This is a genomic window from Paenibacillus cremeus (assembly GCF_007786445.1).
Classification (GTDB): Bacteria; Bacillota; Bacilli; order Paenibacillales; family NBRC-103111; genus Paenibacillus_G; species Paenibacillus_G cremeus.
Window position 1 is genome coordinate 1 of record NZ_VNJI01000002.1, and the last position, 110,896, is coordinate 110,896.

The 110,896-nt window shown below is 53.1% G+C and carries 129 protein-coding genes, 1 pseudogene and 1 riboswitch (1 of these 131 cut by a window edge); of the genes and pseudogenes, 105 read left to right on the forward strand and 25 right to left on the reverse strand.

The genetic code is table 11. The annotated features are described in order from the left end of the window. Positions 1-194 precede the first annotated feature (194 nt). Positions 195-989, reverse strand: coding sequence for an SDR family NAD(P)-dependent oxidoreductase (locus tag FPZ49_RS01780; protein WP_144842646.1), 795 nt, complete (start codon positions 987-989; stop codon positions 195-197). A 126-nt stretch (positions 990-1,115) separates the two neighbouring features. Between FPZ49_RS01780 and FPZ49_RS37870 the strand changes: the two genes are divergently transcribed. The 3 genes from FPZ49_RS37870 to FPZ49_RS01795 all read left to right on the forward strand — a co-directional run bounded on the left by FPZ49_RS37870 (position 1,116) and on the right by FPZ49_RS01795 (position 2,976). Continuing rightward, positions 1,116-1,514 carry a spore germination protein gene (locus tag FPZ49_RS37870; protein ID WP_144842647.1) on the forward strand — a complete coding sequence of 133 codons (399 nt, stop codon included), beginning with the start codon at positions 1,116-1,118 and terminating at the stop codon, positions 1,512-1,514. Positions 1,515-1,879: 365 nt separating this feature from the next. Beyond that, positions 1,880-2,431, forward strand: coding sequence for a GNAT family N-acetyltransferase (locus tag FPZ49_RS01790; RefSeq protein WP_144842648.1), 552 nt, complete (start codon positions 1,880-1,882; stop codon positions 2,429-2,431). Beyond that, positions 2,428-2,976, forward strand: coding sequence for an HAD-IIIA family hydrolase (locus tag FPZ49_RS01795; protein ID WP_144842649.1), 549 nt, complete (start codon positions 2,428-2,430; stop codon positions 2,974-2,976). The genes FPZ49_RS01790 and FPZ49_RS01795 overlap by 4 nt, the downstream gene beginning before the upstream one ends. A gap of 47 nt (positions 2,977-3,023) precedes the next feature. Here FPZ49_RS01795 and FPZ49_RS01800 read toward each other — a convergent pair whose 3' ends face one another. The 3 genes from FPZ49_RS01800 to FPZ49_RS01810 all read right to left on the reverse strand — a co-directional run bounded on the left by FPZ49_RS01800 (position 3,024) and on the right by FPZ49_RS01810 (position 4,905). After that, positions 3,024-3,938 carry a hypothetical protein gene (locus FPZ49_RS01800; protein ID WP_144842650.1) on the reverse strand — a complete coding sequence of 305 codons (915 nt, stop codon included), beginning with the start codon at positions 3,936-3,938 and terminating at the stop codon, positions 3,024-3,026. A 132-nt stretch (positions 3,939-4,070) separates the two neighbouring features. After that, complete coding sequence (locus FPZ49_RS01805) at positions 4,071-4,538, reverse strand: type II toxin-antitoxin system VapC family toxin (RefSeq protein ID WP_144842651.1); 468 nt, start codon at positions 4,536-4,538, stop codon at positions 4,071-4,073. Beyond that, positions 4,525-4,905: a hypothetical protein gene (locus FPZ49_RS01810; protein WP_144842652.1), complete on the reverse strand. Its 381-nt coding sequence runs from the start codon at positions 4,903-4,905 to the stop codon at positions 4,525-4,527. The genes FPZ49_RS01805 and FPZ49_RS01810 overlap by 14 nt, the downstream gene beginning before the upstream one ends. Before the next feature lie 210 nt (positions 4,906-5,115). On the opposite strand from FPZ49_RS01810, the gene mreB reads away from it, so the two are divergent. The 9 genes from mreB (at position 5,116) to FPZ49_RS01855 (ending at position 14,875) form a co-directional block, all read left to right on the forward strand. Beyond that, a complete protein-coding gene (gene mreB / locus FPZ49_RS01815) occupies positions 5,116-6,183 on the forward strand; it encodes a rod shape-determining protein (RefSeq protein ID WP_144842653.1) in 1,068 nt (355 codons plus the stop codon). A gap of 76 nt (positions 6,184-6,259) precedes the next feature. After that, positions 6,260-7,384, forward strand: coding sequence for an HIT domain-containing protein (locus tag FPZ49_RS37240; RefSeq protein WP_315899154.1), 1,125 nt, complete (start codon positions 6,260-6,262; stop codon positions 7,382-7,384). Between the two features lie 113 nt (positions 7,385-7,497). After that, positions 7,498-7,710, forward strand: a complete 213-nt coding sequence (gene yidD, locus FPZ49_RS01825) for a membrane protein insertion efficiency factor YidD (RefSeq protein WP_144842655.1) — start codon at positions 7,498-7,500, stop codon at positions 7,708-7,710. 384 nt (positions 7,711-8,094) lie between these two features. Continuing rightward, complete coding sequence (gene metG / locus FPZ49_RS01830) at positions 8,095-10,116, forward strand: methionine--tRNA ligase (protein WP_144842656.1); 2,022 nt, start codon at positions 8,095-8,097, stop codon at positions 10,114-10,116. Between the two features lie 187 nt (positions 10,117-10,303). Further along, on the forward strand, positions 10,304-11,377 hold the full coding sequence (locus tag FPZ49_RS01835) for a Gfo/Idh/MocA family protein (protein ID WP_144842657.1): 1,074 nt from the start codon (positions 10,304-10,306) through the stop codon (positions 11,375-11,377). A 161-nt stretch (positions 11,378-11,538) separates the two neighbouring features. Then, positions 11,539-12,492, forward strand: a complete 954-nt coding sequence (locus FPZ49_RS01840; RefSeq protein ID WP_144842658.1) for a metal ABC transporter substrate-binding protein — start codon at positions 11,539-11,541, stop codon at positions 12,490-12,492. 32 nt (positions 12,493-12,524) lie between these two features. Beyond that, complete coding sequence (locus tag FPZ49_RS01845; protein ID WP_144842659.1) at positions 12,525-13,307, forward strand: metal ABC transporter ATP-binding protein; 783 nt, start codon at positions 12,525-12,527, stop codon at positions 13,305-13,307. Then, the gene (locus FPZ49_RS01850) at positions 13,307-14,110 is read left to right on the forward strand and encodes a metal ABC transporter permease (protein ID WP_144842660.1); all 804 of its coding nucleotides are present in this window, start codon (positions 13,307-13,309) and stop codon (positions 14,108-14,110) included. Before FPZ49_RS01845 ends, FPZ49_RS01850 begins: the two co-directional genes overlap by 1 nt. A 54-nt stretch (positions 14,111-14,164) precedes the next feature. After that, positions 14,165-14,875 (forward strand): cytochrome c biogenesis CcdA family protein, encoded by a 711-nt coding sequence (locus tag FPZ49_RS01855; protein ID WP_144842661.1) that lies wholly within the window; start codon positions 14,165-14,167, stop codon positions 14,873-14,875. 7 nt (positions 14,876-14,882) lie between these two features. Here FPZ49_RS01855 and splB read toward each other — a convergent pair whose 3' ends face one another. Beyond that, positions 14,883-15,947: a spore photoproduct lyase gene (gene splB, locus FPZ49_RS01860; RefSeq protein WP_186445554.1), complete on the reverse strand. Its 1,065-nt coding sequence runs from the start codon at positions 15,945-15,947 to the stop codon at positions 14,883-14,885. Between the two features lie 160 nt (positions 15,948-16,107). On the opposite strand from splB, the gene mntR reads away from it, so the two are divergent. Together mntR and FPZ49_RS01870 are read left to right on the forward strand one after the other, a co-directional pair. Then, the gene (gene mntR / locus FPZ49_RS01865; RefSeq protein ID WP_144842662.1) at positions 16,108-16,530 is read left to right on the forward strand and encodes a transcriptional regulator MntR; all 423 of its coding nucleotides are present in this window, start codon (positions 16,108-16,110) and stop codon (positions 16,528-16,530) included. A 138-nt stretch (positions 16,531-16,668) separates the two neighbouring features. Further along, complete coding sequence (locus FPZ49_RS01870; RefSeq protein ID WP_144842663.1) at positions 16,669-17,661, forward strand: patatin-like phospholipase family protein; 993 nt, start codon at positions 16,669-16,671, stop codon at positions 17,659-17,661. 41 nt (positions 17,662-17,702) lie between these two features. Here FPZ49_RS01870 and FPZ49_RS01875 read toward each other — a convergent pair whose 3' ends face one another. Continuing rightward, positions 17,703-17,975 carry a hypothetical protein gene (locus tag FPZ49_RS01875; protein ID WP_144842664.1) on the reverse strand — a complete coding sequence of 91 codons (273 nt, stop codon included), beginning with the start codon at positions 17,973-17,975 and terminating at the stop codon, positions 17,703-17,705. Between the two features lie 32 nt (positions 17,976-18,007). Then, the gene (locus FPZ49_RS01880) at positions 18,008-18,937 is read right to left on the reverse strand and encodes a DUF1385 domain-containing protein (protein ID WP_144842665.1); all 930 of its coding nucleotides are present in this window, start codon (positions 18,935-18,937) and stop codon (positions 18,008-18,010) included. Positions 18,938-19,086: 149 nt separating this feature from the next. Here FPZ49_RS01880 and FPZ49_RS01885 point away from each other — a divergent pair, with 149 nt between their 5' ends. The 7 genes from FPZ49_RS01885 (at position 19,087) to FPZ49_RS01915 (ending at position 23,286) form a co-directional block, all read left to right on the forward strand. After that, positions 19,087-19,596 (forward strand): YqhR family membrane protein, encoded by a 510-nt coding sequence (locus FPZ49_RS01885; protein WP_144842666.1) that lies wholly within the window; start codon positions 19,087-19,089, stop codon positions 19,594-19,596. 110 nt (positions 19,597-19,706) lie between these two features. Next, positions 19,707-20,153, forward strand: a complete 447-nt coding sequence (gene aroQ / locus FPZ49_RS01890) for a type II 3-dehydroquinate dehydratase (protein WP_144842667.1) — start codon at positions 19,707-19,709, stop codon at positions 20,151-20,153. Between the two features lie 2 nt (positions 20,154-20,155). Further along, positions 20,156-21,229 (forward strand): M24 family metallopeptidase, encoded by a 1,074-nt coding sequence (locus FPZ49_RS01895; protein ID WP_144842668.1) that lies wholly within the window; start codon positions 20,156-20,158, stop codon positions 21,227-21,229. Positions 21,230-21,286: 57 nt separating this feature from the next. Next, positions 21,287-21,844 carry an elongation factor P gene (gene efp, locus FPZ49_RS01900; RefSeq protein WP_144842669.1) on the forward strand — a complete coding sequence of 186 codons (558 nt, stop codon included), beginning with the start codon at positions 21,287-21,289 and terminating at the stop codon, positions 21,842-21,844. Between the two features lie 146 nt (positions 21,845-21,990). After that, positions 21,991-22,410, forward strand: coding sequence for a DUF6157 family protein (locus FPZ49_RS01905; RefSeq protein ID WP_144842670.1), 420 nt, complete (start codon positions 21,991-21,993; stop codon positions 22,408-22,410). A gap of 12 nt (positions 22,411-22,422) precedes the next feature. Beyond that, positions 22,423-22,797: a GNAT family N-acetyltransferase gene (locus FPZ49_RS01910; protein WP_144842671.1), complete on the forward strand. Its 375-nt coding sequence runs from the start codon at positions 22,423-22,425 to the stop codon at positions 22,795-22,797. A 45-nt stretch (positions 22,798-22,842) separates the two neighbouring features. After that, positions 22,843-23,286, forward strand: coding sequence for a DUF2663 family protein (locus FPZ49_RS01915; RefSeq protein ID WP_144842672.1), 444 nt, complete (start codon positions 22,843-22,845; stop codon positions 23,284-23,286). On the opposite strand, the gene trxA is transcribed toward FPZ49_RS01915, so the two are convergent. Then, positions 23,283-23,600 carry a thioredoxin gene (gene trxA / locus FPZ49_RS01920; protein WP_144842673.1) on the reverse strand — a complete coding sequence of 106 codons (318 nt, stop codon included), beginning with the start codon at positions 23,598-23,600 and terminating at the stop codon, positions 23,283-23,285. The two genes, FPZ49_RS01915 and trxA, sit on opposite strands and share 4 nt — an antisense overlap. After that, the gene (locus FPZ49_RS01925; RefSeq protein WP_144842674.1) at positions 23,578-23,973 is read right to left on the reverse strand and encodes a MerR family transcriptional regulator; all 396 of its coding nucleotides are present in this window, start codon (positions 23,971-23,973) and stop codon (positions 23,578-23,580) included. Before FPZ49_RS01925 ends, trxA begins: the two co-directional genes overlap by 23 nt. Before the next feature lie 108 nt (positions 23,974-24,081). Between FPZ49_RS01925 and FPZ49_RS01930 the strand changes: the two genes are divergently transcribed. The 4 genes from FPZ49_RS01930 (at position 24,082) to FPZ49_RS01945 (ending at position 27,313) form a co-directional block, all read left to right on the forward strand. Continuing rightward, positions 24,082-24,957 (forward strand): phosphotransferase family protein, encoded by an 876-nt coding sequence (locus FPZ49_RS01930; RefSeq protein WP_144842675.1) that lies wholly within the window; start codon positions 24,082-24,084, stop codon positions 24,955-24,957. A gap of 31 nt (positions 24,958-24,988) precedes the next feature. Further along, the gene (locus FPZ49_RS01935) at positions 24,989-25,243 is read left to right on the forward strand and encodes a DUF2164 domain-containing protein (RefSeq protein WP_144842676.1); all 255 of its coding nucleotides are present in this window, start codon (positions 24,989-24,991) and stop codon (positions 25,241-25,243) included. Positions 25,244-25,409: 166 nt separating this feature from the next. Further along, entirely contained in the window at positions 25,410-25,967 is a 558-nt protein-coding gene (locus tag FPZ49_RS01940; protein ID WP_144842677.1) for a histidine phosphatase family protein, read from the forward strand. 89 nt (positions 25,968-26,056) lie between these two features. Next, the gene (locus FPZ49_RS01945) at positions 26,057-27,313 is read left to right on the forward strand and encodes an aspartate kinase (RefSeq protein WP_144842678.1); all 1,257 of its coding nucleotides are present in this window, start codon (positions 26,057-26,059) and stop codon (positions 27,311-27,313) included. A 10-nt stretch (positions 27,314-27,323) separates the two neighbouring features. On the opposite strand, the gene FPZ49_RS01950 is transcribed toward FPZ49_RS01945, so the two are convergent. The 3 genes from FPZ49_RS01950 to FPZ49_RS01960 form a co-directional block, all read right to left on the reverse strand. After that, a complete protein-coding gene (locus FPZ49_RS01950; protein WP_144842679.1) occupies positions 27,324-27,791 on the reverse strand; it encodes a DUF441 domain-containing protein in 468 nt (155 codons plus the stop codon). A gap of 102 nt (positions 27,792-27,893) precedes the next feature. Next, positions 27,894-28,634, reverse strand: coding sequence for a 2-phosphosulfolactate phosphatase (locus tag FPZ49_RS01955; RefSeq protein ID WP_144842680.1), 741 nt, complete (start codon positions 28,632-28,634; stop codon positions 27,894-27,896). Positions 28,635-28,668: 34 nt separating this feature from the next. After that, positions 28,669-29,511: a phosphosulfolactate synthase gene (locus tag FPZ49_RS01960; protein WP_144843050.1), complete on the reverse strand. Its 843-nt coding sequence runs from the start codon at positions 29,509-29,511 to the stop codon at positions 28,669-28,671. Positions 29,512-29,683: 172 nt separating this feature from the next. Here FPZ49_RS01960 and FPZ49_RS01965 point away from each other — a divergent pair, with 172 nt between their 5' ends. The 26 genes from FPZ49_RS01965 (at position 29,684) to spo0A (ending at position 51,560) form a co-directional block, all read left to right on the forward strand. Next, the gene (locus FPZ49_RS01965) at positions 29,684-29,950 is read left to right on the forward strand and encodes a YqhV family protein (RefSeq protein ID WP_144842681.1); all 267 of its coding nucleotides are present in this window, start codon (positions 29,684-29,686) and stop codon (positions 29,948-29,950) included. Between the two features lie 69 nt (positions 29,951-30,019). After that, a complete protein-coding gene (gene spoIIIAA, locus FPZ49_RS01970) occupies positions 30,020-31,027 on the forward strand; it encodes a stage III sporulation protein AA (RefSeq protein ID WP_144842682.1) in 1,008 nt (335 codons plus the stop codon). A 43-nt stretch (positions 31,028-31,070) separates the two neighbouring features. Continuing rightward, positions 31,071-31,589, forward strand: coding sequence for a stage III sporulation protein SpoIIIAB (gene spoIIIAB, locus FPZ49_RS01975; RefSeq protein WP_144842683.1), 519 nt, complete (start codon positions 31,071-31,073; stop codon positions 31,587-31,589). Between the two features lie 90 nt (positions 31,590-31,679). After that, a complete protein-coding gene (spoIIIAC, locus tag FPZ49_RS01980; RefSeq protein WP_041047208.1) occupies positions 31,680-31,883 on the forward strand; it encodes a stage III sporulation protein AC in 204 nt (67 codons plus the stop codon). Between the two features lie 15 nt (positions 31,884-31,898). Beyond that, positions 31,899-32,288: a stage III sporulation protein AD gene (spoIIIAD, locus tag FPZ49_RS01985; RefSeq protein ID WP_144842684.1), complete on the forward strand. Its 390-nt coding sequence runs from the start codon at positions 31,899-31,901 to the stop codon at positions 32,286-32,288. Positions 32,289-32,334: 46 nt separating this feature from the next. Continuing rightward, positions 32,335-33,567, forward strand: coding sequence for a stage III sporulation protein AE (gene spoIIIAE / locus FPZ49_RS01990; RefSeq protein ID WP_144842685.1), 1,233 nt, complete (start codon positions 32,335-32,337; stop codon positions 33,565-33,567). Between the two features lie 21 nt (positions 33,568-33,588). After that, complete coding sequence (gene spoIIIAF, locus FPZ49_RS01995) at positions 33,589-34,317, forward strand: stage III sporulation protein AF (RefSeq protein ID WP_144842686.1); 729 nt, start codon at positions 33,589-33,591, stop codon at positions 34,315-34,317. Between the two features lie 4 nt (positions 34,318-34,321). Then, positions 34,322-34,963 carry a stage III sporulation protein AG gene (gene spoIIIAG / locus FPZ49_RS02000; protein ID WP_144842687.1) on the forward strand — a complete coding sequence of 214 codons (642 nt, stop codon included), beginning with the start codon at positions 34,322-34,324 and terminating at the stop codon, positions 34,961-34,963. 22 nt (positions 34,964-34,985) lie between these two features. Further along, positions 34,986-35,819, forward strand: a complete 834-nt coding sequence (locus FPZ49_RS02005; RefSeq protein ID WP_144842688.1) for a SpoIIIAH-like family protein — start codon at positions 34,986-34,988, stop codon at positions 35,817-35,819. A gap of 148 nt (positions 35,820-35,967) precedes the next feature. Then, complete coding sequence (gene accB / locus FPZ49_RS02010; RefSeq protein ID WP_144842689.1) at positions 35,968-36,453, forward strand: acetyl-CoA carboxylase biotin carboxyl carrier protein; 486 nt, start codon at positions 35,968-35,970, stop codon at positions 36,451-36,453. Positions 36,454-36,474: 21 nt separating this feature from the next. Continuing rightward, a complete protein-coding gene (gene accC / locus FPZ49_RS02015) occupies positions 36,475-37,833 on the forward strand; it encodes an acetyl-CoA carboxylase biotin carboxylase subunit (protein ID WP_144842690.1) in 1,359 nt (452 codons plus the stop codon). A 142-nt stretch (positions 37,834-37,975) separates the two neighbouring features. Next, the gene (locus FPZ49_RS02020) at positions 37,976-38,389 is read left to right on the forward strand and encodes an Asp23/Gls24 family envelope stress response protein (protein WP_144842691.1); all 414 of its coding nucleotides are present in this window, start codon (positions 37,976-37,978) and stop codon (positions 38,387-38,389) included. A 77-nt stretch (positions 38,390-38,466) separates the two neighbouring features. Next, the gene (amaP, locus tag FPZ49_RS02025; protein WP_144842692.1) at positions 38,467-39,030 is read left to right on the forward strand and encodes an alkaline shock response membrane anchor protein AmaP; all 564 of its coding nucleotides are present in this window, start codon (positions 38,467-38,469) and stop codon (positions 39,028-39,030) included. 15 nt (positions 39,031-39,045) lie between these two features. Then, positions 39,046-39,285 (forward strand): DUF2273 domain-containing protein, encoded by a 240-nt coding sequence (locus FPZ49_RS02030; protein ID WP_144842693.1) that lies wholly within the window; start codon positions 39,046-39,048, stop codon positions 39,283-39,285. 63 nt (positions 39,286-39,348) lie between these two features. Beyond that, positions 39,349-39,807, forward strand: coding sequence for a transcription antitermination factor NusB (gene nusB / locus FPZ49_RS02035; RefSeq protein ID WP_144842694.1), 459 nt, complete (start codon positions 39,349-39,351; stop codon positions 39,805-39,807). A gap of 24 nt (positions 39,808-39,831) precedes the next feature. Next, complete coding sequence (gene folD, locus FPZ49_RS02040) at positions 39,832-40,701, forward strand: bifunctional methylenetetrahydrofolate dehydrogenase/methenyltetrahydrofolate cyclohydrolase FolD (RefSeq protein ID WP_144842695.1); 870 nt, start codon at positions 39,832-39,834, stop codon at positions 40,699-40,701. A 3-nt stretch (positions 40,702-40,704) separates the two neighbouring features. Beyond that, positions 40,705-42,090: an exodeoxyribonuclease VII large subunit gene (xseA, locus tag FPZ49_RS02045; protein ID WP_144842696.1), complete on the forward strand. Its 1,386-nt coding sequence runs from the start codon at positions 40,705-40,707 to the stop codon at positions 42,088-42,090. Next, the gene (gene xseB / locus FPZ49_RS02050) at positions 42,062-42,301 is read left to right on the forward strand and encodes an exodeoxyribonuclease VII small subunit (protein WP_144842697.1); all 240 of its coding nucleotides are present in this window, start codon (positions 42,062-42,064) and stop codon (positions 42,299-42,301) included. Before xseA ends, xseB begins: the two co-directional genes overlap by 29 nt. An 18-nt stretch (positions 42,302-42,319) precedes the next feature. Further along, the gene (locus FPZ49_RS02055; RefSeq protein ID WP_144842698.1) at positions 42,320-43,225 is read left to right on the forward strand and encodes a polyprenyl synthetase family protein; all 906 of its coding nucleotides are present in this window, start codon (positions 42,320-42,322) and stop codon (positions 43,223-43,225) included. 165 nt (positions 43,226-43,390) lie between these two features. Further along, entirely contained in the window at positions 43,391-45,298 is a 1,908-nt protein-coding gene (gene dxs, locus FPZ49_RS02060; RefSeq protein WP_144842699.1) for a 1-deoxy-D-xylulose-5-phosphate synthase, read from the forward strand. A gap of 77 nt (positions 45,299-45,375) precedes the next feature. After that, complete coding sequence (locus FPZ49_RS02065) at positions 45,376-46,218, forward strand: TlyA family RNA methyltransferase (RefSeq protein WP_144842700.1); 843 nt, start codon at positions 45,376-45,378, stop codon at positions 46,216-46,218. 97 nt (positions 46,219-46,315) lie between these two features. Next, a complete protein-coding gene (locus FPZ49_RS02070; RefSeq protein ID WP_144842701.1) occupies positions 46,316-46,789 on the forward strand; it encodes a hypothetical protein in 474 nt (157 codons plus the stop codon). Between the two features lie 29 nt (positions 46,790-46,818). Next, positions 46,819-47,268: a transcriptional regulator AhrC/ArgR gene (gene ahrC / locus FPZ49_RS02075; RefSeq protein ID WP_144842702.1), complete on the forward strand. Its 450-nt coding sequence runs from the start codon at positions 46,819-46,821 to the stop codon at positions 47,266-47,268. A gap of 22 nt (positions 47,269-47,290) precedes the next feature. Further along, a complete protein-coding gene (gene recN / locus FPZ49_RS02080; protein ID WP_144842703.1) occupies positions 47,291-48,991 on the forward strand; it encodes a DNA repair protein RecN in 1,701 nt (566 codons plus the stop codon). A 212-nt stretch (positions 48,992-49,203) separates the two neighbouring features. After that, entirely contained in the window at positions 49,204-50,544 is a 1,341-nt protein-coding gene (gene spoIVB / locus FPZ49_RS02085) for a SpoIVB peptidase (RefSeq protein ID WP_144842704.1), read from the forward strand. A gap of 209 nt (positions 50,545-50,753) precedes the next feature. Next, on the forward strand, positions 50,754-51,560 hold the full coding sequence (spo0A, locus tag FPZ49_RS02090) for a sporulation transcription factor Spo0A (protein WP_144842705.1): 807 nt from the start codon (positions 50,754-50,756) through the stop codon (positions 51,558-51,560). 74 nt (positions 51,561-51,634) lie between these two features. On the opposite strand, the gene FPZ49_RS02095 is transcribed toward spo0A, so the two are convergent. The 8 genes from FPZ49_RS02095 to FPZ49_RS02125 form a co-directional block, all read right to left on the reverse strand. Further along, entirely contained in the window at positions 51,635-52,384 is a 750-nt protein-coding gene (locus FPZ49_RS02095; RefSeq protein ID WP_144843052.1) for a GTP pyrophosphokinase, read from the reverse strand. Positions 52,385-52,386: 2 nt separating this feature from the next. Then, positions 52,387-52,554, reverse strand: coding sequence for a hypothetical protein (locus tag FPZ49_RS35290; protein WP_186445555.1), 168 nt, complete (start codon positions 52,552-52,554; stop codon positions 52,387-52,389). Next, a complete protein-coding gene (locus tag FPZ49_RS02100) occupies positions 52,551-53,090 on the reverse strand; it encodes a hypothetical protein (RefSeq protein ID WP_144842706.1) in 540 nt (179 codons plus the stop codon). Before FPZ49_RS02100 ends, FPZ49_RS35290 begins: the two co-directional genes overlap by 4 nt. Positions 53,091-53,106: 16 nt before the next feature. Further along, entirely contained in the window at positions 53,107-53,652 is a 546-nt protein-coding gene (locus FPZ49_RS02105; RefSeq protein WP_144842707.1) for an NAD(P)H-dependent oxidoreductase, read from the reverse strand. Positions 53,653-53,686: 34 nt separating this feature from the next. Next, complete coding sequence (locus FPZ49_RS02110; protein ID WP_144842708.1) at positions 53,687-55,279, reverse strand: DHA2 family efflux MFS transporter permease subunit; 1,593 nt, start codon at positions 55,277-55,279, stop codon at positions 53,687-53,689. A gap of 7 nt (positions 55,280-55,286) precedes the next feature. After that, entirely contained in the window at positions 55,287-55,928 is a 642-nt protein-coding gene (locus FPZ49_RS02115; protein ID WP_144842709.1) for an HlyD family secretion protein, read from the reverse strand. Between the two features lie 338 nt (positions 55,929-56,266). Further along, a complete protein-coding gene (locus FPZ49_RS02120; protein ID WP_144842710.1) occupies positions 56,267-56,449 on the reverse strand; it encodes a DUF2524 domain-containing protein in 183 nt (60 codons plus the stop codon). Between the two features lie 82 nt (positions 56,450-56,531). After that, positions 56,532-56,852, reverse strand: a complete 321-nt coding sequence (locus tag FPZ49_RS02125; RefSeq protein ID WP_144842711.1) for a hypothetical protein — start codon at positions 56,850-56,852, stop codon at positions 56,532-56,534. 228 nt (positions 56,853-57,080) lie between these two features. On the opposite strand from FPZ49_RS02125, the gene steA reads away from it, so the two are divergent. The 3 genes from steA to FPZ49_RS02140 are packed head-to-tail and all read left to right on the forward strand — an operon-like array spanning position 57,081 to position 59,756. Further along, positions 57,081-58,244, forward strand: a complete 1,164-nt coding sequence (gene steA, locus FPZ49_RS02130; protein ID WP_186445556.1) for a putative cytokinetic ring protein SteA — start codon at positions 57,081-57,083, stop codon at positions 58,242-58,244. Then, the gene (locus FPZ49_RS02135) at positions 58,204-58,914 is read left to right on the forward strand and encodes a glycosyltransferase family 2 protein (protein ID WP_144842712.1); all 711 of its coding nucleotides are present in this window, start codon (positions 58,204-58,206) and stop codon (positions 58,912-58,914) included. Before steA ends, FPZ49_RS02135 begins: the two co-directional genes overlap by 41 nt. Beyond that, positions 58,908-59,756: a hypothetical protein gene (locus tag FPZ49_RS02140; RefSeq protein WP_222429850.1), complete on the forward strand. Its 849-nt coding sequence runs from the start codon at positions 58,908-58,910 to the stop codon at positions 59,754-59,756. Before FPZ49_RS02135 ends, FPZ49_RS02140 begins: the two co-directional genes overlap by 7 nt. Before the next feature lie 14 nt (positions 59,757-59,770). On the opposite strand, the gene FPZ49_RS02145 is transcribed toward FPZ49_RS02140, so the two are convergent. Beyond that, positions 59,771-60,040, reverse strand: a complete 270-nt coding sequence (locus FPZ49_RS02145; RefSeq protein ID WP_144842714.1) for a DUF2627 domain-containing protein — start codon at positions 60,038-60,040, stop codon at positions 59,771-59,773. A 155-nt stretch (positions 60,041-60,195) separates the two neighbouring features. Between FPZ49_RS02145 and lpdA the strand changes: the two genes are divergently transcribed. From lpdA to FPZ49_RS02165, 4 genes are all read left to right on the forward strand, one after another. Next, positions 60,196-61,617, forward strand: coding sequence for a dihydrolipoyl dehydrogenase (lpdA, locus tag FPZ49_RS02150; RefSeq protein ID WP_144842715.1), 1,422 nt, complete (start codon positions 60,196-60,198; stop codon positions 61,615-61,617). Positions 61,618-61,726: 109 nt separating this feature from the next. Then, on the forward strand, positions 61,727-62,737 hold the full coding sequence (locus tag FPZ49_RS02155) for a thiamine pyrophosphate-dependent dehydrogenase E1 component subunit alpha (protein ID WP_144842716.1): 1,011 nt from the start codon (positions 61,727-61,729) through the stop codon (positions 62,735-62,737). Between the two features lie 3 nt (positions 62,738-62,740). Continuing rightward, positions 62,741-63,721 (forward strand): alpha-ketoacid dehydrogenase subunit beta, encoded by a 981-nt coding sequence (locus FPZ49_RS02160; protein WP_144842717.1) that lies wholly within the window; start codon positions 62,741-62,743, stop codon positions 63,719-63,721. 12 nt (positions 63,722-63,733) lie between these two features. Then, entirely contained in the window at positions 63,734-65,095 is a 1,362-nt protein-coding gene (locus tag FPZ49_RS02165) for a dihydrolipoamide acetyltransferase family protein (RefSeq protein WP_144842719.1), read from the forward strand. Between the two features lie 60 nt (positions 65,096-65,155). Here FPZ49_RS02165 and prli42 read toward each other — a convergent pair whose 3' ends face one another. Further along, a complete protein-coding gene (gene prli42 / locus FPZ49_RS35295; protein WP_186445557.1) occupies positions 65,156-65,251 on the reverse strand; it encodes a stressosome-associated protein Prli42 in 96 nt (31 codons plus the stop codon). A gap of 68 nt (positions 65,252-65,319) precedes the next feature. Here prli42 and FPZ49_RS02170 point away from each other — a divergent pair, with 68 nt between their 5' ends. Next, positions 65,320-66,453 (forward strand): M20/M25/M40 family metallo-hydrolase, encoded by a 1,134-nt coding sequence (locus tag FPZ49_RS02170; protein ID WP_144842721.1) that lies wholly within the window; start codon positions 65,320-65,322, stop codon positions 66,451-66,453. Between the two features lie 138 nt (positions 66,454-66,591). Further along, positions 66,592-67,752, forward strand: coding sequence for a DUF3866 family protein (locus tag FPZ49_RS36590; protein WP_261381209.1), 1,161 nt, complete (start codon positions 66,592-66,594; stop codon positions 67,750-67,752). A 109-nt stretch (positions 67,753-67,861) separates the two neighbouring features. Here the strand turns inward: FPZ49_RS36590 and mciZ are convergent. Further along, a pseudogene (mciZ, locus tag FPZ49_RS37395) lies at positions 67,862-67,927 on the reverse strand (Z-ring formation inhibitor MciZ); the annotation flags it as partial. 146 nt (positions 67,928-68,073) lie between these two features. On the opposite strand from mciZ, the gene FPZ49_RS02185 reads away from it, so the two are divergent. The 10 genes from FPZ49_RS02185 (at position 68,074) to FPZ49_RS02230 (ending at position 76,811) form a co-directional block, all read left to right on the forward strand. Continuing rightward, positions 68,074-68,640 carry an NUDIX hydrolase gene (locus FPZ49_RS02185; RefSeq protein ID WP_144842725.1) on the forward strand — a complete coding sequence of 189 codons (567 nt, stop codon included), beginning with the start codon at positions 68,074-68,076 and terminating at the stop codon, positions 68,638-68,640. 2 nt (positions 68,641-68,642) lie between these two features. Next, on the forward strand, positions 68,643-69,815 hold the full coding sequence (locus FPZ49_RS02190) for an endonuclease Q family protein (RefSeq protein ID WP_261381211.1): 1,173 nt from the start codon (positions 68,643-68,645) through the stop codon (positions 69,813-69,815). 124 nt (positions 69,816-69,939) lie between these two features. Beyond that, positions 69,940-70,587 (forward strand): stage II sporulation protein M, encoded by a 648-nt coding sequence (gene spoIIM, locus FPZ49_RS02195; RefSeq protein ID WP_144842728.1) that lies wholly within the window; start codon positions 69,940-69,942, stop codon positions 70,585-70,587. 105 nt (positions 70,588-70,692) lie between these two features. Next, positions 70,693-71,142, forward strand: a complete 450-nt coding sequence (gene fur, locus FPZ49_RS02200) for a ferric iron uptake transcriptional regulator (protein ID WP_144842730.1) — start codon at positions 70,693-70,695, stop codon at positions 71,140-71,142. Between the two features lie 209 nt (positions 71,143-71,351). Continuing rightward, positions 71,352-72,476 carry an alanine dehydrogenase gene (ald, locus tag FPZ49_RS02205; RefSeq protein ID WP_144842732.1) on the forward strand — a complete coding sequence of 375 codons (1,125 nt, stop codon included), beginning with the start codon at positions 71,352-71,354 and terminating at the stop codon, positions 72,474-72,476. A gap of 80 nt (positions 72,477-72,556) precedes the next feature. Beyond that, a complete protein-coding gene (locus FPZ49_RS02210) occupies positions 72,557-72,796 on the forward strand; it encodes a DUF4227 family protein (protein WP_144842734.1) in 240 nt (79 codons plus the stop codon). Between the two features lie 87 nt (positions 72,797-72,883). Beyond that, positions 72,884-73,786, forward strand: a complete 903-nt coding sequence (gene xerD, locus FPZ49_RS02215) for a site-specific tyrosine recombinase XerD (RefSeq protein WP_144842736.1) — start codon at positions 72,884-72,886, stop codon at positions 73,784-73,786. A 106-nt stretch (positions 73,787-73,892) separates the two neighbouring features. Then, positions 73,893-75,068 carry a phosphopentomutase gene (gene deoB / locus FPZ49_RS02220; RefSeq protein ID WP_144842738.1) on the forward strand — a complete coding sequence of 392 codons (1,176 nt, stop codon included), beginning with the start codon at positions 73,893-73,895 and terminating at the stop codon, positions 75,066-75,068. 34 nt (positions 75,069-75,102) lie between these two features. Next, positions 75,103-75,930: a purine-nucleoside phosphorylase gene (locus tag FPZ49_RS02225; RefSeq protein ID WP_144842739.1), complete on the forward strand. Its 828-nt coding sequence runs from the start codon at positions 75,103-75,105 to the stop codon at positions 75,928-75,930. A 29-nt stretch (positions 75,931-75,959) separates the two neighbouring features. After that, positions 75,960-76,811, forward strand: a complete 852-nt coding sequence (locus FPZ49_RS02230; protein WP_144842741.1) for a purine-nucleoside phosphorylase — start codon at positions 75,960-75,962, stop codon at positions 76,809-76,811. A 120-nt stretch (positions 76,812-76,931) separates the two neighbouring features. On the opposite strand, the gene FPZ49_RS02235 is transcribed toward FPZ49_RS02230, so the two are convergent. After that, entirely contained in the window at positions 76,932-77,114 is a 183-nt protein-coding gene (locus tag FPZ49_RS02235) for a hypothetical protein (protein ID WP_144842743.1), read from the reverse strand. Between the two features lie 325 nt (positions 77,115-77,439). Here FPZ49_RS02235 and FPZ49_RS02240 point away from each other — a divergent pair, with 325 nt between their 5' ends. The 35 genes from FPZ49_RS02240 to FPZ49_RS02410 all read left to right on the forward strand — a co-directional run bounded on the left by FPZ49_RS02240 (position 77,440) and on the right by FPZ49_RS02410 (position 109,343). Further along, positions 77,440-77,844: a flagellar protein gene (locus FPZ49_RS02240; protein WP_144842745.1), complete on the forward strand. Its 405-nt coding sequence runs from the start codon at positions 77,440-77,442 to the stop codon at positions 77,842-77,844. 241 nt (positions 77,845-78,085) lie between these two features. Next, positions 78,086-78,463: a hypothetical protein gene (locus tag FPZ49_RS02245; RefSeq protein WP_144842747.1), complete on the forward strand. Its 378-nt coding sequence runs from the start codon at positions 78,086-78,088 to the stop codon at positions 78,461-78,463. A 127-nt stretch (positions 78,464-78,590) separates the two neighbouring features. Beyond that, complete coding sequence (locus FPZ49_RS02250; protein ID WP_144842749.1) at positions 78,591-79,925, forward strand: pyrimidine-nucleoside phosphorylase; 1,335 nt, start codon at positions 78,591-78,593, stop codon at positions 79,923-79,925. Between the two features lie 171 nt (positions 79,926-80,096). Next, on the forward strand, positions 80,097-81,212 hold the full coding sequence (locus tag FPZ49_RS36595; protein WP_261381212.1) for a methyl-accepting chemotaxis protein: 1,116 nt from the start codon (positions 80,097-80,099) through the stop codon (positions 81,210-81,212). Then, positions 81,209-81,688 carry a methyl-accepting chemotaxis protein gene (locus FPZ49_RS36600; RefSeq protein WP_261381213.1) on the forward strand — a complete coding sequence of 160 codons (480 nt, stop codon included), beginning with the start codon at positions 81,209-81,211 and terminating at the stop codon, positions 81,686-81,688. The genes FPZ49_RS36595 and FPZ49_RS36600 overlap by 4 nt, the downstream gene beginning before the upstream one ends. 180 nt (positions 81,689-81,868) lie before the next feature. Then, positions 81,869-83,047, forward strand: a complete 1,179-nt coding sequence (locus tag FPZ49_RS02265; protein ID WP_144842755.1) for a D-alanyl-D-alanine carboxypeptidase family protein — start codon at positions 81,869-81,871, stop codon at positions 83,045-83,047. A gap of 240 nt (positions 83,048-83,287) precedes the next feature. Next, on the forward strand, positions 83,288-83,641 hold the full coding sequence (gene spoIIAA, locus FPZ49_RS02270; protein ID WP_144842757.1) for an anti-sigma F factor antagonist: 354 nt from the start codon (positions 83,288-83,290) through the stop codon (positions 83,639-83,641). Next, positions 83,638-84,084, forward strand: coding sequence for an anti-sigma F factor (gene spoIIAB, locus FPZ49_RS02275; protein WP_144842759.1), 447 nt, complete (start codon positions 83,638-83,640; stop codon positions 84,082-84,084). The genes spoIIAA and spoIIAB overlap by 4 nt, the downstream gene beginning before the upstream one ends. Positions 84,085-84,096: 12 nt before the next feature. Continuing rightward, positions 84,097-84,852, forward strand: coding sequence for an RNA polymerase sporulation sigma factor SigF (gene sigF / locus FPZ49_RS02280; RefSeq protein ID WP_144842761.1), 756 nt, complete (start codon positions 84,097-84,099; stop codon positions 84,850-84,852). Between the two features lie 113 nt (positions 84,853-84,965). Continuing rightward, the gene (locus FPZ49_RS02285; protein ID WP_144842763.1) at positions 84,966-85,172 is read left to right on the forward strand and encodes a hypothetical protein; all 207 of its coding nucleotides are present in this window, start codon (positions 84,966-84,968) and stop codon (positions 85,170-85,172) included. Positions 85,173-85,311: 139 nt separating this feature from the next. Continuing rightward, positions 85,312-85,956, forward strand: coding sequence for a stage V sporulation protein AA (locus FPZ49_RS02290; RefSeq protein ID WP_144842765.1), 645 nt, complete (start codon positions 85,312-85,314; stop codon positions 85,954-85,956). Continuing rightward, positions 85,956-86,378 (forward strand): stage V sporulation protein AB, encoded by a 423-nt coding sequence (locus tag FPZ49_RS02295; RefSeq protein ID WP_186445558.1) that lies wholly within the window; start codon positions 85,956-85,958, stop codon positions 86,376-86,378. The genes FPZ49_RS02290 and FPZ49_RS02295 overlap by 1 nt, the downstream gene beginning before the upstream one ends. A 57-nt stretch (positions 86,379-86,435) precedes the next feature. Continuing rightward, positions 86,436-88,247: a spore germination protein gene (locus FPZ49_RS02300; RefSeq protein ID WP_144842769.1), complete on the forward strand. Its 1,812-nt coding sequence runs from the start codon at positions 86,436-86,438 to the stop codon at positions 88,245-88,247. A 128-nt stretch (positions 88,248-88,375) separates the two neighbouring features. Continuing rightward, complete coding sequence (gene lysA, locus FPZ49_RS02305; RefSeq protein ID WP_144842771.1) at positions 88,376-89,707, forward strand: diaminopimelate decarboxylase; 1,332 nt, start codon at positions 88,376-88,378, stop codon at positions 89,705-89,707. 357 nt (positions 89,708-90,064) lie between these two features. Further along, entirely contained in the window at positions 90,065-90,496 is a 432-nt protein-coding gene (locus tag FPZ49_RS02310; protein ID WP_144842773.1) for a peptidylprolyl isomerase, read from the forward strand. A gap of 18 nt (positions 90,497-90,514) precedes the next feature. Further along, a riboswitch (FMN riboswitch) is annotated at positions 90,515-90,688 on the forward strand. A 391-nt stretch (positions 90,689-91,079) separates the two neighbouring features. After that, entirely contained in the window at positions 91,080-92,198 is a 1,119-nt protein-coding gene (gene ribD / locus FPZ49_RS02315; RefSeq protein WP_144842775.1) for a bifunctional diaminohydroxyphosphoribosylaminopyrimidine deaminase/5-amino-6-(5-phosphoribosylamino)uracil reductase RibD, read from the forward strand. 3 nt (positions 92,199-92,201) lie between these two features. Further along, positions 92,202-92,870 (forward strand): riboflavin synthase, encoded by a 669-nt coding sequence (ribE, locus tag FPZ49_RS02320; protein WP_144842777.1) that lies wholly within the window; start codon positions 92,202-92,204, stop codon positions 92,868-92,870. A 28-nt stretch (positions 92,871-92,898) separates the two neighbouring features. Then, on the forward strand, positions 92,899-94,125 hold the full coding sequence (locus tag FPZ49_RS02325) for a bifunctional 3,4-dihydroxy-2-butanone-4-phosphate synthase/GTP cyclohydrolase II (protein WP_144842780.1): 1,227 nt from the start codon (positions 92,899-92,901) through the stop codon (positions 94,123-94,125). Positions 94,126-94,155: 30 nt separating this feature from the next. After that, on the forward strand, positions 94,156-94,626 hold the full coding sequence (gene ribH / locus FPZ49_RS02330) for a 6,7-dimethyl-8-ribityllumazine synthase (protein WP_144842782.1): 471 nt from the start codon (positions 94,156-94,158) through the stop codon (positions 94,624-94,626). Positions 94,627-94,664: 38 nt separating this feature from the next. Next, positions 94,665-95,450 (forward strand): segregation and condensation protein A, encoded by a 786-nt coding sequence (locus FPZ49_RS02335; protein WP_144842784.1) that lies wholly within the window; start codon positions 94,665-94,667, stop codon positions 95,448-95,450. Further along, positions 95,419-96,036, forward strand: a complete 618-nt coding sequence (gene scpB / locus FPZ49_RS02340; RefSeq protein ID WP_144842786.1) for an SMC-Scp complex subunit ScpB — start codon at positions 95,419-95,421, stop codon at positions 96,034-96,036. Before FPZ49_RS02335 ends, scpB begins: the two co-directional genes overlap by 32 nt. Positions 96,037-96,136: 100 nt before the next feature. Further along, on the forward strand, positions 96,137-96,829 hold the full coding sequence (locus FPZ49_RS02345) for a DUF2953 domain-containing protein (RefSeq protein ID WP_261381224.1): 693 nt from the start codon (positions 96,137-96,139) through the stop codon (positions 96,827-96,829). A gap of 77 nt (positions 96,830-96,906) precedes the next feature. After that, the gene (gene ytfJ, locus FPZ49_RS02350; RefSeq protein ID WP_144842790.1) at positions 96,907-97,374 is read left to right on the forward strand and encodes a GerW family sporulation protein; all 468 of its coding nucleotides are present in this window, start codon (positions 96,907-96,909) and stop codon (positions 97,372-97,374) included. Positions 97,375-97,523: 149 nt separating this feature from the next. Next, complete coding sequence (locus FPZ49_RS02355) at positions 97,524-98,612, forward strand: HD-GYP domain-containing protein (RefSeq protein WP_144842792.1); 1,089 nt, start codon at positions 97,524-97,526, stop codon at positions 98,610-98,612. Positions 98,613-98,638: 26 nt separating this feature from the next. Continuing rightward, entirely contained in the window at positions 98,639-99,319 is a 681-nt protein-coding gene (locus FPZ49_RS02360; protein WP_144842794.1) for an SOS response-associated peptidase, read from the forward strand. 131 nt (positions 99,320-99,450) lie between these two features. Next, entirely contained in the window at positions 99,451-100,635 is a 1,185-nt protein-coding gene (locus tag FPZ49_RS02365; RefSeq protein WP_144842796.1) for a D-alanyl-D-alanine carboxypeptidase family protein, read from the forward strand. Positions 100,636-100,673: 38 nt separating this feature from the next. Beyond that, positions 100,674-101,273, forward strand: coding sequence for a nucleoside recognition domain-containing protein (locus FPZ49_RS02370; protein ID WP_144842798.1), 600 nt, complete (start codon positions 100,674-100,676; stop codon positions 101,271-101,273). 6 nt (positions 101,274-101,279) lie between these two features. Then, positions 101,280-101,816: a spore maturation protein gene (locus FPZ49_RS02375; protein ID WP_144842800.1), complete on the forward strand. Its 537-nt coding sequence runs from the start codon at positions 101,280-101,282 to the stop codon at positions 101,814-101,816. A gap of 84 nt (positions 101,817-101,900) precedes the next feature. Beyond that, on the forward strand, positions 101,901-102,242 hold the full coding sequence (locus FPZ49_RS02380) for an N-acetylmuramoyl-L-alanine amidase (RefSeq protein WP_144842802.1): 342 nt from the start codon (positions 101,901-101,903) through the stop codon (positions 102,240-102,242). 19 nt (positions 102,243-102,261) lie between these two features. After that, complete coding sequence (locus tag FPZ49_RS02385; RefSeq protein ID WP_144842804.1) at positions 102,262-103,017, forward strand: pseudouridine synthase; 756 nt, start codon at positions 102,262-102,264, stop codon at positions 103,015-103,017. Between the two features lie 99 nt (positions 103,018-103,116). Then, complete coding sequence (gene resA / locus FPZ49_RS02390; protein WP_261381214.1) at positions 103,117-103,662, forward strand: thiol-disulfide oxidoreductase ResA; 546 nt, start codon at positions 103,117-103,119, stop codon at positions 103,660-103,662. Between the two features lie 155 nt (positions 103,663-103,817). After that, positions 103,818-105,494, forward strand: coding sequence for a cytochrome c biogenesis protein ResB (gene resB, locus FPZ49_RS02395; RefSeq protein WP_144842805.1), 1,677 nt, complete (start codon positions 103,818-103,820; stop codon positions 105,492-105,494). Next, positions 105,491-106,738 (forward strand): cytochrome c biogenesis protein CcsA, encoded by a 1,248-nt coding sequence (gene ccsA / locus FPZ49_RS02400; RefSeq protein ID WP_144842807.1) that lies wholly within the window; start codon positions 105,491-105,493, stop codon positions 106,736-106,738. Before resB ends, ccsA begins: the two co-directional genes overlap by 4 nt. A 45-nt stretch (positions 106,739-106,783) precedes the next feature. Then, positions 106,784-107,500, forward strand: coding sequence for a response regulator transcription factor (locus FPZ49_RS02405; RefSeq protein WP_144842808.1), 717 nt, complete (start codon positions 106,784-106,786; stop codon positions 107,498-107,500). Between the two features lies 1 nt (position 107,501). Next, complete coding sequence (locus FPZ49_RS02410; protein ID WP_144842810.1) at positions 107,502-109,343, forward strand: ATP-binding protein; 1,842 nt, start codon at positions 107,502-107,504, stop codon at positions 109,341-109,343. Positions 109,344-109,463: 120 nt separating this feature from the next. Here FPZ49_RS02410 and serA read toward each other — a convergent pair whose 3' ends face one another. After that, positions 109,464-110,896, reverse strand: partial view of a phosphoglycerate dehydrogenase gene (serA, locus tag FPZ49_RS02415; protein ID WP_144842812.1) — the 3' portion only. It continues 151 nt past the right edge of the window; only the last 1,433 of its 1,584 coding nucleotides appear in the window; its start codon lies beyond the right edge, outside the window; the stop codon is at positions 109,464-109,466.

The window sequence follows — 110,896 nt, forward strand, 5'->3', positions numbered from 1 at the left end:
GGGCAGTTCGTAATTTCAGGTCGAAAATATATAGTTTTTTCAGGCACAATTCGATCTTTTGGACGCATTAGAAACCCCTGTTATTAAAGTAATGGTTACCTAATTACTTCGATAAACAGGGGGCGAAAACCTTTAGTCGTATAGTTATTCCGCTGTAGTTTTTTTTCGCTTCCAGCAGGCATTACATGAAAGGACTACACCATTGAACGCACAATGCCCCCGTCTGCACGCATCGTTGCGCCGGTAATGGCGGAGGCCTGCTCGGAAGCGAGGAACACGACGAGGCTTGCCACCTCCTCCGGACGAATAAACCGCTGAACCAAGGAAGTGGGGAGAGAACCGGCATACATTTCCTGCTCCAACTGCTCAAAGGTTTTGCCGGCGGTTTGCGCCGCCCCTTCGAAGAATGTTTCCACCCGCTCGGTCCGGGTCGGCCCCGGCAGGAAGCTGTTAACCGTGACGCCGCTTCCGGCGACGCTCTCGGCGATGCCGCGGGAAAGCCCCAGGAGTGCCGCTTTGGCGGTGCCGTAATGCACCATCTCACCGGAGAAGAATCCCCCGGTCACGCTCGCATTAAAGAGCACACGCCCCCAGCCCCGCTCCACCATGCCTTTGGCATAATGGCGCGACAGCCGCATGGCAGCCATCACATGGAGCTGCATGTAATACTCCCATTCCTCATCGGTAATCTCAAAGAACGGCTTCGGCTCGAAGACGCCGACATTGTTGACCAGGATATCCGCTTCTGGCCAATGCTCCAGGAGCCAGCTTACACCTTCCGCACGACTAAGGTCGGCGGCAATTCCATCGACTTCCGCACCAGGAACGTCTCGTTTCAGCTTGTCCACCGATGCCGCCACAGTCTGCTCCGAGCGGCCGTTGATTAGCACCGCCGCCCCAGCCGCGGCAAGCCCTCTAGCAATGGCGTATCCGATCCCTTTGGTAGAGCCGCTTACTACGGCGCGCTTCCCAGTCAGTTGAATATGCATAATAAAATCTCCCGCTTCCCAAATGAAGTGATGAACTAGCTGCTTCCAGCTTATAACAAATCCACCCTATGTACAAAGCGAACGCTGGGTCAGGCTTCGCAAGTACACTGTCCCTCAGTCTAAGGGATTGTCTGCTGCAGCCCCTGCCATGAAACCGGATCTGAGGTCCTTCAGCGGTTTAGCGAGACGCTCGACCTGATTATTCGGAAATTTTTTAACCGGCACTCGAATTCGCAAGCGGCGCTCGTATACCTGGACGGCTTAACGGATAAAAACTCCATTAACAGCCACGTGCTTCAACCGCTGATGTACGAGCAGGAGCTTAACCCCGGCGGGGACCTGGATGTGACCGTAGGGCTCTTGGATTTAACCGACCAGTGGGCCAAGCTGGAGCAAGCCTTATTACGCGGCTGCAGTATTTTATTCACCCAAGGGGTTCCGCAGGCTCAGATATTCAACACGCAGGGCTGGCCGCAGCGGGCGATTGAGGATCCTCAGCTGGGCTGCTCGCAAAGGGGCATCTAAAGTCGATGCTGCCTATACGGCCTGCTCCTTCCGCGCTGTGACTTGCTTGTCCCAAGTGCTGTTTGCACTCAACGGACAGTATTGGATGAACGAAAAAGGAAGCGTCAAGCTCATAGCGTCGTTCCCGCTCGCTCCAGACCGGTTCGAAAGCCGCGTAAACGAAGCGTTCGCTAAGCTGTGTGCAGCTTCGCACACGCTGCTTCAAGCAGTGGAAATCTTGGAGCGTCATCGGAGGAGACATCCGTGTGGATCGATCAGGCCCGCTGAAATTGTATCCTTTTATTAGCCATGGACTCATGTCGGACTATCCATATTATGGTATGATAAAAGGTGACAACTGATCGAAAAAGGGCGGGGATGTAGGCGTGCTCCTGTTCACAACCGGACTGTTATCGGTAAGGCGGCTGACGGAGAAGGATGCCCAGCTGCTGGTGCAATGGCTAAATAACCCGGAGGTACTGCAATATTATGAAGGGCGAGACCGTCCGCATGATGCCGACAAGGTTCGGGAGCATTTTTATGCGGAAGGCGAGCCGGTATCGCGGTGTATTGTGCTGTATGCGGGCAAGGCGATCGGGTACATTCAGTTTTATCCGATCTCGGACATGGAGTATTCGGTCTATGGCTACGATCCGCAGCGCGACGAAGTGTACGGCATGGATCAATTCATCGGGGAGACGAGTTATTGGAACCGGGGGATCGGGACCGCGCTGATCCGCGCCATGGTTCACTATATTACGAACACCATCGGGGCCACCCGGGTGGTGATGGACCCCCAGGCGTGGAACAAGAGAGCGCTTGCATGCTATGAAAAATGCGGCTTCCGCAAGGTGAAGCTGCTGCCCGATCATGAGTGCCATGAGGGTGCGCTGCGGGATTGCTGGCAGGTGGAATACATAGCGGAGGGCGAGGCATGAAGCTCTTGAGGGACATCCAAGCGGTATTTATCGACCGTGACGGTACGATCGGCGGGACCGGGCATTTTGTGCATCCTCGGGAGTTTGCTCCGTATGAAAAATCGATCGAAGCGATCGCGATGTTAAAAGCATCCGGGTTAAAGGTATTTGCCTTCACGAATCAGCACCGAATTGCGCGTGGGGAAGCGACTGTGGAGCAATTCCAAGCCCAGTTCGCTGAGTATGGCTTTGATGGCGCCTATGTTTGCCCGCATGCGCCGTCGGAGGGCTGCGCGTGCCATAAGCCGGCTCCTGGCTTGCTCCATCAAGCCGCGGAGGAGCATGGGCTTGAGCTTGGCAGGTGCGTCGTGATCGGCGATGTCGGCTCGACGGATATGCTGGCCGCCGCAGCGGTCGGCGCCTCGAAGGTGCTGGTGCGCACCGGCTGGGGGCAGGGCTCGCTCGGCGCGTATCGGCACACATGGGCGCAGACGGAGCCGGAGTATGTCGCGGATGATTTGTGGGCGGCGGCGCAGTGGATTACAGCGAGGGTTTGCAACGAATAAAAAAAGTGGCGGTGCAGGAGGATGCTCCTTGCGCCGCCACTTTTGCTTTATTTGCGGATCAGCTTCGTAATCCTGCCGTACTGCGTCCACTCGGCCACGTACACGTTGTGCTGCTTGTCGACGCAAACACCGTGCGGGGAGCTGAACTTGTTCGTGCGGAAAAAGTCCAGCGGCAGGTTCGGCCAGCCTTGCTGCTTATAGGCCTGCTGATCCTCGCCCAGATGCATGATCAGCCGGTCATTCCGGTCGAAGATGGTCACCCGGCTGTGCAGGTCAGGGAACAGCACTTCGTCACCGTCGAAGTAGAAGCTGCAGGGCATATCCATATCATCCAGGATAAATCGCTTGTGCTCGCCATCCATGGTAAACACTTGAATCCGGAAATTCCCGCGGTCCGCCACATACAGCTCCGGCTCTTCTCCGCGCAGATTGACCGAGATGCCGTGTGGACACTTCAGCTGTCCCGGCTCCGAGCCTTTTCCGCCCCAGGAACGGATATATCGGCCCTCGGCATCATATTGGTGAATCCAGCTTTGTCCATAGCCGTCTGCCACGTAAATATCGCCATTGGGCGCCACGCAGACGTCGGTAGGCACAAATTTGCGCTCCTCGTCGTAGACGTTCGGAAGATCCGGCGTGCCGAGTCGCAGCACTTCCTGGCCGTCCAAGGTCAGCTTGGCCATAAAGCCTTGCTTCGTATGCGTTATGTAGAAGAATTGCTCCTTGCCCTCGGTATGTAAATAAAAGCCATGCGCTCCACCCTCGAACTGCTCTCCGTAAGCGGCTAAGAAGTTGCCGTTTGCATCCAGCTTGACAATACTCGGTGTCCCGGTGTGGAACACATACACATTCCCCTCAGCATCCACTTCAATGCCGTGCGTAAAGCCAAGCGTGACCTGCGGCGGAATTTTCGCCCATCCCTCGGCCACTTCATACACATGCGATCCGTTTCCGACGATCAAAGCTGTACCCTCCCCGAATAAATTTTTAGCCAACCCGTTGATGACAGTCGATAATATTCGCGGAGGCGAGAGGGTATTCCTGCCGCCAGCCGAGGTCGTCCAATCTAAAGATATCTTTAGAATGTGCCGGATTTACCAGACGCTGGGGATGACCTTGATGTCCCGGTCCAGCTTGGACAAGAACGTGTAATTTGGATTAAACGTAAAAATCCGTTTCATCTGGTACGACAGCATCACGACCGCCGTGAGCGCCTCCGTCAGCGAGAACTGGTAGCTCGGAAAATCGAGAATGAGCCTCTTGGACTCTTGTTCCAGCTCGGGACGCCCGGAAAGCACGGTCAGCACGCCCTGCTGGACGGCTTTGTCCATCGTATTGAGAAACACCTGCGCATCCGCATAATCGAAGTGATTCCGCAGCCATTGATGCGTATCAAAAAGCACATAGTTGGTCGTCACCAAATGCCGGTCCATATCATCCAGCTCAAAAAACAGCGCCCGCGCTTTTAGATAATACGGATCGTTCGGGTTCATAAACGCCGTCAGTGCCGTCTGCTCCAAAAAGATCGCCTGCGGATAAGTAGCCTCCTCATGCGTGTTCATAGCGCGCCTCCTCTCCCATACGCCGCTCCGAGCGCTTTACCAGCGCATCCAGCTGCAGAAGCGGATTACGCTCCTTCTGCTCCATGGTGGCTTGGACCAGCTTCTCATTGGACCGCCCGGTAAAATACTGCTCCAAAATATAATGGACTACGGCGGACACCGACGTCTGCTCGGCTTTGGCCATTTGCAGGCATTTTTGATAAAACTCCGGCTCCAGATCCAGCTCCATCACTTCGTCGTCATAGCTCTCCTTCGATTCCGTAGAGATCAGCTGCGATGCAGCGGTTTTCCACTTGCTCCATTGGTTTTGAATAAATCTTGGGCTGCTCACTTGTGTCACACCTTCCAAACCCCATTTGGTCGGCATTCATCGTCACGCCAAGGACGCATGAAATGGCCGCCTCTTATACCCTTCGGCAGAAAGCTCGATTTTGAAGGGGCTTTTTGTCGATTCAGTGATCAACCGCTTGGTAAAGCCTTCCTTTTTCCGGTGGCGCCCCCCAAAACCAAGACGAGAAGGAGAACGCTATAAAGTGCTCCATTCGCTGGAACCAACAGAAGAGGAGGTAAGACAAAGATGTTAAAACGATGGGATATGCTATATGGGATTGATTTGGGGACGTCCAACACGGTGATTTACCAACAGGGCAAAGGGATCGTGCTGCGGGAGCCTTCCGTTGTTGCTGTACGTACGGATACGGGAGAAATTCAGGCGGTCGGCGAGGAAGCCCTGGCGATGCTTGGACGGACGCCCGGCAATTTGGATGTTATTTATCCGCTGAAGGACGGTGTCATCGCGAATTTCGATGTCACGACGGCGATGCTGCAATATTTTATTCGCAAAATTCAAGGCCGGACGCCCTGGTTTAGGAGCTCGCAGGTGTATATTTCCGTGCCCTGCGGCATCACGAATGTTCAGAAGCGCGCGGTAGAAGAAACCGTCGTACATAAAGGCGCGAAAAAAGCGCTGGCGGTGGAAGAGCCGCTGGCCGCAGCGTTTGGGGCCGGACTACCGGTCGATCAGCCGATCGGCTCGCTTGTGCTGGACATCGGCGGGGGGACGAGTCAAGTCGCTGTGCTGTCGCTGGGCGGCATCGTGGTCAGCCACACGGTTCGCCGCGCCGGCATGTCCATTGACAAGGACATTATCGATTATGTGAAACGAGCCTACAATCTGGCCATTGGCGAACGCACCGCGGAAGAAATCAAGATGCGGATCGGCTCGGCGATGGAGCTCAAGGAGGAAGCGACCATCACGATCAAAGGCCGCGACCTGCTGGACGGGCTACCGAGGGCCGCGACGATCAGCTCTAGCGAAATTTACAGCTTGCTGGACGATTTCCTTGCTGCGATCGTCGAAGCGATCCGCTATACGCTGGAGCAATGCCCGCCGGAGCTGGCCGGCGATATTGTAGAGCAGGGCATGCTGCTGTGCGGCGGCGGCGCAATGCTTCAAGGGCTGGATGAGCGCATCCGGCTCGAAACCGGCGTGCCGGTGCAAGTGGCGGACCAGCCGCTGGACTGTACCGCGCTTGGAGCGGGGATGATGCTGGACTACCGGAATGAACGCAATCTGCTCCGCAGCCGGCTAGAGTACAGAGGGGCTGCCTCATCAGAGGCCATGGAGGAGAAGATCGCGCAGTAGGCACCTCTCCCACTTTTTTGTGCGAAAATATGGTAAGATGATACACAAATTGCTATCGCTCAGAGGAGTGGGAACTGTGGGGGAACATTCATGTTTAGGCTGCCGGCTCGCAAACGGCACTCAGCCTTCGCACATCGTATTTGAGGATGAGCATGTCACGTGCCTGATGGACATCGCTCCGATCCATGAGGGGCATGTGCTCATTTTGCCTAAGCAGCACGCGGTGGATGTGGACGAGTTGGACGCGGCTACGGCTGCTGCGATCATGGCGGCGGCGTCGAAGCTGTCCCGTGCGCTTAAGACGGCCTTCAAGCCCGACGGCATCAGTGTGATGCAAAATGGCGGCCTGTTCAATGATCTGGGCCATTATCATATGCATGTGTTTCCGCGGTATGAGGGAGATGGCTTTGCATGGATCGAGCCGGAGGAGACTCCGGGCGCAGCCAGCAGACTGGCTGAAGTGCGAGACCTGCTGCGCGAGGCTAATGCAGAGCTTAACCCGAAGGTTGCATCTGCAGGTTCATCCGCTTCCAGTTCGTCGAAGCTGCCCCGAACGATCGCCTGCTTGCATGCGCACCATTCGAACATCCGGTACTTGGACGAAGCATTCGCCGGAACCGGAATGATACTGAAGCATTTTGTCGATCCTGGGATGATCGAGCACTTGAGATCGGGTGGACAGGACGCGTTACGGCGAGCAGGGGAGAAGCTGCTGGATCAGCTGGCTTGGATGGCGGGCTGTGAAGTCGATGCGATTGTCATTACCTGCACCAATTACATCGCGGTTCTGGATACGCTGCCGGAAGACCAAAGGCAGCTGGCCATACCGGTCATCCCTATTGATGAACCGTGGTTTGATGCGCTGCTCGCGCTGGAGCGGAAGCTGGTGCTTGCCTTCACCAACCCGGCTACCGTGGAGGGGACGATGGGCAGGCTGAGGCAGTACGCAGCAGCCAAAGGTGTTACGCTTCATGCGGAAGCGGCTGTTACCGAAGACAGCTTTCAGCTGCTGATGCAGGGTGAGGTCGAGGCGTACCATCAGCGCGTCGAGCAGTTTTTGCGCGAGCTGACAGAGCAAGCCGGCGCAGCGGTAGCGATCAGCCAGCTGTCGATGACCGAAGGGGCCGAACGGATCCGGCGGACAAGCGGCTTGGAGCTGATAGGTCCGCTAGGCGAGCTGTACAAACGGCTGATGAACTAAAGCCGCTTGTGCCCGCTGCATTCCTTTCTCCGATCGGTTGCAATTCGCCGTGACTTTTGGCATCATACATACATAATGTACACATATGAGCTGGGAAGGAAGCTGGGAGTCACATGGTCAAAAAGGTGCTGAAAGGCGGCGTGCTCTTTTACCGCAAGGTCATTTCGCCGCTTAAGCCGCCGACCTGCCGGTTTTATCCGACCTGCTCCGCTTATGCCCTGGAAGCGCTGGAGAAGCACGGTGCCGCACGCGGCTCGTGGCTTGCCGTGAAGCGGATTTGCAAATGTCATCCGTTTCATCCCGGCGGCATTGACCATGTCCCTTGACATGGATAGGGGAGATTCGATATATTTGCCTTAACATCCCATGAACGGATAAGTACTTCGTTAGTCGCAGCAGCTTCAGCTGTCGACAGGAAGCCACACAGAGAGCCGGAGCTGCTGAGAACCGGTTGGTGTACGCGGAGGAAGATGGTCCTGGAGGATATGATTGTGAGCGATGCATTGCCGCCGAATTCGGCTGCGACCGCACGTAAGCTTTCATCGCATTTCCGGCGTTAACGGAAGGTCGAGCTGCGGCTCGGCTGCTGAGCCCTGAACGGTAATGGATTGCCGATTCCGGGGGAAGTTGGGTGGTACCACGTGAGCTACAAGCTCTCGTCCCAAGCGGACGAGGGCTTTTTTGTATTTTCTGAAGGAGGCTGAAATGAAATGAGTGACAAGAAACCAAGCTTTTACATCACAACCCCAATCTACTATCCGAGCGATAAGCTCCACATTGGGCATGCGTATTCTACGGTGGCTGGCGACGTCATGGCACGCTACAAGAGGCTTCGCGGCTACAACGTGAGGTATTTGACCGGTACTGATGAGCACGGCCAGAAGATTGAACGCAAAGCGAAAGAAACGGGCAAGACGCCGCAGCAGTTCGTCGACGATATCGTCGCAGGCATCAAGGAGCTGTGGAAAAAGCTCGACATTTCCTATGATGACTTCATTCGCACGACGGAGCCGAGACACAAGCAAGCAGTGGAGAAAATTTTCGCCCGCCTCATGGAGCAGGACGATATTTATCTGGGCCACTACGAAGGCTTATACTGTACGCCATGCGAGTCGTTTTTCCTCGAAAATAAGCTGGTCGACGGCAAGTGCCCGGATTGCGGGCGGCCGGTGGAGCTGGTCAAGGAAGAGAGCTACTTTTTCCGGCTCAGCAAGTATGCCGATCGTCTGATTCGCTTCTATGAAGAGAATCCGGACTTTATCCAGCCGGAGTCGCGCCGCAACGAGATGATCAACAACTTCATTAAACCGGGTCTGGAGGACCTCGCCGTCTCCCGTACCACCTTTGACTGGGGAATCCGGGTACCGGGCAATCCTAAGCATGTCATTTACGTCTGGATCGACGCCTTGTCCAACTACATTACCGCTCTGGGCTATGGCAGCGAGGACGATTCGAAGTTCGGCGAGTTTTGGCCGGCCGATGTGCATTTGATGAGCAAGGAAATCGTGCGCTTCCATACGATCATTTGGCCGATCATGCTGATGGCGCTGGATCTGCCGCTGCCTAAGAAGGTATTCAGCCACGGCTGGCTGCTCATGAAGGACGGCAAAATGTCCAAATCCAAAGGCAACGTCGTAGATCCGGTTACACTGATCGACCGCTATGGACTCGATGCGCTGCGCTATTACCTAATGCGCGAGGTGCCTTTCGGCTCTGACGGCACGTTTACGCCGGAGAGCTTCGTGGAGCGGGTCAACTTCGACCTCGCCAACGATCTGGGCAACCTGCTCAGCCGTACTGTGGTGATGATCGACAAATATTTCGGCGGCGAAGTACAGCCGTATATCGAAGGCGCGACCGAATTCGACGCGACGCTGCTCGAAACGGTGCGCAGCTCGGTGGCCAAAGTCGAGGAAGCGATGGAGAAGCTGGAATTCTCCGTAGCGCTAACGGCGATTTGGCAAATGATCAGCCGCACGAACAAGTACATTGACGAGACGCAGCCTTGGGCTCTGGTCAAGGATGAGACGAAACGCCCGGCGCTGGGTTCGGTGCTGTATTGCCTGGCGGAAAGTCTCCGTATCGCTTCTGTGCTGCTGCAGCCGTTCATGACCGAGACGCCGCGCAAAATTTGGCAGCAGCTCGGCATCAAGGACGCATCGCTGACCGCTTGGGATACGATTCACGCCTTCGGTACGCTGCCGGCGGGCACGCGGGTAGAGAAGGGCGAGGTGATGTTCCCGCGTCTGGAGGTTGACAAGGAAGTAGCCTACATCGCCGAGTCGATGGGTGGAGGCCAGGCTGCGCAAGCTGCTGAGGAACCGGCGGCTGCAAAAGCAGATGCAAAAGCAGATGCAAAAGCTCCAGCCGCTGCGGCCCAGCCGAAGGTTGCCGATCCCGAAGGCGCGCCGGAAATTTCCATCGACGACTTCTTCAAAGTCGAGCTACGGGTAGCGCAGGTCATCGCCGCCGAGCCGGTGAAGAAGGCCGACAAGCTGCTGAAGCTGCAGCTGGATCTTGGCTTCGAGCAGCGTCAAGTGGTGTCGGGCATCGCGAAATTTTACACGCCGGAGCAAATGATCGGGCGCAAGGTCATCTGCGTAACGAACCTAAAGCCTGTCACATTGCGGGGTGAGCTGTCGCAAGGAATGATTTTGGCCGCTTCGCAGGGAGAACAATTAACTTTAGCTACAGTTTCTGATGAAATTCCTAACGGATCTGTGGTAAAATAGAAATTGTTCACGTTAACAATGCTGCAACCGGCAACGAAGAATGCCGTTGTCGGTTGTCAGCGATGCTGCAACAGGATATCGAAGGACTGCGATTCCGGTTGTCAGCGATGTTGCATCCGCTAATCGAAGCATTTCAATTCCGGTTGTCAACAGACGCTCTGATACCATTTTGGGAGGCCACTGAACTATGCAAACAAACGACGGAATGAACTATGCTCCACAAGGAAAGCCGAATCCTGTTGTGAAACCGGGCGAATTCGCATTTGCCGCTGTCGCGCTTGATCACGGTCATATTTACGGGATGTGCAACGGCTTGATCGAAGCAGGCGCCGACTTGGTCGCCGTTTACGATCCGGATCCTAAGAAAGTGGAAGCCTTCGTACAAAAGTTTCCGCAAGCAAGAGCAGCAGCCTCCGAAGAAGAAATTCTTCAAGATCCTAACATCAAGCTTGTAGCCGCAGCAGCCGTACCATCGGAGCGCGGTCCACTCGGAGTTCGCGTTATGGATGCGGGCAAAGATTATTTCACAGACAAAACGCCGTTCACGAAGCTCGAGCACCTGGAAGCAGCCCGTGCGAAGGTGAAGGAAACCGGCCGCAAATATATGGTTTATTACAGCGAGCGTCTGCATGTGGAGAGCGCGATGTTTGCCGGTGAGCTGATTGAGCAAGGCGCCATCGGCCGCGTAGTGCAAGTGATGGGCTGGGGCCCGCACCGCTTGAACGCGCCGTCCCGTCCGCAATGGTTTTTCGAGAAGGAAAAATACGGCGGCATCCTGTGCGACATCGGAAGCCACCAAATCGAGCAATTCCTGCACTACACCGGCGCCAAGGATGCAACAATCACTAGCGCACGGGTAGCGAACTATAATAACAAGGATTATCCGGAGCTGGAGGATTTCGGCGACGCTACGCTGACTGGCGATAACGGTGCTACGTTCTACTTCCGCGTAGACTGGCTGACACCGGATGGTCTGGGCACATGGGGTGACGGACGGACGATCATCCTCGGTACCGAAGGCTATATCGAGCTTCGCAAATACATCGATATCGCTCGTGAGAAGACAGGAGATCACGTTTATCTGGTCAACCAAGAAGGCGAAAAGCACTTCACGGTCAAAGGCCAAGTAGGCTACCGCTTCTTCGGCCAGCTGATCCTCGACTGCATTAACCGCACGGAGAACGCGATGACGCAAGAGCACGCGTTCAAAGCGGCTGAGCTTTGCCTCAAGGTACAAGAGCAAGCGGTTCGCGTAGAATAGTTTTGGATAAGATAGCACCTGTAAGGGCATGCACAATGCACCTTGCAGGTGTTTTTCTTTTTCATGTAAACATGGTTGACAAATCGGAGAACAGCGACGTATAATCAGAAACGTTCTTGTTAATAAAAATTACGATTAACGACTTAAAGGAGTTATCATCCATGTCATCTTCCGTAACTCGAAAGCTGATCCTTCCTCTTTTGCTCATACTGGTGCTGTCCATGGCTTTATCCGCCTGCGGCAGCCGTTCGCAAGCCTCGCTTGTGCAGGGTAAGATCAACATCGTAGCGAGCTTTTACCCGATGTATGATTTCGCTTCGAAAATCGGCGGCAGCCACGTGAATGTCATCAACATGGTGCCGGCCGGGGTAGAGCCCCATGACTGGTCGCCGAAAAGCCGCGATATTTATAACTTAACCCATGCCGAGCTGTTCGTTTATTTGGGCGCCGGATTCGAAGGCTGGGTGAAAGATACGCTTGACAGCATGCCCAAGGATTCGAAAACGACGGTGGTCGAAACGAGCAAGGGTATCGATTTAATGCTCTCTGGAGATGTGCATGAGGACGAGGCAAAAAGCAAGAAGCACGAATCCGAGTATGATCCGCATATATGGCTTAGCCCGGTGAATGCGAAGAAAATTGCGCAAAACATCAAGGACGCGCTTGTCAAAGCGGATGCCGCCAATCAAGCGGACTACGAGGCTAACTTCAAGCGCTTCGCCGATCAGCTCGATCAGCTGGATGCCAAGTATAAGTCGCAGCTTGCTCAGACATCAAAGAAACAAATCGTCGTTACGCACCAATCGTTCGGTTACTTGGCTAAGCAATATGGGCTGACGCAGATGCCGATTATGGGGCTGTCGCCGGACGCGGAGCCGACCTCCAAGGATATGAAGGACATCATGCAGTTTATTAAAACGAATAACGTCAAGTACATCTTCTTCGAAGAGCTGGTTTCCGACAAGCTGGCCAAAACGCTCGCGAAGGATGCAGGCGTCGAGACGCTGGTGCTGAATCCGCTGGAGGGCTTGACCGAAGAGCAGGTGAGTAAGGGCGCAGATTATTTGTCCGTCATGGACAACAATTTGAATAATTTATTAAAAGCATTAAAATAGAAGGAAGACCTTCGAAATAAGGAGCTAATCGCATGAACAAACCAGCTCACTCCGGATGTCATCAGCAGATCGTCTCGATCGATGACATCTTTTTTTCTTATGAGAACAAAACCGTCATCGACGGTCTCCGGTTCCAAGTACTGGAACGAGACTTTGTCGGTCTGATCGGCTCCAACGGCGCAGGGAAGACGACGCTGCTGAAAATGATCGTAGGCCTGCTTCGGCCCACGCGTGGGGAGATCCGCTTGTTCGGTCAGCCAATCGGGCAATTTCGGGATTGGGAGCGCATCGGCTATGTCCCGCAGAAAAATGCGCTGAATCCGCTGTTCCCAGCCACGGTAAGAGAGGTTGTCACGTCCGGACTGTACGGCAAAAAGAACATGTTCCGCCGGCTCACCAAAGCGCAGCTGCAAAAGGCGGATGACGCCTTGTACGCCATGCGGATTGAGGACTTGGCCGACCGGAAGATCGGGCAGCTGTCCGGCGGGCAGCAGCAGCGCGTGTTTCTCGCGAGAGCGCTGATCAACAACCCGGAGCTGCTTATTCTGGATGAGCCGACGGTGGGGATCGACGCGGAGACGCAGGCGGGCTTTTTCCGCATGATCCGGCATATGCACCAGCATCATCATATTACGTTCATCATGGTGTCTCATGATATGGATGCGATGGAGGCGTACCTTGGGGAGCAGCCGGTGCAGCGGAGCGGGGGCCTGTCCTTTTATGTGAAGCATACGCACGATCCGCAAGATTGCGTCGAAACGGATTTAACCCATTCGATGCAGCAATTGAGGGAATCGATGGAGGTTTTGAGCTAGTGGACATTTTTTCGGAGTATTTCTTTCAGCGTGCTCTGCTTGGAGGACTGCTGATCGGCTTGACCGCGCCACTCATGGGCGTGTTTTTGGTGCTCAGGCGCTTATCCATGATCGGCGATACGCTTGCGCACGTCTCCATTGCCGGTGTCGCGCTCGGCTTTCTTATTAATGTGTACCCGGTAGGCATGGGGCTCGTATTCGCCCTGCTGGCATCGTTTGCCATCGAGAAGCTGCGCAAGGCGTATAAGACCTATGCGGAGTTATCCATCGCTATCATCATGTCCGGCGGTGTGGCGCTTGCCACCTTTTTGTTTACGATCGGCAAAGGCTTCAATATCAACGTCATGAGCTACTTTTTCGGGAGCATCTATACGCTGGACAATTCCGACCTGTGGGTCGTAGCCGGGGTTGCTGTGATCGTGATCGCGGTTGTTTGGTTCAATTTCAAAGAAATGTTCCTGCTGTTCTTCGACGAGGATGCAGCGGGTGTCAGTGGATTGCCGCTTCGCTTCTATAATATTTTGATCACGATGCTGACGGCGCTCGTCATTAGTGTTTCGATCAAAATCGTTGGTGCGCTGCTCGTTTCTTCGCTGCTGACCATTCCGGTCGCTTGCAGTCTGCTTGTGGCCCGAAGCTTTAAGCATTCGATTTTCTGGGCGATCTTGTTCTCGGAGATTGCGGTGGCGTTAGGCCTCATCTCGGCCGGGGTCTGGGATTTGGCGCCGGGAGCAACGGTCGTGCTCGCGCTGATTGCAATGCTCGTGGGGATCTTGTTTGTCAAGAGGGGCCTAAGGCTCTAGCATCTGAAATGGGTGCAGTTGTTGGATTTACATAGAGGAGTGTGAACGAACATCATGGAATTAAACGTGTGGATCGCCCTGTGGGCCGGGTTTGCATCCTTCATCTCGCCTTGCTGTCTGCCGCTTTACCCGTCCTTTTTATCCTACATAACGGGAATTTCCGTCAATCAGCTGAAAAGCGAGCAATCGAGCAAAGAGGTGCGCTTTAAACTCGTTACGCATACACTGGCCTTCATCTTCGGTTTTTCGATTATTTTTTACAGCTTGGGATTAGGTGCAAGTGTCATTGCCAATGCCTTTATGGATTATCGCGATTTGTTACGGCAAATTTCCGCGATTCTCATTTTTGCGATGGGCTTGTTTTTGCTCGGTGTCTTTCAACCGCAGTGGCTGCTCCGAGAGCGCAAGCTGCAGTTCAAGTACAAGCCGGTAGGCTATCTCGGCTCCGTCTTAATCGGGATCGGCTTCGCGGCAGGCTGGTCGCCCTGTATCGGGCCGATTTTGTCGGCTATGCTCATGCTAGCGGCTACGGATCCGGGCTCTTGGCTGCCGCTCATTTCGGCGTATTCGCTTGGCTTTGCCGTACCGTTCTTTGTGCTCGCCTTTTTTATCGGGTCGACCAAATGGATATTGCGCTATTCGTCCCTGATGATGAAGGTAGGCGGGGGCTTGATGGTGATTATCGCCATTTTGCTGTACACGGATCAGATGACGCGCATTACGATCTGGCTTCAGAACATTACCCCCGCCTGGATGCTCGTATAACCAGAGCTTAAGTGAAGTAATCGATATTCGCTTGCGGAAAATGGGTGAAGATGTGCTCGGTGATAAACTCCCGGAGCGTGTTCGCCTGTTCGTCCGGGTACACGTATTTGCCTTGACCCCAGCGGCCCCATTTGTACTTCCGCTTCGCTTCGTCCATCTCCAGCTTGGTTTTCGGATACCGCTGCTGAATGATCGTTTTCGCCGTTTTGGTGAAGCGATGCTGGATCAGCTCGAACGTCAAATCAGAGGTCGCTTCCTGCGGAAGGGCCTCTTTTAATTGGGCCAGCAGCTCCGCGTAGCCGTTCTCCCAGCCCTCGTGCCAAATGATTGGCGCAATGATAAAGCCCAGCGGATAGCCGGCTCTGGCCACTTTGCCTGCTGCAGTAATCCGTTCGGAAAAGCTGGAGGTGGCGGGTTCAAAGTTTTTGATTACATAATCGGCGTTAATGCTAAACCGAAACCGCGTATGCTTGTTATGCTTGGCGTCGAGCAGCGGCTCCACATGATGAAACTTGGTTACAAACCGCAGTCGTCCGAGCGGCTCTCTGCCCATAAATTCGATGTATTCCTTGAGCGAACCGCTGATATGCTCGAGTCCAACGGGATCGGAGGTGCACGCTGCTTCGAACCGGGTAATTTCAGGCGCTCGTTCGTCGATATACTGCTTCGCCTGCTGCAAAATATCATCGGTGTTCACATATACTCGAATATACGGCTTTGCTCCCAACGTGGTCTGGAGGTAGCAGTAATGGCAGTGTGCCATGCATCCGGTCGCGACTGGGATGGCATACTCCGCAGAGGGCTTGGACTGGTCGAACTTCAGCGTCTTCCGAATCCCCACTACAAGGGTGCGCTTGGCGATCCGGTATTTCTCCAGGTCGCTGTCACCAGGCAAGTTTGTGATCCGGTTATGCGAGGTGGTCATCCGTATCGGGAGACCTTGCTGCGTTGCCCAGGCATGGATTTTTTGCCCCTTGGGGTAGTTCAAAGCATCCGGTTCAAAATAGACGAGCTCCGGCACGAATACCTGCGTATCACGGACCGGAGGCGATAAAATTCCCGCTGTAGACAATGGTGTACCTCCCGTTACATGCGGATTTGCTTGCAAGTTGCTGGACTTGCTTCGAAGGTTCTGGCTGTGATATAGTAAATAGCGCTTATCGTGACTTAGTTTGCATCTCTATAGAGGCGGTCAGTCATGGAAATCCAAGTGAAGCACAGGAGGAACGCCAATGGCAACGCCTAGCATGGAAGATTATCTGGAGAAAATTTATAAGCTGATCGATGAAAAGGGCTATGCGCGCGTTTCCGATATTGCTGAAGGGCTGGAGGTTCATCCTTCATCCGTAACGAAGATGATACAGAAGCTGGATAAAGACAACTACCTCATTTATGAAAAATACCGCGGCTTGATGCTAACGACCAAAGGGCAGCGGGTAGGCAAGCGACTGGTAGTAAGGCACCAGCTGCTGGAGGACTTTTTGACGATTATCGGCGTGTCCGAGGAAAACATATATAAGGATGTAGAAGGCATCGAGCACCATCTGAGTTCAGACTCCATCACCTGCATCGAGTCGCTGGTGGAGTTTTTCAAGCGTGATCCGAAACGAATGGAAGAGCTGCAGCAGCTGAAGAAAGAGCTGGAAGAGTCCTAATATTATACATGTTCATTACACACATCGGCGAGCCAGCTTGCCGGTGTTTTTGTTTTTTAGGTCGACTGTGACATAGGTACAATCCGTCTTCACATATACCTGAGCAAGGAGATCATGGGGGAGAGCGGGGAAAATGATGTGAAAATCAATGCGGTTTTCGAGGGCGGCGGGGTGAAAGGCATTGCGCTCGCTGGCGCCGTTTCGGCGGTGGAGCAGCTGGGGATCGGGTTTCATCAAGTGGCGGGTACGTCATCGGGAGCCATCATTGCAAGTCTGGTCGCGGCGGGCTATAAGTCGGAGGAGCTCAAGCAAATCATTGAGGCGACGCCCTTCAGCACCTTTTTGCAGCGCTCACGGATCTTTGATACGAAGCTGATCGGTCCACTAGCTCGGCTCTTTATTAAGAAAGGATTATATTCCGGTGAAGCCTTGGAGCATTGGATCTATAATCTGCTGCTGGCCAAAGGCATCCGGACGTTCGGGGATCTGAAGCATAACCAGCTTCGTATCATCGCCTCGGACATTTCAGGCCGAAAGCTGCTTGTGCTCCCGGACGATATTGCGCAATACGGCGTCGATCCGCATCGCTTTTTAATCGCCAAGGCGGTTCGCATGAGCACATCCATCCCGTATTTCTTTGACCCGGTAGTGATTCGGAAAGCGCCGGATAAGCGTCTGCCGGGCGAGTCGTTCCCTCAACAGTTCGTCTACATCGTGGACGGCGCACTGCTCAGCAATTTTCCTCTGTGGCTGTTCGACACTCCCGAGACACCGGCGCTCGATAAAATGATCCCTACAATCGGCTTCCAGCTCGTTGGCCGCGGAGAAGGGAAGCCGAACGTCATTTACGGACCGCTTACCATGATGAAGGCGTTGTTCTCTACGATGCTCGATGCGCATGACGAGCGGTATATTCAAGAGGTGAACCGATTCCGTACGATCAAAATCCCGACAATGGGCATCAGCGTGACCGAGTTTAACATTACAGAGGAGCACAGTCTGCAGCTCTTCGAGTCGGGGCAGAAGGCGACGCAGGCCTTTTTCGCGAAATGGAAGCTGACCGATTACAAGCAGAAATACATGACACACGTGAACCGCAAAACCCGAACATCGCAAGAGCTGCATCAGTAAAAATAAAAAAGCAACAGGGAGCGCACCCTGCTGCTTCAGCCTTAATGATATTTAGGCGGCTCATCGGAGCCGTCTTTATTGCCATTGATCACACGAAAGGTGGCATTTCTTCGTTTGCCCTTGGAATAACGGGCCTGAGTCCGCCCGCTTCCATTCCGCCAGCGATTTGGCGGGAATTTGTAGAGCCAGAAGATGACTCCGAATACCAGCACTGGGATGATGAAGGCGCCGGGGTTGGCGAAGATGTTCGCTAAAATCCCAATCGCGATCAGCCCGAAAATAATGTAAGCGAGTGTGCTCTGACGATTTCTCATCTCATCGACTCCCCTTAAGAAACGTTCAAGTTCTATAAGTGCTGGCGATCCAGCTCACGCATCCGGTTGAATGAAGCAATCGACACTTCCACTTGATCATCCGTCGGTTCCTTCGTCGTCAGCAGCTGAAGCCACAGCCCCGGGTAACCGAGAAAACGCAGCACCGGTACTTCACGCAGGCTGTTGGTAAACCGCAGCACTTCATACGACACGCCAATGACTAGCGGCAGCAAAATAATGCGCTGAACAATACGCTCCACAAACGAATCGTATTGAAAGAAAGAATAGATCACGACGCCTACCAGCACGGTAAACACGATAAAGCTGCTGCCGCAGCGGTAATGCAGGGTATTGAACTTTTGCACATTCTGTACGGTGAGCTCCAGGCCCGCCTCGTAGGCACTGATGACCTTGTGTTCAGCGCCGTGGTATTGAAACAGCCGCTTGATCATTGGCGTGAGCGAAATCCCATAAATATAAGCTACGAGCAAAATAATTTTGATCAAGCCCTCCAGCAGGTTATGGCCGATCTGGTTCTTGAACAAGCCGCCGAACAACAACTGCTCGATTGTTGGCGGGACCAGCGTGAAAATAAACTTACCAAAGATAAAGGACAAGATTCCGACAAACGCTACGCCCAGAATCATGGTCAGCCGGCCGGTGAGTGTCTGCTTCTCCTCTTCCTTGGTCACGACGCCTTCCTCTTCTGCGAACACTTCAGCCGAGAAATTCAAGTGCTGTGCGCCCTTCGCGCTCGCTTCGACAATGCCGACGATGCCTCGAATGAGAGGAATGCGCTTGAGGGTCTGCACCCAGCCGATTTCTTTCTTCGGAACCTCTAGATAATGGATGGAATTATCTTTTCGGCGAACCGCCGTTACGTGAACCTTCTGACCGGCAAACATCACGCCTTCGATGACGGCCTGACCGCCGTAAATTGCATTCGGTTGATTATCGGACAATTTGATAGCACCTTCTTCTGATTATAAATAGGAGTGGATGGAATGGGGCGTGCTCTTATTGTAACGAATCCGAATGCATATTGCTACCGTTTATAGAACAAAGTTTTGCGTATACTACATGTGTATTAGTCTATAAAGGAGGCTTTGCGATGAATCGGCATCCAATGGAGCGTCAACGAACCAATCGCTGGAATTTCGCATTATACATAGGCGTTTTTGCCGGCTTAATCTGGGGTGGACTGAAGATCATCGAGTATTATTTTCATTTCACCACACTGCCGATCGGCTTTTTGATTGAACCGTTCTTTTTGCATTCGTATGTGAACACTTGGCAGGGCATGGTGACGGGCTGGCTGGCGTTTATTCTATTTTCTGTCGTCGCTTCTTTGTTATATTCCGTCATGCTCTCTCAGGCCAAAAGCGCCTGGATCGGGATCGGATACGGTGCTGTCTGGTGGGGAATTATTTTCCTCTTGATTGGACCGGTAACGGGAATGATGAATTGGATCGCATTCATTGATTTGAATACGATTCTGTCGGATTTTTGTCTTTTCGTCCTGTGGGGACTATTCATCGGCTATTCGATCAGCTTTGAATTTACGGATCATCGCGTGAGTGAGCCCTTGAAAAATGCCTCATCCGAACCGGAAAGGGCCTAGAAATATTCGTGTTATCGGCTGCAAATCGCAAAGGACTTCTCAAACCCGGGAAACTTATGGTAAGATAGTTTGGTATGTGCGGTTTTTCAAGCAGGTGGGAGGTTCCGCGTGTGAAGCAAATCTTACTATTGAATGGACCGAACCTGAACATGCTCGGTGTTCGGGAGCCAGGTATTTACGGGTCATTGACGCTCCAAGCGATCATCGAGAGGCTGAACCGTCTCGCAGGGGAGCTGGAGGTTGGACTGGAGTGCTATCAATCCAATCACGAGGGCGATTTGATCGACAAGATCCATGCGGCTTTTGGCACGAAGGATGGGATTTTAATCAACCCCGGGGCTTTCACCCATTACAGCTACGCGCTGCGAGATGCTGTCAGCACGGTGGGAATACCAACGGTCGAAGTACATATCTCCAACATTCATAAACGGGAAACGTTTCGCCATACCTCGGTGATCGCTCCGGTCGCTGTCGGCCAGATCGCCGGTTTTGGTGTGGACAGCTATGAGCTGGGCTTGCGAGCGCTGGTACAACATCTTGAACGGTCGGAGGGATAACGATGCAGCAGCAGCGGATTAGCCGCTTGCGCGGCCTTATGCAGGATAAGGGCCTCACAGCCGTATTGATCACGAATAGCACGAATCGCATGTACATGACCGGCTTCACAGGCTCTGCAGGGTATGTGTTAATTACGGAATCACGGGCGATTCTGCTCACCGATTTCCGCTACATGACGCAAGCGCCTCAGCAGGCTGCAGGGTTCGAAGTCATCGAGCATGCGCCTAACGCGATGGAGACCGTTAAAGACCTGCTTACCAAGCAAGGGATCGCCAAGCTCGGCTTCGAGCAGGACGACCTTACTTATGGTGCCTACCGATCCTATGTACAGACGCTATCGGGGATCGAGCTCGTACCGACGGACAAACTCGTTGAAACGCTGCGCATGATTAAGGATGCTGGCGAAATCGCGATTTTGCAGGAAGCGGCCGACCTCGCCGATCAAACGTTCACGTACATTCTCGGGCTGCTGAAGCCAGGAATGAGCGAGAAGGAAATCGCGCTGGAGATCGAAGTGTTTGTTCGCAGTCATGGGGCCGCATCGACTTCGTTCGAGACGATCGTCGCTTCCGGTGAACGCTCAGCTCTGCCGCATGGTAAAGCAAGCGAACGCATTCTAGGAACGAACGAATTTGTAAAGCTCGATTACGGCGCATACTACAAAGGGTACTGCTCCGACATCACGCGGACGGTTGTGCTCGGTACGCCGACGGATAAGCATCGGGAAATTTACAATATCGTGCTTGAGGCGCAGCTGGCCGCACTGGATCAGATTCGTCCGGGCATGACCGGGCGCGAAGCGGATGCTGTTGCCAGAGATATCATCACCAAGTACGGCTATGGCGATTTCTTCGGGCATGGATTGGGTCACGGGGTAGGAATGGAAATCCATGAAGCGCCGCGGCTATCCAAGATGGGCGATACGGTTTTGGCTCCAGGCATGGTCGTCACAGTGGAACCCGGAATTTATTTGCCAGGCTTTGGCGGCGTTCGCATTGAAGATGACATCGTCATCACGGATTCCGGCAATCGCAGATTAACACAGTCGAGCAAAGACTTGATTGTGCTATCATAATTTACAGCTTAGTAGTGGCATACGCCGTCTGCTTACATTTTCAGGGAGGTTTTTGTAGTGATTTCAGTAAACGATTTTAAAACAGGCTTGACCATCCAAGTAGATACCGATTTGTTCACCGTTATCGATTTCCAACACGTGAAACCAGGTAAAGGCGCGGCATTCGTTCGCTCCAAGCTGAAGAACCTGCGCAACGGCAACACCGTTGAACGTACATTCCGTGCAGGCGAGAACGTAAGCCGCGCGCACATTGAGAACCGTTCCGTACAATATCTGTATGCTAGCGGTCAAGAGCATGTGTTCATGGATACCGAAACTTTCGACCAGTTCAACTTGGACGAGAATCAAATCGAGTGGGAGCTGAACTTCCTGAAGGACAACATGATGATCAACATCATGAGCTACCAAGGCGAAATCCTCGGGATCAACCTGCCAAACAGCGTAGATCTGAAGGTTGTAGAAACCGAGCCGGGCATCAAGGGTAACACAGCTACAGGCGCAACGAAGAACGCGAAGGTTGAAACCGGCCTGAACGTCCAAGTTCCTTTGTTCATTAACGAAGGCGACGTACTGTCGATCGACACACGTGAAGGCAAATACATCTCCCGCGCATAAGCTGTTGCGGCGAGCATCATACACGCAGGGGCAGCCTCTGGGATCCAATAGGATCTTGGGGGTTGTCCTTTTTTTGATGTGCGGAAAAATTGTAAAATGTGGTAAAATATACGGAATACCAAACCGCAGGAGGCGACTTACTTCTTATGAAAGTAGCGGACACCTTCGTTCAAGTTTCACCGGATTGTCCGGTTCAGAGCAGCGTAGTGCCTGTGTCCAGAACAGCGAAAAAACCGGCACACGTCATCCAATACGAGCTGCTTTCACGGCATCCTTATCAATTTACACTGGACGACCTCGTGTATGAAGTGCATATTCGGCATAAAGAAATACCCGATGAGATGGTGAAGGGTCGCGCTGATGAAATTCGGGCCGAGCTGTTTCAAAAAAATCATCCCTGCATGCGGGCCTCGATGCTGCCCAAAAAATACGGCTGGGGCGTCCACTATGACACCGAGGGAAGGATTGCGATCTATGGTATGGAGTCCCCGGAATATGAACAGTTGATTGAGCAATACAAGGGAACCAAAAATTTGGTCGCAGGCATGCGCAGCAGTCGGGCTTAAGGAGCGGTTTTCATGAGCCATTATATTTGGGAAGGAACGAAAGTGAGGCTTAGGCCGGTTCGGCCGTCAGACGGGGAGAGGTTTCATCGCAACGATCTGGACACGCAGGCGGCTAGATTGAGCGACCAGGTGTACTGGCCAAGATCCTTGGAAGGATCGATGCAATGGGCTGAGATGGAGTCGCAGCTGCGGCCTGAGCGAGATCAGTATCGGCTGGCCATAGAAACGTTGGAGGGCGAGCTGGTAGGGAGCATCAAATCGCATACCTGTCATCCGCGTAACGGGACGTTTCAATATGGGGTGGCGATTTTCAGGGAGCATTGGAGACAAGGCTTGACCAAGGAGGAATTCGAGTCGCGGCAAAATAATTGCAATCCCATGCCATGAGCGGCAGGACAGGCGCATACACTCCTTGTAGGGAGGGGATAGGCGATGGCATGGGACAATCCGGAGGTGTCGGCAGACGCCAGCACGATGATTAATGAATTAATCGACCGCAAGAAAAAAATGGACGGATACAAGCGATGGCAGTTCATTTGCACCATGGGCATGCTGTCTTTGCTGCTTGTTTGCTCGTATTATTTTTACAACCGCGTATTGATGCCTTCCCGTAGTGTGTGGGATATCATCGACACGTTCGCTGCCAACCGGCTCGTGGTAAGTGCCTTTGTGCTGCTGGTCACTGTATACTGCCTAATGAGCTTTTTTGCCAAAAAATATCTCGAGCAAAAAGGCAAATACGACGCGCTGAGGGCGGAAATTATTGTGTTTTTTCAATATGGCCCATGGAGCAAAACGAAAGGCACCGCGATCCACGACCTGATCTCCAGAGAGCTGAAGGAGCTGTTCGATATCAACCTGACCTATAAAAGCTAAAGGTGCTTGGCGACCAAATTTTTATAAACGTCTTTGGGTCTTAGACCAACGAGCTTGTCGACCGGCTGGCCCGATTTGAACAAAATGACTGTGGGCATCGATAGGATCCCGTATTGTGCGGCAATATCCGGACAGTCATCCGCGTTCACTTTTACAATGGACACGGCTCCTTTCAGCTCAGGCTCTAACTTCTCCAAGATAGGGAGCAGCGTGTTGCATGGCGGGCACCAAGGTGCTCCGAATTCGACCAGTACCAGCTTTTTGGCATGGATTGCTGAGCTGAAATCGGTTTCACTGACTTGTCTTATCGACATGATAGGTTGCCTCCTTATAGATGGACTCCTCCGAACGGATGGAGCGAATTCGTTCTTCCAGATTGGATTTCATTTGGGTCAGCGTTTGGATCTGCTGCTCGATTTCAGCCAGCTTGCTCGTATAGACAGGCAGCACATCGCGGCAGAACGCTTCTTTATTCTTCAATACACAATGCAAAAAGGAAGCGATTTGTTCCGTCGACAGGCCGAGGCTTAAATAAAACTGGATCGTACGGATTTGCTCGACCGCTAAGTTATGGTATTCACGGTAGCCGTTGTCCGACCGCTTCGGCGTGATGAGCCCTTGAGCTTCGTAGTACCGGATGGAACGGATGCTGGCACCGGTGAGCTTCGATAGTTGACCGATTTTCAAAGCCGGATTCGCTCCTTTCTTGAGGATGTAGCTTAAGTATAAACGATGACATTAATGTCAGGGTCAAGGGATCCTGAAAAAATATTTTGCTAGGAGAGGTTCACGGCGGTGGATATTCACGAGATCATAGAGGAGCTGCAGCGTGAGCGGATTGTTCCGGCAGGGTTCAACCAATATACGGCTTTCAGCGGGGGGACGAACAGTCAGGTCGGTGTGCTGAACGACGGTGGAGTGAGTAAGGTAGTCATTAAGCAAAATCAAGCGGAGGTGCTTCGATCTGAGGCCGATTTTCTCGCGGCGTATGCGCATTTGTCCCTCTTGCCCCAGCTCAGGTACACGGATCCTGCGTACCGATTTATCGTCTACGAGTTTATTCCGGGCAACGTGGATACCTCGAAGATCACGATAACGAAGCGGGAGCTGCTGGTGACGCTCATTGATCGGCTTATTAATCGATATGAGCACCGTCCGGATATGCATGGCTGGGGATGGATTGATGCGCTAGCTCCCACATGGCGGGCATTTCTCGAGGATAGAGTCGCGTCAGCAATCGAAATCATCGGCAGCCGATTGGAGCCCGAGTCTGCTGAAGTTGTTCAGGAGTGTGTCAAGCAAACATGCATTTGCGTGGACCCTGAAGGAGCTTATTTGCTGCACGGGGATTGCGGGGTACACAATTTTATTTTCCACGAGGGGCGGCTGCAAGGTGTCATTGATCCTACCCCGGTCATCGGACCGCCGCTGTATGATCTAAGCTATGCTTTTTACTCCTCTCCGGAAGAGTTGGAGGAAGAGAGCTTCATCGCTTTAGCTCGCCTATTGCAGCCGCAGCCTTTCTTTTCGGAAAAGCAGCTTTATGAAGAGGCGTTGATTGGTTTATATTTACGAATGGGTACCTGTCTTGTGCATCACCCACATGATTTTGAGGCTTATGCCGAGGCGTGGTATCGCCTGCGGCGCAGGTATGCTACTATGAATCCATAACGACGACAACTAAAGGAGATTCGACGCATCCGTGATTCCATTCAAACTCCCCAAGGAACAAAAAGAACGGATTATCGAGCAGGTCCAGAGCTATTTCGAAGAGGAACGGTCAGAGTCCATCGGCAATTTAGCAGCGGAGCAGATCGTTGACTTCATGATCTCTGCGCTTGGGCCGGTGATGTACAACCATGCTATCGCCGACGCCCGCAAGCTGGTAGGCGAGAAATGGGCCGTGATGGAGGACGAGCTCTATTCACTCGAAAAACCGATGACCCGCGGTCGATAGGGCTTGAGAAGGCACTGCATACCTGAAAAGGTTGCCGGTGCCTTTTTTCGTGGCGGACCAAGCACGATTCTTGTGCACTTTTTGCAAAAAATGCTGACGAAAAAAGACGTAGGATGAGCCAGCAGCGCATACATTGGTAAGACATCACGTGCCGAGGTGAGGGACAATGGAGATCATCTTTGTGCTGCATGTAGAGGCGAAGCATCGGCTGGGGACACCGTCAGGCCAGGAGCTGCGGGATCCGTCTTTAACCGAGCGGGGCCGGCGTGCGGCTGCTATGCTAAGAAAGAGCGAACCATTGACCGAAAGCGATGCACTCATAACCGGGCCAACGAATTTCATGCTGCAAACCGCTCAAATCTGGTCCCAAGGAACCGACTGCGCCCGATTTGTTCATCCGTTGGCCGGTCCGAGGCAATTCCCGTTCCGCTATGATTTTCAGACGCCGCCTTGCGACATGCCGATGGAACCGGAGCGCATCATGGCAAATTTCCCAGAACTGCTGCTGGCGGGCGGACTGCCAGAGCATTTGTGGCTGCAGGGCATTGATACGCTGCCGGGGATGCTGTTCAGCCAGCTGGTTGAACGGTTTTTGCTGTGGTGCCGCAGCTTAGAGAAGAATCGGGTGTTCATAGTGACGGGGGAAGGTACACTGAAAGCTTACCGCGAGCATTTGCAGCATACCCTGGAGGGTAATCTGTATCGATTTCCTCAGTCAGTCTGAATTTTCGACATTTTTCTATTTCATGTGGAAAGGTGTATATGATATAATTGGTACTTGTATGCAAAAGTAACGGTTGGGAGTGAACAGCTTTGTCTCTTATAGTTATGAAATTCGGCGGAAGCTCCGTAGGTGACGCGGAGCGAATGAAACGCGTAGCAAACCGCATCGTGGAGAGAAAGCGCGAAGGCCATCAATGTGTCGTCGTCGTTTCCGCTATGGGCGATACAACGGACGATTTGATCGATTTGACGAAACAGATTTGTACCGTACCGCCAACGGCACGTGAGATGGATATGCTTTTGTCGACAGGCGAGCAGGTTTCCGTAGCCCTCTTGTCCATGGCCATACATAGCTTAGGCTGCTCCGCAGTATCGTTCACAGGATGGCAAGCCGGGATGTACACCGAAGCCGTTCATGGGAAAGCGCGGATTACCGATATGAAGCCGGACCGTGTTAAGAAGGCGCTGGCAGATGACAAGATTGTGATTGTTGCCGGATTCCAAGGGATGACCGAGGAAGGCGAGATTACGACGCTGGGCCGCGGCGGCTCCGATACGACTGCGGTCGCACTGGCTGCAGGCATTGGCGCGGACGTGTGCGAGATTTTCACCGATGTAGACGGCGTCTACTCGACAGATCCGCGGATCGTCAAGTGCGCCCGCAAGCTGAACGAGATCACGTACGATGAGATGCTGGAGCTTGCTAACCTGGGAGCGGCGGTGCTGCATCCAAGAGCCGTGGAATACGCCAAAAATTATAACGTGTCGCTGGTCGTCAGATCCAGCTTCAATCATAACGAAGGAACGCATGTGAAGGAGGAAGCAGCAATGGAACAAGGCATCGTAGTACGAGGCATTGCTTACGATAAGAATGTAGCGAGAATCAGTATTCTGGGTGTAGAAGAGAAGCCGGGGCAGCTGGCGAAGGTGTTCGGGGCGCTTGCTAGCGAGCAAATCGACGTGGATATTATCGTGCAAAGCGGTGTCGCTGGAGGCCGTGCAGACTTCTCCTTTACGATCTCGCTGAACGATTTGGATAAGGCGCTGACGACGATCGAAGGCCTTCGTGCTACCGTAGGCTTCCGCGAAGTCACTTCCGAGACGAACCTGGTGAAGGTCTCCATCGTTGGTGCAGGCATGGTTAGTACGCCGGGCGTGGCAGCGAAGATGTTCGCAGCGATCTCCGATCTGGGCATCAGCATTCTGATGGTCAGCACGTCCGAGATCAAGACCTCCTGCGTAATCGAGAACGGTCGTTTGAACGAAGTCGTTCAAGCGCTGCATACGGCTTACGGCTTGGACACCGACTCCACTGTGTTCGTTGGCGGTCCATCGGAAAGAAGATAAGACCCCTCGCTTAGCGAAGGATCTTATCGAAGAGGAATGTAAATACTTTTAGCAAGAAAGCGGTGATCCCAGCGGCCATTAATGGACCGACGGGAATCCCTTTTAGAAAAATAATACCGAAGATCGAACCGATAACAAGACCCACAATCATTTGTGGGTCTATTTTTAATAGCTCGAGACCTTTGCCGTTCATGTACGTAGCAATGGCTCCGCCTATTAGTGCAAGGATGCCCGGCCAAGTGGTGAAAATTGAGGTGACGTCCTTAATCGAGATACGCTCGCTGGCGAACGGCACGAGGACACCCATCGTCAGAAACAGCAGTCCCAGCTCCAGCCCCCGGCGCTCAATCGTAGGCAAGAACCGCTCTAAGCTGATCAGCTTCACGACAAGCAGAATGCATGCGGCGGTCGTAATAATATGAGAACGGCCGATGAGTCCGATAATAATTAATGCCACTAGCAATAAGTCTCCGCTCATGTGCGCACTGTACCCCTTCGTCGGCAACTGGTGAAAACAGTTGTCAGGATGTCCTTCCAATTCTCTTTATTTGTATGAAGGGGGGCTTGTTTTAGAACCGAATTACAAGCAAGCAGGGATCGCTTCGAGCTTCCCGCCGATGACCTGCGGAGCTATCGCAAGCGTATTCACCTGGGCACAATACAGCACATCATCCTTAAAGCCGAGCTTGGTTAGCCGTTTGCCGTTGGCGCAAGAGAGCAAAGTATCCGTCAGCTGGTGCTGCACCTCGCGGTAAGCGTTCAGCATGGCCAAGCCGAAGTCGTTGAACGATACTTGGGCAGGGCTGCCCGAAGCTGCTTGAAGGTGCCGAAGCAGCTCATCGGCAATGAGTCCGGCGCATAACCCGTCCTCTAAGGAGAACAGATCTTGCGTTCCCGCACATAGTATCGCGATTTCGTTATCCAACTGGGCCATCCGCTCTGCGCAGGCCTTAGCGTTTAACATGCTTCCGATGACAATGTGATTGGCCTTGCTTGCTTTTTGAATCGCCCGTGTACCGTTGGTTGTCGTGATTATGACGGTTTTTCCAGCGACCTGATAGCTCTTGTACTCGAGCGGCGAGTTGCCGAGATCAAAGCCGGGAATTTTTTTGCAGAATCGTTCGCCTCCGAGCAGCGTGCCTTCTGTTTGGAGGCTTTTCGCTTGCAGGACGGTTTCTACCGGCACAACCTCATGGCAGCCGTTAGCCAGTGCCGTCAGCATGGTCGAAGTGGCTCGCAGCACATCGATCACAACGACGGTTTTCTGGCTCAAATCCTCCGCCCGCGCCTCGTTGACGCAGGATATAACTTGAACGTTCATGGTTCAGGCGAGCCTCCTTTGTCCGCACATCCCTTTAAATTTCCCAATTCAGTGCCTCGACGGACGCTTCGTCCGAAGGCACCTTGCCCATCAGCAGCGTATCCGAACGAAGTCCGCGGCGCAGTGCTTCCAATGAGATAACATCACTCGGCAAAATATTGCCCAGATGGATGCTGTTGCCAAGCATTTGCAGTAAATGCACCTGTTGCTCCTTTTGCGGGGCTTCCCAGAGCAGCTTATGCCGGCTCGGTACCATCGACAGCACCCGCTCGATTTCCTCGTCCTTACAGGTCCCGTTGTCATCAAAAATGCCGACGCCTTTGCCGGATTCCCGGCCCTCGATCGTGACCAGCTCCGCGCCCAGCTCGGTGTCGATAATGACCGTTTCGATCAGCTCGTCGACCTCAATGGTAGAGCCCCAGCATTTTTTGCCGTACTCCGTGATGACCTTCAGGCCCGAGTCGATGCCGCGGAGAATCAATTCGCTGCGCACCGGCCTAGGCACCTCAATCGTCCCGTCCGACACTTCCAAACCGTTGAAGCCCAAATAAGTGACCATATCGAAAAAATGCTCGACCTCTCGCTGCCGCAGGGCAACCTCCAAAAACGTGCCACCCGGATACACCATGATATTGCAAGCCTTCGCCAGCTCGATTTTTCTCTTCAGCATGGTAGTGGAGTACAGCGGCGAGGTGCCAAAACCGATTTTCAGCATATCGATGTAAGCGCCGGCTGTTTCCAGTAAATCTTCCAAGGCGTGAAGTCCTAATCCTTTATCGATCACCATGGTTCTCCCCAGGGCTCTCGGTTTGACTGTACGTGTTGCGGTAGGATCGCTGAGCAAAGAACTCCACTGCAATGGTGAGGTAACCTCCATCATCTATCGCCTCGCTGTAACGAATTGTGGATTACGGGATCATCATATGCATGGTGATTTGGGGATGTGCCCATGATGTGCCCTTGAATCTTGTAATCCATCCTATAGACCTAAATGGAGACGAGCCCGCATAAGATGAAATGAAACCACGAAAGAGAGGAGCAAACCGCCTTTGCTGAACAAAATCGTATTGAGCATGGCCTCGCTGCGCATGATTTCGGGCAGTATTGAGATCATTGCTGCGCTCATTATGCTGCGGCTGAATCAGATCGATAAGGCGCTGATCGTCAATTCCGGGCTGGCGCTGGTCGGACCGTTCGTGCTGCTGACGACGACGACGATTGGACTTGTGGGGCTCGCAGATAAGCTGTCCTATGGCAAAATGCTGTGGGTGCTCGCTGGCGTCAGCTGCATTTTTATCGGAATCTTAAAAAAGTAATCTGTCATATTTCACTAGGCTGGGCCATACATATGATTAATAAGATGGACAGCTTGGGGGGAAGCAGCCGTGATTGCAGCCATACTGCCCTATTTTTCTGAAGCTATGCAGCGCATCCTATCATCTCTATCAACGCGAATCCTAGAGCAATTGCAAGAGATTCGAGTCCGAGAAGCGAGACCGCTGGAAGTCATCTGGGGAGCGGGGCATGGATTTGTTTCGGAGCAAGGCGCCATCGGCCCGAATTCGGAACAAGCCTATCGACCTTCGCGGCGGGATTGTGCGATTTTGCTAGAGCAGCTGACACAGCATTCGATGTACACCTTCGAGGAAGAGCTGAAGCGGGGATTCATCACGGTCGCTGGCGGCCATCGGATCGGACTCTCCGGACGCACGGTCGTCGAGCAGGGAAAGGTCAAGTATGTGAAGGAAATCAGCGGCTTCAACATCCGGGTCGCCAAGGAGTGGAAGCAGGCGGGAGCGGCGGTGTGGCCTTACTTGCTGGAGCCTTCGCGGGAGCAGGTGTACCGGACGCTGGTGATTTCTCCACCCCAGCTTGGCAAAACGACCTTGATCCGCGACTTGGCGAGACGGTTCAGCGGAAGTGATACAGCAGGTGAAGAAGCAGGCATCGGCCGCAGCTTTAAGGTGGGCATCGTGGATGAACGCTCGGAAATTGCCGCCTGCGTGAAAGGCGTCCCACGGTTCGATGTCGGGCCGAGAACGGACGTGCTGGATGGCTGTCCGAAGGCGGAAGGCATGATGATGATGATCCGCTCGATGTCGCCGGAGGTGCTGATCGCAGACGAAATCGGCCGGGCCGAGGATGCGGAGGCGATCCACGAAGCGCTCCATGCTGGTATCGGCATCATCGCGACGGCACATGGCAGAAGCGTAGCGGACGTGGCGAAGAGACCGATTTTGCGGGAACTGATTCGCGAAGGGGTGTTCGAGCGCTTCGTGGTGCTGGAGCGGAAGCTGGGGGCGGTCGGAAGCAGTCCGAGCGCTGCAGTGTTCGACCGGCAGGGAACGAGGCTGAATGAAACAGTAGCGGCAAAAGGGGGATTCGGCGGATGAGAGAGGCAAGTCAGGAGAGCACCAGGGAGCGGGGAAGTCCACGATGCTGAAGCTGCTGGGAGCGATGCTCATACTGCTGTCGGGAACGCTGCTCGGGTTTTACCAGGCGAATCAGCTCGTTCGTCGGCCGAAGCAAATCGCCGATCTGATCCGCTTGCTTCAGCGGCTGGAAACCGAGATTCACTACGGCTTTACGCCGCTGCCGGAAGCGCTAAGCCTGGTCGCAAGGAGCGCTCAATCCGCAGCTGGCCGGTTATTTCACACAGCAGCGGAGGAGCTCGCGGAAGCGGCAGGGCGGTCGGTTCAGACGATCTGGCAGCAGGCGGCGACTGCGAACTGGCGGTATACGGCCATGAAGACGCCGGAGCGCGAAGTGTTCCTGCAAATCGGGCACACACTCGGGCTGACCGATCGGGAGGACCAGGCGAAGCACCTCAAGCTCGCGGTAAGTCAGCTGCAGGGGGAAGCAGAGCTCGCCCGGGAGGAGCAGCAGCGGTACGAGCGCATGTGGAAAAGCCTCGGTGTTCTGCTTGGAGCATTAGTAGTAATACTTATGTACTAAGTTGCAACTGTTACATCAGACTCTGTGTCAGTTGCGACAATCACGCCGGTGTCTGAGAATTAATTTAATGGTTTAAGGTAGGTGCCGCCAATGAACGTGGATGTAAACGCGATATTCCAGATAGCCGGCATCGGGATCATTATCGCGATGATTCATACCGTGCTCAAGCAGATGGGAAAAGAAGACATGGCGCATTGGGTGACGGTCATCGGGTTTGTCGTAGTGCTGTTCATGGTCGTCAGCATGCTGGATAACTTGTTTAAAGAAATCAAGACCATTTTCTTGTTTCAATAGGGGCGGGTGCTGCCAGTGGAGATTATACAAGTCGTGGGTCTCGGACTGATAACAACGGTGCTGGTGCTGATCATTAAAGAACAAAAGCCGATGTTCGCCTTTCTGCTGACCGCCTTTACCGGCATCACCATCTTCATGTTCTTGATCGGCAAAGTTTCGAATGTCATCGGAGTACTCGAGGATTTGGCGAACCGGGCGGATATCAATATGATTTTTCTGAAGACGATTCTGAAAATTATCGGGATCGCCTACATCGCCGAATTCGGCGCTCAGATCGTCCGAGATGCAGGTCAGGAAGCGATCGCTTCTAAAATCGAGCTGTCCGGCAAAATTTTGATCATGGTGATGGCCATCCCGATCGTATCCGTCATAATCGAGACCGTAGTCAAGCTGCTCCCGGCGTAAATGAACGCGGACGAAGCGGCAGGCGAATCTACCAGGAGTTGAGGCTATGCTGAAGCTATGCAAAACAGGCCGAATGGAGCAAATGCTGCTCTGGATCGCTCTTTTGACCGCGCTGCTGCTGAATGCAGGTTCAGGGATCGGCTGCTGGACGACCTTGGGCTGCGACGCTACTGTACAGGCCGCAACACCGGCGGAACAGCTGATTCAGGAACAGGCGGAGCACCTGCCGACCGATCAGATTGAGCAATTTTGGACGAAGCTTGTGAAGCAGTACGGGGGCTACTTCCCGGAGGGGCCGGCACCCAAATTTATGGACTTGCTGACAGGCTCGAAAGACTTCAGTCTTAGCTCGATCGCCTATGGATTGTTTCGCTACTTTTTTCACGAGCTGCTGTACAACGGAAAATTACTGGTTTCCATCGTCATCATCACCATCTTCAGCATGCTGCTGGAAACGCTCCAAAGCTCATTTGAAAAAAACACCGTCAGTAAAATCGCCTACTCCATCTCCTTCATGGTGCTGATGATTATGGCGGTCAACAGCTTCAGCGTCGCCATCGGATATGCCAAAACCGCCATCAATGACATGATTCATTTCATGATCGCCGTCGTGCCGCTGCTGCTTACCTTGCTGGCTTCCATGGGCAATGTCGTCTCCGTCTCGGTGCTGCATCCGCTCATTGTGTTTATGATTCACGCCGTCGGCACAGCGATCTACTTTATCGTCTTTCCGCTCTTGTTCTTCTCGGCCGTGCTGCACATCGTAAGCGGCATCAGCGATCGCTACAAAGTGACGCAGCTGGCCAATATGCTTCGCACCGTCAGCTTAGGCTGCCTAGGCGTTTTCGTTACCGTGTTCTTGGGCGTCGTAACCGTTCAAGGGGCATCGGGGGCGGTAACGGATGGGGTAACGATCCGAACGGCCAAATATATTGCCGGCAATTTTGTCCCGGTAGTAGGTCGGATGTTCTCCGACGCTTCGGAAACCGTCATCGGAGCTTCGCTCTTGGTAAAAAACGCCGTCGGACTTGCAGGGGTTGTCATCATCCTGGTGCTGTGTGCGTTTCCCGCATTGAAAATAATGGCGCTCGCCTTCATATATAATGTTTCCGCCGCGATTATGCAGCCGCTAGGCGATAACCCGATGATCGGCTGTCTGGAGACCATTGGAAAAAGCTTAATCTACGTTTTTGCAGCGCTGGCCGTGGTCGGATTCATGTTTTTTCTTGCGATCAGCGTAATGATTGCCGCAGGCAACGTATCGATCATGATGCGCTGACAGGCGGAAGGAGGCATCGGAATGGAATGGTTAAGCGGATGGCTGAAGTCGGTGATCCTCGTCATCTTGCTGGCGACCTTCGTCGATTTGCTGCTGCCAAATCAATCCATGCAGCGTTATGTGAAGACGGTCATGAGCTTGTTCCTGCTTCTCACACTGCTGCATCCGCTGCTGACTTTATTCGAGAAGCACACGAACATGGAAAAATTGCTCGCGGACGCGTTGTTCCAACCGGGCAGTCAGCAGTCCGGCGCAGGCTCGGACGACGCGATGGCTTCCTTGCCGACCATTCAGCAGCGGGCCGATGCGATTCGCAGCTATCAGCAGAAAGAAACACACCAGCTGGTGCAAAACCAAGCGGCCGATTTGATGAAACGAAAAATCGAATCTACAGGGGTAACCGTGCAAAGCATTCAAGTGGAGACCGCCACAGATGCCAGCGGGCAGGCAATCATCAAGCAAGTCACAGTGTCGGTCGACCCGAAAGCCCAACCGCCGACGAGCAAGGGCAGCGCCGCCCCCAAAGCTGGCATGGAGCCGGTGAAGCCGGTTTCTGGAGTCACGGTGCCGGATATACAGATCGGGAGCCGAACTACGCCAGCCGTTCCTGCGGCACGAATGAAGGACAACACCGGAGCGGCTCTAACGCCTGAGCTGGAGCAGAAGAAGACGCAAATCATGTACATGCTGGAGCAGGACTGGGAGCTGAAGCCCGATCAGATAGCCTTATCGATTCAGCAAGGGAGGTGAACCAATGGGAGAAAAATGGAACGGATTCAGCAAATGGCTGGGCGGCGGCGGTCCTGGGGAAGAGAAGCGTAATCAGACGTTTCGCTGGCTGCTGATCTTAGGGTTGATTGGGGTAGCATTTATGATTCTCAACGCTTTTATTACGGTAAAAGATGTGGGCCCCATTGGTGAAGGCAGCAGGGCGTCGCCTCCGGAGGGAGAAAAGCCGGTGCTCAGCGCGGGGAGCAAGGAGCGCAGCTCCTTCCGCGAATACGAGGAGGCTTACCAGTCGCAGCTGAGGGACATTTTAACGAAAATCGTCGGCGTCGGCGAGGTAGAAGTGCTCGTGACGATCGAATCGACGGAGGAAGTCACGGTCCAGCAAAATACGAAGGATACGCAGCAGGTGACCAATGAGCAGGATAAGAATGGCGCCACCCGCCACATCACCGATGTTACGCGCAGTGGAGAAGTCGTCATGTACGAAGTGTCCGGCGGCGGGAAGCAGCCGCTCGTCACGAAATATATTAAACCGAAAATTCGCGGGGTAGTCGTCGTCGCCAAAGGCGCGGAGAACTTAACCGTCAAGAAAATGATCTCGGAAGCCGTCGAGCGCGGCCTGGATGTCCCGGCGCACCGCATTTCGATTTTGCCGAGAAAACAGTAAACCACATTAGGGAGGAATTCCAATGAACACCAAAAGACAAACCGTTTGGCTCGTATCGATGCTCAGCTTGATGGTCGTGCTGTCTGCTTACTACTTGTTCACCGAGGACGTCAACAACCTCGATCTCAGCAAGTCGAGCCCGAAGACAAAGGAAATTTCGATCAGCGCAGGGCAGCTGGATGGCAAGCAGCCGGCGGCAGGTGACGTCAAGTCCGACGCGAAAACTGATGCTAAAACAGATGCTAAAACAGATGCTAAAGCCGATGTAAAAACCGACGTGAAGCCGGGCGCAGCCGCAACCGACGCTTCGAAGCAAGCGACTCCAGCCGACGGAGCCGGCGCGAAAGCCTCCGATCCGAAAGCCAGCAGCACCAAGACGGACACGCCTTCGGCTGCGAAGCCGGATGCCAAGAGCCAAGCGCCTGCCGCTCAGCCGGTATCCAAAGCGTCGAACGCCAAGACAGAGGATGCCAAAACGCTCGAGAAAATGCAAACAACAGCCAAATCCGGCAGCGACTACTTCGTGAATCTGCAAATGAAGCGTGACGAAGACCTGGCGAAGCAAGTAGAGAAGCTGGTCACCATCATCTCCGATCCGAAGCAAGCAGCAGATGTAGCTGGCAAAGCGCAAGCCGACCTGGACCGCATTCAAGACATGGAAGCGAAAGTAACCAACCTGGAAGAATCGCTGATGAAAGACTTCCCGCAGGCGGTTGTGACTCAAGATTCGAACAAGTGGAAAGTAACCGTGCAATCGGCTAAGCTGGAAAAGAGCCAAGCGGTTAGCATCGCAGATCAAGTGATGAAAGAGCTGAGCATCACCGCCGACAACATCTCCATTCAGTACATTCCGTAAGTTGAACGATAGCCCTCAGAGTCCGACTTGCTCGGGCTCTGATTTTTTTTCAGTTCATAGGGAGCTTTCTAAGAAACTCTTTCCTAAAATGAACTTTGTGTTATAATAACATCGTCGTTTGTTTCAGATGCCTAAAGGAGTGAACCTAGTGTTTAAATTGAGCGAAATTAAAGAATTGGTCAAGCTGGTGGATTCGTCCTCCCTGCAAGAACTAGAGATTGAAAGCGAAGGCTCCCGCCTTTTTATCCGTAAACCAAGCAAAACCGAGCAGGTCGTCGTAGCATCGACTCCTGTACAGCAAGCGTTCCAACCGATCCTGACACCGCAAGTGCAAGCTCCTCAAGCGGGACAAGCTCCTGCGGCGGCACCGGCTGCAGCTGCGGCAAACTCTAATTTACATACAATTACTTCCCCGATGGTCGGTACGTTCTATGAATCTCCATCTCCGGGCGCGTCTGCCTTTGTTTCCAAGGGCAGCAGTGTAAAAGAGAAATCGATCGTCTGTATTATCGAAGCGATGAAGCTGATGAACGAGATCGAAGCCGAAGTGAAGGGCGAAATCGTAGAAGTGCTCGTAGAAAACGGCCAGCTGGTCGAGTACGGCCAACCGCTGTTCTTGGTTAAACCGGAGTAATCACCATAGGAGGATCCCCCCTTGAAGTTTCAAAAAATACTAATCGCTAATCGCGGAGAAATCGCCGTGCGCATTATCCGCGCTTGCCGCGAGCTGGGTATTTCCACAGTAGCGGTATACTCGGAGGCCGATCGTGAAGCGCTGCACGTCCGTCTTGCGGACGAGGCTTACTGCATCGGACCTACCTTATCCAAAGATAGCTATTTAAATTATACAAACCTGATGAGCGTGGCTACGTTAACAGAGACCGATGCCATCCATCCGGGCTATGGCTTTTTAGCCGAAAATGCCGACTTCGCAGAAATTTGCGAAAGCTGCAACATTACCTTTATCGGACCTTCCCCAGAAGCGATCAGCAAGATGGGCGACAAGTCCGTGGCCAAGCTGACGATGAAGGAGGCGGGCGTACCGGTCATCCCGGGCTCTGAAGGCCTTGTGGAAGACATGGACGAGGCCATTCGCCTCGGACGTGAAATCGGTTACCCGATCATCATTAAAGCAACTGCCGGCGGCGGAGGCAAAGGGATTCGTCTGGCCGAGAACGAAGAGATGCTGATCCAGCAAATCACGACCGCTCAGCAGGAAGCCCAAAAGGCTTTCGGCAATGCAGGCGTCTACCTGGAGAAGTATTTGACCGGCATGAAGCACGTCGAAATTCAAATTTTGGCCGACAAGCATGGCAACGTGGTGCATTTGGGCGAACGGGACTGCTCCGTGCAGCGCCGACGCCAGAAGCTGGTCGAAGAAGCGCCTTGTCCGGTGCTCACCCCTGATATCCGTGAGCGCATGGGGGAGGCAGCGGTTCGCGCTGCGAAGGCCGTGGATTATTCCGGAGCGGGAACGCTGGAGTTTTTGCTGGGTCAAGACGGACAGTTCTACTTCATGGAAATGAACACACGGATCCAGGTCGAGCATCCGGTGACCGAGTACATTACCGGTATCGACATCATCAAAGAAATGATTCGGATCGCAGAAGGCGAGCCGATGTCCTTCACACAAGCGGATGTCCAGATTAACGGACATGCCATCGAGTGCCGGATTAATGCCGAGGACCCGAACCGCAACTTTATGCCTTCGGCCGGACAAATTCAATTCTACTTGCCTCCGGGCGGCTTCGGAGTTCGTGTGGACAGCGCGGCTTATCCGGGCTACACGATTCCGCCGCATTACGACTCGATGATCGCGAAGCTGATCGTATGGGGCAAGGACCGGGACGAGGCCGTTCAGCGCATGAAACGGGCATTGAACGAGTTCACGATCGAAGGGATTTCGTCGACGATTCCGTTCCACTTGAAGCTTCTGGAGCATAAAAAGTTCTTAGCCGGTGATTTTGATATCAAGTTCTTGGAAGAGCATGACGTGAACGATCCAAACTCCTAGGAGCCAGTCCGGAGGAGGCTTTCTCTCTGCCGAACCGACTCGTAGAGCCTGGCCACTTCGTTGTCATATTTTTGCGAGAATGGTATAGTATACAATAAAGACAAGTTTTTAAGCCACAGGATACTTGGAGGAGGACCTTAATATGAGTATCATTGCTGCGGATTATGAGAAGACCGAGATGGGCACGATTCAGATCGCTCCCGAGGTCATCGAGATCATCGCCGGAATGGCCACGGTGGAAGTGCCGGGCGTTGCCGGAATGAGCGGCGGGTTTGCCGGCGGAATCGCTGAGTTGCTGGGGCGCAAGAACATGTCCAAAGGCGTGAAGGTCGAGGTAGGGCAGCGTGAAGCGGCCATCGACGTATCCGTTGTCATTGAATTCGGAACGCGTATCCCTGAAGTGGCGAGCGGCGTTCAGCAAAATGTAAAGAATGCGATTGAATCTATGACGGGTCTGAGCGTAGTGCAAGTCAACGTTCACGTCCACGATGTTATTTTCAAAGGCGCGGACAAGGTCGAAGAGGCGGAAGCTGCCCCTGTACAGCGAGTGAAATAAACCCATTATTGCTCGGTCGAACCCCCTACTTTACCGTCAGGGGGTTTCGTCCATATGCCCAGAAGGAGTCAGATTTCGTGATTAAAGTATTGGACAGGCTGCTGCTGCTGCTCTTTAGCTTTGTAATTCTAATCGCATCCGTGATTCTTTTATTTGCTGCTTTTGGACTGATTTCATTCGAGCAAGCGGGTACGTTTGCCCATAATGTTTATTACAATATGGATACCGCCATCGGCTTCATCGTCGTAACGTTGATCGTTGCACTGATCAGCATCCGCTTTATCTACATTTCGGTGCGCAGAGGGAAAGCGTCGGTGCCGTCGATCGATCAGCGGACGGAATTCGGTGACATTCGCATCTCGCTGGATACGGTGGAGAACCTTGCGCTGAAGGCGGCCGGGCGCACACGTGGCGTCAAAGATTTGCGTGCCAGGGTGAAGGTCAATCAATCAGGCCTTGAAATTGTGATTCGTTCCATTGTCGACGGCGAGAGCTCGATTCCGCAGCTGACGGAGGAAATGCAGGCGAACGTCAAGAGGCACATTGAGGACATTACGGGGATTCCGGTAGCGTTTGTTTCCGTGTTCATCGCCAATGTTCAGCAGCAGTCGGCCCCTTCGTTCAAGAGCCGCGTGGAATAGAGGTGAGCTCCCCGGATGTGGAAGCAAATTTGGCAACAGCTGTGGGAAGGGCACCGGGGTAAGACCGTCTGTACAATCAGCGGAGCGGTGCTTGGCATCATTTATTTGTTCTTCGGGCTGTGGAATATGTTAATCTTTGCATTGATCGTATATACTGGATATTATATAGGGAAAAGAATTGACCGGGGTGAACCGGCGGTTCCCGCAGAAGAGACTTGGCAATGGCTCATGGACAAATGGAGATTGTTCCGGTAAAATCCTTGGGATAACCAAGGATTTTTTTTGTGAGCCGATTAGAGCAGGAGGAAGTTAATTTACATGAGACGCAGATTAGCACGGGAGCTGGCGCTCCAAAGTCTTTACCAGATCGAAATGAACGGAACGACGCCAGGGGAAGCGATTATTCATGTCGTGGAGGAAGCCCGTACGGAAGATGAAGCGCAGCTGACGCGCGAACGCGACCAAATTACGCCGCAGCAAATCACCGAGCTGGTAGAAGGTACGCTGGGGCACAAGCAGCAGATCGACGGATTGCTAGCGGATTATTTGAAGGGCTGGCAAATGGACAGGCTGTCGCGGGTGGACCGGGAGATTTTGCGTTTAGCTACATATGAGATGGTGTTTCGGGATGATGTGCCGCCTAAGGTTGTCGTCAATGAGGCAATCGAGATGGCGAAGCATTTTGGCACGGAAGAATCGGGGAAGTTCGTAAATGGTGTGCTTGGCAAAATGATTAAGGATTTGGAGTCGCTACGACAACAAACACCGGAAGCCTAAATAGGGGAAGGGGAACGAACCGGCATGTCCGCTCAAGTTATTAATGGAAAAGAGATTGTCAGCGCCTATCGCGCAGAAATTAAAGAGCACGTGGAAGCACTGAAAAGCAAAGGCGTTCAGCCTGGCCTCGCCGTCGTGATCGTAGGTGACGACCCGGCTTCCCATGTGTATGTCCGCAACAAAGCCAAAGCTTGCGAAGAAGCCGGCATGCATTCCGAAGTGTACAAGCTTCCGGAGAACACGCCCGAGCAGGAATTGCTGGACCTGATTGAGAAGCTGAACGGCGATAGCGCGATCCATGGCATTCTGGTTCAATCGCCTTTGCCAAAGCATATTTCCGAAGAGAGAGTTGTTGAGGCAATCGCCGTGGATAAGGACGCAGACTGCTTCCACCCGGTCAATGTGGGGAATCTTATGATCGGTAAAGAAGGCCCTGCTCCATGTACGCCGGCTGGCGTGATCGAAATTTTGAAGAAGGTCGGCGTGGAGATCGCTGGCAAGCATGCCGTTGTGATCGGCCGAAGTAACATCGTCGGCAAACCGATGGCAATTTTGCTGCTTCGTGAGCACGCGACGGTAACGGTTGTTCACTCCCGGACGAAGAACCTGGAAGAAATTACGCGTCAGGCCGATATCCTGGTCGCAGCCGTCGGTAAACCGAAAATGGTGAAGCGCGAGCACGTGAAGCCGGGTGCGGTTGTGATCGACGTGGGGATCAACCGGCTCGAGGATACGGGCAAGCTTGCAGGCGACGTGGATTTTGACGATGTCTTGGACACGGCTAGCTACATTACGCCCGTTCCAGGCTGTGTAGGGCCGATGACGATCACCATGCTGCTGAAGAATACGCTGGAATCGGCGGAGCGAGCAGCAGGTGTGAAGGTCACCGTATAACGTATGAGGGACAATAAGCAGCCCATTTTATCCATCAAAGAGCTGAACCGGTATATCAAAATGATGCTCGAAGGCAGCGAGAGGCTGCAAAATGTGTGGGTACGCGGGGAGATCTCCAACTTCACCCACCATTCGAGCGGGCACATGTACTTTACGCTCAAGGATGCTGACAGCCGGCTGAAAAGCATCATGTTCGCTTCTTATAATCAACGGATGGGTTTTATCCCGCGGGAAGGCACCAAGGTGCTGGCTTGCGGGAATATCTCTGTCTACGAACGGGACGGGCAGTATCAGTTCTACGTAACCCAGATGCAGCCTGACGGGATTGGCAGCCTGTACTTAGCCTTCGAGCAATTGAAGAAAAAGCTGGAGGGTGAAGGGTTGTTCGCCCCGGTAAGGAAAAAGCCGATTCCGCGGTTTCCCAAAGCGATCGGCGTGATCACTTCACCGACAGGCGCGGCGGTCCGTGATATCATCATCACGCTGCAGCGGCGTCACCCTTCAGTGCCGGTTCTGCTGTACCCGGTGCTGGTTCAAGGAACACAGGCCGCGCCATCCATCATCAAAGCAATTCAAGAGATGAATGCGCTGGGCGAAGTGGATGTGCTGATTGTCGGCCGCGGCGGCGGGTCGCTGGAGGAATTATGGGCATTTAATGAGGAAGCGGTAGCGCGTGCGATTGCGGCTTCTAATTTGCCGATCATTTCCGCGGTGGGTCATGAAACCGATTTTACGATCGCCGATTTCGTGGCTGATTTACGGGCGGCGACACCAACAGCGGCAGCTGAGCTGGCTGTAACTCATCATATGGAGCTGAAGCAGCAGCTGACCTATTTGCAGCAGCAGCTATATGCGGGGCTTACTGGCCAATTGGGCCGCAATAAAGAACGTTTAAAGCGTCTTCAACGGTCACCTTACTTGACGAATCCCCGCAGGCAGCTGCTTCAGCAGCAAGCGGAGCGTCTGGATCGGCTGAAAGAGCAACTGGCCTATAAATTAAAGAACCGGCTAGCCCGGTCGCAAGAGCGATTAATGCGATCCGAGCGTCGGATGGCCGTCTTCAATCCGAAGGAGCAGATTGCATTTTCGAGATCCCGTCTGGAGACGGTGAACCGGAGACTGAGTCTGTCGACTCAGACGATTACGAAGCGGAAGAAGCAGGAGCTGATCTCGGCGATCCGTCAGCTGGACGCACTAAGTCCGCTCAAGATCATGCAGCGGGGATACGGTCTGGTGTACGACGAGAAGGAAAAGCAGCTGGTCAAGTCAGTGCAGCAGGTTCAACTCGGGGATATTTTGAAGCTGCGCTTAATTGACGGTCGAATCGATTGTCATGTTTGGTCAATGGAGGAGAAAACAAATGACAAATCAGGAACCAACAACGCCTAGCTTCGAGCAGGCGATGGATCAGCTGGAGCGCATCGTCGCACAGCTGGAGAGCGGGGACGTTCCTTTGGAGCAGGCGATTGAGCTGTTTCAAGAAGGAATGAAGCTTTCGCAGCTGTGCGGTCAGAAGCTCGAGCAAGTGGAACGCAAAATCGAGGTCCTGCTGGAGCAGGACGGCGGTATGGTCAAGAAGCCATTCCAGCCGGTTGAATGACATAAAAGGGGTTATCCGATGATTGTGGAGACTGGCATCCGAGATTATTTGAAAGAAAAAGCGACTTGGGTTGAAGCGGAGCTTGAACGTTCATTGCCTGCGGAGTGGCATATTCCTGGGGCGCTTAAGGAATCGATGATGTATTCGCTCATGGCCGGCGGCAAGAGGCTTCGTCCGATTCTGGTGATCGCTGCGGCTGAGGCACTGGGGGGCAGCGCCGAGGCGGCACTGCCGGTGGCATTGGCGGTGGAGATGATTCACACTTATTCCTTAATCCATGATGATTTGCCGGCGATGGATAATGACGATTTTCGCCGGGGCAAACCGACGAACCATAAGGTATATGGCGAGGCGATGGCGGTCCTGGCCGGTGATGCGCTTCTGACCCATGCCTTTTTTTCGGTTGTGCAGGCATCGCGGAAGCATGGGGTTCCTGCGGAATGCGTCGCTGACATTGTGGAGGAGCTGTCCCGTTTAGCCGGGGCACCGGGAATGGTAGGCGGGCAAGCAGCCGATATGCTTGGGGAGCAAGGGCTAACCAAGCTATCTGAGCTGGAGTACATCCATCTGCATAAGACCAGTGATTTGATCATCTTCTCGCTCAAAGCGGGGGGACGAATCGCAGGTGCGGATAGCGCCAAACTCCATGCGCTGGAGCGCTTCGGGCAATGCATTGGTCTCGCGTTTCAAATTCAAGACGACATTCTCGATTTAATCGGCGATGAGCAGAAGCTGGGCAAGCCCGTACAAAGCGACGTGAAGCAGCAGAAGGTGACCTACCCTTATTTTATCGGTCTTGAAGCATCGCAGGCGAAGGTGGAGGAGCTGACCCGTGAAGCGAAGCAAGCGATTGTGGACGGGGGCTTTGCGAATCCGGCCAGGCTGCTGCAGCTGGCTGATTTTCTGATGAACCGCGACCATTAAGTCAGGATCGGTGACAACGCTAAAATTCACTTTATTTTCCACTCGTAATTTGAGCGGTTTCCGGTCCTATGCTATAATGTCTTCAAGCAAATTTCGATAAATCTCTCCATAAGCTGGGGTCACTACTAGAGACAGATACGTAAGTTTGCACTATCACGTCATACCATGGAAAGCGGGGGAACAAACGTGCTGCTCGATCTAATCCATCAGCCTGAAGATCTTAAGCGATTCACAACGGAGCAGTTGGAGCAGGTAGCTGAGGAAACGCGGCAGTTTCTTGTAGAGAAGCTTTCGGTTACCGGCGGTCACCTCGCGCCTAACCTTGGTGTTGTCGAGCTAACGATCGCACTGCACTACCTGTTCGATAGTCCGAAGGACAAATTTATATTTGATGTAGGGCATCAATCCTACGTACACAAGATTTTGACCGGACGGAAGGATCAGTTCGATACACTTCGTAAATATAAGGGGCTTTGCGGGTTTATCAAGCGCTCGGAGAGCGAGCATGATGTCTGGGAAGCCGGACACAGCAGCACCTCGCTGTCGGCGGCGATGGGGATGGCCATGGCCCGTGACCTGAAGGGCGAGCATAACCGAGTCATTGCGATGATCGGCGACGGTGCGCTGACCGGAGGCATGGCGCTCGAGGCACTGAACCATATCGGCCACGAGAAGCGGAATTTGATGGTCATTCTGAACGACAACGAGATGTCAATTGCTCCGAATGTGGGTGCGCTGCACAATTATTTGGGACGCATTCGTTCGGACCGGCATTATGTGAAAGCGAAAGAAGAAGTTGAGCATCTGCTCAAAAAAATTCCGGCCATCGGCGGGACATTAGCAAAGACAGCCGAGCGCTTGAAGGACACGTTCAAATATTTGGTTGTACCGGGCATTTGGTTTGAAGAGCTGGGCTTCACGTATTTAGGACCGGTGGACGGTCATAATTTGCCGCTGCTGCTTGAGACATTGAAACAGGCCGATAAAATCATCGGACCTGTGCTTGTTCATGTCATCACAACCAAAGGCAAGGGCTATGCGCCGGCGGAAGCCGATTCACACACTTGGCACGGAGGCGGCCCTTACAAGATCGAATCGGGCAAAATGCTCAAATCAGCCGGTCCTCCGATGTATACCGAGGTATTCGGCAATACGCTGATTGAGCTGGCGAAGCAAGATCAGCGGATCGTCGCAGTCACACCTGCGATGCCGGGCGGCTCGGGCTTGCTCAAATTCGCCGATGCGTTCCCAGATCGGATGTTTGATGTGGGGATTGCAGAGCAGCATGCGGCAACTTTCTCAGCAGGACTTGCAGCGGAAGGCTTTAAGCCGGTTTTTGCGGTGTACTCGACCTTTCTGCAGCGAGCCTACGATCAGGTGGTACATGATATTTGCCGTGCGAATTTGAATGTAGCGTTTGCGATTGACCGCGCCGGCTTTGTAGGACCGGACGGCGAAACGCATCAAGGCGTGTACGATATCGCTTTCCTTCGCAGCATTCCGAACATGACGCTGATGATGCCGAAGGACGAGAATGAGCTGCGCCATATGCTGAAGACGGCAGTGGACTACAATGACGGTCCGATTGCGGTCCGCTACCCGCGGATCAATGGACTTGGCGTGCCGATGGATGAACCGCTGAAAGCGATCCCGATCGGAACTTGGGAAGTGCTGCATCAGGGCAGCGACGCTGTGATTCTGGCGGTTGGCCCAATGATCCCGATCGCACTGGAAGCGGCTGAACAGCTGGCCAAAGAAGGCGTATCCGTACGTGTGGTCAATGCGCGCTTCATTAAGCCGATGGACGAAAGCATGCTGCTGCAGCTGGCGAAAGAGGACATTCCGGTGATCACCCTGGAAGAAGGAGCCCAGATGGGCGGCTTTGGCAGCGGCGTATTGGAATATTACTCGAGCCAAGGCGTGTACGGGATGCGAATCAAAATGATCGGCGTGCCGGATTACTTCGTAGAGCACGGCTCGATTCCCGAGCAGCGGCAGGAGGTCGGCTTGACGGCGGAACGTCTCGTGTCCGAACTGCAGGCACTGGTACCTCGCAAGCGGCAGCGTGCATAGTACTATGGCTTAGCGCCAGCCAAGGCCGAGGATTCGAGGATTCGAGGATTCGCAACCTGGAAAGTAAGGAGCAATACATGGCCTCAGATAAAGTGGAAAAAGAACGATTGGATGTCCTGCTCGTCGAGCAGGGACATTTTGAAACAAGAGAGAAAGCCAAAGCCGCATTGATGGCCGGACTGGTGCTGGTCGACGATGAGCCGGTGGATAAAGCCGGAACGAAAATTGCCCGCACCGCCCGGATTCAAGTCAAGGGAGCGCTTCATCCTTACGTTAGCCGCGGCGGCTTGAAGCTGGAGAAAGCACTGAAGCATTTTCAGCTGGATTTGACGGGGGCTACCATGCTGGATATCGGTGCCTCGACCGGCGGCTTCACAGACTGCGCGCTGCAGAACGGCGCAGCTTATGTGTATGCCGTAGACGTCGGCTATAATCAGCTGGACTGGTCGCTTCGCAAGGATCCGCGCGTGTGCGTCATGGAGCGGACGAACTTCCGATATACGCAGCCGGGGGATTTGCAAGGCCCTCAGCCTACGTTTGCCTCCATCGACGTCTCATTCATTTCGCTCAAGCTGATCCTGCCGCCGCTTCAAGCTTTACTGGCTCCTGGGGGGCAGGTGGCGGCTCTCATTAAGCCGCAGTTTGAAGCGGGACGCGAGAAGGTCGGTAAGTCCGGCGTAGTCCGGGATCCCGCTACGCATAAGGAAGTGCTGCACTCGATCTTAACGTTCGCTCAAGAGATCGGCTTCGCGGTCCAAGGGCTGACCTTTTCACCCATTAAGGGCGGAGAGGGCAATATTGAATTTTTAACCTGTTTGAAAAACGGCATCCATGAGCCGAAAATAGACGAAGCGGCACTAGACCGCATGATTCGTCAAGTCGTCGAAGAGTCGCAAAGCATGCAGAACTCATCTCTATAGGATGAGTTTTTTGCCTTTTTAGAGGAGAATGACGGGGGAAGCACGAATAAATACCTTTGGATGTTATTGCCACACAGTACCAAGCAGGGGTGGTATCATGCAAAGCGGAGACGGATTCATCGTTATTTTGATCGTGCTGGGACTAGCCGCCTGGCTGTATCTTTATTCACGCGGTCGAATCAAGCGTACGGTGGAGGAAGGCAGTCCGTTTGACTTTTTGACCGGGGACGATGTGCCTGAGGATGAGGCGATAGGGCTGCTCGAAGAGGAAGGCTATCGGGTAGTTAGCGGGAAGCTGCGAATTCCGATTCAAATTATGGTCAATGATGAGGATGAAGTGCTGCACAGCCGGCTTTTTATCGATTACGTGGTGAAAAAGGGCAGCGAATACTTCACCGTTAAGCTGGCCAAGGAACGGAAGCCGCTCGACATGACGGGAAGCGCGATCCGCGAGCACCTGATGATCTATCAACTGCTGTATCCTCATACCGCCGGTGTGCTCTATGTAGATCTGGAAACGAAGCAGGTGGACAGGTTTATTTTTGACATCGATGCCGATGATGAGGAGTAGAAGCCTTCACTTATGATTAGGAGGATCCAATGAAAGCCCAACGACATATTAAAATACGCGAAATCATTACGAACGGCGAGATTGAAACCCAAGACGAACTCGTAGATCAACTGCGCGCCGCAGGCTTTCATGTTACCCAAGCGACCATTTCCCGAGATATTAAGGAGATGCATTTGATCAAAGTGCCGCTGGATGACGGCAGATATAAATATTCGATGCCAGCCGATCAACGCTATAATCCGCTGCAGCGGCTCAAACGGGCGCTGAATGATCATTTTGTTCATATCGATTATACGGAGAACCTGGTGGTGCTCAAGAGCCTGCCCGGTACCGCGAACGCGATCGGTGCGCTGATCGACAGTCTGGAGTGGAATGAAATTATGGGGACGATTTGCGGAGACGATACGATTCTGATCATCTGCCGGACCAAAGAGCATAGCGGGCATATCGTGAATCAAATTTTAGGAATGCTTAGCTAGCGATAAAAGAGGTGCTAAAATCATGCTGCTGGAGATGTCCATTCGCCACTTGGCGGTCATAGAATACGTGCAAGTACATTGTAAAAACGGGTTTCATGTGCTCACGGGGGAGACCGGTGCTGGTAAATCCATTATCATTGATGCTTTGAGCTTAATTGCCGGCGGGCGGAGCTCGACCGATCTGGTTCGGTATGGGAGCGACAAAGCGACCATTGAGGCGCTGTTTCACGTGGGGGCGGATCATCCGGTATGGTCCGTTTTATCCGGACTGGGAATAGAAGCGGATGCGGAAGAGCATCTTATCATTCGCAGGGAAATTTCGGCACAGGGCAAAAGCACGAGCCGCGTAAACGGCCAACTCGTCAACTTGGCGATGCTGAAGGAGATCGGGGAACGTCTGGTTAATATTCATGGGCAGCATGAGCACCAATCGCTGTTCAATATCGATGAGCATATTAACTGGCTGGATCTGTTTGGGGAGCAGCACATTTTGCCGGCTAAGAAGGCGTATCAAGCGGCCTATGACGAGTATCAGTCAATCCGTAGGCAGGTGCGCGAGCTGCAGGAGACCAGCAAGCAGGCGCTGCAGATGATGGATTTGTACCGGTTCCAGGTAGAAGAGATCCGCTCTGCCAAGCTGAAGCCGGGCGAAGACGAATCGCTCACCGAGGAAAAGCGGAAATTGGCCAATGCCGAGAAGCTGTACCAATCCGCGGCCGACGCATACGAACTGCTTTATGGTGGTGCCAAAGGCTTAGATGCGATTCGGCGTGCTGTTCAGAAGCTGCAGGATATTGCGGCGCTGGATGCATCAAAGCTGGGCCCGATGGTCGAGCAGGTGCAGAACGCGTACTACCAGCTCGAGGATGCCGCCTATCAGGTGAGAGACTATCGCGACGAGATTGAGTTCAATCCGTCCCGTCTGGATTTTATCGAGCAGCGCTTGGATACAATCTCGTCTCTTCGGAGAAAATATGGGGAATCGGTAACCGATATCATAGCCTATGTAGAAAAAATCGAGCATGAGCTGGATTTGATTGAGAATAAGGACGAGAAGCTTGGGCAGCTGCAAAAGCAAGAGCAAGATGCCTTGGAGCGGGTTCTGCGGCTAGCGGCGGATTTGACATCCGTTCGGCAGCAGGTGGCCGAGCGTCTGGCCTCGGAGATCGTTGCCGAGCTTCGGGAGCTCCATATGGAGCGAACGCAATTTAGAGTGCAGATCGATCCGCTAGGGGAGTACAAGCTGACACGGGACGGAGCCGATCAAGTGGAGTTTTTGATTTCCGCCAATCCAGGCGAGCCGCTGCGTTCGTTAAGCAAAATCGCTTCCGGCGGGGAAATTTCACGGGTGATGCTCGCGCTGAAATCGATTTTTGCCCGGGTGGATCGCATTCCTGTGCTCGTGTTTGACGAGGTGGATACGGGAGTCAGCGGGCGCGCGGCGCAAGCGATCGCCGAGAAGATGTCCAAGCTGTCGGACAGCTGCCAAGTGTTCTCAATTACGCATTTGCCACAGGTGGCCTGCATGGCGGATGTCCATTATCGCATTCATAAAACGACCGACGGAGACCGCACTTATACCAATATTGATGACTTGGACGAAAGCGAACGGATCCATGAGCTGGCACGCATGCTCGGCGGGGTGGAAGTAACGGATAAAACGCTGCAGCATGCCCAAGAGATGATCCTGCTGGCAAACGATAAGAAGGCTCAACTGGCATAAAATGGGTTGGAACAAGCGTGGGTTCACTGTTAATGGTGGGAGCATTTTGGAGTTATAAAAGAAATGGCCGGGGGTTAACTTAAAGGTACACAAACGGCGGTAAAGCCTTACGGTGTAAGCACAAAGCTTGATTGGGCGGCTTGCATTCGTACTTGCGATTCCGAAATTCAGGTTTGCCGTTATGCCAAGGAAGCAAGGGAGCGTGAGCGATTTTGAGTTCCAACCAGAGGAAAAGATTGATTGGATTACTGCTCGTCCTCTTCGTTTGTTTGGGTACCTTTACCACCCCTTTCCGAAGCTTTGCCTCATTTCCTGAGGAGCTCCGACTGTTCACCGGACAGCAAACCCGATTGCAGCTTGTGATGCCGGTCAGCGCACAAGTGACGGTCAATCACCCGGAGGTCCTGAAGGTCAATGGGTCGGCCGAGCACTCGTTCCAGGTCGATCTGCATCAGCCGATCTCGCTAGAATCGTATAAAGCGGGACAGGCGGAGATGCGACTTAAGCTGTTTGGCGCCATTCCACTGAAGACGGTCAAAGTCAATGTCGTTCCGGACCTCAAGGTGATCCCAGGCGGTCAGACCATCGGAGTAAAGCTCAAATCCGCCGGCATTATGGTTGTAGGGCATCATTTGGTAGCTATTGCCGAAGACAAGAAGACCTCACCGGGTGAGGAAGCGAAGGTGCAGCTGGGCGACCTGATTTTGAAAATGAACGGGAAGCCGATCAATGACGTCAGTAAAGTCGCAGACATGGTGAAGGCGGCAGGGGAAAGCAAAACCCCGATCACGCTAACGATTCTTCGCAATAATGAAACCATCGAGATTCAAATTACTCCCGCCTATGACACGGTAGACAAAGCATACCGATTGGGGCTTTACATTCGAGATTCCGCTGCAGGCGTAGGGACGTTAACGTTCTATGCTCCGGATCAAGGCGTCTATGGAGCGCTGGGTCATGTCATAACAGATATGGATACACAAACGCCGATTATGGTCGGTGATGGAGAGATCGTGCATTCCAATGTCACCTCGATCTCCAAGAGTCAGAATGGGGAGCCGGGAGAGAAGCGCGCGCAATTTTCCAAAGAGAGCAAAGCCATCGGCAATATTGAGAAAAATACGCAGTTTGGCATTTTCGGTAAAATGTTTAACGCTCCTGAGCACAGTCTGATCAACAAAGCGCTTCCGGTAGCATTCGCCGAGGACGTAAAGGAAGGGCCGGCGCAAATCTATACGGTCGTCAACGGACAAAAAGTGGAGAAGTTCGATATTGAAGTCGTTCATGTCGCTAAACAGGAATATCCCGCCACAAAGGGCATGGTCATCAAAATTACGGACCCTCGACTATTGGAAAAAACGGGAGGCATTGTGCAGGGGATGAGCGGAAGTCCGATCATTCAGAACGGCAAAGTGATTGGTGCTGTCACCCATGTGTTCGTGAACGATCCGACCAGCGGCTATGGCTGCTTCATTGAGTGGATGCTTCAGGATGCAGGCATTATGCTAAGACCAACCGAGATGGAACAACCGGAAGAACTGAAGGCTAGTTGAGCTTCAGTTTTTTCTTTCATTAGGGACGAAAGACAGCTCGCCTTGTCGAATAGTGTATTATATTGAATGAAATTATTTATTATAAAATAGAATTCAAAAAAAATCCAGAAAAATAATATTCGACAGAAGGAAAATTGAAGTGCATGTCGAAATCATATGTTAGGTAAATAATGCTAAAGCCACAGCAATATACGAAGGAGGCGCTTATTTTGCAAACAATTGAAGTTCTATTAGCAGACGACAACCGAGAATTTACGAATCTTTTATCTGAATTTATCGATGACCAGGATGATATGAGGGTCACCGGTGTCGCCTACAACGGGAATGATGTCCTCCGGTTGATTGAGCAAAGCCAACGAGTTCCGGATGTGCTGATCTTAGACATTATTATGCCTCACTTGGACGGATTGGGCGTCCTGGAGCGACTGCGCGAGATGGATTTGAAGCCGCAGCCTAAGATTATTATGCTGACCGCCTTTGGTCAAGAAAACATTACGCAAAAAGCCGTTCAATTGGGCGCATCTTATTATATTTTGAAGCCGTTTGACATGGAAATTTTGACGAACCGCATCCGTCAGCTGGTAAGCACGAATCAGTCGATGCCGATGTCGTCCTCTTCGGGTCAATCTTTGAAGGCTAATGTCGTCCAGCTTCCAAAAGGAAAAAATCTGGATGCGAACATTACGACGATCATTCACGAAATCGGTGTGCCGGCGCATATTAAAGGCTACCAGTATTTGCGTGAAGCGATCACGATGGTGTACAACAACATAGAAATTCTTGGCGCCATCACGAAGACGCTGTATCCGGCGATTGCCGACAAATACAAAACGACCCCGTCCCGCGTCGAACGCGCCATCCGCCATGCGATCGAAGTCGCATGGACGCGCGGCAACATCGACAGCATCAGCCACCTATTCGGATATACGATTAATATCTCGAAAGCGAAGCCGACGAATTCCGAGTTCATCGCCATGGTGGCGGACAAGCTTAGAATTGAGCATAAGGTGTCTTGAAAGGGTTAGGAGCAGTTACATAAGCACTATTAAAAACCACCATTCAGCTCTAGGGCACGAATGGTGGTTTTGCTTTATCCGTTAGAACCGCTGCTGCTGTCGTCAATCAGCTTAAAGAACGCGGCCGGCAGCACAAATTCTTGGTTTTTTATTACAATGCGATTCAGCTCGGAGCTCTTGGCCTGGGCTTCTTTGACTTTGTCCACCTCTTGATGGAGGCGTTCCATCTGACGGTCGAGCGCCGCGGCAGCATCTGCGGCTTCTTTTAATTCTTGGAGCAAGGGGGCTGGCACGCCATGATTGTATTTGTAATAAATTTTGTGCTCCAGACTCGCCCAGAAATCCATCGCAATGGTGCGAATTTGCACTTCAATGCACACTCGCTCCTCCCTGTCGGACATAAATACGGGAATTTCGACCAGCAGATGCAGGCTTTGATAGCCATTCGCTTTGGGCTGCCGGATATAATCCTTTTCCTCCAGAATCCGCAGGTCGGTTTGGTTTTGCAGCAATTCCCGGATGATGTAAATATCCGACAAGAAGGAGCAGGTAATCCGAAGCCCTGCGATATCTTTAATATGCGCTCGAATGCTGGGGAGAGAGAGCTCACAGCCTTTGCGCTGCAGTTTATTCAAGATGCTTTCGGGAGATTTCAAGCGGGATTTCGTATGCTCAATCGGGTTATATTCGTGCAGAAATTGAAATTCTTCCTGCAAAATGTCAATTTTCGTTTCCATCTCATCCAGCGCGAATTTGTAAAGCATCATAAAACGGGTCACTTCGGTCCGGAACCGTTTCATTTGTTGAATGGTCAGCTGGTTCATGATCATTCTTGATGTGCAGACTCATCCAAAGTGTTAACGAACTCCTGCCTCGACGATTCGTGCAGCGCAGCAGGAGACTCATCGGTCTGGGCAAAATGCCGCAGCGCTTCCCTAAATTGCTTGTCGCTGATGGAGGAATCGTCAGCAGGTCTCGAATCGGTCGTGTTCATTTGCTGGTCTCCCTTTCTTCCTGGTTATCCTGATTGGTCAGCGAACGCAGCCCTTCACGAAAATCGTTATCTTTAGTTAAGGGGCCCGCTTTATCCCTTGGTTCCCCATTGGATGCGTCGGAGGAGCCTCCCATGCCGGAAAAGCTTCTCAGCGCTTTTCGGTACTCGTCGTCGCTTTGCTCCCAGTTGCGCGAGCTTGCCTGAGGTTTTCGCGGCGGCAGTGGACGGTCAGGCATGGAAAATTCTCGGATCGGTGCTTTAGGCATCGCGGGCTCGGATTCGGGCTCAGCCTGGATCGGGGAAACCGACGTTGAAGACACCATGTGGGTACCGGCTTTTTCTTCAGTCCTTGCACCATGCGGCGCTTGGTTTTCAGTCGCCGGTTTTTCCGGGGGGGCCTGAGAGGGCGCCTTGCTCTGAGCGGTCTTGGCAGGAGCGGACGCAGTCTTCGGCGGTGTTGATTTGGCTGCTTTTACGTTATACACGATTAAAAAAAGAACAGCAGCGATAACGACAACGGCAATTCCGTACAGCATAGCCCTCCTCCTTTGCTTAGTCCGGCATCGTAAGTTTTTTGGTGATTTCAGCCACACGTTTGCCAAGTGCTCTGCCTAAGGCCAAATCATTATCCTTGGGCATATTCATAGGATCGTCGGGTGACAGCTCTACTGGACACGTAACGCCAACTCCATAATAGGAGCCGTATAAAGCATTTTCGGGAATATTGCCCGGTAGGCCGACGATGATCATTCCATGATGGAGCATAGGGGTGATCAGGTTCAGCATCGTGGCTTCGATCCCGCCATGGACGGTTGCTGTCGTACAAAAGACGGCGCCAATCTTTCCAATGAGCTTGCCCTTTGCCCACAGATAGCCAAGTCGATCAATCCAAGTTTTGAGCCCCGCGCTGATCGTTCCGAAATGCCCCGGACATCCCCAAATGATCGCATCCATATGGGCTAGATCGTAAATATCCGCATCGCGGACGTGATCGATCCGTACCTCCGCATGCGCTACTTGCCTTGCTCCATCGGCGATCGAGCGGGCCAGCACTTCGGTATGCTCACTCTCACTGTCGTAGACTACATAGATTTTCATCCTTCTGCTCCTTTCGGCTAAAGCATTAAGTCCATTAAGTCCTGGAAGGTTCTAAGATGATCTGCTCCGGAAGCTCTTTGGGAGGCTGCTCCAACACCTTAACGTTCTTGTCTTTAGTTACACGGTTAACAAAGAAGGATAGGAACAGCGCGATGACCGCGAACAGCGTAGCCACCAAAAACGCATCATTGATTCCTTTGATGGTCGATTCCTGTGCTGCTTTTCCATACAATGTCTGAAGAGCAAGCGCTTGTCCTGCCTGCTCCGGCAATCCAGTCGCGGCGGACATCATGGAGGAGAGTCCCTGAAACATACTTACGATTTGCGGGTGGCTTGATGTGATTGCATTAGCATAGTCTCCCAAGTGAATGGTAGTTCTTGAGGTCATGACGGTGACGAGCAAAGCAGTCCCGATAGAACCGGCAATTTGCCGCATCGTGTTCGACATCGCCGTGGCATGAGAGGCGAGCTGAAGCGGCACTTGATTGAGACCGGCTGTTTGGATTGTCATCATCATAAACGACATGCCAAAGCTCCGGGTCGTATACAACAGCAAAATATGGCTATAAGGCGTTTCAGAAGTGAGCCTGCTGAATTCCCAGGTGGTCACTGAGGTAATAATCAAGCCGATAATCGCCAATGGCCTGGCCCCGATTCGATCGAATAAGGCGCCTGAGATTGGAGACATGACACCCATGAGCAGCGCCCCGGGAAGCATCAGCAGCCCAGCCTGCAGCGGGGTAAACCCTCGAATGTTTTGCAAATAGATCGGCAGCAGAATCATGCCTCCGAACATGGTTAAGTTGATCGCCGCGCCAATGATAGTTGTCAGTGTAAAGATGTTGTAGCGGAATACCCTAAGCTCCAGCAGGGGCTGGTCAATCCGCAGCTCCCGCAAGACGAATAAGGCGATAAACAGAGCGCCGACCAAGAGAAAACAGATGACCGTAAAGCTTCCCCAGCCTTTGCTGCCCGCTTCGCTGAAGCCATAGAGCAGACCTCCGAAGCCGAGCGTTGAGGTAACGGCACCCCAACCGTCAAACTTGGGAAATGTAGGCTTAATCACATTTTTCAGCCATTTCAGCGCTAGCATGATGTCGATAATGCCAAGCGGGATCATCATGATGAAGAGGATGCGCCAGGTGTAATTCTGCACAATCCATCCAGCCAAGGTCGGACCGACTGCCGGAGCAAAAATCATGGCAATGCCCATTGTTCCCATCGCCGTGCCTCGTTTTTCAGGTGGAAAGACGGTCAGAAAAACGCTCATCACGAGCGGCATCAAGATGCCTGCTCCAATCGCCTGCAGGATGCGTCCGGCGAGCATAATGGTGAAATTGGGCGTGATGGCACAGACGACAGAGCCGGCCGTAAAGAACAGCATAGCGGACAAGAACAGGCTTCTGGTTCCATAGGTCGCGATCAAATAAGCAGTAATCGGGATCAATACCCCATTGACCAGCATATACGCGGTTGAAAGCCATTGGGCTGTCGTAGCGGACATATTGAAATCGGTCATTAAATGGGGCAGAGCGATATTGATCAGCGTTTGGTTCAGGATGGAAATGAATGCCCCCAGAAGAAGGACAGAGAGGGTCCTGCCGACATGAATATTTTCCTTTTCCATAGGCCCTCTATATATGAACGCGAATTGTCGCGCTCATCCCTGGAGCCAGCGCTACCCCTTTGTACCCCTCAAGCACAATTGTGATAGGGAGGACCTGAGCTACTTTGGTGTAGTTAGCTGTTGTATTGGAGCTTGGCAGCAGCGAGAACGAGCCGGCGGTCGCCAGACCGATTTTGTCTACTTTGCCGGATAAGACCGTTCCAGGAAACGAATCAACGTACACGTCTACCAGCTGTCCAACTTTAATATCGTTGTAACGCTTCTCGTCGATATTGGCTGTAACCCATAAGCTGTTCAAATCGTAAGCGCGAGCCAGTGCAGTACCTGCACCCACGAATGAATTGGGTACAATGGTCTGCTGAACGATCGTGCCGCCCACTGGAAAATCCACATCGATCTTTGCGGTTTGTCCGGGTGCCGAGATCGCCCCGACCCGATCGCCGGCATTATACTGCTTGCCGACCTGCCCATACCAGTCTGTCAGCTTGCCGGTAGCGGCGGCTGCAATGGTAATTTGCTGCCCGTCCACGCGGGCGTTATCGGTGCTGATATAGTTTGCGTTCTGGTTGTAATAATAGACCCCTGCGCCTAGTCCAGCCACAATTATCAAGATTACAACCACGTTAATAAGCAGCATTTTTGAGTTCATACGAGCTCCTCCTCAGTCCTCGATATCTTCTGTTAGATTGAGGATGGCGCTAACTTTTTATTCAAATGTGTGGTAATTTTGGTTATAATAAAAGCAGATTACATAACATCAGTACAACCGGTAAAGGGAGGGCTCACATCATGTTCAAACGCTTCTATATGCCTCTGTTTATTCATCCGGACACGTGGCAAAAATTGGGCTTCCGTAAACATTTTGACGATTATGTAAGCAGGCATTACGGTTTGCATTAATACGAATCACAATAGGAGATCAGCAATGAAAAAGAACGCTTCAAGCTTTCGCTCGAGGCGTTCTTTTTTTTCATGCATTCCGCGATTCTACGGATGGATATCGCATTTATTTTTGATAAAACGGATTTGATTCTCCAATCGATTGACCTGCTGCTGCGTGTCAAGATTGTCGGTGTCAGAGCTCTGCAAAGCGTCCAGCTGGCTCTGCAGCTCGTGAAGATCAGTTCCTGCGCTTGCGCAGTTATAATTGCTCTCCAGGTTATCAATCATGATATAAGGCACCTCCATAGCGGTTGAGTTCGTTGTTAGTATGAGTCGCCCGCGATGAAGTATGCTAGCTCGTCGGATGCAATTACAGGATGGAACGCGTTGTCTGAAGCACGGGGGCCTCCTCCGGTTGCATTTCGGAATAGAGCTCTTGAGCCCACTCCAGCCAGCCTTCCGGAAGCCGCTTGAGGATGAAGCTGCGCAGCTCGCTGCTGGAAACTGCCAAATCATAAATCAGCTTCTCATAGATTTCGAGGATCGCGTCGAATTCGAGCCCGACATCATCGAGCAGCAGTTCTTTATAAGCGCTTTCATTATTGTTGAAATGCCGGTAGATCAAGCCATCATAAATTTCCGTAATCAGACCATTCTGAACACGAACAATTTTCTGACATGATTTTTGCATTGAATCTACTCCTTGACATAGGATAAACCCATTATAGCACAAGAAAAGTTCGCTTATTGCAGAATATTGTAAGGGCTTCCGTGAATTTTTGAGTGCGATATTGGTTAGCTTAAGAAAAGTAGGCGAGGAAGGTCTAATACAAGTCAGCTTTCGTTACATATGAAAGTAGCTTATGCCGGACCCGCTGGAAGCATGCTAAATCCAGAGCGTCGATCGGGGTTTTGAACTATGATTAGTCGCAGCATTGATCATCATCACGTACCTATAATGGGAACGGCCCATGTGGATCGAAGCACCAAGAAACTGCTCATGAGGATCCCCCATGGGGCCATCGCGGTCATTGCGCACGACGATTTGGACGAGCTGGCGGTTCAAGGACTGCTGCAGGCGAAGGTCAAAGCGGTTATCAACGCAGGACGAACGATGAGCGGGCGAATCCCATCCAGTGCAGTATTGCCGCTATTGGATGCGGAGGTGCCGATCTATGAAATGGAGCCGGTCCATTTTGACTTACTTGAAGATGAACCTGAAATTGTGATTGCGAATGAGCAGCTTATGGTGCATCCGTACGGATCCATACCCTGCCGGCAGTTTACAAGACAGGATTGGTTTCAGCGATTCCAAACGGCCAAAGATGGCGAAGCATACGAGTTGAAAAAGTTCGTCGAGAACACCCTGCGGTACGCCGAGCTGGAAAAGGAATTTCTATTTGAGCCGCTCAAAAGCCGGGAGCTGAGGACGAGCTTCAGAGGAAGGTCCGTTGTAGTTGTCGTGAGAGGCAGCGGATATCAGGCGGATCTAGTGTGCTTACACGATTATATTCAGGCGGTACGCCCAGTGCTCGTAGGGGTCGACGGGGGAGCGGATGCGCTGCTGGAGCAAGGATATCAGCCGGATGTCATTGTCGGAGATATGGACAGTGTTTCTGACAAGGCGCTGCGCTGTGGTGCGGAGCTAGTTGTTCACGGTTACCGGAGCGGTGCGGCTCCCGGATTGGTACGGCTGGAGCCGCTGGGACTACAATCTGCTGCTGTCATCGTGGCGTGCGGTGGGACGAGCGAGGATTTGGCGCTTTTGCTTGCCTATGACCACCAGTGTGAAGAGATCGTCACCGTTGGCTTGCACAGCCACATGCATGATTTTTTGGAAAAAGGCCGCAATGGCATGGGCAGCACCTGGCTTGTGCGCATGAAGGTTGGCAATCGATTGATGGATGCCAAAGGGATCAGCCGGTTGTTTCCATACCTACAAAAGCAGACAAAACCATGGCCGCTGCGAGCGCAAAGCTTGCTGGACAAGCTAAAGCCGAAGCTGATTTTACCGCAATGGTTCCGAAGGGAGAGTGAACCGCATGGCACCGCTCATATCCGTCATCATTCCCGCTTGGAATGAGGAGGCGAGGCTTCCAGAGACGCTAAAAGCATTGGATACATACCGCATGACAAGACCGCAGATCGCTGGCATCAGCTGCAAATTCGAGTTCATCGTCGTTGACGACGGAAGCACCGACGGAACGTGCAAAGCAGCGCTTCCATGGGTCGATCTGGTGCTCCGGATGCCCAAAAATCAAGGGAAAGGAGCCGCCATTCATGCCGGTGCGAAGGCGGCTGCTGGAGAAATTTGTGTGTTTTTGGATGCCGATCTCGGAGGCTCCGCTATGAATTTTCCTCTGCTGATTGAGCCGCTTCTGCGGGGGGAGGCGGACATGACGATCGCTGAGCTGCCGCGGGCGGTAAAGCCAGGGGGACTGGGTCTCGTAAAAAAGCTGGCTAAGCACGGTGTTCTCGCTTTAACCGGGCTGTCTGCAGCCGCACCGTTATCGGGGCAAAGGGCGGTTCGCAGAGAAATTTTGCAGCGGAGCGGTCGTTCTTTTCCAGGCTTCGGCGTAGAGGTCGGCATCTTGATTGACGCTATTAAGCTAGGCTACCGGATTCAAGAGCTGCAGATTCCATTCACCCATCGCGAAACCGGACGGGCATGGCGCGATTGGCTGCACCGGGGGAAGCAATTTTATGCGATCAGCCGAACGCTTTGGCAGTGCTGGCGAAGACCGGTATGCTGATGGGATGGGTCACATGGGTGCTCGAAGTAGGGGGATTATTTGCAGCAGGAGCCCTGTTTTTGCCGAGGTTGATGAAGTTTCTCACGGCGCATAAAGTGACGGACACGAACTATCATGGAGATTCGATTCCGACAGCGAGCGGACTGCTGCTATTGCTGGTCCTGCTGTGCGGTTACTTCGTTTATCGACTGGTTCCTTCCGTGCCTATCCATGTATCGACTGAATACATGCTGTCGCTTACCTTGGTTGGCGCGGCGGGCTTGCTGGATGATCTGATCGGCGATAAGCAAATCAAAGGCATCGAGAATCATTGGCGAGCCTGGAGACATGGAAGCGCAAGCACGGGAGTGGTGAAAGCTGCAGTGGTGGGGACCGCGAGTTTGCTTCTTTTTGCGGGCAGCGGCGAGGTCTCAGGAATGGGGAAATTGCTGCTGGCGACTGGGCTGTCGCTGCTGATGAGCAACGGGATGAATTTGCTCGACGTTCGGCCGGGACGCGCCTTGAAGGGCTATTTTTTATTGTGGGTGCCTTTGGTGGTGGGGAATGATGGGAAGCTGTTCTTGGGTGGGGAGGTGCTGCTGCTGATCGGAGCGGGGCTTCTGGCTTATCCCGATTTACGGGGGAAGCTCATGCTGGGCGATACCGGAGCGGGAATGCTCGGCTTTGCGCTGGGTGCAAGCTATATTGCCTATACTCCGGTCTATCTGCAGCTGGTGGTGCTGGGGGTCGTGGCGGCGCTTCATGGTCTGACCTGGAGGCGTTCTCTGTCGCGAATCATTGAAAGCCACCGATGGCTGCAGCGGCTCGATGAATTCGGGCGAGGGCGGATAGGGGAAAGGTAGGAGAGGTTCAGTACCTACCTTTTTTTGCGTTTGGCGCGGAAGCGGGGAGCTACATAGTTGCGTTTGCGGTCGCGGAAAAATGTCCAACCACCAATAAAAGCGACACCGGCGGCGAATAAAATTAAGCCGAGCGTAAATTTCCCCCAAGGGATGCCTGCAGCTGCGGCGTTTGGATCAAACTGGGCAAACAGCGCATCTTTCATGGCAAGAAAGCCATAGGTAGCAGCTAAGCCTGGAATAACGAGCAGTAAGATGGCGATAAAGCGTGAAATGATGAGTCTCATGAGGTGCTCCTTTAGTTCTGTTCAAAATACGCGTACCTGATCTACGTTACCACAATTTCATTAAGAATTCATGCCGATTTTGAAAATTGGACTATATTTCTGCGGCAAAATAAGGTTATTATAAAGAGAATCATAGGAGCAGGAGGAATTTCTTAATGACGCAAACTTATGATGTGATCGTACTTGGCGGTGGCATCGGCGGCTATACGGCGGCTATTCGTGCTGCGCAGCTGGGTAAGAAGACCGCGATTGTAGAACAGGACAAGCTGGGCGGGACATGTTTACATAAAGGGTGTATACCTAGTAAAGCATTGCTTCGGAGTGCTGAAGTTTACGCGTTGATGAAGGAAAGCGACCGGTTCGGCATTGAAGCGTCCGGGGTACAGCTGGATTTTGCCAAAGTGATGAGCCGCAAAACCGCGATCGTAGAGCAGCTTCACGGCGGAGTACAGTATTTGATGAAAAAAAATAAAATCGACGTGTTTCAAGGCAGAGGGAGGGTCATCGGTCCTTCTATTTTTTCGCCGCGCAGCGGGACGGTTTCGGTGGAGCAGGAAGACGGTGAGATTTTGACGCTGGTTCCTGAAAAGCTGATTATCGCTACGGGCTCCAGGCCTAGAAGTCTGCCAGGACTTGCGACGGACGGAACGACCGTGCTGAACAGTGACGATGCGCTGCGACTGGAACAATTGCCAGAGTCGATCCTCATCATTGGCGGCGGTGTTATCGGAGTGGAATGGGCGTCGATGCTGAGCGATTTTGGTGTAGCGGTGACGATCGTCGAATACGCTCCGCGTCTGGTGCCATCAGAGGATGAGGACATCTCCCGCGAGCTGGAGCGACTGCTCAAAAAGCGCGGAGTCACAGTGAAAACCGGAGCTAAGGTGCTGGCGGACACGCTGCAAAAGGGAGAAACCTCCGTCTCGTTAACGGTGGAGCATAAAGACCAGCAAGTGGTGCTGACGGCAGAAAAAGCGCTGGTTTGTGTCGGACGTCAAGCGAATGTAGATGGCATCGGGCTGGAGAACACGGACGTGAAGGTCGAAAATGGCGTCATTCGCGTGAACGAAATGATGCAGACTGCCGAGTCGCACATTTATGCGGTGGGCGATTGCATTGGGGGCTTACAGCTGGCCCATGCGGCTGCACATGAGGGTATCGTGGCGGTCGAGCATCTGGCTGGACACAAGCCGCATCTGTATTCGCCGCACCAAGTGCCACGCTGTGTTTACTCGCGCCCGGAGTTGGCTAGCGTTGGGCTCACTGAGCAGCAGGCGAAAGAGCGGGGACATCAGATCAAGACGTCGAAGGTGCATTTCAAAGCGCTTGGGAAGGCGCTCGTGTATGGGGAAAGCGACGGCTTCGTGAAGGTGATTGCCGACAAGGAGACGAACGATCTGCTAGGAGTACATATGATTGGCGTGCACGTAACGGACTACATTTCGGAGGCGGCGCTGGCGCAGCTGCTCGAAGCCACCCCTTGGGAAGTGGGACAAACGATTCATCCGCATCCGACGCTGTCCGAAATTCTCGGCGAAGCAATGCTTGCCGTAGACGGCCGGGCAATCGGAATATAATTGTGTTCATAAACCAAACCGTTTATAATAAACATATAGTGCTAAGTATTAGCACCAGGTATTAAAGTTTGGTTTTAAGAAACACGATACATAAGGAGGCGTTTACTCCATGTCCATCGGACAATTGATGAAGCATCGACAGCTTGGGCTTTCGGACCAACAAGCCATCGAGATGTACACATACATGCTGAAAGCGCGCAGATTTGATGAGCGTGGTTTCGTACTGCAGCGGGCCGGTAAAATCGCCTTTCACGTTTCCGGCATCGGGCAAGAGACAGCGCAGGTAGCGGCTGCATATGCGTTAGAGAACGGGAAGGATTACTTCCTTCCTTACTATCGCGATTACGGGTTTGTACTGACCGCGGGCATGAGCATGCGGGAGCTGATGCTGTCCGTGTTTGCCAAGGCGGAGGATCCGAACAGTGGCGGCCGCCAAATGCCGGGGCATTTCAGCCATAAGAAATTGAACATTGTAACCGGCTCCTCTCCGGTGACGACGCAAGTGCCGCATGCGGTAGGCTTTGCGCTGGCTGCGAAGATGAAGAAGCAGGATTTCGTCGCGTTTGCGACCTTTGGTGAAGGCTCCAGCAACCAGGGCGATTTTCATGAGGGCTGCAACTTTGCCGGTGTACATAAGCTGCCGGTTATTCTCATGTGCGAAAATAACCAGTATGCCATCTCCGTTCCGCTGCATAAGCAGATTAGCGGCAGCATTGCCGAGCGCGCGATCGGCTACGGCTTCCCTGGCGTGAAGGTGGACGGGCGCGATCCGCTCGAGGTGTACCGCGTGGTGAAAGAAGCACGCGAGCGAGCGATCCGAGGCGAAGGCCCAACGCTCATCGAAGCGGTTATGTACCGCATTTCGCCGCACTCGACGGCCGATAACGATATGCTGTACCGGACGAAGGAAGAGGTGGAGCTGGAGAAGTCGAAGGACGGGCTGCCTCTGTACAAAAAATATTTAATCGATTGCGGCCTATGGAGTGAAGAGCAGGATCAGGAGCTGTCCGAGCAAATCAAGCAAGAGATTACGGAAGCGACGAATTACGCAGATCAAGCGCCATTCCCGACGCCGGAAGATACGATGCGGCATGTATACGCCGAGAAAGGGGAGGTGTAGCGCATGGCAGTCATTACATACTTGGAAGCGATTCGTACCGCGATGAAGGAAGAGATGGAGCGGGACGAGAACGTGTTTGTGCTTGGTGAAGATGTAGGCAAAGGCGGCGTGCTTAACGCTACAAAGGACCTGAGAGACCAATTCGGCGAAGAGCGGGTTATGGATACGCCTCTGGCGGAATCCGCGATTGCAGGCGTAGCGATTGGAGCGGCGATGTACGGCATGAAGCCGATTGCAGAGATGCAATTCGCGGACTTTATTTTCCCGGCGACGAACCAGATCATCAGCGAGGCGGCCAAAATCCGCTACCGCTCCAACAACGATTGGAACTGTCCGATCGTGGTACGAGCTCCTTACGGAGCTACCGGAGGCGGCGCGTTGTATCACTCGCAATGTCCGGAGTCGGTGTTCTTCGGCACACCGGGAATTAAGATTGTAGCGCCATCCAATCCGTACGATGCGAAAGGGCTGCTTAAGGCGGCGATTCGCGATGCGGATCCGGTGCTTTATTTTGAACATAAAAAATGCTATCTTGGCGTCACGGGAGAAGTGCCAGAGGGCGATTATATCGTGGAGATCGGCAAAGCGGATGTGAAGCGGGAAGGCAGCGACATTACGGTCATTTCCTACGGAATCACCGTTCAGTATGCGCTCCAAGCGGCGGAGGAATTGGCCAAAGAAAGCATCAGCGTGCATATTCTCGATCTGCGGACCTTGCAGCCGCTCGATAACGAAGCGATTTTGCAAGCCGCGTCGAAGACCGGCAAGGTGCTCATCATCCACGAGGACAATAAGACCGGCGGCGTGGGCGCCGAAGTATCCGCGATCATTGCAGAGGAGCTGCTGTTCGAGCTGGATGCTCCGATCATGCGGCTGTGCGCACCGGACGTTCCGGCCGTTGGGATGAACCCTCCGATGGAAAAATTTTATCTGCTGAACACGGACAAGATTAAAGATGCCATGCGGAAGCTGGCGTTGTTTTAGGGGGAACGAAGCATGAGCGACAAGAAGATGGGGACGGAGGTTACCGTCCCTCATTTGGCGGAAAGTCTCGTGTCGGCGACGGTCGCCAAGTGGCTGAAGCAGCCGGGCGATGTGATCGATCAGTACGATGTGCTGTGCGAGCTGATCACCGATAAGGTGACCGTTGAGATGCCTTCTCCGATTGCAGGCACGCTGACGCAGCTGCTTGTAAGCGAGGGCACGACAGCGGCTGTTGGGGAGGCCATCTGCATGATTCTGGAGCCGCATCAAGCCGCTGCAGCAGGTGCATCTGCAGGCACTGCAGGCTTGGCGGGGAATACCGCTTCTGCAGGCCGCAAACCAGCGGATGGAGAGGCTGGCATGAGTGCGAGGTATTCTCCGGCGGTATTGAAGCTGGCAGGAGAGCATGGCATTACGCTGAGCGAAGTGACAGGAACCGGACTTGGCGGACGAATTACGCGTAAGGATATCGAACATTACATTGCTTCGGGTGGTAGGGTTGAGGGAGCCGTTCAGTCCGTAGAGGATACGAACGCCGCCGCTTCTGCCGCTGCCGCCGATGCGGGCGTCTTCATTGCGTCGCCGCCTAAAGTTCCGGTGCGCACTACGGGCATTCACTTATCCCAGACCCCGCCGCTTCCGAACGTGGAGGTTATTGGGCAGCCGCTGGAAGGCCGCGGAGAGACGCTGATGGACGTGACCCCGATGCGCAACGCCATCGCCCGGAATATGCGTCAGAGCAAGACGGAAATTCCGCATGGCTGGATGATGATCGAGGTTGACGTGACCAATCTGGTGCTGCTGCGCAACAAGCTAAAGGGCGAGTTCATGAAGCAGGAAGGCGTCAACCTGACGTATTTGGCCTTTTTGCTGAAGGCGGTCGTCAATGCGATCAAAGACTATCCGATCATCAACTCGGTATGGGCCGTCGATAAAATTATCGTCAAGCGCGATATTAACATTTCGCTGGCCGTAGGTACGGAGGATTCCTTGGTAACGCCGGTCATCAAGAAAGCGGACCAAAAAAATATCGCCGGTCTCGCACTCGAGATCGACGCATATTCTAAGAAAGCCCGAGCCGGCAAGCTGACGCTGGACGATCTGCAGGGGGGCACCTTTACGGTAAACAATACCGGCTCCTTCGGTTCGATTCTGTCGTATCCGATCATCAACTACCCGCAGGCAGCGATTCTCACCTTTGAATCGATCGTGAAGAGGCCGGTGGTGATTCAGGATATGATCGCCGTGCGCTCGATGGCCAACCTCTGCTTGTCCCTCGATCACCGAATTCTGGACGGCGTCATCTGCGGCCGCTTCATGCAGCGCGTGAAAGAGAATCTCGAGGCTTACAATCAGGACACGAAGCTGTACTAAAGTCGCAACCGTTACAGCGGAGGAATTCCGATGTCGGTTGTCGGCCAGCTGCCCAGGGAGTTACATAAACAGGTTCACCGTAAACAAGATGGTGGACAGCAGCATGGATGCGATCATGAAATAAATGACGATTTTAAAAATGAGCTTGTTTTGCAAATGAATTCAACTCCTTCACAGGATTACTACACACATTTTAACTCAAACAGTGAGGCGGAGGAAAGTCGATGATACAACAAAAACGTTTGGTGGACGAATTTTTGGAATTGGTGCAAATTGACAGCGAGACGAAGTATGAGCAGGAAATCAGCCGCGTGCTGAAGGAAAAGTTCACATCGTTGGGCTTGAAAGTAGAAGAGGATGATACGGCTGCGGTAACGGGCCACGGCTCCGGCAACCTGATCTGCACGCTCCCTGCGACTTCTAGTAAGGCGCTGCAAAAGCTGTTCTTCACCTGCCATATGGATACGGTCACACCGGGCAAAGGCATCAAGCCGCAAATCGGCGACGACGGCTATATCCGCAGCGATGGTACGACAATTCTAGGCGCGGATGATAAAGCGGGTCTGGCTGCAATGATCGAGACGATCAAAGTGCTGAAGGAAAATAACATCGAGCACGGCCAAATTCAGTTCATCATTACAGCAGGCGAAGAGTCCGGCTTGCGCGGCTCCAGAGCCATGGACGCCAAATGGATGGACGCGGACTTCGGCTACGCGCTGGACTCCAGCGGCAAAATCGGCGATATCGCAGTAGCGGCTCCTACGCAGGCGAAGATTTATATCACCTTCACCGGTCGTTCCGCTCACGCTGGGGTGAACCCGGAGGATGGTGTAAGCGCGATTACGGTCGCTAGCAGGGCCATTTCCAAAATGCCGCTCGGCCGCATCGACAATGAGACAACAGCGAATATTGGCCGCTTCGAAGGCGGAGTGCATGGCGCGACGAACATCGTGGTGGAATGCGTGAAGCTCGAGGGCGAGGCTCGCAGCATCGTCAACGAGAAAATGTACGCACAGGTAGAAAAAATGCGTGCAGCCTGCGAGCAAGCGGCGCAGGAGATGGGCGCGCAGGTCGAGTTCGTCAGCGACGTCATCTATCCTGCTTACATGCACAATGACGAGACGCCAGTCGTGAAGCTCGCGATGAAGGCGCTGAGCGATGTCGGCTGCACGCCTAAGACGTTCCATACGGGCGGCGGCAGCGATGCCAACATGTTTAACGGCTTCGGCATCCCAACCGTGAATCTGGCAATCGGGTACTTGGATATCCATACGACCAAGGAGCGCATTGCAATTTCCGATCTTGTAAAAACAGCGGAAGTGGTCGTACAGATCGTCAAAGAGGTTGCCCAAGGGTAACTCACATACAGCTTAAGTCAACGCTGCTTCTACGTCGAACAGCAGGGGAACGCGCCATCAAGTGGCCGTTCTCTTGCTGGGAGTCGGAAGCAGCGTTTTTGTGCCATCAGCTTGGTGACTCGAAAGGGGGGAGCAGATTTGGGGATTGCATGGGAGCTGGGAACGGTAAAGGACATTGTGGGTGTGCGGGGCACAGAGCAGGAAGTTATGCTTACGATGGCGGACGGGAGCTGCTGCCGGGCTGTTCACGATCTTACGGCGTTTGAGCCGCTGGAGCCGGGGGATCACGTGCTGGCAAACGTAACAGCGGTATCGCTTGGGCTAGGTACCGGCGGCGTTCATTTTGTTCATGCGCCGCTACAAACGAATAGGCCGACGCCGCTCTTCGCTCCTGGCCCTGGCCCTGGCCACATCATGAAGCTGCGCTACACGTCGCTTCAGCGAAGCGTGCTCGCGGCCGAGGAGGAGGCCAGCCCTCACCATGCGGTACTGGCCGGCGCCAGGTCGCTGGAGCAGCTGCCGGTGCTGATCGGCGAGCTGCACAGCATGCTGCCGGCTGCAGTCAGCTGGCTGCGATACCGCACAGGCATGGGCAATTCCAACATGATGCGTCCGCTGCGGATCGCGTATATCATGACGGACGGCGGGTCGCTGCCGCTTGCGGTCAGCCGCCATGCCGCCCGGCTGAAGGCGCTCGGCTGGCTGGCCGGGACGATCACCTACGGGCATGCCTACGGCGGGGATTTGGAGGCCGTGAACAAGTACACGGCGCTGCTTGCGGCGAAGCATGTGCTTCACGCTGATCTGGCCATCGTCACCATGGGGCCCGGAATCGTGGGCACGGGGACGGCCTTGGGCTTCAGCGGGATGGAGACCGGCGAGCTCGTCAATGCCGTGCGGGCATTGGGCGGGCTTCCGGTATTCATCCCGCGGATCAGCTTTGGCGACGCCCGGGAGCGCCACTGCGGGCTGAGCCACCACACGCGCACCGCGCTGGGCACGGCAGCGATCGCGGAAGCGATCGTGCCGCTGCCGCTGCTAGGTGCAGCGGAGCAGCTTCGCTTGCTGCGCGAGCAAGCGGAGGATCTGCTTGAGCGCGAGCACGAGCTGCGCTGGATCGCAGCGCCTGCGGTCGAGCAGATGGAGACAGCGTTTCAAGCGTATGAAGCGCCGATTACTTCGATGGGAAGGGGATTACTCGACGATCCGCTGTTTTTTGCAGCGGTTTGCGCTGCGGCCGACGCGGCTCTCCAGTTGATCTGCGCTTCCCCAGCCGCGAGCTCGGACCTGAATCCGTAAGCAGCTGGAGGAAGCTCTCAGGCTGCGACACAGCCTCGCTGCTGCAGCGGCCTTTTAAGGCTTCTTCGAGGGTGATATCCGGTGTAGACAAGCGAAGCAGTGTTTTGAGATGATTGCGAATTTCCCAAGCTTTGCCGACTAGGCGAACTTGATCAGGCGTATAGTAGGATTTCATAGGGCTTCCTCCCGATTGCTAGATTCATATAGTTCAGCCTATTCGCCTCTGTCGCCGTTTATGCTACCTGCATATGACAGAGAATTTGCAGAATCATGGTATAATGAACTTTATTGCCCAATTCGATGAAAAGAGGGATACGCGACATGACCGAATCAGCCAACCCGAAATTATTTGAAGAAGTCACCATTAGCACGACTCCGATTTTTGAAGGCAAAATCATTTCGCTGCAAGTCGACACCGTCAAGCTGCCCAATGGCGCCACAGCGACCCGCGAGCTGATCAAGCATCCGGGTGCAGTCGCTGTCCTGGCGCTCACGCCAGACGACAAAATGCTCGTCGTGGAGCAGTATCGCAAGCCGATCGAGAAAAGCCAGATCGAGATTCCAGCAGGCAAGCTGGACGCCGGTGAAGCCCCAGAGGGGGCTGCGAGACGGGAGTTGGTTGAAGAAACAGGCTACACTTGCGGCTCGATTCGGTTGCTCAGCTCTTTTTACACCTCCCCTGGGTTTGCCGATGAAATCATTCATCTCTACGTAGCCGAGGGCTTGATCAAAGGGGAAGCGACGCCGGATGAGGATGAATTTTTGACGCTGGAGGCGATCACGCTGGAGCAGGCGCAGGCTTACATTCGGGAGCAGCGGATTAGCGACGCCAAGACGATCATGGCCGTTCAGGCATGGCAGATTTACAAGCTGACGGGAAGCTACTAACGATGAAATCCTATTATGCCGACCTGCATATCCATATCGGACGGACGGAAGCGGGACAAGCGGTCAAAATCAGCGCGGCGAACAATTTGACATTCTACAATATCGCTAGGGAAGCATCCGAACGCAAAGGTATGGACATCGTCGGCATTATCGACTGTCATTCTCCGGGCGTGCAGCAGGAGATGCTGCATTATCTCGACACCGGCGAGATGGAAGAGCTGGAGGGCGGGGGCATTCGTTACCATCAGTCCACCATTATGCTGGGCAGCGAGATTGAGGTGCGCGACCCGGGCCTGGGAACGGCGCATTTGCTTGCCTACTTGCCTCGATTAGCGGATATGCAGAGCTTCACCGAATGGATGCAGCGCCACATGAAAAATGTACAGCTCAGCTCTCAGCGCATCTACGTGACCGCACGAGAGCTGCAGCAAGAGGTGCTGGACAGAGGTGGACTGCTGATTCCGGCGCACATTTTTACCCCGCACAAAAGCGTTTACGGGAGCTGTTCCACCCGGATGGAGCATCTGCTCAATTTGGACGGGATTGCGGCGGTGGAGCTGGGTCTGAGCGCCGACTCGGAGATGGCGGGGTACATCAGCGAGCTTGATAGGTACACGTTCCTGACCAATTCGGATGCGCATTCCCTGCCCAAAATCGGACGGGAATACAACAAGCTGCAGCTGGCGTCACCGACCTTCGAAGAATTTCGCCGGGCTCTCGCAGGGGAGGATGGCCGCAAGGTGCTCGCCAATTATGGCCTGAACCCGCGTCTAGGCAAGTATCACCGCACGTACTGCGCCGACTGCGGCAGCATCACGGAGGAACAATCGTCCATTGTGGAGCGCTGCAGCTACTGCGGGCATGCCAAAATCGTCCGAGGCGTGATGGACCGGATTCTGAGCATCGCCGACCGGGATGTCCCCTGGGTGCCTGAGTCTAGGCCGCCGTACTATTATCAGGTGCCACTGGAGTATATCCCGGGGCTGGGGCCCAAGCTGTTCGCCCGGTTAATCGAGCGCTTCGGCTCGGAGATGAACCTTCTGCATCGTACGTCCTTCGAAGAGATCGCCGAGGTGGCGGGAGAGACGATTGCGGACTACGTCATTCGCGCAAGAGAAGGCCGGCTTGAGCTGGAAGTAGGCGGGGGGGGCAAATACGGCAAAGTCAAAGGCTAGGCGTTGGTCCGACGACTCGGAATTTTCGCTTCAGTGGATCAGCGCCTACTGTCATAAAGAGCCTCTTCTAGTCATAACTTGTACTATTGACTAGCAATTGCAAGTTTGATAGGAGGCTAAGCACATGCTGCGGAATCGATCGGTAGAGCAGTATTTGAAGGAGCATATGTCGTTTTACATTTTCGTCGGCGTCATTTTCGTCACGGGTGTCGTCTTTGGCGCTGTGATGGTGAACGCCCTCTCCGTGGAGCAAAAAGAGGAAATCATGCGCTACCTCAGCAACTTTTTTTCCACGGTGCAATCAGGCGGACTGGAGGGCGACATTCCGGGCTCGTTCAAGGATGCCTTCGGCATGCATATGAAATGGCTGCTCATTATTTGGATCCTGGGTATGTCCGTGATCGGGCTTCCGCTGATCCTGATTCTTGATTTTTTGAAGGGCGTGCTTGTCGGGTTTACCGTGGGCTATATGGTCGGATCGCTGTCGTGGAAAGGGCTGCTGTTCGCGCTCGTCTCTGTCGTCCCGCAAAATTTGATCGTCATCCCGACACTGATGGTCTGCAGTGTAACCGCTCTGGCCTTCTCCGTCCACTTGGTGAAAAATCGCTTCATGTCGCGTAAAGGGGCGATCTACGAGCCTTTCATGCGTTTTTGCGGCGTCACGCTGGGCTCGGCGGTCCTGCTGGCAGGCGTTGCCATCTTTCAGGCGTATATGTCTCCGATGATGATGAAATGGGTTACCCCCATGCTCGTCTCGCTCGCCGCTTCTTAAAATGGTTTGACTTTCCCAGCAGCCTCCACCTATAATGAAATCAGGACTTCGCAGCGGTTTTGCTATGCATATTTTTGCTTATGCAAGGCCTTCAGGGGGAGAAGCATGGAATCTCGCATTGAAAAAATAAAGCAGCAGCTGCAATCGCAAGGCTACAAATTGACGCCGCAGCGCGAGGCAACCGTTCGGGTGCTGCTGGAGAACGAGGAAGATCATCTGAGTGCGGAAGATGTCTTCATGCTCGTCAAGGACAAGGCGCCAGAAATCGGTCTTGCCACCGTCTATCGGACTCTGGAGCTTCTGAGTGAGCTTCATGTTGTGGAGAAGATGAACTTCGGCGACGGCGTAGCCCGTTACGATTTGCGCAATGACAGCAATCATCACCATCATCATCATTTGATTTGTGTCCATTGCGGGACGGTCGATGAAATTATGGAAGACTGGCTGACTCCGTTAGAGGAACGGCTGGAGAAGGAATATTCATTTCAAGTTCTCGATCACCGATTAGATTTTCAAGGGATTTGCCACCGGTGCCGAGATAAGAACAAGAGCTGAGTCATTGCCCTTTGATCAGGTCCATCATAATGCAGATATACTCGCATTCTGAACACACCAAAACCTTCGTCTTGAGTTGGATCAAGCATGAAGGTTTTTTGCGTTCGTTACATATTCGCCGTGATTTGGCAAAACCTAAGCTCAGGATGGGTGAAGTGACAACGGATAGCTTCGAGCCGCTATAACAGTGCAGCACAGGAGGGGTATAGATGATCATTGGTGTTCCGAGGGAAATTAAAAATAATGAGAACCGGGTTGCGCTGACACCGGGGGGCGCCGCCATGCTGTCTGCCGCAGGAAATACGGTGCTGGTAGAGGCCGGTGCCGGGCTTGGCAGCGGGTTTGCCGATGAGGAGTATGCCAAAGAAGGCGCGAGCATTATGCCGACTGCCGCTATGGTTTGGAATCAGTCGGAGATGATCATGAAAGTGAAGGAGCCACTGGCATCGGAATTCGAGTATTTTCGTGAGGATCTAACTTTATTTACGTACCTGCATCTGGCTGCGGAGGCCGAGCTGACGGAAGCGCTTGTTCAAAGCAAAATGACCGGCATCGCCTACGAGACCATTCAGCTTCCGAACGGCAGCTTGCCATTGCTGACGCCGATGAGCGAGGTGGCAGGACGCATGTCCATACAGATCGGCGCGCAGTATCTGGAGAAGCTGTATGGCGGCCGGGGCATATTGCTGGGAGGCGTGCCGGGCGTGCCGCCGGCGGACGTCATCATTTTGGGCGGCGGGATCGTCGGCACGAACGCGGCAAAGATGGCGCTCGGACTCGGAGCGAACGTGGTCGTCATTGAACGGAGCGCAGAGCGTCTACGGTACTTGGACGATGTGTTCTTCGGCCGTATCCGCACGCTGATGTCGAATCCGTATAACATCGCTAATGCCGTGCAGAAGGCTGATCTGCTGATCGGAGCGGTGCTCATTCCGGGAGCACGGGCGCCGAAGCTGGTGACCGAAGAGATGGTAAAGCAGATGAAGCCAGGCTCCGTCATCGTGGATGTGGCGGTGGATCAAGGCGGCTCGATCGAGACCGTAGATCGGGTGACGACGCATAGCAATCCAACCTATGAGAAGCATGGCGTGCTGCACTATGCTGTGGCCAACATGCCGGGGGCGGTGCCGCGCACCTCGACGCTGGCGCTGACGAACGTGACGATCTCGTATGCGTTGGAGCTCGCGTCCAAAGGCGTGACAAGAGCACTCTACGGGAACCAATCGCTGAAGAAAGGCGTAAACACGTATCAGGGACATGTGACCTATGGAGCGGTGGCGGAAGCACTGGGACGGCCGTACTTGGCGCTGGACTCCCTTTTGCCGATCAGCTAAGTTGCTGCAGCGCTCATAAATCTTCCATCAAGATCATAGTCTACTCTAGGGCTTGTTTTCAAAAACCGGAGGGATAGACTATGATCTTTCATTTGCGCAAATGGACGGAGCGGTTCCGCTTCGTGCTGCTGTTCATCGCCTTTACCTTTGTGCTGTATCACGGCCTCATGCTCGTTTCCCGACTGCTGGAGCCAACGCCCAAGTACAAAGAACCGGCTGGACATGCCGTCAAAGTATTTCAGAGCGATCTATCCGGCATACCAGATGCCTTCCTCGGTATGGGTGAGCGGCTGAAGCTTTTTTATCGGATCGGTGAATAACTTTATGAACTGGCAGGAAAATGGTCCCTTAGTGTGGAAGTAAGTGAACTGCACCCGTTGTACAACGTAAAAGGGGAATGTTAACGAATGAAGCAGGAAGTAGAGTCATTTATCCGATATTTAGCCGCGGAACGAAGCTTAGCGCCGAATACGCTGGAGTCTTATGAGCGCGATATATCACAATATATTGAATACTTAGAGCAGACCGGCGTAACGTCTTTGAAGGAGAGCGGGAAGCTCAACATCTCTTCGTACCTGCTGAGACTAAAGCAGATGGGCCGGGCCTCCGCGACGCTGTCTCGATGTGTGGTGTCGATTCGCGCTTTTTACCAGTTTCTGGTCCGGGAGCGACTGCTCTTGACCGATCCCTCCCTCCAGGTGGAGGCGCCGAAGCTGGAGAAGCGCGTACCCAAGGTGCTGAGCGTTACAGATGTGGAGCGGCTGCTGGAAGCGCCTCATACGGCGACTCCGAACGGGATGCGCGATAAGGCGATGCTGGAGCTGCTGTATGCGACTGGCATTCGCGTGTCGGAGCTGATTTCACTGGATGTGGACAGCGTGCATCCGGCACTCGGCTTTATCCGCTGCGTGGGCAAGAACGAGAAGGAGCGCATTATTCCGCTCGGAAAAATCGCCTCGCAATGCTTGACCGTTTACATGGAGTCCATGCGGCCCAAGCTGCTGAAGCAGTCGAAACAGGAACACGCGCTGTTTATAAATCATTTGGGGACGCGAATTACGCGGCAGGGATTTTGGAAAATCATCAAGCGATATGCCGTCGAATCGGAGATTCGGGTGGATATTACGCCGCACACGCTGCGGCATTCGTTTGCCGCTCATCTGCTGGAGAATGGGGCCGATCTAAGGTCCGTCCAGGAAATGCTGGGGCATGCGGATATTTCCACGACCCAAATCTATGCTCAAGTTGCTAGAGGAAAAATGAAGGATGTGTACGACCGGGCGCACCCTCGTGCTCGAATCGAATCCTAATGTCATGGCTCGCCCCTCTCCAAGGGAGCGGGCTTTTTCATTTCCTGATTTTTGCAAACTGGCGCCGATTTTGCGATAATAGCCATGATGACAAGGAGGTGCTGTGATGAGATTTAAACGCATTTGTTTAATCGTACTCGATAGCGTCGGTATCGGGGAGCTTCCCGATGCGCCGCGGTTTGGCGATGCCGGATCGCATACGTTAGGACATATAGCAGAGCGGGTGCCGGCACTTCGGCTGCCGAATATGGAGCGTCTAGGACTAGGCAAGATCGAACCGCTGCAAGGCATTGCCGATGTCGATCAGCCGGGCGCCTACTACGGTAAAATGGCGGAGGTTTCCGTCGGCAAAGATACGATGACAGGCCATTGGGAGATCATGGGACTCAATGTGACAACGCCCTTCAATGTTTTTCCTGAGGGCTTTCCTCCGGAGCTCATTGAGCAGTTCGAGAAGGAGACCGGCCGCAAGGTGATCGGCAACAAGCCGGCTTCTGGTACCGAGATTCTGGACGAGCTGGGCGAAGAGCAGATGAAGACCGGAGCATGGATCGTGTACACCTCGGCGGACAGCGTGTTCCAGCTTGCTGCTCATGAAGAAATTATCCCGCTCGGCGAGCTGTACCGGGGCTGCGAGATTGCCCGCAGGCTGACGCTGGAGGACCCTTACGCTGTGGGGCGTGTTATAGCCCGGCCGTATGTCGGCAAGCCAGGGGCGTTCGCCCGGACGCCGAACCGTCATGATTACGCCGTCAAGCCGCCGGCGCCAACCGCTATGAATCTTCTCAAGGACGCGGATCTGGACGTGATCGCGATTGGGAAAATCAATGACATTTTTGACGGTGAAGGGGTTACGAAAGCGACGCCAACCAAGAGCAATCTGGACGGCATCCAGAAAACGATCGAGCTGATGGGGCACGACTTCCAAGGGCTGCTTTTCACCAACCTTGTGGATTTCGATTCGTTGTACGGTCACCGGCGTGATCCGGAAGGGTATGCAAAGGCGCTTAATGAGTTCGACGAATGGCTGCCGAAGCTGATGGAGAAGATCGGCGAGGAGGATCTGCTGATCTTAACAGCGGATCATGGGAACGACCCGATTCATGCCGGCACGGACCATACGCGCGAATATGTGCCGCTCTTGGTGTACAGCCCATCGCTGCAGCGCATGGACACGCTAGGCGTGCGCAGCACCTTTGCGGACATCGGTGCGACCGTATCCGAGAACTTCGGTACGGCAACGACCGGCAACGGGACTAGCTTTTTGCAGCAATTACAATAATCTTAGCAAGTATTTCAGGGAGGGGCGAAAACACATGGAACAAACCAACACGTTAACCAAAATTCAAGAAGCTGCAGCGTATATTCGCAGTAAATATGCAGCGAAGCCGGAGATCGGCTTGATTCTCGGCTCCGGGCTCGGCGTCATTGCCGATTTGGTGGAGCAGGCGGTCGTCATTCATTACGAGGATATCCCGCATTTTCCGGTGTCCACTGTTGAAGGGCATGCCGGCGAGCTGCTGCTCGGAACGATCGAAGGACGTCATGTTCTGCTGATGAAGGGCCGCTTCCATATGTACGAAGGCTATGGTGTGGAAACGGTATCCTTCCCGGTACGGGTAATGAAAGAGCTCGGCGTGGATAAGCTGCTAGTCACCAACGCAGCCGGTGGGATCAACACGTCTTATGTCGCAGGGGACTTGATGCTGATTAAGGATCATATCAACTTTACGGCGCGCAACCCGCTGATTGGGCCGAACTTGAACGAGCTGGGCGTCCGCTTTCCGGATATGTCCGAAGCGTACAGCAAGCGGATGCGTGAAGTGGCCAAAGCGGTTGCTGCTGAGCAGGGCGTCAAGCTGCAGGAAGGCGTCTACATCGGTCTGCTCGGACCATCCTATGAAACCCCGGCGGAAATTCGCATGATGCGTACGCTTGGAGCGGATGCGGTTGGGATGTCGACGGTCGCGGAGGTTATCGTGGCTCGCCATGCAGGCATTGAGGTGCTCGGCTTCTCCTGCATCAGCAACATGGCTGCAGGCATTTTGGATCAGCCGTTGTCTCATGCGGAAGTTATGGAAACGACAGAGCGCGTGAAGCAGACGTTTTTGAAGCTCATCTTGGGCGTCATCCCGAAGGTGTAAGCGATAGCGAAAAAAGGAGTGGCACAAGGGTGGACCGTTCTTACGTTGAACAAATCATCGAATCCGCACAGTGGATCAGCGACCAAATCGGACGCCGGACACTGGACGTGGGGCTGGTGCTCGGCTCGGGCCTCGGAGACATGGCGCAGCAGGTGGAGGACGCCATCTCGATTCCATACGGGAATATTCCTCATTTTCCGGTGTCTACTGTAGAAGGACATGCGGGGCAGTTTGTGATCGGCACACTGGAAGGCAAGACCGTGATCGTGATGCAGGGGCGCTTTCATTACTACGAAGGCTACTCCATGAAAAAAGTAGTGTTCCCGATCTATGTAATGAAGCAGCTCGGAGTCAAGGCACTGGTCATTACGAACGCCGCAGGCGGCATGAACCGCGGATTTCAAGCCGGCGATCTGATGCTGATCTCGGATCATCTGAACATGACCGGAGACAACCCGCTCCTGGGCGTCAACCATCCGGAGCTTGGGCCGCGCTTTCCGGACATGTCGCAAGCGTATAGCCGCAGCTTCCGAGCGCTGGCGAAGCAGATCGGGGAGCGCATGGGGCAGGAGCGCGGAGAGCCGATTCGACTGCAAGAGGGCGTGTATGCCGGGATTACCGGGCCGAACTATTTGCCGCCGGCGGAGCTGACGATGCTCGCTAATCTGGGGGGCGATGCGATAGGCATGTCCACAGTCGGAGAGGTCATCGCCGCAAGCCATACGGATCTTCAGGTGCTGGGCATCTCCTGCATTACCGACATGGCCATTGGAGAGCATCTAGAGCCGCTGACCCATGAGCAAGTCGTCGCGGTAGCCAATCGGACGAAGCCGGTGTTTATCGAGCTGGTACGGCGCTTTGTGCAGGAAGTTTCGGTGTAGCCAGTTACATATCCATTTAGAACCGTTCTCTCTCGATTTGAACCGATCGATGGAGGACGGTTATTTTTTTAGGCGAGTTCCCCAAAAAAACAACCCCTCCAGAAGGAGGGGCGATGGTCTTTAGTCATTGTTGTCCAGCCTGGCTTGCGCAAGGTCCTGCTGCGCCTGGCTGAGCTGTTCCTCGGCGTGCTGTACGGCTCGATCGCGCTCTCGGCTGTTCCGCGCTTCATTTAACGCGGCCAGCGCATGATTCACCGCTCGATGAGCCTCCAGCTCTTGCTGATCTGATGGATCGTTAGTCATGAGATTCCTCCTATGCGACTTGCTACTTTGATTTTTTAGCGCCCTTGTCGCTGTTGCGGGTTGTGGTGTTCTGGTTGCCGTGGCCCTGCTGCTTGTCAGCCATTTGGTTCTGCCTCCTTCATCGGTCTGGTTACTTCGTTTATAGTATGACATCTGGACGAAAGCTTATTTACAGTCATGCCCGAAGAACTAAAAAAATGGTCAACCTACTGTTCGAGTTGGGAGCTTCGTGCTACAATTAGGTAAATGGGACTACGAATGGTTGATTCATTCGAACCATTTCGAGGCTAAGAGCAGTGAACATGACCTAAGAGGGGGAACTGTAATGACCATGCTCATGGTATCCAATTGTCCCAAGTGCGGCAAGGTATATCAGAAGAATGTCCGGAATATGTGCCAGGAATGCATCCGTTCCTTTGATAACGAGCTCGATCAATGCTTGAATTATTTGAGAGATCACCGCAAAGCGACCACCGAAGAGCTAAGCGAAGGGACTGGTGTGAAGGTATCGCAGATCGTTTCGTTTATTAAAGAGTCCCGATTGCTCCTGATGAGCTATCCGAATCTAACTTATCCTTGCAACTCTTGCAACTCGCCGATCCGGCAGCATAACTTGTGCGCCACGTGCCGCATCCGGATTGTATCCGATGTGAACGAGATGAAGGAGAAAGAGGCCAAGGCGAAGGAACGAGGCATCGGGTTTCAAATTCGCGACCGCTTCCAACGATAAAGTGATGAACTCTGCCCGAGCGGCGGAGTTTTTTTATGCGCTTCCGTGCCGAGAGACAAGATTTTGTTGTTGGCAGCACTTTATGATAAAATGGCAAAGAAACGACAGAACACGCCCGCCTAGTACAATTTTGTCACAAATTTTTCACCGGATCGTCATCAAAAGGCATGTGTAAATTAGGCAGTATTCTGTACAATAAGACTATATGTTTTTACGGCTAAACAGTAAGGGGGGAATACCTATGCAAAAGTGGATTATGTTTTCACTGTTCATCATCGCCTGTCTCCTCGGTACGGGAGTTTTGTTCCAGAACATTACGGCTCGTCAAGCGGAGATGGCCCACGAGGCTACTGCAGGCCCAACGCTCAAATTTACTGCTGCGAACTACCATTTTGATCAACCGGAATATACGGTTAAAGCAGGAGAGAAAGTGACTGTTTCCTTGCTGAACAAGGAAGGTCTGCACGCGGTTGAGATCGTTGGAACGAACGTGAAGCTGGACAACAACAACAAGTCGATGGAATACACTTTCGACAAGCCAGGAACATACGAAGTGCACTGCGCGCTTCCTTGCGGTCCTGGACACGCGGATATGAAGACGAAGCTTGTTGTTCAATAATATCTGAACATCAAGGCAAAAAGCCGATGGGACTAGAGTCCCGTCGGCTTTCTTTTCTTTTAGCGGCCGGAAGCATATAATACGGGTGACAGATGTAAAACCAAGTAGATACGAGGTGTAAGCGCGGATGAGAACAGTCGATATCATACATAAAAAACGGGACGGCGGTGTCCTGTCATCAGAGGAGATCGCATTTTTAATTGAAGGCTATACGAAAGGAACGATCCCGGATTATCAGATGTCCGCCTGGGCGATGGCGGTCTTTTTTAACGGGATGACGGCGAGGGAAACCGCTGATTTGACCCTGGCGATGGCACGCTCCGGCGATCAGGCGGACCTGAGCTCGATTCCTGGCGTGAAGGTGGACAAACACAGCACCGGCGGTGTTGGTGACACGACGACGCTCATTTTGGCTCCCCTCGTCGCAGCTGCGGGGATTCCGGTAGCTAAAATGTCGGGCCGTGGCTTAGGCCATACTGGAGGAACGATTGATAAGCTGGAGGCGATCCCAGGCTTTCAAGTGGAGCGGACGAAGGAGCAGTTTCTGGAGCAGGTCAACGACATTGGCGTGGCGGTTGTCGGGCAATCCGGCAATATGACCCCTGCCGATAAGAAGCTGTACGGCCTGCGCGACGTAACCGCGACGATAGAGTCGGTGCCGCTGATCGCCAGCTCCATTATGAGCAAGAAGATTGCTTCAGGCGCCGATGCGATCGTGCTGGACGTGAAGACCGGCCGGGGCGCGTTCATGAAATCGCTGGAGGCGTCCGTGGAGCTGGCGCAGGCGATGGTAGCGATCGGCACAGAGGTCGGTCGCGAGACCGTGGCAGTTATCACGAACATGGATGAACCGCTCGGCCCCTCGATCGGGAATAGCCTGGAGGTGCTGGAGGCAATCGAGACGCTGAACGGGCATGGGCCAACCGAGCTGACGGAGCTTTGCATTGAGCTGGCCGGCCATATGGTGCAGCTAGGCGGCCAGTCGGCGGACGCGGAAGCGGGCAAGGCGCAGGTGCGGCAGCTGCTGCAGAGCGGTGCTGCGCTTGATAAGCTGCGGCAGCTGATTCGCGCACAAGGCGGCGATGCCAGCGTAGTGGACGCTCCGTCGAAGCTGCCGCAAGCGCCTTATCGCGTAGCGGTGCCGGCGCCGGCCAGCGGCTACGTCGCTTCCATCGACGCCGAGTCGCTGGGCGTGACGGCGATGCTGCTGGGGGCGGGCCGCGCGACGAAGGAGGACACGATCGACCTGGCGGTAGGCCTAAAGCTGACCAAGCGTGTCGGCGATGCCGTACAGGCCGGTGAGCCACTGGCAGAGCTGTACATGAACCATCAGAAGCCGGAGGAGACGCAGCAGATGCTGAATCGCACGATCAGTGCCTTTGCTATTCAGCCGGAGCCGGTGGCCAAGCCGAAGCTGATCTATGCCGTTGTAACAAGTCGCGGAGTGCAACATTTTAAATAGGATTGGCCGAAAAAGATGATTCCTGAGATCGAACAGGAGTCATCTTTTTTTGTTAGAAAGTTAAACACTTATCTAATAGTTAAGAGAGAATATTACTTATAATTATTCTTTAGTATTAACGGCAGGAACATAGTATTAGACAATTAGATGAAAGTGGGGGCAGGGGAAAACATGATGAGCTTGCTGCGGGATTTGAGATTGGTCTACAAAATCTTTACCCTGATTGCGATTGCCTTAATTATGGTGATCACCGTCGGGATCATCGGGTACAAATTTACCCAACAGATGGCCCACAACTCGGAGCTTGTCTATACGGATATCTTTATTCCCAATGCGGCCATGGTCGAAATTCGAACTAACAATCGGGCTGCCACCTCCTTCGCCTTGGAAACGATGCTCGCCCGAGACGAGCAATTACAAAAAAAGCTGCTCGCGGATTATAAAGATCGATTAGTCAAAAATAAGGAACAAGTCGCCAAGCTGGACAAGGCGAATTTGGACCCCAAGCAGGCCGAGCTCTTGAACAAATTTAAGGAAAAATATGAAGTATTCATATCCGAAATGGATAATGCGCTATCACTGAGCGTTCAAAATAAGGATACCGAAGCGTATGAACTATACAGCACCAAAGTCAGCGTTTTGATGGATGATGCCCAAAGTGTGATGCGAGAGATGACCGACTACTCCGCCAAGCGGGCAGAGACTATCAATAAGGATAATTTGAGCAGTGCTGCGTCCGCTGCGCTCATTTCACTGGGGTCCGTGACTGTTTCTATGGTAATTTTTGTTGTTATTGGTTTGGCCATCACTCGCGCCATTACACGGCCTGTCCAGAGCCTGCAGGAGCTTATGCATTCCGCGGAGGCCGGAGATTTGACCGTCACTGGGGAATATCGCTCCAATGATGAAATCGGTCAGTTGAACCGGTCCTTCAACGGAATGCTCAAGGCTTTCAAGCTGACCGTCGAAAAAATATTATCGGCAGCCACTACGGTGTCTGCAACTGCGACGGAAATCTCCGCTGGGGTGGAGGACATTGCAACTGGCGGCACCAATCAAGCCAAGTCAGCGCAAAAGATGAACGAGCTGTTCAAAGATTTCTCGCTGGCGATTAGCTCGGTTGCTAAAAGCGCGGAACAAGCCTCTGAGCTTTCTGGGAGAACGATGCACCTGGCCCAAGAAGGGAATCAAATTCTGAGCGCTTCCATTCAAGGAATGGACCGGCTAAACCAACAGATGTCCCGGCTAGAGCTAGATTCGAAAAAAATCGGGAAATCATCGAAGTGATCGATGATATAGCCGAGCAGACGAATCTACTGGCCTTAAACGCCGCTATAGAAGCGGCGAGGGCTGGAGATCAGGGCCTCGGTTTTGCGGTGGTAGCGGATCAAGTCCGCAAATTGGCTGAACGCAGCAGCGAGGCGACAAAGCAGATTACGGACATAATTAAGGGAATGCAGACCAATACAATGCAGAGCGTGAAATCGGTTCAAGCCGGCGTCCTTTCTTCCAAACAAACCGGCGCAGCGTTCGAAAATATTATGTCGATGGTGAAAGACTCCAACCATCGGATGACGGAAATTGCAGCTGCGAGCGAACAGCAGGCGGCCCAATCGTCAGAGGTGCTGTACTCGATCGAATCGATCTCTGCCGTTACCGAGGAGGCTGCTGCAAGTAGTGAAGAAACAGCTGCGGCGGCTCGCTCCTTGGCCCAATTGGCGGAGGAACTGAATCGGACTGTATCCGTTTTCCGAATTCGATAACATGAACCCGAGAGAAGTGACTGCGTCCAGCGGTCCGCTCCCGGGTCTTTTTTTTCATGGCGTAATTTTTCGCATTAATACGCGAAAAATTACGCCTGGAAGAATATTTCACGGAAAAAGAGTCAACAATGATTACCAGCACTTTCATATAAGCTTCCATCAGGAGGGGTAGAACAGGTTATGTTCAGCAAGGTAATGAAGCTTTTGTTGTCCACTCAGCTATTACTGCTTTTTGTGCTGCCTTCGGCATTTGCGGAAGAGAAGAAAGCACCCGCGCCGGTAGATTTAGCTCCTAGTGCAGCCTCCGCCGTCATTCTTGATGCGGATACAGGCACGATTATCTACGAGAAAAATAAAGATGCCAAGCTGCCGCCGGCCAGCATCACGAAAATTATGACGATGCTGCTGATTATGGAAGCCCTCGATCAAGGAAAAATCAAAATGGATGAAAAGGTTCGCACCAGCGAGTATGCTGCTTCGATGGGCGGCTCTCAAATTTTCCTTGAGACCGGGGAAGAAATGACCGTACAAGATATGCTCAAAGGCATCGCAATGGCGTCAGGCAATGATGCTTCCGTAGCGATGGCCGAAAAAATTGCCGGCTCCGAGGAAGCCTTCGTTCGGCTGATGAACGAGCGTGCCCAGCAGCTGGGGATGAAGAACACACGCTTTTTCAATGCCAATGGCCTGCCGGCGGATAATCATGTTTCCTCAGCCTACGATATTGCCCTGATGTCTCGAGAGCTGCTCAAGCATGATGAGATTACGAAGTTTACTGGAGCGTATCAGGACTATTTGCGCAAGGAGTCGCCGAAGCCGTTTTGGCTCGTGAATACGAACAAGCTCGTGCGCTTTTATTCCGGCGCGGATGGGCTGAAGACTGGGTACACCGGCGAAGCGAAATTTTGCCTCTCGGCAACGGCTAAGCGCGATAATTTCCGCGTCATTTCCGTCGTCATGGGCGAGCCGGATACGAAAACGCGCAACGCGGAAGTGACCAAGCTGTTCGACTATGCCTTCTCCCAATATACGAACCTCCCGATTTATAAAACCGGAGACGCGATTGGCGAGATGAAGGTCGGCAAAGGCGAGGTGCCTATTGTTCCGCTGACCGCTAAACACTCCTACAGCGTGCTGCTCAAGAAGGGCGAAGCGGGAGATGGCATCCGGCACGAGGTGCAGCTGCTGCCGGATTTGAAAGCGCCGATCGCAGTAGGTCAGCCTATCGGCAAAATTGTGGTATACAAAGGCGATCAAGTATTGACCGAATTTGCGCTGGAGTCCCCAGTGGAAGTGAAAAAAGCCGGGTTCTGGACACTCACCAAACGGACGGCGAAGCGCATGTTTTTCTTTGACTAAAGGGCGCACCTAGTAGCTTTAAACACCTAAGACCCCGTGGAGCTGACGTATCTCTGACGGGGTCTTCCTGCATATTTGCGCAATCTGTCGCATTTCTTCTTTTTGTAGCGCATTTCTTCTAGTTTTGTCGGGGGGCAGGAAAAGGTTTCCTCGGCGTAGAAATGAGTGTGCACCACAATGTTGCAGGGCTGGCACTTCAGTATCTAGGGCCGCCATTGCAACGCGGAAGGAGTGAGCAGCTTGAGTCTGCAAATCGAACTGGAGCATTACCGTAAGGCGTTGATCGTACGGCTTCATGGGGAGCTGGACCATCATACGGCGGAAACGGTAAAAACCCGAATGGAAGAAGCGATCCTGCGAGGCAACAGCAGCCATGTCATCTTGAGCTTGAAAGCGCTGACCTTTATGGACAGCTCCGGGCTAGGGGTCATTCTTGGACGCTACAAGCAGATCACGGCCAAAGGCGGCAAAATGGTAGTATGCGATGTCAATCCTGCGGTATACCGTTTGTTTGAAATGTCAGGGTTATTCAAAATTTTGACCATTCAAGATAATGAAAGACTAGCGCTGCAAAGTTTGGAGGTCGTATCATGAGTGAACGAAATTTTATGACCCTGCAATTTGCCAGCCGTTCGGAGAATGAAGCGTTCGCACGGGTCACCGTCGCCGCCTTCGTCTCTCAGCTCGATCCGACGCTGGATGAGCTTACGGATATTAAAACCGTCATTTCGGAGGCGGTTACCAACTCCATTATTCACGGCTATAACAGCAGGCCGGACGGCGTAATCACTATTACCGCTGCGATTGAGTGGGATACGGTGTTTATCACAGTCGAAGATCGCGGAGACGGCATCGAGGATCTGGAGCTGGCCAAACAGCCTCTATATACCTCTAAGCCGGAGCTTGAGCGCTCGGGGATGGGCTTTACGATCATGGAAAATTTCATGGATGAAGTGGATGTAACGACCGCTGTAGGAACCGGAACCACCATCAAAATGAAGAAGCGAATCGAATCGAAAAAAGCCTTATTCAATTAGGGGTCTGATCTTATGGATGTGGATTTGAAGCACGCCTCACACAGCTATTTGGACGATACCGAGGTCAAACGATTGATCGCGCTCAGCCAAACCGGAGATCATCTGGCCCGGGAGACGCTGGTCAATTGCAATATCCGCTTGGTTTGGTCGGTAGTACAGCGGTTCTTGAACCGCGGCTACGAGGCAGAGGATCTGTTCCAGATCGGCTGCATCGGCCTGCTGAAATCCGTGGATAAGTTTGATCTGTCGTATGATGTGAAGTTTTCGACCTATGCGGTACCGATGATTATCGGAGAAATTCAGCGGTTTCTAAGAGACGATGGGACGCTCAAGGTCAGTCGATCTCTCAAGGAGCTCGCCAATAAAATCAGGAAAACAAAAGATGAGCTGTCGAAACGAAACGGCAGGCTGCCGACGATCAAGGAAGTCGCCGAGGAGCTTCAAATTACGCCGGAGGATGTGGTTTTCGCTCAGGAAGCCAACAAGCCTTTGTCCTCGATTCATGAGACCGTATTTGAGAATGACGGCGATCCGATCACACTAATGGATCAAATTTCGGACGATGGCCAGGATAAATGGTTTGATAAGCTGGCGCTCAACGAAGCCATTGGGACGCTGTCGGAACGAGAAAGGCTCATCGTGTATCTGCGGTACTTCCGGGATCAGACACAGTCCGAGGTCGCCAGTCGGCTGGGGATTTCTCAGGTGCAGGTATCCCGGTTGGAGAAAAAAATATTGCAGTCGATCAAGGACCAGATAGCGCAGTAGCTATGCTGGTCTTTCTTTTTGTGCAAGCACAACTTTCGGCTATGGTCAAACCGCCGAAAGTTGTGCTAGGATAAGCGAATGAACTGGAAGTGAGGGGGCGTAAAGGACTACCGATGAAGCGTACATATCAACAATCCTACGACCGAGTAAAATCCGGACTGGAGCAGCTGTTCAAGGATGCCGGTTATGTGGATGGGGAGCTTCTGGATTGCTTGGAGGAGCTGCGAACGGAGATCGTGAAGCTGAAGAGCGCTAGCACTAAACCGGCCAGACCGCTTGAAAGCATGTCGAGCAAGCTGAAGGACGCGCTAAGGGAATAGAAGCTGTGAAGAAGAAGAGTTAAGCACACCGCTTAGCTCTTTTTCATTTTTGCAGATTTTTCCCATGGGATTGTTCTGTATCGAATGAGGGTTTTAAACCATACTACGGAATAACTGCATTTCAAGGGAGGATACGGATATGCAATACACGCCTAGTCCAACCCTCTATCTTCGCTTACGCAAGAGGATTCAGGTCCGCAAAGGGGAAAACATCGTTCTCGCAGACATTGCTCAGCTCCTAGTCGAGCCGGAGTATGAAAGCAAGCTGAAGGCGCTTATCGTATATAAGCCGGCCGAAAAGGACGGCAGCCTGGTGCTGATCGATATGATGCTCATTGTCAGCAAAGTGAAGGCGATCTACCCGCAGATGCAGATCGAGCATTTCGGGGAGCCCCATGCGCTGGTCGAAGTGCGTGCACAGCTGAAGCCGCCTAATCTAATCTTAATCGCAATGGTGTGGCTGCTGCTCTTTACCGGCTCCGGGCTCGCCATAATGAACTTTCACGCCGACGTGAGTATGGCTGCGGTGCATCAGCACATCTACAAGCTGCTGACCGGCAGAGAGACCGAGCACCCGCTGCTGCTGCAAATTCCATATTCGATCGGCATTGGGATCGGGATGATCATTTTTTTCAATCATTTGTTTAAGAAAAAATTCAATGAAGAGCCGAGTCCGCTGGAAGTGGAAATGTTTATGTATCAAGAAAACATGAACCATTACGTGATCACGGAAGAATATTGCAAAATGCACGAGAGATCGAAGGAGCACAAGGAGGGCTCGTGATGGCGATGCTAAGCTGGCTCTTGTTGATTTTCATCGGTGTCGGTGGAGGGATTGCTGTAGGAAGCGGGATGGTGGCGTTTCTGGTCGTTTTGGACGTGATTCCGAGGCTGGCGCAGACGACAAAATCATATCGGCAAATTCGCTGGTACGAAGGCGCGGTGGTGCTTGGCTCGTTATTTTTTACACTGACGGATTTTTTCGATTGGTCCTATGGCTTGTTTCCGATGTCAACGGCGCTTTTTGGGGTTTTTGCCGGTTGCTTTGTCGGGATGCTGGCCGCTGCTCTGACGGAAGTCATCAATGTGCTGCCGATCCTAGCCAAGCGGATTGGGATGGAATCCTACATGATTTGGCTGCTTATGGCGATGGTTTTTGGAAAGGTCATCGGCTCACTAATCGACTGGCTTGGAGTGCTTGAATAGTAACGGAGCGAAGAGTTGGCAATAATAGGGTCATGATAACAAGGGAGGCAGGAAGCGATGTACAAAGTCAAGCGGGCACAGCTGAAGAAAGGCAGGCTAAGCAGCGAAGCGGACGGGCAAACGAAGCAAGCGGAGCCGAAGCTGGCGATTGACAGTGAGGGTAACATTATAGATCAGCCAGAGGTACACGCGCAGGCACATCATCAGCAGGAGCATGGAAATCCGGAAGGAGGGAATCACGAGAATCAAGCCTCCGCTAAAGGTCAAGGGAAAGGCAAGTCCGAGGAGCATATGACGTCAGAGGAGCTGGAGCTGAAGGAAGAAACTCAGATCCCGACCGATTTTGGACGGCTGAAACGAGCGTTGGAAGAAAAAGTGGGGCTGAACAAAAGCTTCGACGTTGTATTCCGGGAGATGGTGTTTGGCGGACAGAAAACCGGGATCTTTTATTATAACGGCTTTGCCAAGGACTTTGTGCTGACGGAAATTCTCGAGCGGCTGTCTTATGCCGGCAATGAGGGGGAGCAGCAGCAGGAGCAAACGTCAAGGAACAGGTACCGAGCTAATTATACAAACGAGGAAGAAAAGCAAGAAGGAGAAGGCAAGGATCAGCATTCGAGCTTGATCACGCTCTTCGATGAAGCGCTAATTCCGCATATTCAGGTCAAGACAACGTCGAAGCTGAAGGAAGCCGTCGACAATGTAGCGATGGGCGGTACCGCATTTTTCTTCGAAGGTCAAGAAGAGGCCATCCTTGTGGACGCCAAAACGTTTCCCGTCCGCTCGACCGAGGAGCCGGATCTGGAACGGGTGGTACGGGGTTCGCGCGACGGCTTTGTAGAGACGCTGCTGACCAACGTAACGCTGGTGCGCAGAAGAATCCGCGACCCGCGTTTGAAGCTGGAAATCACGCAGGTCGGCAAGCGGACCCAAACCGATATTTGCATCGCTTATATACAGGACATCTGCGATATGAATCTGGTGGAAGCGGTGCGCGATAAAATCAAGAGCGTGAAGGTCGACGGGCTGCCGCTGGCGGAAAAGCAGCTGGAAGAGGCAATTATAGGCAAAGGGTGGAATCCATATCCCATGGTCCGATTCTCGGAGCGCCCGGATGTTGTTTCGGCTCACCTCCTAGAAGGACATATGATTATTTTCGTAGATACGTCACCGTCCGTCATGATTTTGCCGACGACGTTCTTTCATCACATCCAGCATGCGGAGGAATACCGTCAGACACCGTTCATCGGAACCTATTTCCGGTGGGTCCGGTTCACGGGCATCCTGGCGTCGCTATTTTTGCTTCCACTTTGGTTTTTGATTGTTTCATCGCCGGAATTAAAGCCGGTGGGCCTGGAATTTCTGGGACCGGAGAAGCCGGCCAAAATCCCGCTGCTCGGACAGTTCGTCATCGCTGAGGCAGGCATCGATTTAATGCGGATGGCTGCTGTGCATACGCCAGCCCCGCTAGCGACAGCTATGGGCTTGGTCGCTGCCGTCATGATCGGAGATGTGGCAGTCAAGACAGGGTTATTCGTCAATGAGGTAATTCTTTACATGGCCATTGCCGCGGTCGGAACCTTTGCTACACCGAGCTATGAGTTAAGCTTGGCCAACAGGCTGTCGAGGCTAGCCCTGCTGCTCGCCGCTGCGTTTTTCAAGGTGCCGGGGCTTGTGATCGGAAGCACGGTGCTCGTTATCTTTTTAGTGGTGCAGCGAGCGTATAATACGCCGTATATGTGGCCGTTCATTCCGTTTAATGCCAACGCGATGTTCAATATCATTATTAGAAAGCCGTTCTTGTCCATGAAGACGCGGATGAGCTTGACCAAAACAACGGACAGCACACGTCAGCCTCAAAAAAATTAAGCAGTGCGATTAGAACTCCCGGCAGTCATAGGCGATTGGCTTGGGGGTTCTTTTTGCTGTTGTATCGGGTGTCTTTCTATGATACTTTTAAAGTAATGTCTTTTTCAGAGAAGAGGGATCAGCAGAAGATGTATTTACATGGTACAAGTACAATTAACAAGCTGGGACATTTGGAGATCGGCGGTTGCGATACGGTCGAGCTGGCCGCGCGCTACGGAACCCCTTTATATATAATGGACGAGGCGCTTATTCGTCAGCGCTGCCGCGAGTACGTTGATGCGTTCCGCGGTACAGGCTTGAAATTTCAAGTGGCATACGCCAGTAAAGCGTTCTGCGTAAAGGCCATGTGCCGGATTGCAGAAGAAGAAGGAATGTCGCTGGATGTCGTTTCAGACGGCGAGCTTTATACTGCGCTGCAGGCAGGGTTTCCTGCTGCGCGCATCCACTTTCACGGCAACAACAAAACGCCTCAGGAAATCCAAATGGCGATCGATGCGGGCATCGGCTGCTTCGTCGTCGATAATTTCGTAGAGCTTCATATGCTCAATGCGATTGCTGGAGAAAAGCGCCAGAAGGTCAACGTGCTGCTGCGCATCACACCAGGCGTCGAGGCACACACACACGAGTACATTTCCACAGGTCAAACCGATTCCAAGTTTGGCTTTGATTTGGGCAATGGATCCGCCTATGCTGCGGTGAAAGAAGCTTCGGAGCTTCCGCACTTGGAACTGCTCGGGGTTCATTCGCACATCGGCTCGCAAATTTTCGAAACAACCGGCTTTAAAATGGCCGTAGATAAAGTGGCTGATTTCGCGGTGCAAGTGCGTGATGAGCTGAATGTGCTGTTCCCGGTCATCAACGTAGGCGGCGGCTTTGGGATTCGCTACGTCGAAGGCGATACGCCTTTACCGGTGGCAAGCTATGTAGAAGCCATCGCAGATTCGATCCAAACGAAATTCAGCGCGGAAGGCTATCCGCTGCCTGAAATTTGGTCCGAGCCTGGCCGCAGCATCGTCGGCGATTCAGGCACGACGCTGTATACCGTCGGAACGCATAAAGACATCCCAGGCGTCCGCAAGTACGTCTCCGTCGATGGAGGCATGACGGACAATCCGCGTCCGGCTCTGTACGAGGCTGTGTACGAGGCAATGCTCGCCAACCGTGGCAACGATGCGAACGAGGAAGTCGTATCCGTCGCAGGCAAATGCTGCGAGAGCGGAGATATGCTGATCTGGGACATTAACCTGCCGAAGGTGATTTCGGGTGATCTGCTCGCTGTAGCGTGCACCGGTGCTTACAACTACGCGATGGCCAGCAATTACAACCGGATTCGCCGGCCGGCAGTCGTTTTCGTCAAAGACGGTCAAGCGGATGTCGTGGTAAAACGCGAGACCTTTGATGACTTGGTTGGCAACGATGTAGTGCCTGAGCGCATGATGCAGGTGAGCAAGACGGTTTAATTGAGTGACTGGTCGGCGGGGGATAGGGTCTTCTCAGTTGGGGCGTATGAACACTATCCCGATGGATCAGGAGCTGGAAAGTCAGGCTGTAGGGGTACGATTCAACGCAGCTTACAATTATTATCCCTTCGCTTCAGAATGGTTTCGGCTGCTATACGTGATGTTCTGAGGTAAAGGGATAATGGGTAAAAGCGGCTGAAACTAACGGTACATTTTCACTGCTGCGAGGGTTTTTAACAAGTCACATCGACGATCACATAGCTGGCATACTGAGACGCATTTGTATAAAGGGACTTTTCATAGTAGAATAGTGTCGATATGCAAGATCAACAGGAAATTAAAGGAGTGTACATAACTATGGCAAAGCAAGCAACCATTAAAATGGCGGACGGTAACGAAATCGTCCTCGATCTGTTCGACAAGGATGCGCCGAATACCGTTGCAAATTTCGAGAAGCTGGCTGGCGAAGGCTTCTACAATGGCGTTGTATTCCACCGCGTTATTCCTGGTTTCGTAGCTCAAGGCGGCTGCCCTCACGGCACTGGCACGGGTGGACCTGGCTACCAAATCAACTGCGAAATCAACCCGAACAAGCATGAGCGCGGTACGCTCGCTATGGCGCATGCTGGACGCAATACCGGCGGCAGCCAGTTCTATATTTGCTACCAGCCGCAGCCACATCTCGATGGCCAACATACCGTATTCGGTAAAGTGGTTAGCGGGATGGAACACGTCGATGCTTTCAAAGGCCGCGACAAAATGGAATCCATTCAAGTTAAAGAAGTTTAATTTGTTTGATTTGCAATGCTAAACCTTCGGGGCAGGGTGCAATTCCCTACCGGCGGTGATTCCTGTTAGCTCTAGCGAGTTTCAGGATTAGTCCGTGACCCGTGTGGCGGTGCAGTACTAGTGCTCACCGCTGCCGGTGGACTCGGTGCAATTCCGAGACCGACAGTATAGTCTGGATGAGAGAAGGGGAAGCGGGATTTGTGTCATGTTTTTTGTCCAATCATGTGCGTGTTTTCACATGCGTGTAGGTTAACGTGCATGCATTTAGGGCTGTCAATCGGCGGTGCCGCTCCAAGTGAGTGGCATTCAACCCGCCAAGCGGTAGTCACCCGTGTGCACGGTTTGTTTCCGTATGCGCCAACTCCAACCAACACAGCGATTTGAGCCACTTAAGCAAATGCGCACTCTTTCTGTGTTTGGAGCCTCCGCGACCCATTGGACGGTACTTTTCCCGTTTTTACCGATGTGCTTACGCATGTCACTGCTCTTGTCAGACCAGCCCCATGCTTGCTTTCGTAATGAGAGCAATGATGGGGCTTTTTTGCATCCCGCCCCTTGTTGAGGTTCAAGGGAGAGATTAAACATGCTTGATCCGATATCGGATGAGTATTATATGAAGCTGGCGCTGCAGCTGGCTTCGGCAGCCACCGGCCAAACCGGCATTAATCCGGTGGTAGGCTGCGTGCTGGTAAAGGACGGGCGCATCGTCGGGATGGGAGCCCACTTGAAGCGTGGGGAAGCGCACGCGGAAATCCACGCGCTGCAGATGGCTGGCCCGGAAGCCAAGGGAAGCACGGCTTACGTGACGCTGGAGCCATGCAGCCACCACGGCAAGACGCCGCCCTGCAGCGACCGGCTGATCCGCGAGGGGGTCCAGCGGGTCGTCGTGGCGGCGACGGACCCGAACCCGCTCGTGGCCGGGAGCGGGCTGAACAGGCTGCGTGCGCACGGCATCGAGGTGACTAGCGGGCTGCTCGAGCGGGAAGCGAACTTATTGAACGAAACGTTCAATAAGTTCATCACGTCCCGCCGGCCCTTTGTCACCGTCAAGTCCGCCAGCACGCTGGACGGCAAGATCGCCGCGAAGACAGGCGACAGCAAGTGGATCACGAACAGCGCCTCGCGCTCGTTCGTCCACACGCTGCGCCATCGCCATCAGGCGATCATGGTCGGCATCGGCACCGTGCTGGCCGATGACCCCGCCCTCACGACCCGGCTCGACGTGCCGGGTCTGAACCCCACGCGCGTCGTCGTCGACTCGACGCTGCGGCTTTCCCCGGACGCGCAGCTCGTCCGGGATGGGGCGGCGCCCACAGTCGTCCTGACGACCGACCGGGCGCCGGAGGCCCGCCGCCGCGAGCTGGAAGCGCGCGGCGTCACCATCATCGACTGCGGCCCTGGGCCAGCAGTCGACCTTTCCGCCACCATGGCGCGGCTCGGCGAGCGCGAGATCGGCTCGCTGCTCGTCGAGGGCGGCGGCAAGCTGAGCGGCGCGCTCTTGGAGCAGCGCCTGGTGGATAAGCTGGTGCTCTTCTTCGCACCGAAAATCATCGGCGGGGGCCCGCTTGCCCCCGGCAATTTCGATTTCGCCGGCTTCGAGGCGATGCAGGAGGCGATCCGTTTGGAGCGCATCAGCCTGCAGCAGTTCGAAGACGACATCTGCATCACCGGGTACCCCCGGTATGGGAATGAGGTGCAATAAGCCATGTTTACTGGCATCATTGAAGAACAAGGCACACTCAGCCGCATCACCAAGCAAGGACAAGCCATGGTGCTGACCATCGGCGCCCGCAAAATACTGGACGATGTGAAGCTCGGCGACAGCATTGCCGTCAACGGGGTATGCCTTACAGTCATCGCGTTTGACGCGGCTTCCTTCACGGTCGATGTGATGCCCGAGACGTTCCGGCGCACGAACCTCTCCAGGCTGGCCTCAGGCTCACCGGTCAATCTAGAGCGGGCGATGGCGGCTAATGGACGGTTCGGAGGCCATATCGTGCAAGGGCATGTCGACTCCACCGGCATCATCGCGAGTCGAATTCCCGAGGAGAATGCCGTTGTGTTTCGCGTGGAACCGCGGGATGCGGGCATTCTGAGATACATCATTCCGCACGGCTCCATTACCATCGACGGGATTAGCTTGACGGTGGTGGAGGCGCAGGAGAGCTCTTTTACCGTCTCGATCATCCCTCATACCTTGGCGGAAACTGTCCTGCAGTACAAAAAGCAAGGCGACGAAGTGAATCTGGAATGCGATGTGCTGGGGAAATACATCGAGCGCCTGCTCACTTTTCCAGGGGGCGCCGATGCCGGTGCAAAACGCGGTTCCGGCAAGCTGACCGAAGCATTCTTGTCTGAGCACGGCTTTATGTAAAACAGTTGCAACAAAGGGAGTGAGAAGGATGGCCGAAACAAAATTTCATACGATTGAAGAAGCGATATACGATCTGATGCTGGGTAAAGTGATTATTGTGGTGGATGATGAGGATCGCGAGAATGAGGGCGATTTCATTGCGCTCGCCGAAAAGGCGACACCGGAAGTGATCAACTTCATGATCAAAGAAGGCCGAGGTCTGGTGTGCTGCCCCATCACGGAGGAGCGGGCTCAGGAGCTGGACTTGCCACCGATGGTAGTGCGCAACACAGATTACCATGGCACAGCCTTCACCGTATCCGTCGATCATGTCGAAACGACTACGGGCATATCCGCCGCGGAGCGCTCACGCACCGTAAAATCGCTGATCGATCCAAAAACGAAGCCGCATAACTTCCGCCGGCCAGGACATATTTTCCCGCTGATCTCGAAGAAGGGCGGGGTTCTCCGCCGTGCAGGCCATACGGAAGCGGCAGTGGATTTGGCGCGGATGTGCGGCTCCTACCCGGCGGCCGTCATTTGCGAGATCATTAAGGAAGACGGCGAAATGGCGCGCGTGCCGGATCTGATGGAATTCAGCCAGAAGCACGGCCTCAAAATCATTACGATCGCCGATTTGATTCAATATCGCAATCATAAGGAAAAGCTGGTGCAGCGCGAAGTTGAAGTGCGAATGCCCACCGATTTTGGCGTGTTCAACGCGATCGCTTACTCAAATGTTGTCGATCAGAAGGAGCACGTCGCCTTAATCAAAGGAAAAATCGACAGCGACCGCCCGACCCTGGTGCGCGTGCACTCGGAATGCTTGACCGGCGATGTGTTTCACTCGCACCGCTGCGATTGCGGACCACAGCTGGCCGCCGCGTTGAAGCAAATCGACGAAGCAGGCGCAGGCGTGCTGCTGTATATGCGCCAAGAAGGCCGCGGCATCGGGCTGATTAACAAGCTGAAGGCTTATAAGCTGCAGGAGCAGGGCCTCGACACCGTCGATGCGAACCTGAAGCTAGGCTTTGGCCCGGATTTGCGCGATTACGGTATCGGAGCTCAAATCCTGAAGGATGTGGGCGTTCGAAAAATCCGCCTGTTAACCAACAATCCACGTAAAATTCGCGGCTTGGAAGGCTATGGGCTGGAGGTCGTCGAACGGGTTCCGATCCAAATGGAAGAAAACGAAGACAACACGAACTACCTGCACACGAAACAGACGAAGCTCGGGCATTTGCTGGAGTTCAACAACGAGTCTGCCAAAAAATAATTCGACAAACCGGAAGGATGTAGAGCACAAATGGCGAAAGTATACGAAGGACACTTAGTTTCGCAAGGCATGAAGTATGGCATCGTGGTAGGACGCTTTAACGAGTTTATTACTCACAAGCTGCTCGGCGGCGCACAAGACGCACTGAAGCGCCATGGCGTTCAGGAAGACGAAATCGAGATCGCTTGGGTGCCAGGCGCCTTCGAAATCCCATTGATCGCACAAAAAATGGCCGAAAGCGGCCGTTATGACGCAGTGATCACATTAGGTGCGGTAATTCGCGGATCCACTCCACATTTTGACTATGTCTGCAACGAAGCTGCCAAAGGCGTTTCCGCCATCGCATTGAAAACAGGCGTACCTACGATCTTCGGCGTCCTGACGACCGATTCCATCGAGCAAGCGGTGGAGCGCGCAGGCACCAAAGCAGGCAACAAGGGCTGGGAAGCGGCAGTCACCGCGATCGAAATGGCGAACCTGACAAAACAATTTTCTAAATAAATGCAAGCTGCATGGAATTAAGGGGGAACGAATGGAAAGTGAAAGTCACGGTAAAACTGGAAACCTTTGAGGGCCCCCTTGATTTGCTGCTGCACTTGATCGACCAAGCGGAAGTCGACATCTACGACATTCCGATTAAAGACATCACAGATCAATACATGGAATATTTGGACGCAATGACGGAGCTGGAGCTGGAAGTGACCAGTGAGTTTCTCGTCATGGCGGCTACCCTGCTGTCCATTAAAAGCAAGATGCTTCTTCCAAAGCCGCCGGTGCTGGATCTGGACTTTGACGATTACCTGATGGATGAGGATTATGACCCACGGGCCGAGCTCGTGGCGAAGCTGATTGAATATCGGAAATACAAGGCCATCGCGGATCACTTGCGGGATAAAGAGGTCGAGCGCAGTCTCATCTACACCCGGGAGCCCGAGGATTTGACGCCATATGTTCCGAATGTTCAGGAGAATCCGGTAAAGGGGCTGCATGTCTCCGATCTGGTTAATGCGTTTCGTAAAGCGCTAAGAAGAATGCAGAGCCGCAACACGGTTGCCAAAATCCGCAAGGACGAAATATCGGTCAAGGATCGGATGTTCCAGCTGGTCGACATTCTCGAGAAGCTGGGCGGCCGCGTCATGTTTTCCAAGCTGATGGATGCCGAAGTGACCAAGGATTCGATCGTCGTGACCTTTTTAGCGATGCTGGAGCTGATGAAGGTGAAGAAGATCGTTTGCTTCCAGCATAAGCTGTTCGATGACATCGTGATTCAAGCCAGAGAGGGGGGGACGGCGAATGAATTCTGGGCAAATGAAGTCAGCTATTGAAGGCTTGCTGTTCGTAGCTGGCGACGAAGGACTAAACATCAAGCAGCTCGCCGAAGTGCTTGAACAGGACCCACAATTCATCGACGAGCTCATACTCGAGTTGCAAGCCGATTTGATCCGCGGCGAACGGGGCATCCAAATTGTGAAGCTGGCCGGCACGTATCAGCTCGCGACCAAGCCGGAACACGCGGCGTACTTCGAGCGACTCGCTTATTCGCCCTCGAAGGCATCCCTGTCTCAAGCAGCGCTGGAGACGCTCGCGATTGTCGCTTATCGGCAGCCTATTACACGCATCGACATCGAAGAAATTCGCGGCGTCAAGTCGGAGCGGGCCTTGCAGACTTTGGTCGCCAAGGATTTGATCCACGAGGTGGACCGGGCCGATGCACCGGGACGTCCGATCCTGTACGGCACAACGAAGCCGTTTTTGGATTATTTCGCATTGGCCTCCATCGACGACCTCCCGGAAACGTCTCTGTTTGAGAACGATGATAATCTGGAAGAAGAAACCCGGCTGCTGTTCGAGAAGCTGGATGGAGAGCAGATTACGTTCGAAGAAGTGGCGAAAGCTGACAAGGAACATTAATGTTCTAACGGGCAATACTAACTTCCAAGGAAAGAAGCTTTGGCTTCCGGAACTGGAAGTTTTTTGTGCTCGGATTTGGGGAGGGGTGGCATTGCGCGTGATGCATTGGGTTTGGATTGGCGCGGCATGTCTGTTAATTGTATTGGCGCTAATAGCGGTCAGCAAAGTAAAGATCATGCTGGTCTGTTCCCGGAGAAAAAACAACGACGAGTTTACGTTGCACGTTAAAGCACTTTATGGCATCGTTCGTCTTCGCTTTAAAATGCCGCTGATGAAATTCAAGGGCTTGTATGACGGACTTGTAGTCAAAACCGAGCAGGTGAACGCAAGCGAGGGTAATTTGATGGCCGATCAGAAGCGTCATATTAAGCCGGAGGATATTAAACAGGCGTTTAAAGACGTTCGAGAGCTGCTGCATCATTGCTTTCATTTTAACGAATGGCTGAAGGGCTGCTTGGCGCAAGTGCATTGCACGAAGCTTATTTGGAATACGTCCGTCGGCGTCGGCGACGCACCCGAAACAGCCATTACCGCCGGCATGGTGTGGGGGCTAAAGACCTCGCTGCTCGGCTATATCTTCCGCTTTATTCAACTGGAGACGCGGCCGAAGCTGCAGGTTGTGCCGGTGTTCAACGGAATGGCGATGGACACAGAAATTGAGAGCCATGGCTACATTCGAGTGATACATATCATGATGGCCGGCGTACAACTGCTGATTCGGGTATTGAAGGTCAAGGATGGCTGGAAAACATGGCGGTCCATCCTGCAACGGGCAGCGAAGCGGCCGGTATAGCGAATAGCGGTCAAGCTCATAGGGAAGTCTAAGGTTGAATCAAGCCTTTCATTTTTTATTTCAAGGAGGGAACTTCGATGTCAGATCATCCAATCCAAGGCCTAATGAAAACGGCGATGGAAAACATCAAAGAAATGGTTGACGTCAATACGATTGTCGGCGACCCGGTCGAAACACCGGACGGTAGCGTAATTATGCCGATCAGCAAAGTGGGCTTCGGATTCGCGGCCGGAGGCAGCGAGTTTGTGAATGAGGACTCGTCTCAACATAACCAAAGCGACGCTGCCAAGGCGCATGTCTCTCTCCCGTTTGGAGGAGGCAGCGGTGGCGGAGTTTCGATTACACCTATTGCTTTTTTGGTGGTCGGTAAGCAAGGGGTTAAAATCGTTCCGCTGGACAACCAAACACATCTGCTCGAGCGCTTGATCGATTCCGCTCCGCACGTCGTGGACCGCATCCAATCCATGATGAGGGGCAAGGCGCATACCGGCACCGGCGAGACGCAAATCACCAACCATGTTGAGAATCAGAACTTTATTGTATAACGTTACAATGCTTCACTATTCAAAGGCTGCTCCTTGTTCAGGAGCGGCTCTTTGCATTTTCATTCATTTTTCATATTCCCATTGCTCTTTATCGGATCATGCACTATAGTAATTTTTATATAGGACTTTTGTAGTGGGAGAGTGGTTATGTGCGGTTGCTGCCGACTAGAACATGCACTCCGGGCATGCGACTTGGACGATGTATTTTCAGTGAGGAAGGAATCATTCTTCTAAACGAGAATGTGGAACTGACTCAAGGACTGATCCAGCGGCTGCAGCAGTATGGTGTGGATTTTGTTTACATCAAAGATGCTGTTACCGATGATATTCAAATAGAGGATCCGCTCTCCGGGGAAACCCGAATGAAGGCTATAACCGAAATTCGTACGCATTACAGGGCGTTCATGGAAACGACCGGTCAGCGAAAGCTTTCGAAGAGCCATGTGCTCGGGAAAGCGTTTGGCAATGTGATGAAGATGATTCTGGATGATTTGAATGAAAAGCCAGGAACAATGATCATGCTGATGAACATGAATGTTCTGAACACTTACTTATACCAGCATTCCTTAAACGTTTGTGTATATACGACGATGCTTGGCATGGTCAACGGCTATTCACGGGATGACTTGATGACGCTGGGACTTGGAGCTTTGCTGCATGATATCGGCAAAACGAAGATTAATCAAGCGCTGATTCAAAAACCTGGACGGCTTACCTCGGAAGAATTTGACGAAATAAAAAAGCATACCGAAATCGGATTTCGAATGCTCAAGGATGAGCCAAACATGCCGCTGCTGTCCGCTCATTGTGCATTCCAGCATCATGAACGGGAAAATGGCAGCGGCTATCCGCGCGGAATTAAGGGCAAGGAAATCCATGATTATGCCAAATGGATTGCCGTGGCGGACAGCTACGACGCCATGACAACGCACCGGGCGCACCGCCTTGCGATGCTGCCTCACCAAGCGATGGAAAACTTGTTTGCAGGCGTCGGCACGCTGTATGAGCAGAAAAAAGTAGCTCTGTTCCGCGATAATGTTGCCATCTATCCGCTCGGCTTGACGGTAACCTTGAGCTCGGGCGAACGCGGTGTAGTCGTCCGCATCAATCCAGCCGTGCCGCAGCGGCCGGTCGTACGGGTCCTGGAAGGCCCCGACGGGGAAATTTTCAAGGCGCCTTATGAGGTGGATTTATCGAGTAAGCTAACTGTGTTCGTAAGCAAAGTGGACGAGCATTAAGTTAGTTGCAACAGAGGAGGCATCTTATGTGCGGACGGTATACGATTACCGCAGAATGGGAAGAGCTGATGCTGCGGTTTCTATTGGACATCAGACCAGGTAAATATCAGCCCAGATACAATGCGGCCCCCGGCCAATGGATTCCGGCGATTATTGGCGCGGATCACGCGGAGGCAGGCCGTCGGATGGGGGAGCTCCGGTGGGGACTGGTGCCTTCATGGTCGAAGGACGATAAATCCGCTTTTCGAATGATCAATGCCCGCTCGGAAACGGTCGCGGAGAAGCCGGCGTTTCGCTCGTTATTAGCACGGAAGCGGTGTATCGTGCCTGCCGACGGCTTTTATGAATGGAAAGTGTCCGGCAAGACGAAGCAGCCGATGCGCTTCCGAATGAAGGACCGGAGCTTGTTCGGCATGGCGGCGCTGTATGACACCTGGCAGACTCCGGACGGTTCGAAGCTTCATACGTGTACGATTCTAACTACGTCCGCTAACACGCTGGTAAGCCCCATTCATGAGCGAATGCCGGTTATACTGAACGGGGAAGCGGAACGGCTTTGGCTGAACCGCAGGATCCAAGAGGAGAAAGAGTTTTTGCCGCTCCTGTCACCCTATCCGGCGGAAGCGATGGAATTTTACGCCGTCGACCCTAAGGTTGGGCGTGTGCAGTATGATGAGGCGGACTGTATTGAACCGATTATCAGTTGAAGATATGAACGATGGCGGGGCACCTAGGGCCTCGTTTTTTTGTGTTCCCGTGCTTGGACGACATAACCGGAACCCCCCAGCATATACATGTACAAGATGAGTATTGCTTGTCTTGGAACGGGAGGAGAACCATGAAAAAACTTTTACTCGCCATGCTGCTTTTATGGACAGGGGGAATGGGATGGCCTTCGCCTGCCGTCCTGGATGCGGCGCCTGCGGTGTCATCCAATGCCGAGGCGGCAGCTTTGATCGACGTTACCTCCGGTCGGGTGATCTATAGCGTCAAAGGGGACAAACCGATGCGAATTGCCAGTCTGACCAAGGTGATGACGGCCATCGTTGCGATTGAGCACGGGAAGCTGACGGATATGGCCAAGGTCAGTAAGAACGCTTTTGGCAAGGAAGGCTCTTCGATTTACCTGAAGCTGAATGAGGAAATGAACTTGAAAGACCTGCTCTTCGGCATGATGCTGCGCTCCGGCAACGATGCGGCGACAACGATCGCGGAGCACGTCGGAGGCAGTGTGGAAGGGTTCGCCTACCTGATGAATGAGGAAGCCAAGATGATCGGGATGACCAATTCCAGCTTTAAAAATCCGTCGGGCCTCGATCAAGAAGGTCACTACTCTACTGCCAACGATATGGCCAAGCTCACTGCATACGCTTTGAAAAATCCCGTCTTCCAGGAAATCGTCAGCACGAAAGTGAAGAAGGTGCCGAACCCGAACGAATCGTGGGACTACACATGGATCAACAAAAATAAAATGCTCTCCCTCTATAGCGGCTCGGATGGCGTGAAAACAGGCTATACCAAGCTGGCCAAGCGCTGTTTGATTTCATCTGCAACGCGTAACGGTCAGCAGTTTGCTGTCGTTACATTGAATGACTCCAACGATTGGGCGGACCATGCCAAGCTGTTGGATTACGGCTTCCAGCATTATCCGCTGCTCCCTTTGGCGCAAAAAGGTGAGCCGATCGACCAGACCGGCCTCGTGGCTGGCGCATCGTTCAGCTATGCGGCAGAGCAAGCGGAACAAAACCGCTTCACGCGCAAGCTGGTGCTGAATGATCCGGCATCGACCAACTACCGGCTTGGCGATGCGGGACAGCTGCAATTTTTGCTGGACGGCAAGCAGGTTGGAGCGGTTCCGCTCGTGGTGAAGGATAGTCCGCGGCTGAGCTGGAAACAGCAATCGGCATTTTCCTTTACCGAATCCAGCGAAAGCTTCAGCGAGTATAAGGGCTACTACGTCCAAAAATGGCTGTATGTCCTCAACGCATTCACTCGAGTCATGTTCACTGGGAAAAGCGATTAATCCCGCTTGCAGCAAAAGAAAGGAGGCAGACGTCTACTATGGTCAATTTCATCTGGCTGTTCTTTATGGTTGCCGGTTTTATCGTGGCCGCATTTCAAGGAAAAATCGAGCTCGTGACGGAAGCTGTCTTCGATGGCGCCAAAAGTGGCGTTACCGTTTGCTTCGGCTTGATCAGCATTATGGTGTTTTGGCTCGGCATGATGCGGATTGCGGAAGATGCAGGGCTGCTGCAGAAGCTGGCAAGACTGCTCAGCCCGATCGTGCGCTTTTTATTCCCGGGGGTGCCCAAGGATCATCCGGCGCTTGGTTACATCATGTCCAACATGAGTGCCAATATTTTTGGTCTGGGCAATGCGGCGACGCCCATGGGCATTAAGGCGATGCAGGAGCTGCAGCGGCTGAACCCGAACAAAGAAGCAGCCAGCCCCGCGATGTGTACCTTGTTGGCCTTGAATACAGCCAGCATCACGTTGATACCGACGACGCTGATCGCGATTCGGATGAGCTACAATTCTGCGAACCCTGCGGAGATCGTGGGAACGACACTGATCGCTACCTTCGTCTCGACCTTGGCCGCCGTTGTCGTGGACAAGTGGTATCGCAAATACAGCACGCCGATCGGTCCAGGGAAAGGGTGACGGCTTGTGTACGATTGGATTAATCTGATCTCCGCCTGGGCGATCCCGGTGATTATTGTTTTTATACCGCTCTATGCCGCGTACCGTAAGATCTCCGTTTACGAATCGTTCGTCGACGGGGCAAAAGACGGCTTTGATACGGCGATCCGCATTATTCCGCATCTGGTGGGCATGATGGTGGCAATCAGCGTGTTCCGCGCTTCCGGAGCGATGGAACTGTTTATCGGCTGGCTGAAGCCGCTTTGCGAGATGGTGGGCGTACCCAGCGAGGTGATCCCCCTTGCTTTACTGCGTCCGATTACCGGGGCAGGATCGCTTGCGTTTACGGCGGATTTGATTTCGCAATTCGGACCGGATTCGATGGTCGGACGGATCGCTTCCACCATCCAAGGCAGCACGGACACGACGCTGTATGTAATTACGGTGTATTTTGGCGCGATTGGCATACGAAAGGCCGGCTACGCCTTGAAGGTTGGTCTAATTTCTGATGCGGTCGGCTTTATTGCTTCCATTGTCATTTGTTTCCTGGTATTTGGCAGCTAACAACCACCAGTCCCTCGCTTTGCACCCCTATTGGTTCCGCACATATACTGTAGCAGGTAGCCCTTGATTGAAGAGGTGAACTGCATGCCGTATTACGGAATCGTCATTCATCACTCCGTTTGTCCTTCGATTAATGGAAAAGGGTATGATTTCTTTATCGCCAAAAACGGGGCAATCATCCCTTCTTCCGAACAAACCGATCCGCTGTACATCCATGTTTGTCTGGAAGGGGACTATACGCATGCGAGAACCGCGTTTACTCCCGAGCAGAAAGAACAGCTGTTCATTTTGAATAAATTGATTCTCCGCTTGTCGGAAATGCATGAGTTTCAGCCGGAAGATATATTTCCGCATTCCATTTCGTGCCCCGGAAAGTTGTTTCCATGGGCTCAACTTGTGATTTCACCCGAGGATAGGTATCATTAGCATGAGGTGATTTCCAAAGATGGAAAGATTGCAGAAAGTATTGGCTGAAGCAGGCGTAGCTTCCCGCCGCAAATGTGAAGAATTGATTACGGCCGGACGGGTGCAGGTCAATGATGAAGTAGTAACAACCCTGGGTGTGAAGGTGAATCCGGCCCAGGATTTTATTAAGGTGGACGGGCGTCCGATTCGTCGGCAGCAGAAGGTGTATGTCATCTTCAATAAGCCAAAGGGTGTCATCACTAGCGCTCAGGACCCGGAAGGCCGCAAGACGGTCACGGAATTTTTCAAAAATATTAAAGAACGGATCTATCCGGTCGGTCGGCTCGACTATGACACGGAGGGTCTTCTTTTGCTTACCAATGACGGAGAGTTTGCACATTTGCTGACGCATCCGAAGCACCATGTGCCCCGGACGTACTTGGCGACAGTGAAGGGAACGCCCCATGGCAGCTTGCTGGACAAGCTGAGAAGCGGAATCAAGCTCGAGGACGGCATGACAGCTCCTGCCGAAGTAGAGTATCAGGATATCGATTTGGATAAAAAAGAAACCATCGTGAAAATCACGATTTACGAGGGGCGCAACCGCCAGGTCAGGCGGATGTTCGACGCCATTCATCATCCTGTCATCAAGCTGAAGCGGGTTCAATTCGGACCGATTCAGCTTTCCGGCGTGCCTCGGGGCAAGCACCGCCACTTGACGCCGCAGGAGGTCGAAGAGCTTCGCGAGGAAGCGCTTAAAGCGGGACAAGATCAGGCTCCAGGCGGAGACACATAAAATTCAAAAAGGCGAATCATCGTCTGTGACATATTCCGCTATAATGAGATAGAGATTGGGCAGCAGCTTAGCCCTTTTCATATCGTTTGAAGGTGTGGGATGATGGGGAAAAATAAAAAGTGGATTCAAATCGCCATTTTTGCCGTGATTGTCGTAATCGGCGCCCTGACGCTCATCAGCAACGTGTTTCTGAGCGACAAGAAGCCTGTAGTCGGTTCCAAAGCGCCCGATTTCACCTTGCTGGGGCTGGACGGCAAGACGCACAAGCTGTCGGATTACAAGGGCAAAGTGGTTGTCGTGAACTACTGGGGAACGTTCTGCGAGCCATGCCGCGACGAGATGCCGGCACTGGAGCGGCAGCATGCCAAATGGGCGGGGAAAAACGTGGAAATTCTAGGCCTGAATCTAGACGAGCCCCGTGTCGCCGTGGAGAACTTTATCAATCAATATAAAGTCACTTTCCCGATCTTGTTTGATAAGAATGAAGAGAACCGCAAGAAATACGGTGTTTCGCAATACCCAACGACCTTCTTCATTGGTCCCGACGGCAAAATCGCCGTCATCCGAATCGGCCAGATGGACGAACCGTTCATCGAGCAAACCCTTACTACCCTACTAAAAACGACGGCAGAAATAAAAAGCTGACAGCGGGATAGGGAGTTACCGGAAAGTTTACGGGCCGCCTTTGAAATCGAGTTTATACCACCTAATCCAATAATAAAAAACTCGATTTCAAGAGCGGCTGGAGGTAATCTCCCTACCCGCACTTAACCGCTTTTTATTTATGCCTAGGAGGCACCATGATTCAAAACACCAAATGCGAATGCGGCCACCAGAATCATGTCGGCACCGTCCTTTGCGAATCCTGCGGCAAGCCTCTACTCGAGGATGACACGGCTAATGAGCCGCTGGAGATGCGTTATGACGGCGTGGCGAGACGTTCGCAGCGCGAAAATCCGGGACTGCTGGACCGGGTGTGGAACTTTTTTTCCTCAGTAAAAAATGCGGTGTACATGATTATTGTTACTCTGATCGCATCCGCACTGGGGACTATTTATCCGCAAGAAAGCACCTTTTTAAACTTCGATCCTTCCACGTATTACAAGGATACGTATGGCACGACAGGACAGATTTATTATCTTCTGGGCTTATCGCATACCTTCGAGTCCTGGTGGTTTATAACCTTGCTGTTCATGATCGGCACATCGCTGGTGGTCTGCAGCTTGGACCGTGTGCTGCCGCTCTATCGGGCACTGAGCAAGCAGCAAATCCGCAAACACCTTACCTTCCTTACGAGACAAAAGGTAACGTATTCCGGTCCAATGCCCGTTGCAGCTGATACTACCGAGGCTTGGACAACGAAAGCAGCCGAAGCGCTGAAGAAGCAGCATTATCGAGTTCATACGGAGCAAGACGGCACGGCGCTGCTGGCGGAGAAATATCGGTTTAGCCGCTGGGGGCCTTATATTAATCATATCGGACTGATTATTTTTCTATCAGCCGTCTTAATGCGCAGCATACCCGGTTGGCATATGGATCAGCACGTAGCCTTTCCGGAAGGGAAGATCGTGAAGATTCCCGAAACCTCGTATTATTTGAAAAACGAAAAGTTTACGATTGATTTTTACTCTGAGGATGAAATGTCAGCAGACTTCCGCGCGAAAGGGCAGGATGTACCGAAAACCTACGAAACGAAAGCCGTTCTCTATGAGTGTACTGCGAACTGCGATGACCCCTCCAAAGAGCCTGTGCTCCAAGAGGTTCACCGCCAGGACATTATCGTGAATAAACCGCTTGAATATAAAGGGTTTATGGCGTATCAATTTGACTTCAAATCCGATCCGATGCTGATTGCTGTCAAGCCGTCGCTGAAAAACAAGCAGACCGGAGAAGTATACGGCCAGCTTGACATTAGCATGGACAAGCCGGCGGAATCCTATAAAGCAGGACCTTATGAGCTTAGGCTGAAGGCGTATTTTCCAGAATTCAGCTTGGACAGTAAAGGACTGCCGATTACATTGTCCAATCAGCCGAAGGTTCCAGCCTTTGTTTTTCTCGTGACCGGCCCAGGGCTTCAGACGCAAGGAGAAACGTTTATTTATTTCCCGCGTCAGGTGGACAAAGTGAATTTCCGCCAGGATGACCTGAACGGAGCGCTGGCAGCCAAGCTGGATTTGTCCGTGAACTCGATGGACGACGTGTCCATTTCGGAATACGTCAGCTATTTGAACCTTAGAGTGGACCGCGCGATGCCGTTCATTTGGGTGGGCGCCGCCATTTCGATGATCGGCCTGGTGATGGGCTTCTATTGGCAGCACCGCCGCATTTGGTTGCGCATTGATGACAGGCAGCTGACGCTTGGGGCACACACGAACAAGAACTGGTTCGGCGTCCGCAAAGAAGTGGTAGGCATGCTGCAAAAAACGGGGATTGAGGTTGATCCCAAGACGTTAGAAAGAAGGGGAACAGAGACGTGAGCAGTTCGTTTTTGCTGGGTGCATTTATCGTCTACGCCGTAGCTTTGTTGGTGTTTGTGGTAGCCATTACCGGAAAAAGTTCCGTTATGGTTACCGATCCAGTGGCCTACGGGAAACGCTGGGGGAATATCGGTCTTGTGCTGACCATCATCGGTTTTATATCCCAATTGACCTATTTCTTCAAGAGATGGGCGGAAGCTGGGCATATCCCGACAAGTAATATGTTTGAGTTTATGACCTTCTTGGGAATGATGATCGTTCTGGCATTCATTATTGTATTTTTGCTTTACCGCACGGCGGTGCTGGGGGTATTCGCACTTCCTGTGGCCATAATCGTGATCGCTTACGCGTCCGTCTTTCCGCGGGAAGTTCAGCCGCTGATCCCGGCGCTGCAAAGCTATTGGCTAAAAATTCACGTGACTACGGCCGCTTTTGGCGAAGCCTTCTTCGCCGTCGGTTTTGCCGCAGGGCTTATGTACTTGATTCAGAGCGTGAATTTTAAAGGCACGTCCAAAGGGGACCGGAAAGAACAGCGTGGTGTTGAATTTACGATTTTTACGCTAGTTATGATTCTGGCGTTCGTCATTGCGATCTTCAGCTTCAACGCAGCCGGCTATCACGCCCGTTTCGCCAATGATGTAATGGTGACTGGCAAGGATAACGTAGAGCAGGTCGTGAAGCAAAATGTCGATTACGTGCTTCCGCCGATTGTAAAGCCATATCAAGGCGAGCAGGTCGAAATGAAGCCGTTCCTTGGGATGACCGAGCCACCGTTCGAAGCTCCATCGTGGATGAAGGGCGCGAATGCCGGACGGAAGTTCAACACGGTCATATGGTCGGTGTTCTGCGGCGCGGTGCTGTATGGCCTGCTTCGACTGATTGCCCGCAAGCCGCTTGGTGCTACCCTGCAGCCTTTGCTTTCCGGTATGGATCCCGACGACGTGGATGAGATCGGTTATCGGGCGATCGCCATTGGTTACCCGATTTTTACGCTCGGCGCGCTCGTGTTTGCGATGATCTGGGCCGCGGAAGCATGGGGCCGATTCTGGGGATGGGACCCGAAGGAAGTTTGGGCGCTGATTGTTTGGCTGTTTTACGCCGCCTACTTGCACCTCAGATTGTCTAGAGGCTGGCAGGGAAAAAAATCCGCTTGGCTGTCCGTTATCGGCTTTCTAGTCGTTATGTTTACGCTGATTGGCGTCAACTTGGTCATTGCCGGGCTGCATTCTTACTCCGGCGCGTAATTCACTCATAGCATATGAAACTAGCTTTCAAGGGAGGGCTCAAGGATGACAGAGATGAAAACAACGATTTTGGTCGTCGATGACGAGGAACGAATTCGCCGTTTGCTTCGCATGTACCTGGAGAAAGAGAATTACACCATCGACGAAGCCGAAGACGGTGAGACCGCTTTGCGCAAGGCGATGGAAACGGACTACGACCTGATTTTGCTGGATGTCATGCTGCCGGGGATCGACGGGAATGAAGTATGTGCCCGGCTGCGCCAGGTCAAATCCACACCGATCATTATGCTGACCGCCAAAGGGGAAGAGACGAACCGCGTTCAAGGCTTCGAATCGGGTGCCGACGATTATGTCGTCAAGCCGTTTAGTCCCCGTGAAGTGATTTATCGAGTGAAAGCGATTCTTCGCCGGTCTTCCGTTACGGCCTACTTGTCCAAAGAGGTCAATTCAAGCAACAATATTGTGTTTCCGAATCTGATTATTGAGCATGATGCGCACCGCGTAACGGCCGGCGGCCAAGAGGTGGCGCTGACGCCAAAGGAATATGAGCTTCTGCATTATTTAGCCGTCTCGCCGGACAAAGTATTTTCTCGCGAAGAGCTGCTGAAGGATGTATGGAACTATGAGTTTTTCGGGGATCTGCGCACAGTGGATACCCATGTGAAACGGCTGAGAGAAAAGCTGAATAAAGTGTCACCGGACGCCGCAGGCATGATCACGACGGTATGGGGCGTGGGCTATAAGCTCGAGGTGCCGAAATAACGTGTTTATTTTAAAGAGCGTAGTAGGAAAACTGTGGATTACCATTATCGGGCTGGTTGTAGTCGTGCTTTTGACTCTCAGCCTCTTTTTATTCCGTTATATCGAAACGTCGTTTCCGAAATCCCAGGATCAAACCGAGAATCTGCATAAACTGGCGGTGAAGCTCGCGGCCGAGATTTCTCTGCACAAGGAAGAACGAAGATACCTTCAGGTCGTGAACGAGCTGCTAAGTGCGCAGGATGCGAACACCTTCTTGGTAACTCCCGACTTCAAGCAGATGGACCTGAGCCTCGAGCAGCCGAAGGATCGAAGCCTGCGCTACGACGACTTTTTTCTCAAGGCCGACCTGCAAAAGGTGTTTAGCGGGCAAGAGATCGACAATCGCCTGACTGGAGGACAAGTCCCCAGATCGATTACGAATAGCCAGTATACGGCCGTCGCGGTTCCGTTTATGAACGAGTCGCAGACCACGGTTGGCGGTGCGCTGATTCTGTACCAGCTGACGCAATCATCGGAGGAGACACAGTATTACGTCAAACGTCTGTTCGTTGTAGTAGGTGTGGCCGGCTTCTTAATGACGACGTTCTTTGCCTTCTTTCTGCTTACACGCATCACCCAACCCCTGCAGAAGCTGAAAAAAGCGGCGGACCTCATCTCCATGGGAGAGTACGGCACGCGAGTACCGATTACCTCCTCAGACGAGATCGGGGAGCTCGGGAAGACGTTCAATCACATGGGAGAGCAGCTGTCCGATACCGTCAAAGCGCTCAGTCATGAAAAGGAGCACTTGTCCAGTGTTCTACGAAGCATGACGGATGCGGTGATTACCTCCGATGCGGAGGGCAAAGTCATCTTGACCAACCCGCAAGGAGAGAAGCTGATTAACGAATGGAATCAGATCGAAGGGTCGGAGGAATGGCTTGATTCGGACAGTCCGATCACAGGCTCGAGGTCGGCTGATCTTATTCCTATTCCGATGCAGCCGCTCTTTGCAGCCGTGATCTCGGAAGCCAGAGGGATGACCTCCAAGGTGCATGTGCAAAGTGATGTGTGGTCCATCGTAATGGCGCCTCTGTACTCTCATGACATCGTGCGCGGAGTTGTCGCGGTCATGCGGAACGTGACGGAGGAGCATCGTCTCGACAAGTTCCGCAAGGACTTCGTAGCGAACGTGTCGCATGAGCTGCGTACACCTCTCTCCATGCTGCAAGGCTACAGTGAGGCGCTGATCGATGACATTGCCGGGACACCGGAGGAACGCAAAGAGCTGGCCCAAGTCATCCACGATGAATCGCTTCGGATGGGCCGCTTGGTAAAGGACCTGCTGGACTTGGCTAAAATGGAAACCGGTCGAATGGAGATGCATTTCAGGGAGCTCGATGTGCGAGCGTTCTTACGACGGGTACACCGGAAATTTGCGGCGCTGTCGAAGGACAGCGATGTGAACATGTCGCTTACGCTGCCCGAAGGCGATCCCATCGTCGGTCATGCCGACGAGGATCGATTGGAGCAAGTGCTAACCAACCTGCTGGATAATGCGCTGCGGCACACGCCCGCCGGAGCCCGGATTGAGATCAAAGCCTCCATTCAGCGGTGGAAAGAGAAGAGGGCCGTGCAAATCGAAATTTCAGATGAGGGCTTCGGGATTCCGCCGGAGGATGTGCCTTATATTTTCGAACGCTTCTACAAAGCCGACAAAGCCCGTACACGCGGCGCTTCCGGCGGAACGGGTTTAGGACTTTCCATCGTGAAAAACATTGTAGAACTGCACGGAGGCGTCGTAAACGTGAAGAGCCAAGTCGGACAAGGAACGACATTTTCCGTCATTCTTCCGTGCGAGTGAGATGAATGAAAAAGCCAAAGCCTCTGACATTACTGTCGGAGGCTTTGGCTTTTTGTTGAAATTTCATTAATTTTCTTGTTGGTCGTGAAACAATTTCGATTTTTCTAACAATTCAAACATTTATAGTGTAAGTTCGCGCACACGGATAAGCTCTGGAAGCTGCTCCAATTGCTCAATAACGTTGCCTGGAGTTCCTTTATCGACAGTAAGCACCATAATCGCCGCGCCGCCGATCACTTTCCGTCCAACCTGCATGGTAGCGATGTTCACGTCGTTGGTACCAAGCAGCGTACCGACTTTACCGATGATCCCCGGCTTATCATTATGCGAGATGAGCAGCAGGTTGCCCGATGGAGCAACGTCAACCGGATACTGGTCGATCTGCACGATGCGCTCGCCGTAGCCAGCAAGTAGCGTACCAGCCAATGTGCGCTGTTCGTTCTTGGTTTTGAGTGTTACGGTTACAAGGTTCGTAAAAGTTTCCGATGCGGCTGACGTTTGAACGACGACATTGACGCCACGGGTTTTTGCCAGGTGCATTGCATTGACGATGTTTACGCCCTCGAGCTGGTTGGACAGCACGCCCTTCACAACGTGACGGGTGAGCGGGGACGTATCCGTATCGATCAGATCGCCGCTGTAGCTGACGGTAATTTCGCTAACCGCGCCTTCGATCGTTTGACCAAGGAATTCGCCAAGCTTAATCCCCAGGTTGAAGTATGGCTGCAGCTTATTCAGAACGTTCGCCGGTACCGGAGGCATGTTTACTGCGTTTTTGAACGGCTCGTCACGAAGAATATGCAATACTTCTTCGGAAACGTCGATGGCGACATTTTCTTGCGCCTCTACCGTCGATGCACCGAGGTGAGGAGTAACGATAATTTTCGGGTGGTTCAGGAACGGATGATCAGCTGCAGGCGGCTCCGATTCGAATACGTCGAAGGCGGCACCGGCTACAATCCCGGAATTGACCGCTTCCACCAGCGCCATCTCATCGATGATCCCGCCGCGGGCGCAGTTGATAATGCGTGCGCCTTTCTTCATCAGCTCGAATTGCGGACGGCTGATCATGTGGCGTGTTTCATTCGTGAGTGGTGTGTGAACGGTAATGAAGTCGGCTTTCGCACAAATTTCGTTAACGGTGCCAAGCTTCACGCCAATTTTCTCCGCGCGCTCTTCCGTCAAGAATGGGTCATAGCCGAGAACGGTCATACCGAACGCTTTGGCGCGCTTAGCTACTTCGCTGCCGATGCGGCCCATGCCGAGTACGCCGAGTACTTTATTGCGAAGCTCTACGCCGACGAACGTTTTGCGGTCCCACTCGCCGCCTACCGTCTTCTTATAAGCTTGTGGAATCATCCGGGCTGTCGACATCATCATGGCAAACGTCAATTCGCAAGTAGCGATCGTGTTTCCGTCTGGAGCGTTAATAACAACAATCCCGCGCTTGGTAGCAGCTTCCAGATCGATGTTGTCTACGCCAACACCGGCACGGCCTACAACCTTCAAACGGTCGCTGGCACCCATAATGCGATCCGTTACCTTCGTCGCGC

Bases quoted from the DNA above. Each gene is read 5' to 3' on its own strand.
- FPZ49_RS01780 (WP_144842646.1), bottom strand. From the start codon at position 989: ATGCATATTCAACTGACTGGGAAGCGCGCCGTAGTAAGCGGCTCTACC.
- FPZ49_RS01795 (WP_144842649.1), top strand. From the start codon at position 2,428: ATGAAGCTCTTGAGGGACATCCAAGCGGTATTTATCGACCGTGACGGT.
- FPZ49_RS01805 (WP_144842651.1), bottom strand. From the start codon at position 4,538: ATGAACACGCATGAGGAGGCTACTTATCCGCAGGCGATCTTTTTGGAG.
- FPZ49_RS01810 (WP_144842652.1), bottom strand. From the start codon at position 4,905: ATGCCGACCAAATGGGGTTTGGAAGGTGTGACACAAGTGAGCAGCCCA.
- mreB (WP_144842653.1), top strand. From the start codon at position 5,116: ATGTTAAAACGATGGGATATGCTATATGGGATTGATTTGGGGACGTCC.
- yidD (WP_144842655.1), top strand. From the start codon at position 7,498: ATGGTCAAAAAGGTGCTGAAAGGCGGCGTGCTCTTTTACCGCAAGGTC.
- metG (WP_144842656.1), top strand. From the start codon at position 8,095: ATGAGTGACAAGAAACCAAGCTTTTACATCACAACCCCAATCTACTAT.
- FPZ49_RS01835 (WP_144842657.1), top strand. From the start codon at position 10,304: ATGCAAACAAACGACGGAATGAACTATGCTCCACAAGGAAAGCCGAAT.
- FPZ49_RS01840 (WP_144842658.1), top strand. From the start codon at position 11,539: ATGTCATCTTCCGTAACTCGAAAGCTGATCCTTCCTCTTTTGCTCATA.
- FPZ49_RS01845 (WP_144842659.1), top strand. From the start codon at position 12,525: ATGAACAAACCAGCTCACTCCGGATGTCATCAGCAGATCGTCTCGATC.
- FPZ49_RS01855 (WP_144842661.1), top strand. From the start codon at position 14,165: ATGGAATTAAACGTGTGGATCGCCCTGTGGGCCGGGTTTGCATCCTTC.
- mntR (WP_144842662.1), top strand. From the start codon at position 16,108: ATGGCAACGCCTAGCATGGAAGATTATCTGGAGAAAATTTATAAGCTG.
- FPZ49_RS01875 (WP_144842664.1), bottom strand. From the start codon at position 17,975: ATGAGAAATCGTCAGAGCACACTCGCTTACATTATTTTCGGGCTGATC.
- FPZ49_RS01885 (WP_144842666.1), top strand. From the start codon at position 19,087: ATGAATCGGCATCCAATGGAGCGTCAACGAACCAATCGCTGGAATTTC.
- FPZ49_RS01895 (WP_144842668.1), top strand. From the start codon at position 20,156: ATGCAGCAGCAGCGGATTAGCCGCTTGCGCGGCCTTATGCAGGATAAG.
- FPZ49_RS01905 (WP_144842670.1), top strand. From the start codon at position 21,991: ATGAAAGTAGCGGACACCTTCGTTCAAGTTTCACCGGATTGTCCGGTT.
- FPZ49_RS01910 (WP_144842671.1), top strand. From the start codon at position 22,423: ATGAGCCATTATATTTGGGAAGGAACGAAAGTGAGGCTTAGGCCGGTT.
- FPZ49_RS01915 (WP_144842672.1), top strand. From the start codon at position 22,843: ATGGCATGGGACAATCCGGAGGTGTCGGCAGACGCCAGCACGATGATT.
- trxA (WP_144842673.1), bottom strand. From the start codon at position 23,600: ATGTCGATAAGACAAGTCAGTGAAACCGATTTCAGCTCAGCAATCCAT.
- FPZ49_RS01940 (WP_144842677.1), top strand. From the start codon at position 25,410: ATGGAGATCATCTTTGTGCTGCATGTAGAGGCGAAGCATCGGCTGGGG.
- FPZ49_RS01950 (WP_144842679.1), bottom strand. From the start codon at position 27,791: ATGAGCGGAGACTTATTGCTAGTGGCATTAATTATTATCGGACTCATC.
- FPZ49_RS01955 (WP_144842680.1), bottom strand. From the start codon at position 28,634: ATGAACGTTCAAGTTATATCCTGCGTCAACGAGGCGCGGGCGGAGGAT.
- FPZ49_RS01960 (WP_144843050.1), bottom strand. From the start codon at position 29,511: ATGGAGGTTACCTCACCATTGCAGTGGAGTTCTTTGCTCAGCGATCCT.
- spoIIIAB (WP_144842683.1), top strand. From the start codon at position 31,071: ATGCTGAAGCTGCTGGGAGCGATGCTCATACTGCTGTCGGGAACGCTG.
- spoIIIAC (WP_041047208.1), top strand. From the start codon at position 31,680: ATGAACGTGGATGTAAACGCGATATTCCAGATAGCCGGCATCGGGATC.
- spoIIIAE (WP_144842685.1), top strand. From the start codon at position 32,335: ATGCTGAAGCTATGCAAAACAGGCCGAATGGAGCAAATGCTGCTCTGG.
- spoIIIAF (WP_144842686.1), top strand. From the start codon at position 33,589: ATGGAATGGTTAAGCGGATGGCTGAAGTCGGTGATCCTCGTCATCTTG.
- spoIIIAG (WP_144842687.1), top strand. From the start codon at position 34,322: ATGGGAGAAAAATGGAACGGATTCAGCAAATGGCTGGGCGGCGGCGGT.
- FPZ49_RS02005 (WP_144842688.1), top strand. From the start codon at position 34,986: ATGAACACCAAAAGACAAACCGTTTGGCTCGTATCGATGCTCAGCTTG.
- FPZ49_RS02020 (WP_144842691.1), top strand. From the start codon at position 37,976: ATGAGTATCATTGCTGCGGATTATGAGAAGACCGAGATGGGCACGATT.
- FPZ49_RS02030 (WP_144842693.1), top strand. From the start codon at position 39,046: ATGTGGAAGCAAATTTGGCAACAGCTGTGGGAAGGGCACCGGGGTAAG.
- nusB (WP_144842694.1), top strand. From the start codon at position 39,349: ATGAGACGCAGATTAGCACGGGAGCTGGCGCTCCAAAGTCTTTACCAG.
- folD (WP_144842695.1), top strand. From the start codon at position 39,832: ATGTCCGCTCAAGTTATTAATGGAAAAGAGATTGTCAGCGCCTATCGC.
- xseA (WP_144842696.1), top strand. From the start codon at position 40,705: ATGAGGGACAATAAGCAGCCCATTTTATCCATCAAAGAGCTGAACCGG.
- xseB (WP_144842697.1), top strand. From the start codon at position 42,062: ATGACAAATCAGGAACCAACAACGCCTAGCTTCGAGCAGGCGATGGAT.
- FPZ49_RS02055 (WP_144842698.1), top strand. From the start codon at position 42,320: ATGATTGTGGAGACTGGCATCCGAGATTATTTGAAAGAAAAAGCGACT.
- dxs (WP_144842699.1), top strand. From the start codon at position 43,391: ATGGAAAGCGGGGGAACAAACGTGCTGCTCGATCTAATCCATCAGCCT.
- FPZ49_RS02065 (WP_144842700.1), top strand. From the start codon at position 45,376: ATGGCCTCAGATAAAGTGGAAAAAGAACGATTGGATGTCCTGCTCGTC.
- FPZ49_RS02070 (WP_144842701.1), top strand. From the start codon at position 46,316: ATGCAAAGCGGAGACGGATTCATCGTTATTTTGATCGTGCTGGGACTA.
- ahrC (WP_144842702.1), top strand. From the start codon at position 46,819: ATGAAAGCCCAACGACATATTAAAATACGCGAAATCATTACGAACGGC.
- recN (WP_144842703.1), top strand. From the start codon at position 47,291: ATGCTGCTGGAGATGTCCATTCGCCACTTGGCGGTCATAGAATACGTG.
- FPZ49_RS02095 (WP_144843052.1), bottom strand. From the start codon at position 52,384: ATGAACCAGCTGACCATTCAACAAATGAAACGGTTCCGGACCGAAGTG.
- FPZ49_RS35290 (WP_186445555.1), bottom strand. From the start codon at position 52,554: ATGAACACGACCGATTCGAGACCTGCTGACGATTCCTCCATCAGCGAC.
- FPZ49_RS02100 (WP_144842706.1), bottom strand. From the start codon at position 53,090: ATGCTGTACGGAATTGCCGTTGTCGTTATCGCTGCTGTTCTTTTTTTA.
- FPZ49_RS02105 (WP_144842707.1), bottom strand. From the start codon at position 53,652: ATGAAAATCTATGTAGTCTACGACAGTGAGAGTGAGCATACCGAAGTG.
- FPZ49_RS02110 (WP_144842708.1), bottom strand. From the start codon at position 55,279: ATGGAAAAGGAAAATATTCATGTCGGCAGGACCCTCTCTGTCCTTCTT.
- FPZ49_RS02115 (WP_144842709.1), bottom strand. From the start codon at position 55,928: ATGAACTCAAAAATGCTGCTTATTAACGTGGTTGTAATCTTGATAATT.
- FPZ49_RS02120 (WP_144842710.1), bottom strand. From the start codon at position 56,449: ATGATTGATAACCTGGAGAGCAATTATAACTGCGCAAGCGCAGGAACT.
- FPZ49_RS02125 (WP_144842711.1), bottom strand. From the start codon at position 56,852: ATGCAAAAATCATGTCAGAAAATTGTTCGTGTTCAGAATGGTCTGATT.
- steA (WP_186445556.1), top strand. From the start codon at position 57,081: ATGATTAGTCGCAGCATTGATCATCATCACGTACCTATAATGGGAACG.
- FPZ49_RS02135 (WP_144842712.1), top strand. From the start codon at position 58,204: ATGGCACCGCTCATATCCGTCATCATTCCCGCTTGGAATGAGGAGGCG.
- FPZ49_RS02140 (WP_222429850.1), top strand. From the start codon at position 58,908: ATGCTGATGGGATGGGTCACATGGGTGCTCGAAGTAGGGGGATTATTT.
- FPZ49_RS02145 (WP_144842714.1), bottom strand. From the start codon at position 60,040: ATGAGACTCATCATTTCACGCTTTATCGCCATCTTACTGCTCGTTATT.
- lpdA (WP_144842715.1), top strand. From the start codon at position 60,196: ATGACGCAAACTTATGATGTGATCGTACTTGGCGGTGGCATCGGCGGC.
- FPZ49_RS02155 (WP_144842716.1), top strand. From the start codon at position 61,727: ATGTCCATCGGACAATTGATGAAGCATCGACAGCTTGGGCTTTCGGAC.
- FPZ49_RS02160 (WP_144842717.1), top strand. From the start codon at position 62,741: ATGGCAGTCATTACATACTTGGAAGCGATTCGTACCGCGATGAAGGAA.
- FPZ49_RS02165 (WP_144842719.1), top strand. From the start codon at position 63,734: ATGAGCGACAAGAAGATGGGGACGGAGGTTACCGTCCCTCATTTGGCG.
- FPZ49_RS02170 (WP_144842721.1), top strand. From the start codon at position 65,320: ATGATACAACAAAAACGTTTGGTGGACGAATTTTTGGAATTGGTGCAA.
- FPZ49_RS02185 (WP_144842725.1), top strand. From the start codon at position 68,074: ATGACCGAATCAGCCAACCCGAAATTATTTGAAGAAGTCACCATTAGC.
- FPZ49_RS02190 (WP_261381211.1), top strand. From the start codon at position 68,643: ATGAAATCCTATTATGCCGACCTGCATATCCATATCGGACGGACGGAA.
- spoIIM (WP_144842728.1), top strand. From the start codon at position 69,940: ATGCTGCGGAATCGATCGGTAGAGCAGTATTTGAAGGAGCATATGTCG.
- fur (WP_144842730.1), top strand. From the start codon at position 70,693: ATGGAATCTCGCATTGAAAAAATAAAGCAGCAGCTGCAATCGCAAGGC.
- ald (WP_144842732.1), top strand. From the start codon at position 71,352: ATGATCATTGGTGTTCCGAGGGAAATTAAAAATAATGAGAACCGGGTT.
- FPZ49_RS02210 (WP_144842734.1), top strand. From the start codon at position 72,557: ATGATCTTTCATTTGCGCAAATGGACGGAGCGGTTCCGCTTCGTGCTG.
- xerD (WP_144842736.1), top strand. From the start codon at position 72,884: ATGAAGCAGGAAGTAGAGTCATTTATCCGATATTTAGCCGCGGAACGA.
- deoB (WP_144842738.1), top strand. From the start codon at position 73,893: ATGAGATTTAAACGCATTTGTTTAATCGTACTCGATAGCGTCGGTATC.
- FPZ49_RS02225 (WP_144842739.1), top strand. From the start codon at position 75,103: ATGGAACAAACCAACACGTTAACCAAAATTCAAGAAGCTGCAGCGTAT.
- FPZ49_RS02235 (WP_144842743.1), bottom strand. From the start codon at position 77,114: ATGACTAACGATCCATCAGATCAGCAAGAGCTGGAGGCTCATCGAGCG.
- FPZ49_RS02240 (WP_144842745.1), top strand. From the start codon at position 77,440: ATGACCATGCTCATGGTATCCAATTGTCCCAAGTGCGGCAAGGTATAT.
- FPZ49_RS02245 (WP_144842747.1), top strand. From the start codon at position 78,086: ATGCAAAAGTGGATTATGTTTTCACTGTTCATCATCGCCTGTCTCCTC.
- FPZ49_RS02250 (WP_144842749.1), top strand. From the start codon at position 78,591: ATGAGAACAGTCGATATCATACATAAAAAACGGGACGGCGGTGTCCTG.
- FPZ49_RS36595 (WP_261381212.1), top strand. From the start codon at position 80,097: ATGATGAGCTTGCTGCGGGATTTGAGATTGGTCTACAAAATCTTTACC.
- FPZ49_RS02265 (WP_144842755.1), top strand. From the start codon at position 81,869: ATGTTCAGCAAGGTAATGAAGCTTTTGTTGTCCACTCAGCTATTACTG.
- spoIIAB (WP_144842759.1), top strand. From the start codon at position 83,638: ATGAGTGAACGAAATTTTATGACCCTGCAATTTGCCAGCCGTTCGGAG.
- sigF (WP_144842761.1), top strand. From the start codon at position 84,097: ATGGATGTGGATTTGAAGCACGCCTCACACAGCTATTTGGACGATACC.
- FPZ49_RS02285 (WP_144842763.1), top strand. From the start codon at position 84,966: ATGAAGCGTACATATCAACAATCCTACGACCGAGTAAAATCCGGACTG.
- FPZ49_RS02290 (WP_144842765.1), top strand. From the start codon at position 85,312: ATGCAATACACGCCTAGTCCAACCCTCTATCTTCGCTTACGCAAGAGG.
- FPZ49_RS02295 (WP_186445558.1), top strand. From the start codon at position 85,956: ATGGCGATGCTAAGCTGGCTCTTGTTGATTTTCATCGGTGTCGGTGGA.
- FPZ49_RS02300 (WP_144842769.1), top strand. From the start codon at position 86,436: ATGTACAAAGTCAAGCGGGCACAGCTGAAGAAAGGCAGGCTAAGCAGC.
- lysA (WP_144842771.1), top strand. From the start codon at position 88,376: ATGTATTTACATGGTACAAGTACAATTAACAAGCTGGGACATTTGGAG.
- FPZ49_RS02310 (WP_144842773.1), top strand. From the start codon at position 90,065: ATGGCAAAGCAAGCAACCATTAAAATGGCGGACGGTAACGAAATCGTC.
- ribD (WP_144842775.1), top strand. From the start codon at position 91,080: ATGCTTGATCCGATATCGGATGAGTATTATATGAAGCTGGCGCTGCAG.
- ribE (WP_144842777.1), top strand. From the start codon at position 92,202: ATGTTTACTGGCATCATTGAAGAACAAGGCACACTCAGCCGCATCACC.
- FPZ49_RS02325 (WP_144842780.1), top strand. From the start codon at position 92,899: ATGGCCGAAACAAAATTTCATACGATTGAAGAAGCGATATACGATCTG.
- ribH (WP_144842782.1), top strand. From the start codon at position 94,156: ATGGCGAAAGTATACGAAGGACACTTAGTTTCGCAAGGCATGAAGTAT.
- scpB (WP_144842786.1), top strand. From the start codon at position 95,419: ATGAATTCTGGGCAAATGAAGTCAGCTATTGAAGGCTTGCTGTTCGTA.
- FPZ49_RS02345 (WP_261381224.1), top strand. From the start codon at position 96,137: ATGCATTGGGTTTGGATTGGCGCGGCATGTCTGTTAATTGTATTGGCG.
- ytfJ (WP_144842790.1), top strand. From the start codon at position 96,907: ATGTCAGATCATCCAATCCAAGGCCTAATGAAAACGGCGATGGAAAAC.
- FPZ49_RS02360 (WP_144842794.1), top strand. From the start codon at position 98,639: ATGTGCGGACGGTATACGATTACCGCAGAATGGGAAGAGCTGATGCTG.
- FPZ49_RS02365 (WP_144842796.1), top strand. From the start codon at position 99,451: ATGAAAAAACTTTTACTCGCCATGCTGCTTTTATGGACAGGGGGAATG.
- FPZ49_RS02370 (WP_144842798.1), top strand. From the start codon at position 100,674: ATGGTCAATTTCATCTGGCTGTTCTTTATGGTTGCCGGTTTTATCGTG.
- FPZ49_RS02380 (WP_144842802.1), top strand. From the start codon at position 101,901: ATGCCGTATTACGGAATCGTCATTCATCACTCCGTTTGTCCTTCGATT.
- FPZ49_RS02385 (WP_144842804.1), top strand. From the start codon at position 102,262: ATGGAAAGATTGCAGAAAGTATTGGCTGAAGCAGGCGTAGCTTCCCGC.
- resA (WP_261381214.1), top strand. From the start codon at position 103,117: ATGATGGGGAAAAATAAAAAGTGGATTCAAATCGCCATTTTTGCCGTG.
- resB (WP_144842805.1), top strand. From the start codon at position 103,818: ATGATTCAAAACACCAAATGCGAATGCGGCCACCAGAATCATGTCGGC.
- FPZ49_RS02405 (WP_144842808.1), top strand. From the start codon at position 106,784: ATGACAGAGATGAAAACAACGATTTTGGTCGTCGATGACGAGGAACGA.